General features: G+C 36.6%; 122 protein-coding genes, 2 tRNA genes and 1 riboswitch. Of the genes, 58 read left to right on the top strand and 66 right to left on the bottom strand.

Going from position 1 to position 115,343, the window contains the following annotated elements:
- Positions 1-283 precede the first annotated feature (283 nt).
- From IEV84_RS14075 to IEV84_RS14040, 8 genes are all read left to right on the top strand, one after another.
- Positions 284-772 (top strand): hypothetical protein, encoded by a 489-nt coding sequence (locus tag IEV84_RS14075; RefSeq protein ID WP_188495003.1) that lies wholly within the window; start codon positions 284-286, stop codon positions 770-772.
- A gap of 421 nt (positions 773-1,193) precedes the next feature.
- Entirely contained in the window at positions 1,194-1,706 is a 513-nt protein-coding gene (locus IEV84_RS14070) for a hypothetical protein (protein WP_188495001.1), read from the top strand.
- A gap of 137 nt (positions 1,707-1,843) precedes the next feature.
- Positions 1,844-4,381, top strand: a complete 2,538-nt coding sequence (locus tag IEV84_RS14065) for a PIG-L family deacetylase (RefSeq protein ID WP_188494999.1) — start codon at positions 1,844-1,846, stop codon at positions 4,379-4,381.
- Between the two features lie 123 nt (positions 4,382-4,504).
- Positions 4,505-6,226, top strand: a complete 1,722-nt coding sequence (locus tag IEV84_RS14060; RefSeq protein WP_188494997.1) for a sodium:solute symporter family protein — start codon at positions 4,505-4,507, stop codon at positions 6,224-6,226.
- A 340-nt stretch (positions 6,227-6,566) separates the two neighbouring features.
- A complete protein-coding gene (locus IEV84_RS14055; RefSeq protein ID WP_188494995.1) occupies positions 6,567-7,610 on the top strand; it encodes a tyrosine-type recombinase/integrase in 1,044 nt (347 codons plus the stop codon).
- Between the two features lie 129 nt (positions 7,611-7,739).
- A complete protein-coding gene (locus tag IEV84_RS14050) occupies positions 7,740-8,315 on the top strand; it encodes a hypothetical protein (protein ID WP_188494993.1) in 576 nt (191 codons plus the stop codon).
- 165 nt (positions 8,316-8,480) lie between these two features.
- Positions 8,481-8,963, top strand: a complete 483-nt coding sequence (locus IEV84_RS14045) for a hypothetical protein (protein WP_188494991.1) — start codon at positions 8,481-8,483, stop codon at positions 8,961-8,963.
- A 162-nt stretch (positions 8,964-9,125) separates the two neighbouring features.
- Positions 9,126-9,674: a hypothetical protein gene (locus tag IEV84_RS14040; RefSeq protein ID WP_188494989.1), complete on the top strand. Its 549-nt coding sequence runs from the start codon at positions 9,126-9,128 to the stop codon at positions 9,672-9,674.
- A 190-nt stretch (positions 9,675-9,864) separates the two neighbouring features.
- On the opposite strand, the gene IEV84_RS14035 is transcribed toward IEV84_RS14040, so the two are convergent.
- Complete coding sequence (locus IEV84_RS14035; RefSeq protein ID WP_188494987.1) at positions 9,865-10,176, bottom strand: winged helix-turn-helix transcriptional regulator; 312 nt, start codon at positions 10,174-10,176, stop codon at positions 9,865-9,867.
- A gap of 154 nt (positions 10,177-10,330) precedes the next feature.
- Between IEV84_RS14035 and IEV84_RS14030 the strand changes: the two genes are divergently transcribed.
- From IEV84_RS14030 to IEV84_RS14015, 4 genes are all read left to right on the top strand, one after another.
- A complete protein-coding gene (locus IEV84_RS14030) occupies positions 10,331-11,074 on the top strand; it encodes an SDR family NAD(P)-dependent oxidoreductase (protein ID WP_188494985.1) in 744 nt (247 codons plus the stop codon).
- Positions 11,075-11,347: 273 nt separating this feature from the next.
- A complete protein-coding gene (locus IEV84_RS14025; protein WP_188494983.1) occupies positions 11,348-11,809 on the top strand; it encodes a hypothetical protein in 462 nt (153 codons plus the stop codon).
- A gap of 208 nt (positions 11,810-12,017) precedes the next feature.
- Entirely contained in the window at positions 12,018-12,407 is a 390-nt protein-coding gene (locus IEV84_RS14020) for a hypothetical protein (RefSeq protein ID WP_188494981.1), read from the top strand.
- A gap of 343 nt (positions 12,408-12,750) precedes the next feature.
- Positions 12,751-15,336 (top strand): cation-translocating P-type ATPase, encoded by a 2,586-nt coding sequence (locus IEV84_RS14015; protein ID WP_188494979.1) that lies wholly within the window; start codon positions 12,751-12,753, stop codon positions 15,334-15,336.
- A gap of 219 nt (positions 15,337-15,555) precedes the next feature.
- Here IEV84_RS14015 and IEV84_RS14010 read toward each other — a convergent pair whose 3' ends face one another.
- From IEV84_RS14010 to IEV84_RS13985, 6 genes are all read right to left on the bottom strand, one after another.
- Entirely contained in the window at positions 15,556-16,398 is an 843-nt protein-coding gene (locus IEV84_RS14010) for a DUF2911 domain-containing protein (RefSeq protein ID WP_188494977.1), read from the bottom strand.
- Between the two features lie 148 nt (positions 16,399-16,546).
- The gene (locus IEV84_RS14005; protein WP_188494975.1) at positions 16,547-17,221 is read right to left on the bottom strand and encodes an HAD family hydrolase; all 675 of its coding nucleotides are present in this window, start codon (positions 17,219-17,221) and stop codon (positions 16,547-16,549) included.
- A 74-nt stretch (positions 17,222-17,295) separates the two neighbouring features.
- The gene (locus IEV84_RS14000; protein ID WP_188494973.1) at positions 17,296-18,015 is read right to left on the bottom strand and encodes a tRNA threonylcarbamoyladenosine dehydratase; all 720 of its coding nucleotides are present in this window, start codon (positions 18,013-18,015) and stop codon (positions 17,296-17,298) included.
- 31 nt (positions 18,016-18,046) lie between these two features.
- The gene (locus IEV84_RS13995; RefSeq protein ID WP_188494971.1) at positions 18,047-18,694 is read right to left on the bottom strand and encodes a TatD family hydrolase; all 648 of its coding nucleotides are present in this window, start codon (positions 18,692-18,694) and stop codon (positions 18,047-18,049) included.
- Positions 18,694-19,296, bottom strand: a complete 603-nt coding sequence (locus IEV84_RS13990; protein ID WP_188494969.1) for a DUF1684 domain-containing protein — start codon at positions 19,294-19,296, stop codon at positions 18,694-18,696. The genes IEV84_RS13995 and IEV84_RS13990 overlap by 1 nt, the downstream gene beginning before the upstream one ends.
- A gap of 57 nt (positions 19,297-19,353) precedes the next feature.
- Positions 19,354-19,866 (bottom strand): adenine phosphoribosyltransferase, encoded by a 513-nt coding sequence (locus tag IEV84_RS13985; RefSeq protein WP_188494967.1) that lies wholly within the window; start codon positions 19,864-19,866, stop codon positions 19,354-19,356.
- 93 nt (positions 19,867-19,959) lie between these two features.
- On the opposite strand from IEV84_RS13985, the gene IEV84_RS13980 reads away from it, so the two are divergent.
- The 11 genes from IEV84_RS13980 (at position 19,960) to IEV84_RS13930 (ending at position 32,417) form a co-directional block, all read left to right on the top strand.
- Positions 19,960-20,033 (top strand) — tRNA-Arg (locus IEV84_RS13980).
- A 1,037-nt stretch (positions 20,034-21,070) separates the two neighbouring features.
- Positions 21,071-22,123 carry a DUF1852 domain-containing protein gene (locus IEV84_RS13975; RefSeq protein ID WP_229732697.1) on the top strand — a complete coding sequence of 351 codons (1,053 nt, stop codon included), beginning with the start codon at positions 21,071-21,073 and terminating at the stop codon, positions 22,121-22,123.
- Between the two features lie 30 nt (positions 22,124-22,153).
- The gene (locus tag IEV84_RS13970; RefSeq protein ID WP_188494965.1) at positions 22,154-23,182 is read left to right on the top strand and encodes a methionine synthase; all 1,029 of its coding nucleotides are present in this window, start codon (positions 22,154-22,156) and stop codon (positions 23,180-23,182) included.
- 101 nt (positions 23,183-23,283) lie between these two features.
- Complete coding sequence (locus tag IEV84_RS13965) at positions 23,284-24,276, top strand: bile acid:sodium symporter family protein (protein ID WP_188494963.1); 993 nt, start codon at positions 23,284-23,286, stop codon at positions 24,274-24,276.
- 117 nt (positions 24,277-24,393) lie between these two features.
- Positions 24,394-25,476, top strand: coding sequence for an alkene reductase (locus IEV84_RS13960; protein ID WP_188494961.1), 1,083 nt, complete (start codon positions 24,394-24,396; stop codon positions 25,474-25,476).
- A 231-nt stretch (positions 25,477-25,707) separates the two neighbouring features.
- On the top strand, positions 25,708-26,169 hold the full coding sequence (locus tag IEV84_RS13955) for an Lrp/AsnC family transcriptional regulator (protein ID WP_125720493.1): 462 nt from the start codon (positions 25,708-25,710) through the stop codon (positions 26,167-26,169).
- Positions 26,170-26,635: 466 nt separating this feature from the next.
- The gene (locus tag IEV84_RS13950) at positions 26,636-28,621 is read left to right on the top strand and encodes a GAF domain-containing hybrid sensor histidine kinase/response regulator (protein ID WP_188494960.1); all 1,986 of its coding nucleotides are present in this window, start codon (positions 26,636-26,638) and stop codon (positions 28,619-28,621) included.
- 81 nt (positions 28,622-28,702) lie between these two features.
- On the top strand, positions 28,703-29,068 hold the full coding sequence (locus tag IEV84_RS13945; protein ID WP_188494958.1) for a response regulator transcription factor: 366 nt from the start codon (positions 28,703-28,705) through the stop codon (positions 29,066-29,068).
- A gap of 13 nt (positions 29,069-29,081) precedes the next feature.
- A complete protein-coding gene (locus IEV84_RS13940; protein ID WP_188494956.1) occupies positions 29,082-29,906 on the top strand; it encodes a hypothetical protein in 825 nt (274 codons plus the stop codon).
- 12 nt (positions 29,907-29,918) lie between these two features.
- Positions 29,919-31,349, top strand: a complete 1,431-nt coding sequence (locus IEV84_RS13935; protein WP_188494954.1) for a glycosyltransferase family 2 protein — start codon at positions 29,919-29,921, stop codon at positions 31,347-31,349.
- A gap of 342 nt (positions 31,350-31,691) precedes the next feature.
- Positions 31,692-32,417, top strand: coding sequence for a hypothetical protein (locus tag IEV84_RS13930; RefSeq protein ID WP_188494952.1), 726 nt, complete (start codon positions 31,692-31,694; stop codon positions 32,415-32,417).
- A gap of 63 nt (positions 32,418-32,480) precedes the next feature.
- Here the strand turns inward: IEV84_RS13930 and IEV84_RS13925 are convergent, their stop codons facing one another.
- Positions 32,481-33,140 carry a DUF3826 domain-containing protein gene (locus IEV84_RS13925; protein ID WP_188494950.1) on the bottom strand — a complete coding sequence of 220 codons (660 nt, stop codon included), beginning with the start codon at positions 33,138-33,140 and terminating at the stop codon, positions 32,481-32,483.
- Between the two features lie 177 nt (positions 33,141-33,317).
- Here IEV84_RS13925 and IEV84_RS13920 point away from each other — a divergent pair, with 177 nt between their 5' ends.
- On the top strand, positions 33,318-33,818 hold the full coding sequence (locus IEV84_RS13920) for a tetratricopeptide repeat protein (RefSeq protein WP_188494948.1): 501 nt from the start codon (positions 33,318-33,320) through the stop codon (positions 33,816-33,818).
- Between the two features lie 91 nt (positions 33,819-33,909).
- Here the strand turns inward: IEV84_RS13920 and IEV84_RS13915 are convergent, their stop codons facing one another.
- Positions 33,910-34,437 (bottom strand): GFO_1090 family protein, encoded by a 528-nt coding sequence (locus IEV84_RS13915; RefSeq protein ID WP_188494946.1) that lies wholly within the window; start codon positions 34,435-34,437, stop codon positions 33,910-33,912.
- A 204-nt stretch (positions 34,438-34,641) separates the two neighbouring features.
- Between IEV84_RS13915 and IEV84_RS13910 the strand changes: the two genes are divergently transcribed.
- Positions 34,642-36,081 carry a GFO_1087 family putative carboxy terminal peptidase gene (locus tag IEV84_RS13910; RefSeq protein ID WP_188494944.1) on the top strand — a complete coding sequence of 480 codons (1,440 nt, stop codon included), beginning with the start codon at positions 34,642-34,644 and terminating at the stop codon, positions 36,079-36,081.
- Between the two features lie 53 nt (positions 36,082-36,134).
- On the opposite strand, the gene IEV84_RS13905 is transcribed toward IEV84_RS13910, so the two are convergent.
- Together IEV84_RS13905 and IEV84_RS13900 are read right to left on the bottom strand one after the other, a co-directional pair.
- Positions 36,135-37,178, bottom strand: a complete 1,044-nt coding sequence (locus IEV84_RS13905; RefSeq protein WP_188494942.1) for an RluA family pseudouridine synthase — start codon at positions 37,176-37,178, stop codon at positions 36,135-36,137.
- Positions 37,168-37,797 (bottom strand): PASTA domain-containing protein, encoded by a 630-nt coding sequence (locus IEV84_RS13900; protein ID WP_188494940.1) that lies wholly within the window; start codon positions 37,795-37,797, stop codon positions 37,168-37,170. The genes IEV84_RS13905 and IEV84_RS13900 overlap by 11 nt, the downstream gene beginning before the upstream one ends.
- 166 nt (positions 37,798-37,963) lie before the next feature.
- Here IEV84_RS13900 and IEV84_RS13895 point away from each other — a divergent pair, with 166 nt between their 5' ends.
- Together IEV84_RS13895 and IEV84_RS16540 are read left to right on the top strand one after the other, a co-directional pair.
- Positions 37,964-38,935 carry a D-alanine--D-alanine ligase gene (locus tag IEV84_RS13895; protein WP_188494939.1) on the top strand — a complete coding sequence of 324 codons (972 nt, stop codon included), beginning with the start codon at positions 37,964-37,966 and terminating at the stop codon, positions 38,933-38,935.
- A 212-nt stretch (positions 38,936-39,147) separates the two neighbouring features.
- Positions 39,148-39,273, top strand: a complete 126-nt coding sequence (locus IEV84_RS16540) for a DUF433 domain-containing protein (protein ID WP_262891690.1) — start codon at positions 39,148-39,150, stop codon at positions 39,271-39,273.
- A 138-nt stretch (positions 39,274-39,411) separates the two neighbouring features.
- Here IEV84_RS16540 and IEV84_RS13885 read toward each other — a convergent pair whose 3' ends face one another.
- Positions 39,412-40,065, bottom strand: a complete 654-nt coding sequence (locus tag IEV84_RS13885; RefSeq protein ID WP_188494937.1) for a hypothetical protein — start codon at positions 40,063-40,065, stop codon at positions 39,412-39,414.
- 343 nt (positions 40,066-40,408) lie between these two features.
- Here IEV84_RS13885 and IEV84_RS13880 point away from each other — a divergent pair, with 343 nt between their 5' ends.
- The 4 genes from IEV84_RS13880 (at position 40,409) to IEV84_RS16580 (ending at position 44,831) form a co-directional block, all read left to right on the top strand.
- Positions 40,409-41,209, top strand: coding sequence for a DUF1961 family protein (locus tag IEV84_RS13880; protein WP_229732696.1), 801 nt, complete (start codon positions 40,409-40,411; stop codon positions 41,207-41,209).
- A gap of 65 nt (positions 41,210-41,274) precedes the next feature.
- Positions 41,275-43,371: a beta-galactosidase gene (locus IEV84_RS13875; RefSeq protein ID WP_188494935.1), complete on the top strand. Its 2,097-nt coding sequence runs from the start codon at positions 41,275-41,277 to the stop codon at positions 43,369-43,371.
- A gap of 360 nt (positions 43,372-43,731) precedes the next feature.
- Entirely contained in the window at positions 43,732-44,598 is an 867-nt protein-coding gene (locus IEV84_RS13870) for a hypothetical protein (RefSeq protein WP_188494933.1), read from the top strand.
- A 98-nt stretch (positions 44,599-44,696) separates the two neighbouring features.
- Positions 44,697-44,831 (top strand): hypothetical protein, encoded by a 135-nt coding sequence (locus tag IEV84_RS16580; RefSeq protein WP_262891689.1) that lies wholly within the window; start codon positions 44,697-44,699, stop codon positions 44,829-44,831.
- 421 nt (positions 44,832-45,252) lie between these two features.
- Here IEV84_RS16580 and IEV84_RS13865 read toward each other — a convergent pair whose 3' ends face one another.
- Positions 45,253-47,349: an alpha-L-fucosidase gene (locus tag IEV84_RS13865; protein ID WP_188494932.1), complete on the bottom strand. Its 2,097-nt coding sequence runs from the start codon at positions 47,347-47,349 to the stop codon at positions 45,253-45,255.
- Positions 47,350-47,743: 394 nt separating this feature from the next.
- Here IEV84_RS13865 and IEV84_RS13860 point away from each other — a divergent pair, with 394 nt between their 5' ends.
- From IEV84_RS13860 to IEV84_RS13850, 3 genes are all read left to right on the top strand, one after another.
- Positions 47,744-48,736 (top strand): bile acid:sodium symporter family protein, encoded by a 993-nt coding sequence (locus tag IEV84_RS13860; RefSeq protein ID WP_188494930.1) that lies wholly within the window; start codon positions 47,744-47,746, stop codon positions 48,734-48,736.
- Between the two features lie 95 nt (positions 48,737-48,831).
- Positions 48,832-49,146: a hypothetical protein gene (locus IEV84_RS13855; RefSeq protein ID WP_188494928.1), complete on the top strand. Its 315-nt coding sequence runs from the start codon at positions 48,832-48,834 to the stop codon at positions 49,144-49,146.
- A gap of 58 nt (positions 49,147-49,204) precedes the next feature.
- Positions 49,205-49,933, top strand: a complete 729-nt coding sequence (locus tag IEV84_RS13850) for a sulfite exporter TauE/SafE family protein (RefSeq protein WP_229732695.1) — start codon at positions 49,205-49,207, stop codon at positions 49,931-49,933.
- 79 nt (positions 49,934-50,012) lie between these two features.
- Here IEV84_RS13850 and IEV84_RS13845 read toward each other — a convergent pair whose 3' ends face one another.
- Positions 50,013-50,564: a DUF4494 domain-containing protein gene (locus IEV84_RS13845; RefSeq protein WP_188495171.1), complete on the bottom strand. Its 552-nt coding sequence runs from the start codon at positions 50,562-50,564 to the stop codon at positions 50,013-50,015.
- Positions 50,565-51,011: 447 nt separating this feature from the next.
- Here IEV84_RS13845 and IEV84_RS13840 point away from each other — a divergent pair, with 447 nt between their 5' ends.
- The 4 genes from IEV84_RS13840 to IEV84_RS13825 all read left to right on the top strand — a co-directional run bounded on the left by IEV84_RS13840 (position 51,012) and on the right by IEV84_RS13825 (position 56,007).
- Positions 51,012-51,638: a TetR/AcrR family transcriptional regulator gene (locus IEV84_RS13840; RefSeq protein ID WP_306451822.1), complete on the top strand. Its 627-nt coding sequence runs from the start codon at positions 51,012-51,014 to the stop codon at positions 51,636-51,638.
- Positions 51,628-52,959 (top strand): TolC family protein, encoded by a 1,332-nt coding sequence (locus IEV84_RS13835; RefSeq protein WP_188494926.1) that lies wholly within the window; start codon positions 51,628-51,630, stop codon positions 52,957-52,959. Before IEV84_RS13840 ends, IEV84_RS13835 begins: the two co-directional genes overlap by 11 nt.
- A 12-nt stretch (positions 52,960-52,971) precedes the next feature.
- On the top strand, positions 52,972-54,051 hold the full coding sequence (locus IEV84_RS13830; protein WP_188494924.1) for an HlyD family secretion protein: 1,080 nt from the start codon (positions 52,972-52,974) through the stop codon (positions 54,049-54,051).
- Positions 54,052-54,426: 375 nt separating this feature from the next.
- Positions 54,427-56,007 carry an MDR family MFS transporter gene (locus IEV84_RS13825; protein WP_188494922.1) on the top strand — a complete coding sequence of 527 codons (1,581 nt, stop codon included), beginning with the start codon at positions 54,427-54,429 and terminating at the stop codon, positions 56,005-56,007.
- Positions 56,008-56,087: 80 nt separating this feature from the next.
- Here IEV84_RS13825 and IEV84_RS13820 read toward each other — a convergent pair whose 3' ends face one another.
- From IEV84_RS13820 to IEV84_RS13795, 6 genes are all read right to left on the bottom strand, one after another.
- Entirely contained in the window at positions 56,088-58,001 is a 1,914-nt protein-coding gene (locus IEV84_RS13820) for a TonB-dependent receptor plug domain-containing protein (RefSeq protein WP_188494920.1), read from the bottom strand.
- Positions 58,002-58,098: 97 nt separating this feature from the next.
- Positions 58,099-58,364, bottom strand: a riboswitch (cobalamin riboswitch).
- Between the two features lie 98 nt (positions 58,365-58,462).
- On the bottom strand, positions 58,463-58,984 hold the full coding sequence (gene cobC, locus IEV84_RS13815; RefSeq protein ID WP_188494918.1) for an alpha-ribazole phosphatase: 522 nt from the start codon (positions 58,982-58,984) through the stop codon (positions 58,463-58,465).
- Positions 58,969-59,775 (bottom strand): adenosylcobinamide-GDP ribazoletransferase, encoded by an 807-nt coding sequence (locus IEV84_RS13810; protein WP_188494917.1) that lies wholly within the window; start codon positions 59,773-59,775, stop codon positions 58,969-58,971. The genes cobC and IEV84_RS13810 overlap by 16 nt, the downstream gene beginning before the upstream one ends.
- A gap of 49 nt (positions 59,776-59,824) precedes the next feature.
- Complete coding sequence (gene cobT / locus IEV84_RS13805; protein WP_188494916.1) at positions 59,825-61,501, bottom strand: nicotinate-nucleotide--dimethylbenzimidazole phosphoribosyltransferase; 1,677 nt, start codon at positions 61,499-61,501, stop codon at positions 59,825-59,827.
- 200 nt (positions 61,502-61,701) lie between these two features.
- Positions 61,702-62,217 carry a bifunctional adenosylcobinamide kinase/adenosylcobinamide-phosphate guanylyltransferase gene (locus IEV84_RS13800; RefSeq protein WP_066328837.1) on the bottom strand — a complete coding sequence of 172 codons (516 nt, stop codon included), beginning with the start codon at positions 62,215-62,217 and terminating at the stop codon, positions 61,702-61,704.
- Between the two features lie 412 nt (positions 62,218-62,629).
- Positions 62,630-62,992, bottom strand: a complete 363-nt coding sequence (locus IEV84_RS13795) for a C1orf53 family protein (protein WP_188494915.1) — start codon at positions 62,990-62,992, stop codon at positions 62,630-62,632.
- 99 nt (positions 62,993-63,091) lie between these two features.
- Between IEV84_RS13795 and IEV84_RS13790 the strand changes: the two genes are divergently transcribed.
- The 3 genes from IEV84_RS13790 to lpdA all read left to right on the top strand — a co-directional run bounded on the left by IEV84_RS13790 (position 63,092) and on the right by lpdA (position 67,010).
- Positions 63,092-64,234: an ABC transporter substrate-binding protein gene (locus IEV84_RS13790; RefSeq protein ID WP_188494914.1), complete on the top strand. Its 1,143-nt coding sequence runs from the start codon at positions 63,092-63,094 to the stop codon at positions 64,232-64,234.
- A 5-nt stretch (positions 64,235-64,239) separates the two neighbouring features.
- Complete coding sequence (locus IEV84_RS13785; RefSeq protein ID WP_188494913.1) at positions 64,240-65,271, top strand: iron chelate uptake ABC transporter family permease subunit; 1,032 nt, start codon at positions 64,240-64,242, stop codon at positions 65,269-65,271.
- 350 nt (positions 65,272-65,621) lie between these two features.
- Positions 65,622-67,010 (top strand): dihydrolipoyl dehydrogenase, encoded by a 1,389-nt coding sequence (gene lpdA / locus IEV84_RS13780; protein ID WP_188494912.1) that lies wholly within the window; start codon positions 65,622-65,624, stop codon positions 67,008-67,010.
- 319 nt (positions 67,011-67,329) lie between these two features.
- Here the strand turns inward: lpdA and IEV84_RS13775 are convergent, their stop codons facing one another.
- The 26 genes from IEV84_RS13775 to IEV84_RS13660 form a co-directional block, all read right to left on the bottom strand.
- Complete coding sequence (locus tag IEV84_RS13775; RefSeq protein ID WP_188494911.1) at positions 67,330-67,986, bottom strand: formyltransferase family protein; 657 nt, start codon at positions 67,984-67,986, stop codon at positions 67,330-67,332.
- Positions 67,983-68,408 (bottom strand): GNAT family N-acetyltransferase, encoded by a 426-nt coding sequence (locus IEV84_RS16535; protein ID WP_229732694.1) that lies wholly within the window; start codon positions 68,406-68,408, stop codon positions 67,983-67,985. Before IEV84_RS16535 ends, IEV84_RS13775 begins: the two co-directional genes overlap by 4 nt.
- 2 nt (positions 68,409-68,410) lie before the next feature.
- Positions 68,411-69,100: a hypothetical protein gene (locus IEV84_RS16530; RefSeq protein ID WP_229732693.1), complete on the bottom strand. Its 690-nt coding sequence runs from the start codon at positions 69,098-69,100 to the stop codon at positions 68,411-68,413.
- A 2-nt stretch (positions 69,101-69,102) separates the two neighbouring features.
- Positions 69,103-69,237, bottom strand: coding sequence for a hypothetical protein (locus IEV84_RS16575; RefSeq protein WP_262891688.1), 135 nt, complete (start codon positions 69,235-69,237; stop codon positions 69,103-69,105).
- A gap of 160 nt (positions 69,238-69,397) precedes the next feature.
- A complete protein-coding gene (locus tag IEV84_RS13765; RefSeq protein ID WP_188494909.1) occupies positions 69,398-69,970 on the bottom strand; it encodes a hypothetical protein in 573 nt (190 codons plus the stop codon).
- Between the two features lies 1 nt (position 69,971).
- Positions 69,972-70,478, bottom strand: coding sequence for a glycoside hydrolase family 73 protein (locus IEV84_RS13760; RefSeq protein WP_188494907.1), 507 nt, complete (start codon positions 70,476-70,478; stop codon positions 69,972-69,974).
- Between the two features lie 17 nt (positions 70,479-70,495).
- Positions 70,496-70,837 (bottom strand): hypothetical protein, encoded by a 342-nt coding sequence (locus tag IEV84_RS13755; RefSeq protein ID WP_188494905.1) that lies wholly within the window; start codon positions 70,835-70,837, stop codon positions 70,496-70,498.
- Between the two features lie 11 nt (positions 70,838-70,848).
- The gene (locus IEV84_RS13750; protein WP_188494903.1) at positions 70,849-72,408 is read right to left on the bottom strand and encodes a hypothetical protein; all 1,560 of its coding nucleotides are present in this window, start codon (positions 72,406-72,408) and stop codon (positions 70,849-70,851) included.
- An 11-nt stretch (positions 72,409-72,419) separates the two neighbouring features.
- Positions 72,420-73,088: a hypothetical protein gene (locus IEV84_RS13745; protein WP_188494901.1), complete on the bottom strand. Its 669-nt coding sequence runs from the start codon at positions 73,086-73,088 to the stop codon at positions 72,420-72,422.
- A 184-nt stretch (positions 73,089-73,272) separates the two neighbouring features.
- Entirely contained in the window at positions 73,273-74,052 is a 780-nt protein-coding gene (locus IEV84_RS13740) for a hypothetical protein (RefSeq protein ID WP_188494899.1), read from the bottom strand.
- Positions 74,045-74,530 (bottom strand): hypothetical protein, encoded by a 486-nt coding sequence (locus IEV84_RS13735; RefSeq protein WP_188494897.1) that lies wholly within the window; start codon positions 74,528-74,530, stop codon positions 74,045-74,047. Before IEV84_RS13735 ends, IEV84_RS13740 begins: the two co-directional genes overlap by 8 nt.
- On the bottom strand, positions 74,520-75,392 hold the full coding sequence (locus IEV84_RS13730) for a nucleotidyltransferase (RefSeq protein WP_188494895.1): 873 nt from the start codon (positions 75,390-75,392) through the stop codon (positions 74,520-74,522). Before IEV84_RS13730 ends, IEV84_RS13735 begins: the two co-directional genes overlap by 11 nt.
- 2 nt (positions 75,393-75,394) lie before the next feature.
- Positions 75,395-75,688 carry a LysM domain-containing protein gene (locus tag IEV84_RS13725; protein WP_188494893.1) on the bottom strand — a complete coding sequence of 98 codons (294 nt, stop codon included), beginning with the start codon at positions 75,686-75,688 and terminating at the stop codon, positions 75,395-75,397.
- Positions 75,685-76,041, bottom strand: a complete 357-nt coding sequence (locus IEV84_RS13720; RefSeq protein WP_188494891.1) for a hypothetical protein — start codon at positions 76,039-76,041, stop codon at positions 75,685-75,687. The genes IEV84_RS13725 and IEV84_RS13720 overlap by 4 nt, the downstream gene beginning before the upstream one ends.
- Positions 76,034-76,315: a hypothetical protein gene (locus tag IEV84_RS13715; RefSeq protein ID WP_188494889.1), complete on the bottom strand. Its 282-nt coding sequence runs from the start codon at positions 76,313-76,315 to the stop codon at positions 76,034-76,036. Before IEV84_RS13715 ends, IEV84_RS13720 begins: the two co-directional genes overlap by 8 nt.
- 1 nt (position 76,316) lies before the next feature.
- Positions 76,317-76,538 carry a hypothetical protein gene (locus tag IEV84_RS13710; RefSeq protein WP_188494887.1) on the bottom strand — a complete coding sequence of 74 codons (222 nt, stop codon included), beginning with the start codon at positions 76,536-76,538 and terminating at the stop codon, positions 76,317-76,319.
- A gap of 2 nt (positions 76,539-76,540) precedes the next feature.
- Entirely contained in the window at positions 76,541-77,011 is a 471-nt protein-coding gene (locus IEV84_RS13705; RefSeq protein WP_188494885.1) for a hypothetical protein, read from the bottom strand.
- Positions 77,011-77,973 (bottom strand): alpha-2-macroglobulin family protein, encoded by a 963-nt coding sequence (locus IEV84_RS13700; RefSeq protein ID WP_188494883.1) that lies wholly within the window; start codon positions 77,971-77,973, stop codon positions 77,011-77,013. Before IEV84_RS13700 ends, IEV84_RS13705 begins: the two co-directional genes overlap by 1 nt.
- Before the next feature lie 8 nt (positions 77,974-77,981).
- Positions 77,982-78,437, bottom strand: a complete 456-nt coding sequence (locus IEV84_RS13695; RefSeq protein ID WP_188494881.1) for a DUF6046 domain-containing protein — start codon at positions 78,435-78,437, stop codon at positions 77,982-77,984.
- A gap of 164 nt (positions 78,438-78,601) precedes the next feature.
- A complete protein-coding gene (locus tag IEV84_RS13690; protein ID WP_188494879.1) occupies positions 78,602-80,587 on the bottom strand; it encodes a phage tail tape measure protein in 1,986 nt (661 codons plus the stop codon).
- 260 nt (positions 80,588-80,847) lie between these two features.
- Complete coding sequence (locus IEV84_RS13685; protein ID WP_188494877.1) at positions 80,848-81,234, bottom strand: hypothetical protein; 387 nt, start codon at positions 81,232-81,234, stop codon at positions 80,848-80,850.
- Positions 81,234-81,671, bottom strand: a complete 438-nt coding sequence (locus IEV84_RS13680) for a hypothetical protein (protein WP_188494875.1) — start codon at positions 81,669-81,671, stop codon at positions 81,234-81,236. The genes IEV84_RS13685 and IEV84_RS13680 overlap by 1 nt, the downstream gene beginning before the upstream one ends.
- Positions 81,672-81,673: 2 nt before the next feature.
- Positions 81,674-82,855 carry a DUF2586 family protein gene (locus IEV84_RS13675; RefSeq protein ID WP_188494873.1) on the bottom strand — a complete coding sequence of 394 codons (1,182 nt, stop codon included), beginning with the start codon at positions 82,853-82,855 and terminating at the stop codon, positions 81,674-81,676.
- Positions 82,855-83,199, bottom strand: a complete 345-nt coding sequence (locus IEV84_RS13670; RefSeq protein ID WP_188494871.1) for a hypothetical protein — start codon at positions 83,197-83,199, stop codon at positions 82,855-82,857. The genes IEV84_RS13675 and IEV84_RS13670 overlap by 1 nt, the downstream gene beginning before the upstream one ends.
- 96 nt (positions 83,200-83,295) lie before the next feature.
- Positions 83,296-84,309: a hypothetical protein gene (locus IEV84_RS13665; RefSeq protein ID WP_188494869.1), complete on the bottom strand. Its 1,014-nt coding sequence runs from the start codon at positions 84,307-84,309 to the stop codon at positions 83,296-83,298.
- A gap of 89 nt (positions 84,310-84,398) precedes the next feature.
- Positions 84,399-85,553: a head maturation protease, ClpP-related gene (locus tag IEV84_RS13660; protein ID WP_188494867.1), complete on the bottom strand. Its 1,155-nt coding sequence runs from the start codon at positions 85,551-85,553 to the stop codon at positions 84,399-84,401.
- A 199-nt stretch (positions 85,554-85,752) separates the two neighbouring features.
- Between IEV84_RS13660 and IEV84_RS13655 the strand changes: the two genes are divergently transcribed.
- From IEV84_RS13655 to IEV84_RS13620, 8 genes are all read left to right on the top strand, one after another.
- Complete coding sequence (locus IEV84_RS13655) at positions 85,753-86,250, top strand: terminase gpP N-terminus-related DNA-binding protein (protein ID WP_188494865.1); 498 nt, start codon at positions 85,753-85,755, stop codon at positions 86,248-86,250.
- A 3-nt stretch (positions 86,251-86,253) separates the two neighbouring features.
- On the top strand, positions 86,254-86,493 hold the full coding sequence (locus IEV84_RS13650) for a hypothetical protein (RefSeq protein WP_188494863.1): 240 nt from the start codon (positions 86,254-86,256) through the stop codon (positions 86,491-86,493).
- Entirely contained in the window at positions 86,493-88,010 is a 1,518-nt protein-coding gene (locus IEV84_RS13645; protein ID WP_188494862.1) for a hypothetical protein, read from the top strand. Before IEV84_RS13650 ends, IEV84_RS13645 begins: the two co-directional genes overlap by 1 nt.
- Before the next feature lie 4 nt (positions 88,011-88,014).
- Positions 88,015-88,440, top strand: a complete 426-nt coding sequence (locus tag IEV84_RS13640) for a phage protein Gp36 family protein (RefSeq protein WP_188494860.1) — start codon at positions 88,015-88,017, stop codon at positions 88,438-88,440.
- Positions 88,437-89,711 (top strand): phage portal protein family protein, encoded by a 1,275-nt coding sequence (locus IEV84_RS13635; protein WP_188494858.1) that lies wholly within the window; start codon positions 88,437-88,439, stop codon positions 89,709-89,711. Before IEV84_RS13640 ends, IEV84_RS13635 begins: the two co-directional genes overlap by 4 nt.
- A 107-nt stretch (positions 89,712-89,818) precedes the next feature.
- On the top strand, positions 89,819-90,991 hold the full coding sequence (locus tag IEV84_RS13630) for a phage minor head protein (protein WP_188494856.1): 1,173 nt from the start codon (positions 89,819-89,821) through the stop codon (positions 90,989-90,991).
- 71 nt (positions 90,992-91,062) lie between these two features.
- The gene (locus IEV84_RS13625; RefSeq protein WP_188494854.1) at positions 91,063-91,572 is read left to right on the top strand and encodes a phage virion morphogenesis family protein; all 510 of its coding nucleotides are present in this window, start codon (positions 91,063-91,065) and stop codon (positions 91,570-91,572) included.
- A complete protein-coding gene (locus IEV84_RS13620) occupies positions 91,559-92,077 on the top strand; it encodes a hypothetical protein (RefSeq protein WP_188494852.1) in 519 nt (172 codons plus the stop codon). The genes IEV84_RS13625 and IEV84_RS13620 overlap by 14 nt, the downstream gene beginning before the upstream one ends.
- On the opposite strand, the gene IEV84_RS13615 is transcribed toward IEV84_RS13620, so the two are convergent.
- The 20 genes from IEV84_RS13615 to IEV84_RS13520 form a co-directional block, all read right to left on the bottom strand.
- Entirely contained in the window at positions 92,061-92,288 is a 228-nt protein-coding gene (locus tag IEV84_RS13615) for a hypothetical protein (protein ID WP_188494850.1), read from the bottom strand. The genes IEV84_RS13620 and IEV84_RS13615 overlap by 17 nt on opposite strands.
- A 96-nt stretch (positions 92,289-92,384) precedes the next feature.
- Positions 92,385-92,888, bottom strand: coding sequence for a hypothetical protein (locus tag IEV84_RS13610; protein WP_188494848.1), 504 nt, complete (start codon positions 92,886-92,888; stop codon positions 92,385-92,387).
- Positions 92,889-92,909: 21 nt separating this feature from the next.
- A complete protein-coding gene (locus tag IEV84_RS13605) occupies positions 92,910-93,749 on the bottom strand; it encodes a hypothetical protein (RefSeq protein WP_188494846.1) in 840 nt (279 codons plus the stop codon).
- A gap of 10 nt (positions 93,750-93,759) precedes the next feature.
- The gene (locus tag IEV84_RS13600; RefSeq protein ID WP_188494844.1) at positions 93,760-94,656 is read right to left on the bottom strand and encodes a DNA adenine methylase; all 897 of its coding nucleotides are present in this window, start codon (positions 94,654-94,656) and stop codon (positions 93,760-93,762) included.
- Between the two features lie 6 nt (positions 94,657-94,662).
- The gene (locus IEV84_RS13595; protein ID WP_188494842.1) at positions 94,663-96,198 is read right to left on the bottom strand and encodes a hypothetical protein; all 1,536 of its coding nucleotides are present in this window, start codon (positions 96,196-96,198) and stop codon (positions 94,663-94,665) included.
- 101 nt (positions 96,199-96,299) lie between these two features.
- Positions 96,300-96,737, bottom strand: a complete 438-nt coding sequence (locus IEV84_RS13590; protein WP_188494840.1) for an LvrA C-terminal domain-related protein — start codon at positions 96,735-96,737, stop codon at positions 96,300-96,302.
- Positions 96,737-97,069, bottom strand: a complete 333-nt coding sequence (locus IEV84_RS13585; RefSeq protein WP_188494838.1) for a hypothetical protein — start codon at positions 97,067-97,069, stop codon at positions 96,737-96,739. Before IEV84_RS13585 ends, IEV84_RS13590 begins: the two co-directional genes overlap by 1 nt.
- Positions 97,070-97,200: 131 nt before the next feature.
- A complete protein-coding gene (locus IEV84_RS13580) occupies positions 97,201-97,446 on the bottom strand; it encodes a hypothetical protein (RefSeq protein ID WP_188494836.1) in 246 nt (81 codons plus the stop codon).
- The gene (locus IEV84_RS13575) at positions 97,447-97,791 is read right to left on the bottom strand and encodes a hypothetical protein (RefSeq protein ID WP_188494834.1); all 345 of its coding nucleotides are present in this window, start codon (positions 97,789-97,791) and stop codon (positions 97,447-97,449) included.
- A gap of 1 nt (position 97,792) precedes the next feature.
- A complete protein-coding gene (locus IEV84_RS13570; protein ID WP_188494832.1) occupies positions 97,793-98,053 on the bottom strand; it encodes a hypothetical protein in 261 nt (86 codons plus the stop codon).
- Between the two features lie 20 nt (positions 98,054-98,073).
- Positions 98,074-98,162 (bottom strand) — tRNA-Leu (locus IEV84_RS13565).
- Between the two features lie 18 nt (positions 98,163-98,180).
- On the bottom strand, positions 98,181-98,390 hold the full coding sequence (locus tag IEV84_RS13560) for a hypothetical protein (protein WP_188494830.1): 210 nt from the start codon (positions 98,388-98,390) through the stop codon (positions 98,181-98,183).
- A 113-nt stretch (positions 98,391-98,503) separates the two neighbouring features.
- The gene (locus IEV84_RS13555; RefSeq protein ID WP_188494828.1) at positions 98,504-99,208 is read right to left on the bottom strand and encodes a DUF3164 family protein; all 705 of its coding nucleotides are present in this window, start codon (positions 99,206-99,208) and stop codon (positions 98,504-98,506) included.
- A 301-nt stretch (positions 99,209-99,509) separates the two neighbouring features.
- Positions 99,510-99,695 (bottom strand): hypothetical protein, encoded by a 186-nt coding sequence (locus IEV84_RS13550; protein ID WP_188494826.1) that lies wholly within the window; start codon positions 99,693-99,695, stop codon positions 99,510-99,512.
- Positions 99,695-100,105, bottom strand: coding sequence for a hypothetical protein (locus tag IEV84_RS13545; protein ID WP_188494824.1), 411 nt, complete (start codon positions 100,103-100,105; stop codon positions 99,695-99,697). Before IEV84_RS13545 ends, IEV84_RS13550 begins: the two co-directional genes overlap by 1 nt.
- 11 nt (positions 100,106-100,116) lie before the next feature.
- Positions 100,117-100,755: a P-loop NTPase family protein gene (locus tag IEV84_RS13540; protein WP_188494822.1), complete on the bottom strand. Its 639-nt coding sequence runs from the start codon at positions 100,753-100,755 to the stop codon at positions 100,117-100,119.
- A complete protein-coding gene (locus IEV84_RS13535) occupies positions 100,739-101,188 on the bottom strand; it encodes a helix-turn-helix domain-containing protein (protein ID WP_188494820.1) in 450 nt (149 codons plus the stop codon). Before IEV84_RS13535 ends, IEV84_RS13540 begins: the two co-directional genes overlap by 17 nt.
- Positions 101,169-102,035: an AAA family ATPase gene (locus tag IEV84_RS13530; protein ID WP_188494818.1), complete on the bottom strand. Its 867-nt coding sequence runs from the start codon at positions 102,033-102,035 to the stop codon at positions 101,169-101,171. Before IEV84_RS13530 ends, IEV84_RS13535 begins: the two co-directional genes overlap by 20 nt.
- 42 nt (positions 102,036-102,077) lie before the next feature.
- Positions 102,078-104,024 carry a hypothetical protein gene (locus IEV84_RS13525; RefSeq protein ID WP_188494816.1) on the bottom strand — a complete coding sequence of 649 codons (1,947 nt, stop codon included), beginning with the start codon at positions 104,022-104,024 and terminating at the stop codon, positions 102,078-102,080.
- A gap of 19 nt (positions 104,025-104,043) precedes the next feature.
- Positions 104,044-104,247 carry a hypothetical protein gene (locus IEV84_RS13520; protein ID WP_188494814.1) on the bottom strand — a complete coding sequence of 68 codons (204 nt, stop codon included), beginning with the start codon at positions 104,245-104,247 and terminating at the stop codon, positions 104,044-104,046.
- 63 nt (positions 104,248-104,310) lie between these two features.
- Between IEV84_RS13520 and IEV84_RS13515 the strand changes: the two genes are divergently transcribed.
- The 9 genes from IEV84_RS13515 to IEV84_RS13475 form a co-directional block, all read left to right on the top strand.
- Positions 104,311-105,033 (top strand): S24 family peptidase, encoded by a 723-nt coding sequence (locus IEV84_RS13515; RefSeq protein ID WP_188494812.1) that lies wholly within the window; start codon positions 104,311-104,313, stop codon positions 105,031-105,033.
- Between the two features lie 974 nt (positions 105,034-106,007).
- Entirely contained in the window at positions 106,008-106,445 is a 438-nt protein-coding gene (locus IEV84_RS13510) for a hypothetical protein (RefSeq protein WP_188494811.1), read from the top strand.
- A gap of 153 nt (positions 106,446-106,598) precedes the next feature.
- Positions 106,599-107,228: a hypothetical protein gene (locus IEV84_RS13505; RefSeq protein WP_188494809.1), complete on the top strand. Its 630-nt coding sequence runs from the start codon at positions 106,599-106,601 to the stop codon at positions 107,226-107,228.
- A gap of 79 nt (positions 107,229-107,307) precedes the next feature.
- Positions 107,308-107,718 (top strand): VOC family protein, encoded by a 411-nt coding sequence (locus IEV84_RS13500; RefSeq protein WP_188494808.1) that lies wholly within the window; start codon positions 107,308-107,310, stop codon positions 107,716-107,718.
- A gap of 447 nt (positions 107,719-108,165) precedes the next feature.
- On the top strand, positions 108,166-109,677 hold the full coding sequence (locus IEV84_RS13495) for an ankyrin repeat domain-containing protein (RefSeq protein ID WP_188494807.1): 1,512 nt from the start codon (positions 108,166-108,168) through the stop codon (positions 109,675-109,677).
- A gap of 4 nt (positions 109,678-109,681) precedes the next feature.
- Entirely contained in the window at positions 109,682-110,164 is a 483-nt protein-coding gene (locus IEV84_RS13490) for a DUF2271 domain-containing protein (RefSeq protein WP_188494806.1), read from the top strand.
- A gap of 11 nt (positions 110,165-110,175) precedes the next feature.
- The gene (locus tag IEV84_RS13485) at positions 110,176-112,350 is read left to right on the top strand and encodes a PepSY domain-containing protein (protein WP_188494805.1); all 2,175 of its coding nucleotides are present in this window, start codon (positions 110,176-110,178) and stop codon (positions 112,348-112,350) included.
- A 29-nt stretch (positions 112,351-112,379) separates the two neighbouring features.
- Positions 112,380-113,387 (top strand): FAD:protein FMN transferase, encoded by a 1,008-nt coding sequence (locus tag IEV84_RS13480; protein WP_229732692.1) that lies wholly within the window; start codon positions 112,380-112,382, stop codon positions 113,385-113,387.
- A 415-nt stretch (positions 113,388-113,802) separates the two neighbouring features.
- On the top strand, positions 113,803-115,343 hold a 1,541-nt coding region (locus IEV84_RS13475), incomplete at its 3' end, for a DUF8696 domain-containing protein (RefSeq protein ID WP_444542652.1).

Below are 115,343 nucleotides of genomic sequence, written 5' to 3'. Positions count from 1 at the left end.
ATTCAAAAAAATCAGCTCGGTAAAACAAATTTTATTTCAAATACTGTTTGTTTTTTCATAAAATACCACCCACTCTTTAGCCACATCAGCTTACTTACTTTCAAACAATAAAGCGACATCAAATACGTTTTAAATGGAGAAAAACGGCTTTTCAAATTAGTTTTTAAACAGTACAAATAGTTTTTTGGCACAATAATTGGCTTTTTAATTATAAAGAATGAAAATAATAACGTTTATATGTTCTTTTATAATTATCATTGGTATAACCTAAAAATTTAGAATTATGAAAACTTTAAAATTGATCGCAGCAGGAATTATATTATTAGTAACGAGTGCCTCACACGCTCAGGTTTCAGTAAATGTAAATATCGGAGCTCCTCCTGCCTGGGGACCTGTAGGCTATTCGAATGTGAATTTTTATTACATTCCGGACATTCAGGCTTATTATGATATTCGTCTTTCACAATTTATTTATTTTGGAAATGGAAGATGGATATATACAAGACAACTTCCTCCACACTACAGACATTATGATTTATACAGAGGTTACAAAGTAGTATTAACCGATTACCGCGGAAACAAACCTTACATCCATTATAAAACTCATAAAGCAAAATATTATAAAGGATACAAAGGAAAACCACAAAAAACAATCGGTAACAGATACGATTACAAACACGACAACAAACGTGATTTTGATTATAACAGAGGGAATAATTCCGGTAACAACAAACACAATCAGGGTCGCGGTAACGGAAACAATAAACGTTAAATTCTAACACCTCAGATACTAAAGAAACGCTAACTGCGTTTCTTTTTTTTAAGCTACTTTAAAAAGTTAAAATAATGTTAACAAAAATAATATTGGCACGTAAATTGGAATAAAATAAAAAAGAACGAATACAGATAAAAAATAAAACGATCTCAAAAAGAACATTTTGAAACTAAAGTAGAAAATAAAACAAAAAACTGTAATCTCTCATTTTTAAAAGTGTTATAGCAATTATTTTTACGACTACTTAGTACATAAAAAAAGCGACTTAAAAAAAAGCTTTGCGTTTATTCTTTTAATCGAAATTCGGATAAGTTAAAAATAAGTTAATAAAATATTTTTGGCACAGTAATTGAAAATTGACTAACATAAGTAATAAAAAATAATTCATAACCCCAAGTAACTTTAAAATATAGAAATCATGAGAACTTTAAAATTAATCGCAACAGGAATCATTTTATTTGCAGCAAGTACATCACAGGCACAAGTTTCAGTGAACGTAAACATAGGAGCACCCGCAGTAGTTGTAAGACCGGCATGGGTACCACAAAATCACGTTAATGTAGATTTTTATTACATCCCGGAAATTGAAGCATATTATGACGTTAACGCTTCTTTGTATGTGTATTTAAACCACGGAAACTGGGTTCGTACAAGATATGTACCGGTACAATACCGAAACTGTGATTTGAATCGTGCGCATCGAATTGCCTTAAGAGGATACCACGGAAACCGTCCTTATGCTTATTTCAACAATCATACTGTTAGATATTACGATAACAGAAATTATCCAAGATATGCAGAAGGTCGCCGTTACAACAACTACCGTTATGCCGATAACTATAAATCAAGAGACCGTTACGACAGAGACGACAGAGATGATAGAGATGACAGACGCGACAGAGGAAACCACTACGGACACAGAAACCGTTAATCTAATAATACAAAAAATCAAAGGCGAATTTCAAATTGGAATTCGCCTTTTGGTTTGTTAAGCATTACTACAAAGACAACAGCAATGATTTTATTCCAAAAAAATAATTACTACATTTGAGCTTATTGAGAAAAATTATGCAAAAAACACCAATAAATATATCTTTCATTATTCTGCTATCCTTATTGTTTACTCAGGTTTCTTCAGCTCAAAAACCGGAAAAATGGAATTCGGTTGAAATTTACAACCAAATTCAAAAATTGAATTTTCTGGGGAGTGTACTATATATTGCAGCCCATCCCGATGACGAGAACACCCGATTGATTTCTTATTTATCCAATGAAAAAAAAGCAAGAACAGCATATCTATCATTGACCAGAGGCGATGGCGGACAAAATCTGATAGGACCTGAATTAAGAGAATTATTAGGTGTTATTCGTACTCAGGAATTAATTGAAGCCCGAAAAATTGATGGCGGAGAACAGTTTTTTTCCCGTGCCAATGACTTTGGTTTTTCTAAAAATCCGGATGAAACTTTCGAAATTTGGGACCGTGAAAAAGTCCTGTCTGATGTAGTCTGGACAATTCGAAAATTCCAACCCGACGTCATTATCAATCGTTTTGATCACCGCACCTCAGGAACTACTCACGGGCATCATACCGCTTCGGCAATTTTAAGTGTTGAAAGTTTTAAATTAGCTAATAATCCAAAACGTTTTCCGGAACAACTAAAGTGGTTCAGCACCTGGCAACCCAAACGTATTTTCTTTAATCCTTCTGTTTGGTTTTACGGCAATCAGGAGAAATTTGATCAGGCCGATAAATCAAAATTCCTCAGTCTGGAAACAGGAGTTTATTATACCGAGACAGGAATATCCAATCAGGAAATTGCAGCTTTAAGCAGAAGCAGTCATAAATCACAAGGTTTTGGAAGCACCGGAAGTCGTGGTCAGGATACCGAATACCTGGAGTTGATTAACGGCGAAAAACTAAAAGACAAATCCAACCTTTTTGACGGCATCGACACCAGTTGGAATCGCATAAATGGCGGAAAAGCAATTGGCGAATTAATTAGCCAAATTGAATCACAATTTAATTTTTCAAATCCGTCGGCATCCATTCCTGATCTTATCAAAGCCTATCAAATGATCGCTGCTTTAGACGAAAATCATTGGAAACCAATAAAACTGAACGAACTTAAAAACATTATTGCCGGCTGCACCGGATTGTACCTCGAAGCCGTTGCTAACGTACAACAGTCCACTCCGGGAAGTACTGTTAAATTAAGACTGGAAACCATCAACCGAAGCGCTATCCCAATGGAATTAAAAAGTGTAACCCTTTTTCCAAATCAAAAGAACAGCGTTTATAATAAAGTTTTAAGCAATAATATCGCCGAAAGAAATACTATCGACTTAGAATTAGCCGAAAATTTAGAATACACTCAGCCCTATTGGTTAAAAGACAAAGGAACAACAGGAATGTATCAGGTTGACCATCAGGAAAATATTGGTATTCCGGATATTATTCGAGAAGTTAAAATACAATTTAACATTGCAATCAATAATGTAAATATTCCTTTTGAGCGTGATATTATTTACAAATACAATGATAAAGTAAAAGGAGAAATGTACTATTTTCTGGATATAATACCTGATGCCAGTACTAAAATAGTAGATCAGATTTCTTTTTTCAATGATGGAAAAACCAAAAAAATGGCAGTGCAGGTCAAAGCCGGAAAAGACAATATTGAGGGCAATGTACAATTAGAACTAGCCGATAACTGGCAGGTAACTCCGGCAACAATCCCTTTTAGTCTGGATAAAAAAGAAATGGAAAAAACACTGTATTTTGATGTTACACCTCCCGAAAATCCATCGGAAATAACAGCCAAAAGCAGCGTAACCATCAATACTAAAAAGCTGGAAAAAGAGCAAATTATGATTAATTATGACCATATTTCCAAACAACAGGTTTTATTGCCGGCTGAAGCCAAATTTAAAAAACTGGATTTAAAAACCACTAACGAAAGAATTGGTTACATCATGGGAGCCGGTGATGAAGTTCCGGAATGCCTAACCCAAATGGGATACAGTGTTCAATTACTCAGTCCGGATGAAATTAACTCCCGAAGTTTAAACAATTTTGATGTTATCATTACGGGAATTCGCGCTTACAATACCTTAGCGGGATTAAAAATCAGACAACATCTTTTGCTTGAATTTGTAAAAAAAGGAAAGACATTAATTGTACAATACAATACTCCCGATTCGAATATTCCGCATAATATGGCACCTTATCCCCTGACGATTTCTCAGGACAGAGTTACCGATGAAAATGCTACAGTGGAATTTCTGGCGCCAAATCATCCCATTTTAAATTATCCAAATGAAATTACCCAAAAAGATTTTAAAGGATGGACACAGGAACAGGGCTTGTATTATCCCAATGAATTTGATGCTGCTTTTACTCCTATTCTTTCCTCACATGACAAAGGTGAAAGTCCTAAAAAAGGAGCTTTATTAGTGGCAACTTATGGAAAAGGACAATATATTTATACCGGTTTAAGTTTATTTAGAGAATTGCCTATGGGCGTTTCCGGAGCCTACCGATTGCTGGCGAATATGATTGCGCTTAAAACACCTGAATCTGAAATTGTTAATCCCCAAGAATAAAAAAGCAATAAAATGGAACCAAAAAAAGAAAAAAACTGGAAAACAAATTATACCTGGGTACTGGTTGCCAATATAATATACATCCTGTTCTTTTATTCAATAATGAAATTATACTCTTAAGCTATGCAATTATTTGACTGGATTGTATTGATTATCACCCTGCTCTTTATTGTATCGTATGGAGCCTGGAAAACCAAAGGAAGTAAAAATGTTGAGGATTTTATTCTGGGAAGCAACGAAACCCCCTGGTACACCGTAGGACTTTCGGTAATGGCTACACAGGCCAGTGCCATTACTTTTTTATCCACACCGGGACAGGCTTACCATGACGGAATGGGCTTTGTGCAATTTTATTTTGGGTTACCCATAGCCATGATCGTCATTTGCCTGACATTTATCCCTATTTATCATAAATTCAAAGTTTTCACTGCTTATGAATACCTCGAAAAACGATTTGACCTAAAAACCCGTTCGCTTGCGGCTATTTTATTTTTATTCCAAAGAGGACTCGGTACCGGACTAACCATCTATGCTCCGGCCATTATTTTATCGGCTTTACTGGGCTGGAATTTGAGTTATATGAATATTGTTATTGGGATTCTGGTAATTATTTACACTTTTTCAGGTGGGACAAAAGCGGTAAACGTTACCCAAAAACAACAGATGTTTGTGATTATGTCGGGGATGTTTATTACTTTTTTTCTGATTCTTCATTTTCTGCCTAACGACATGACTTTTAGCAATGCGTTGCACATAGCAGGAGCTAATGACAAAATGGATATTGTAGATTTCTCTACTGATCCCGAAGAAAAATACACTTTGTGGAGCGGAATTACAGGTGGCTTTTTTCTGGCACTGGCTTATTTTGGAACCGATCAGTCGCAAGTGGGAAGGTATTTATCCGGAAAATCCGTTCGCGAAAGCCAGATGGGATTAATTATGAATGGTTTTTTAAAAGTACCGATGCAGTTTTTTATACTGCTGACAGGAATTATGGTTTTTGTTTTTTTCCAATTCAATCCTGTTCCTTTAAATTTCAATCCCAACAACAAGGCGGCTATTGAAAAATCAAAATACAAAGACGAATACCACGCCCTGGAAAAACAATTAGAGCTGCTTTCGGAAGACAAAAAAGTCATCAATTTGTTGTACATCGATCAGTTGAATCAGGACTATGACAACCCGATTCTCAGAAAGGAATTAGTAGCGATTTCTACCAAAGAAAAAGACCTGAGAGATCATGCCAAAGAAATCATTCTAAAAGCCGACAAAGGCAGTGAAACCAACGATAAGGATTATGTTTTCTTTCACTTCATCCTGCATTATCTGCCTAAAGGTTTAATAGGATTATTACTGGCCGTGATTATTTCGGCAGCCATGTCCTCTACAGCATCAGGACTTACTGCACTGGCTTCTACAACAGCTATCGATATTTACAAACGCAATTTAAAAGAACCCAAAACCGAAAAGCACTACCTTCATGCTACTAAATTTTTCACCTTGTTTTGGGGAATTATAGCCATTCTTTTTGCCTGTATTGGAACACTGTTTGAAAACCTAATCCAATTAGTCAATATTGTAGGTTCTATTTTTTACGGCACTGTACTGGGAATATTTCTGGTGGGCTTTTATATCAAATTTGTCAAAGCCAAAGCTATTTTTTACAGCGCTTTGATTAGCCAGTTGACCATTTTTGTGATTTATTATTTTGCCATTTTTATCTACCCAAGTGGCGAAGAAAAACTGGGATACTTATGGCTGAATTTTATTGGAGCCATGATGACGATTGTGCTTTCAACTTTATTACAGGCTAGTATTTTTAAGACTGAAAAAATTGAGGAATAAAAAATAACTCTAAAAAGTTGTCAGCGCTATTGCTATCAAATATAGCAACGGTTATAAAATCATGAATTAGTTGCAACAGTGATAAATTAAAGAATATTTAAAGAAGTGGGCGTGCCCCTGCCTCCACTACGCTACGTCATGGTTGGGCTCTTAGCTTTATCTCTCCGTTGCACTTCGAGGATACCGCCGCAAATAAAATTCACTGGACTCAACAAAAAAATAAAACTTAGTGAAGTAATCCCTCACGCGGTTCCTGCATTCAATAAAATTTGTAATTGCTATTGACAATGCTTTTTGTAATTGTTATTTCAGTACATTTAAGTCAGAAAATCAATTCATTATGAAATGGTCTGCTAAACCTATTAAACACAAAGGAGAAAATAGAATTGCTGTCTATTTTGAAAAAAATGCCGGCTTGATTGAGCGCATCAAAAAAATTAACGGCGCCCGATGGAGTCAAACACTTATGGCATGGCATATTCCGGATACCGAAGAAAACAGAGTTCGGTTCAAAATAACGCCAATAGCATATACCATTCCTTCAGAAGAAGCACAAATACAAATAGAAAAATTCAAACAATGGATGCGTTCCAAACGTTATAGCGAAAGCACTATTGTAACTTATAGTGAAGCTTTAAAATCTTTTCTGGTATTTTATCGAGAAAAAGCCATTGCCGATATTACAAATGAAGATGTTATTTTGTACAATAATGAGTATATTTTAAAAAATAATTTATCAGCTTCTTATCAAAACCAAATCGTCAATGCCATTAAACTATTCTTCCAGACCATCCGAGAAACCAAGATGCTGGTAGATAAAATTCACCGACCAAAACGAGCCAAACAATTACCCAATGTATTGAGTAAAGAAGAGATAAAATTGATTTTGAATGCCCACAGCAATATCAAACACAAAATGATGCTTTCGTTGATTTATAGTTGCGGTTTGCGCTGTGGCGAATTATTGGCTCTCGAACCCGTTCATATCGACTCAAAAAGAAACCTAGTTTTACTGAAAAACGCCAAAGGAAAAAAAGACCGCATTGCTCCATTATCCCCAAAAATTTTAGAAATGTTGCGGGAATATTATATCGCCTTTAAACCCACAAAATATTTGTTTGAAGGGCAAATTAGCGGACAACCTTATGATAGTAGGAGTCTCCAACAGGTATTAAAACAAGCTTTACAAAAATCGGGAATTACGAAACCTGCCACTTTGCATTGGCTCAGGCACAGCTTCGCTACACACTTACTAGAAAACGGTACCGATTTGAGATACATTCAAGAATTATTAGGTCATAATAGTAGCAAAACTACCGAAATTTACACGCACGTTAGTACGAAAAGTATTCAACAAATAAAAAGTCCTTTTGATGATTTGTAATACAATTATTATTTTTACATTTGTTGGACAATACGCTACTTTATAGCGCCAATCTACCCATTTTTGGGTGTATATGCGCTAGTTTGTAGCGAGTATATACTAGTTGTGCGACATTATATTCCAATTGTAATGAAAAAAATACTGTTGATTTTCCTGATTCTCAAAAGCATTGTATTCAATGCTCAATCCATATCAGAAATCAATAGTCGTTTGGGCATTCCTGATACTCTTGCCAGCAAAGAAATTCGGGTTTACAAAAGCTACCAAATAACCACAGGCACCGAATTATTTAGATTTTACAAGGTTGATGAAAAGAATTGGAGCGCAATTCTTTATCATTTTAGAAACGACCTAACAACATTTGACGAAACCGTAATAACTCCAAAAAGTAATTTTGAATATCTATGGTTACAGTTTTATATCATCAATATCAAAAAGTTGCCGAGTATTCGGGAGATTGATTACAAAATTCAAAAACCGAGAGTTGTGTTTGACGAAAAATATGGATATGTAGTAGAAACAACGACATTAGGCGTTATGGATGGAATTGGGTACAAACTTTACTATAGAAATTTGAAAGAAATCAATACGATTCAATTCGATAACTATGAAATTTATTTAAAACAATCTCCAGATGTAGATGAGTTAAACGCTTACAATGAGATTATCAATTTGATAAAGGCAAATTTTAATGTTTGGCAATAATAATAACGTCGCACAACAGCGGCTACTCGCAATCGGTTGGTTAAGCCGAAGATTCAAGTTCACGTTTTCTTATTACCTTTAGTCGCAGCGGAGAGTACTCGGTTTCATAACCCAACCGACTTCGAGTGAGCCGCGAAACGTTGTGCGCCATTTATAATCACGTTTATGCTAAAAAGTTTATTTGAGGAAAATACAAAAGCACCAGAAGAAACGATAATTAGCTTATCTAAAAGTTATAGTTATTTTCAAATCTTTGGCGGAATAGTTTATATCGTGTTATGCTTAGTTGCTATTTTTTCTAACTTTTCTGTAAGCTACAAAATATTATGTTTTCTAATCTTAATTTACCTAACGTATGCTTTATACTCAAATGTAAAAGAAAGTAAAACTGAATCAAAAGTTTGTCTCAAACTAAATGACAAAGGAATTCAAATAAAAAGCAATAAATTTATAACTTGGTCGAAAATTGAGACTTTTGAATTTATCAGTAGACCGAACTATTCTTCTTCTTCACAATCGAAAGATTATTTAGTTCTTAATACTTCTAACGGTAAGGAAGAAATCTTTTTAAACGAGTTGAATATTAGTAGCCAAAAGCTAAATTATTTATTAAAAATCTATAAAAATAGAAGCTTGAAAAAGTCTTAAACGGCGCACAACAGCGGTTTTGCGCAACTGCTATTTCAGTTGTAAAAGTTCGTTTTTATTTTCATAACTTCGTTCAGTCCAGCCTAGTGTACTCAGTTCCAATTTCCGCAGCTGTCGCAAAGCCACAGGACGTTACCAGCAATTATAAGAAAAATAGCATCTATGAAGAATGTTTTGCTTTTAGTTTTAATTTTTAGTTTCAACTTAGTTTTATCTCAAAACAAAATTGAAATAGACTCTTTATTAAACGAAATTGTGAAAACAAATGACTCTAAAGAAATAAGCAAAACTGAACCAGCCAAAAAAATTATAGAATATAAAACTAAATTATTACCAACTCTTGCAGATTTTTTTACAGACCAAACTATAACGAATGTAAAATCTGAATGTATTGGACGAAATTTAACAAAAGGCGAAATCGCAATAATTATAGCAGACAGAATTGAACTAATTATTGTTAATTATATAGGATTCTACTATCAAAATTGCTTAATGAGCACCTGTGAAAATAATACAAATTTCGTAGAGTTCTACTTGCCATTTATACAATCTGTTGGCACTGAAAAATTTCAAGAAAAATATAAATTATGGTTATTAAGTGATGAGAGATATAACACTTTATTACCTGCAGGTTATGAAACCAAAAGCGAAAGGAAAATAAGGAAAAAGGAATACGAAAAAGCAAAACTTACAATAATTGAAACAAAATAACTGCTGGTAACAGCCGTTACACGAGATTTGGGCATTAGGCTGAATTTATAGATGATTTTTGTATTTGGGAAATTTGTGTTTAACCGAAAAACCTCGCATCTTTAATCCCAAACCTCGTGTAGCGCCAGAACGTTACCTGCAAGGCTAAAACCGAAGACTACTTGAAACATCGAATATGTATTGTAGAATTTTATTGACCAATAATTTCCTTCCTGTGCGAAATACCCCATACTGTTAGGTTATTGATAATCGTTTGCAATGTTCTACCATGCTCTGTAAGTTCATATTGCACAGAAATGGGCTGTGTATCCAAAATGGTTCTTTTTACTAATTTGTTCACTTCCAAAGCCTTTAATTCTTTGCTCAACATTCTGTTTGAAATCCCATCAATATCATTTAAAATGTCCGAAAATCTTCTTGTTTCATAAAAGCATATTGATGAAATAATAGGTATTACCCACTTTCCATTTAACACATCCATAGAATCTTGAATGGCTCTCATTTCTGTCTTGTGTTTCTGTCCGAAATCTTTTGTTAGGCACATAATAATGTTACTTTGTTACACCGATGTTACTGTTATTTTTAAGTACAAAGTTACTTAAAATAACTTACCTGTTATAATTTTGTGCCATTAAAAATTTAAAATAAGTAAAGAAATGGATTTTAAAAACAAAAATGTATTAGTGACAGGCGGCACCAAAGGAATTGGATTTGCCACCGCAAAAGCATTCATCAATGCAGGAGCAAGTGTTTGGATAACAGGTAGAAGTACCGAAAACCTAAAAGAAGCAGCATCGCAAATTAACAGCCCATTGCTGAAAACAGTGGTTTCTGATATTTCGAATTTGACAGGAATTGCAGTTTTAGAAAAGGCAATTGCAGAAAGTGGAAATAAAATTGATATACTATTCTTAAATGCAGGTATAGCCATATTTTCACCCATTGCAATGACCTCGGAAGCCGATTTCGATGCTCAGTTCAACACCAATGTAAAAGGCTTGTATTTTACATTACAAAAATTAATACCACATTTGGCTGACGGGTCTTCAGTACTTTTTACGTCATCTACAATTGCACAAGCAGCTACCATGTATAGCAGTGCCTATGCTGCAACAAAAGGTGCGGTAAACAAAATTGCCCAAATTGCTGCAAACGAATTGGCTGATAGAAAAATAAGAGTAAACATTGTAAGTCCAGGTCCAATAAACACACCAGGCTTAGACAGTGTTGCTAATGACGATGTGAAAGCACATTTGGCATCAGGTACCGCTTTGAAAAGAGTAGGAAAACCAGAAGAAATAGCGAGTACTATTTTGTTCTTAGCTTCTGACCATGCAAGCTTCATTACAGGTACAGACATTTGGGTTGATGGTGGTTATGTAAACCATTTGCTCAAATAATTTAGCAAAAAACATTTTAACAAGAAGCCATAAGCGGTTCATCTGCTTGTGGCTTTTGCTTTTGCGAATTCACTAAAAAATAAACGACATGACAAAGCCCAGCAGGTAACAGCGGTTTTGCGTAATGGCGGGTGACGTGCTTCGTATGAACATTTGTGCTATCTTTGAAGTGTGTGCTTCGTATCAACATTTGTGGTAAAATCCGCCACTACGCAAAGCCGCAAACCGTTTCCAGCAATGATACAGACCAAAAATACTACGATAAAATAAAATATGGAAGCACTTTGGACATTCCCACTTTACATAATCAGTCCTTTGATTGGTATAATATTAACTCTTATCGGTATTTTCAAAATTAGAAAAGGTAATACAAATAAAACTCTTTATATAGGCTTAGGTTTTCTTGCACTTCCATTTATTCATCTTGCATTAGTTTCTATATTCCAACTAAATTTGGAAAATAAAATCGTAGGTAACTACAATCTCGGAAAAGAAAAAGATATCCTCATTGTCTATGACAACGAGACTTTCACTCTGAATAAATCCAGACAATATAATAATGCCGGCAAAGGAAAATGGAAAATTGAAGAAATCGATTCGCCAATACTAATTCTAGATTTTGACTCGATTAAAAAAAGCGAATTATGGCTAGAAATTGAGCCGAATGAGAAACAAATTATATTGAAAACTATGCCTTGGGGGAATAATCTTTCGACAGAGTTTGTCAAGAAATAATCACTGCTGGTAACAGCTACTACAACGGATTTGGGCAATAGGCTTAATGGAAAAATGGTTTTGTATCTGAATGATTTGGCAAATCCGAAGAATGGGCTTAATTTAGTCCCAAACCCGCTGTAGTACCAGAACGTTACCAGCAACTTGGCCGCACGAAACCACTCGATTAACCGACATTAAAAAAATGAGCCGAAAGAATTAAAGTAAAATGAAAGAAAAAATAGTTCGAAGTTTTGGATGGATTTCAGCTGTGTTTTATTCAATAATGGCACTTATAACATTTCTAATTTTAATTTATGAAAGTCTCGAGATTACTGCATTCTTGACTTTGGCAATATTTATTGGAATGGCTGTTACCGGATGGAACGCTCGGACGTTTGGATTGAATGATTTTAAACATAAACTCATAATAAAATTAACTGCAATATTTTCATTGATTTTTGGATGCGTGTTTGCGTTTCTGTCGCCATTTATTTTTTCCAAGAGTTACGGAATTGGTGACTCATATGAGCCGATTATAGTTTTGATTGTTATGTTTCTTCCTTCTATAATATCGTCATTAGCAATTCTGATAAAATATAAAGTTCAAATAAATTAAGCTGCTGGTAACAGCCGTTTCTCGCAATTGCTAATTTTATGGTAAGTTTCACGTTCACGTTTCTCAATAAATTTTATCTTAGTGGAAAATATGTCGCTACGAAGTTCGCCACTTCGCAAAGCCCCAAACCGTTATAGCCAATGGTAGGACGACCGTACAAACGACAAAGGCCCGACCTGAATTCAAAAATAAACACAAGGACAACCCTTTTTTTATAAGCAACTAATAAACAAAAGTGTAGAAAGGATTCGAAAGTATGTTCTTACCAAGTAAATCGGCAGAGTTAACATAAACTACCAAAGTGCCTGTATTAGTATTTTCAAAGTAAAAACTCATTATTGAAATGAAAAACCATCTTCTATCCGTTTCTGAAACTTATCAATTGTTTAACACAAGTAAAAAAGGCTTGCATAGAGCAGAAGTTGAAGAACGCCAAAAACAATATGGTAAAAACGAACTACTAGAAAAAAAGAAAATTTCTATTCTCGTTTTATTGATGCATCAGTTTAAGGATGTAATGGTTATTATTCTGCTGTTAGCAGCTGTAATTTCTTTAGCTGTGGGCGATTTAAAAGATGCCATTGTAATATTAATCATTGTGTTACTTAATGCTATCATAGGTTTTGTGCAGGAATACCGTGCAGAAAAAGCAATGGAAACATTGAAAAAAATGTCGGCATTTACTGCTACGGTTCGCAGAGGAGGAAATATTGTTCAACTTGCTGCATCCGAGTTAGTGCCCGGTGATATCATAATTCTAGAAGCAGGGATGTCGGTTCCGGCAGATATTCGTTTAACAGAAACTTACTCCTTAAAAGTGGAAGAGGCATCATTAACCGGAGAATCCAATGCAGTAGAAAAACACACAGATGAAATAATCCCGGAAAACTCACCGCTAGGCGACCGATTCAATATGGCTTACAAAACAACAATTGTAACTTATGGAAGAGCTGAGGGTATTGTGGTGGCAACTGGTATGGACACCGAAATTGGTCGGATAGCTCAACTGCTACAAGAGGATGAAACTAAAACACCACTTCAAAAGCGATTAGCTGACTTTGGAAAAAAACTATCTTTTGTTGTAATTTTTATTTGTGCCATTATTTACGGTGGAGGTTTGCTGCGTGGCGAAGACCCTATCCGCATGTTGCTCACCGCCATCTCTGTCGCAGTAGCTGCCATTCCCGAGGCATTACCAGCAGTTATCACTATTGCTTTGGCTTTGGGTGCGAAACAGATGGTTCGTAAAAATTCACTCATCCGAAAATTACCTGCCGTTGAAACATTGGGTTCTGTTACTTACATCTGTTCCGATAAGACAGGAACCATCACTCAAAATAAAATGACAGTTATGGATTGTTGGATTTCGCCAAAAACGGAAGGAATCAATGAGTTTACAGCAGAGCAACTATTGCTACTTTCGATGGAACTGAACCATGATGTGATAACCGATGAAAGTAAACAACTCAAAGGCGACCCAACCGAAGTGGCTTTGGTTGAATATGTCCGAAAAAACATATATTACAACCAAAAATGGTTGACAGATTTTAAACGTCAATATGAATTGCCTTTTGATTCGGTGCGAAAACGAATGACAACCATTTATCCTTTAGCTGGACAATGGCTAATTGTTACAAAAGGTGCTGTAGAAAATATTTTAAGCAGTTGTAAGGATGCAAATTCAGAAGAAATAAATGAAGCTACCGAAAAGTTTGCTCAACAAGGAAAAAGGGTTTTGGCTTATGCCTTAAAACTCGTAGATGAATTACCCAAGAGTATTTCAATAGAGAGCATTGAGAACAATTTAAAATTTATTGGCTTGGCAGCAATGATTGACCCTCCAAGGGAAGAAGTCATACAGGCGATTACAGATTGCCACACAGCAGGTATTACACCCATTATGATCACTGGCGACCATCCTATTACAGCAAAAGCTATTGCCACCGAAACAGGGATTTTACAACACAAAACCGACAGGATAATTACAGGAACTGAACTTGCTAATTTTACAGATGAAGAATTTGAAAAAGAGATTGAATACATAAAAGTATATGCGCGTGTATCGCCCGAACAAAAACTAAATATTGTAAAAGCATTGCAAAAGAAAAATCATTTTGTTGCGATGACAGGCGATGGAGTGAATGATGCTCCTGCATTGAAACGGGCCAACATTGGTATCGCAATGGGTATTACTGGTACTGATGTTTCAAAAGAAGCGGCACACATGATTTTATTAGATGATAATTTTGCCACTATCATAAAAGCAGTGCGAGAAGGTCGTAGAATTTTTGACAACATTCGCAAATTCATAAAATACACTATGACAAGCAACAGTGGTGAGGTATGGACAATTTTCCTTGCGCCTCTTATCGGTTTGCCAATTCCGCTTCTTCCAATACATATTCTTTGGATAAATCTTGTTACAGACGGTTTGCCCGGACTTGCTTTTACATCTGAAGGAGCCGAAGAGAACATTTTAAAACGTCAGCCACGCAAAACAGATGAAAGTATTTTCAGTGATGGTCTGGGCATTCATATTCTTTGGGTGGGGTTGCTTATGGGTGCTATATGTATAGGAACACAAGCTTGGGCAAGACACGCAGGCAATGAGAAATGGATGACAATGGTATTTACAGTTTTAAGCATATCACAAATGGGACATGCAATGGCTATTCGCAGCGACTGGAAATCACTTTTCAGTCAAGGCATTTTTGGAAATAAACAATTGGTGGGGGCAGTTCTGTTGACACTTGGGTTACAAATGGCGGTAATTTATGTTCCTTTTTTACAAGACATTTTCCGTACACAATCTTTGACACTTATTGAACTATTGACCTGTTTAGGACTATCAAGTATTGTATTTTGGGCAGTAGAATTGGAAAAATGGGTTAAACGGAGAAGTCTAAACATCTCAATTTCTAAGAAATAATAATGACACTAAAACTCACTACTCCGCAAAGTATAGTTCCTTATGAACGCTACGCAAATGTCTTTGACTTTACACATAATTCCTATTAACAATTAGAACAACCATTCATAATTTTTATTACAAATAAATCAATTAAACTATTGTCATAACGTATAAAAACAAAAATCCCATTCGCACAATCATGTCCGAATGGGATTTTTTCATGAAAAACAGAATATTTTATCTACTCCATTCTTCTATACTAGCTTTATTCATTTCCACATATTCTTTGTTTCCGGCTGCTTCGGAGGCAGAGATAGACCATTTAGCGGTTTCAATAGCTCCTTTTTTATCGCCTTGTTTTGCCTGAATTAACGATTTTAATCTCAAATAATAAAAAGGCACCGACTTAGACAATTCAACTGCTTTATCTATATAAGTTCTTCCTTTTTCGATATCGCCATTAGACTGGTAATAATATTGGGCTGCGGTATAATATTCTTCCGGCGTAGGACCTGCTAATGTTTTTTCGATACTGGCAATAGCTTTCTTTTGAGTAGGAACTTCAAATTTTAAAGAAACAAATGAATTTTCCCAGGCAATATCTAAAGTCGCCGAATTACTGTCTAAATTCCCTATCGAAAGGGTAAAAGTTTCAACCGGTTTCACCAAAGCTTCTTCGTTAACTGTTGTTTTCAAAGCTACTTTAGACTCATCAAATTCTTTAGGCGTTCCCCAATTATCAGTTGCGGTATAAAACAATACTTCCCAACTTTGAATATTAGGAATGGTATATAAGGCATATTTACCTTTTTTTAAGGTCTTACCATTAATAACCACATCATCACTAAACGTAATGATTGAATTATCATTAGCTCCGGTTCTCCATAATTTTCCCAAAGGCACTAAATTTCCTAAAACCGATCTTCCTCTGGCCGAAGGACGTGAATATTCAATTTCAACATCTGTCAAACCTACCACTTGTTTTACAACGGCTTTCGGACTTGTTTCAGGAATTCTTACCTGAGCTTCAACAACATATTGAGAGATAATAAGAGACAAAACAACCAATATTCTTTTCATATCTGTAAAATTTATTTTTTAGCAGTCAATTATGTTATCGCTTTTTACTGATTGGTGTTTACTTACGCAAACTTGTTGTTAATTGCGATTTCATACATTCTGTATTTTTCTTTACTTTCAAATTTACAACTTCTTATAAACTAAGATGTTAATAATTGCATAATTTAGAATCCATATCTTTAACTCTGGCATAATCCAACTCATCAAAGTGATTGACAACATAATCCGCCAATGATAAATCCTGATTTTTAGAATGCAAACTATTGTAACCTATACACAAAATGCCTGCCGCTTTTCCGGCAACAATTCCGTTTGTGCTATCTTCAATAATAATACAATTTTCTTTTGGAGCCACTGATAAACTCGCTGCGTGTTCAAAAATAGCCGGATGTGGTTTTGATTTTGGAAAATCTTCACCACTTACTTTATGTGTGAAATATTTGTGCAAATCAAAACGGTTGAAAATACGTTCGATAGTTACTTTTGAAGCCGATGAAGCCAAAATTAACTGCACCCCATTTTGATGTAAATCCTCAATTAAATTGCGAACTCCCGCCAACAAGTCCAAGTCTTTTTTGGTATCAAAAGCATCATTAAAAATGCTTCTTTTTCTTTGAATCAAATCTTCAACTTCCTGTTCCAGTTGAAAAATATCTTTTAGTTTTTGAAAAATATTTCGGGTTGAATTTCCTGTAAACGAAGTGTATAATTCTTCGCTTACTTCGATATTTAACTCGGCAAATTGTTTGTAATACGAATAACGGTGTACCGGTTCCGTATCCACAATTACACCGTCCATATCAAAAATTACTGTTTGTATCATTTTTAGTTTGTTATTTTTAGTTTGTTGTTTATGCCGTAATCTGCATTTATTCCCTCTTCTAACTTCCTTCTTCCCTACTCTTTTTTAACGATATAACGAATTACCGTTTCGGCTGCGTGTAAACCAAATAAACACGGCATATAGCTATTGGTTCCGTAGAACGATTTTTTAAAATTAGAACCATCTGTCTTTTTCACACTGCCTTCGTCCGGTTTTTCGATAGAAAATACCGCTTTCACTCCACGGCTGACACCCATTTTCTTAAGGCGTTTTCGAACCACTTTGGCTAACGGGCACACATCGGTTTTGCTAATGTCTTTTACAACCACTTTACCTGCCTGCATTTTTCCTCCGGCTCCCATATTCGAAATAATTTTCACACCTTTTTTCTTAGCCCCTACAATCAGGTTTAATTTTGGAGTAATACTATCAATACAGTCTAAAACGTAATCAAAGTCGGTATTTACAATTTCGAAAGCACGTTCAGGAGAAAGAAATTCCTGGACACGGGTCAGTTGCAATTCCGGGTTAATATCCATTAATCTGTCACCTACAATGGTAATTTTAGGCTCCCCTACAGTAGAATGCAAAGCCGGCAATTGTCGGTTAATATTAGTAATGTCCACCACATCTCCATCAACAATAGTCATTTTCCCTACTCCTGCTCTGGCTAAAAATTCAGCCGCAAATGAGCCCACACCACCTAATCCTACTACAAGTATGTGTGCTTTTTGTAATTTTTCTAATCCTTCTTTTCTAAATAATAATTCAGCTCTTTCTGTCCATTCAGCCATAATAAAGGTATTTATGTATTCGGTAATTTATTTATTTATTAAAAACGGTATTGAAATTATTTGAAATAATTTGCTGCAATTCCGTTACAGTTATTTTTTTATATTTTGCTGCCAAGGCATACACTTCTTCAATAGTATAGTCAGAAGTATCAGTTTCCAAGAAAAAACGATTTTCGGGAACATTATTAAAAACCGATTCCAATTCGGGATTTACGAGTAAATATCTCCCAAAAGAAAGATAAAATCCATTATTGAGAAGTTGTTTTGCCAACTGCTCTTTTTTAGAAAATCCATGAATGATAATAGGAACTGTAATTTGCAATTGGTTCTTTATTTCAACTAGTTCCTGAAAAGCATGAACACAATGTATCACAAGCGGTTTTTGGAATTTTTCGGCTAAAAGGAATTGTCTTTTTAAACCTTCCAATTGAATCTCAAAAGAAGTTTCGCTGCGTTTATCCAAACCACATTCGCCTATTGCTAAGCATTCCGGTAAGCCAGCTTTTTGCTCCAGAATTTCTAAATCACTTTCTAATCGGTTTTCATCAATAAACAAAGGATGAATCCCAATCGAATAATTGGTGATTGTCTGGTCAAATTCCTGCGGATATTGATTAACTAATTCCAGAATGTGTTCCTGATTTTTAAACTGATGCGTATGTAAATTGAAATACTGCATTAGTCATGGAATTTTTTAACACCGGCACGAATAGCCACTTTCAAATTGTTTTCCAAAGGGACTCTCGGGCAGGAATAACGGTAACTATAAGCACAATACGGATTGTATGACCTATTAAAATCAATAGCTATGGTATTGCCTTTTGGGATTTTTAAATCAATGTATTTCCCGCCAATGTAACTTTCTTTTCCGGAGGTTTCGTCAAAAAATGGTAAAAACAAATCGTCTTTGTATTTGGGATTCTGAATTAATTCCAAATCCTGATACACATTCAGTAGGCATTTTTGCCCGTCGATTTCAAAGTGTACTTCTCCGTATTTCACATATACCGGCATTCTGTTAGTAGTAGTTTTCATTTTGAACGGCTTCTCCTGGGGAGTTCTCACAAAATGAGCGTTGACAAAATACTTTTTATTGACAGGATAGAAATCCAAACCTTTAAACTCAGCTAAATCTTTCGTTTCTAAAGGACTTGTTTTAGCATCGGCAAATTCCTTATTTAACTCCTGTTGGTATTTTTTGGCTGCAGCCAAATCAAATTTTTCCTGACTGAAACCAAAAACACTTTGGAACAAAATACTAAACAACAGAATATACCTCATCTTCAAATTTTTATGCAAAAATAGCTTAAAAGTTGTAAAGCTACAAAGGCAATTTGGTTAATACCTTAAAGCAGCAAAAATATCATAACCATTTAATTTCTCGCGACCATTAAGAAAAGTCAGCTCCATCAGGAAATTACATTGCACGATTTCGCCTCCCAATTTTTCAACCAATTCACAAACCGCTTTAGCCGTTCCTCCGGTTGCCAAAACATCATCGTGAATTAACACCTTATCCCCTTTTTGAATAGCATCTTTATGAATTTCTAAAATATCGGTTCCATATTCTAAATCATAAGAAGCAGAGATGGTTTCATAAGGCAATTTATTAGGCTTTCTCACTGGCACAAAACCGGCATTTAACCCCTGCGCTAATAACATTCCGAACAAAAAACCCCTACTTTCAGCACCAACGACCTTATTTATTTTTTGTCCTTTCAATGATTCCACTAAGATTTTAAGACATTCCTGAGTCGCTTTAGCGTCATTTAACAACGGAGTAATATCTTTAAACAAAATTCCTTCTTTTGGAAATCCCTGAATATCACGGATATATTTTTCTAACTTCATTTTTTTTAGTATTTATTGAAATTTATGCTTGCAAGTTACACATTTATCCCTATATTTGCACCCGCAATCACGCTTTACAAAGCAACTGCAAAAGGCCTCGTGGCGCAACTGAATAGCGCATCTGATTACGGCTCAGAAGGTTACTGGTTTGAATCCAGTCGAGGTCACAAAAATTAAAGCTTATTTCGAAAGAAATAAGCTTTTTTTATATATTTTAAACTCTATTTTATAAATCAAATCATACATATAACTGCGATTTATATTTTTCATAGAGTTCCTCGACTGGATTCAAACCGGCAAGAATCTAATTATCATTATTTTAAAAATTAGTTTTTTTAACAAATAGCACTTCTTAACTAACTACTTGATTAAAACCAAATCAAGAAAAGATAAATGATATAGATTTTAAAGGAACTTCTTTTCTGAACAAAAAGTTAATTCGAATTATACTGATGTTTTAGCAATTTAAGTTTTGTGACAGAATCGTAACACATGTATATTTAAATAAATCCCAGCAAAATCTAGATCAAAGAAATTTAGGTTTGAATATATTCATAATCAACAGTAATTCCCAATTTATCAACTACGCAATATAAATAGCGTCAAATGTTTTTTTACTTTGATTTAGGTTTTATCAAGTCTCCAGTTATGCCTCACAATGCTTTTTCACTTTTCATCTCCGACCCAATGAAAGATGTAAACTTATAAAACTATCGCTGAATAGGGGAAAGATCCACAATACTCCCTCTGATCTTCATTATTTTCTCAACATCGCTACAACTCAATGTAAATCATAATTTAAATAGACTACCTAAAGGATAATAACTTTGGGATAACAATGCCCTTTGGTATTCATTTAGTATTTTTTGAATCTCTAAAAATAATTAGTTACAAATAGATGCGACAAAGCTCATTTTTAAGTATTTAATTCTTTAGCAAACAAGTACAGGACATAAATATATCATATTTACTATTTCTAATAGTTAATCTAGCATCTTTTTGAGGCGCTGCAGTCAGCTTCAATCAATCATAACAAAGTTTTCTAAAGATAATTTATCTGTTTTCCTTCATTATTATACCACAAAAAACACTAATTATCTACAAAATAATTCCACAATAGATTAATTAGCTTATTATAAATCAAAATTTGATTTATAAATCTTTTATTTAAAAATTTGCAGTATAAATAACTATACCTAATTAAATGGAAGCGATCATATTAGGAGATTCAAGAATAAACGAAAAGAAAGATATGAAAAACACCAAAAATACAATCAAGTCTGATTTTGCATTCAAGCTCGATAGTACTTGTCTAGATGAAAACTATCACCCCTCAAGTCAAACACGTCTGACGACCAATTTTGCAAACTTGGCTAGAGGAAATAATCGTCAGCAAAACTTACGTAATGCCTTAAATATGATTAACAATCGATTCAATGCATTGGCTCATTTGGATAATCCTAAAGCTGATCGTTATCTTGTAGAACTTGAAATCATCACAGTAACGATGACTATTGATGATAAGAATGGTATTAACAATCTGCCGTTGATTGAAGTTTTAAAAACGAATATTTTTGACCGTAAAACTAACCAGCGTATCGAAGGTATCGCTGGAAATAATTTTTCTTCTTATGTCCGTGATTATGATTTCAGTATTTTATTGACCGAGTACAATAAAAATAAACCTGATTTTTGTATTCCTGAAAATTTTGGTGACTTGCACGGAAAACTGTATAAGTGCTTTGTGAATTCAGCCACTTATAAAGAGTACTTTAAGATGTCACCGATAATTTGTCTAAGTCTATCAAGCAACAAAACTTATACTCGTACTGAGTATCAGCATCCCGTTCTGGGTTTCGAGTATCTGCAGGATCAGTACTCTATCACTGATGAATATTTCTCTAAAATGGGTTTAAAAGTTCGTTTTTTCATGCCCCCGAACAGTGTTGCACCGATGGCTTTTTATCATTCCGGAGATCTGCTTGCTGATTATACTGATCTTGGACTAATCAGCTCAATCAGCACGATGGAGACTTTCCAGAAGATTTATCGCCCTGAAATTTACAATTCAAATTCAGCGGCCGGGAAAATCTATCAACCTAGCCTTAAACACGAAGATTATTCACTGACCCGCGTTGATTATGACCGCGAAGAGCGCAGCCGACTGGCTGTCGAACAGGGTAAATATGCAGAAGAGTATTTCATTAAGCCTTACAAAAATGCCTTAGAGCAGTGGTCTGCCAATTTTGATCTTTAATTAATTACAGCACATTAAAAATATTTTATTATGAAAAAATTAGTACCGACTTCAATTGTGGGAAGTTTACCTAAACCTGCCTGGCTTGCACCGCCCGAAAAACTCTGGTCGCCCTGGAAATTAGAAGGAGATCAGTTAATTGAAGGAAAACAGGATGCTTTGCGCATTTCTCTGCATGAACAGCAGTTGGCAGGCGTGGATATAATTAGTGATGGCGAACAGACACGCCAGCATTTCGTAACCACTTTTATCGAGCATTTAAGCGGTGTAGATTTTGAAAATCGTAAAATCGTAAAAATCCGTGACCGTTATGATGCAAGTGTTCCTGTCGTTGTAGGCGAGGTTGCACGCCAAAAAGCAGTTTTTGTCGAAGATGTCAAATTTTTACGCACGCTGACAGATCAACCTATAAAATGGGCACTGCCGGGACCGATGACAATGGTAGATACTTTGTATGATGACCATTACAAAAGCCGTGAAAAACTGGCATGGGAATTTGCGAAATTGCTTAATGAAGAAGCAAGAGAACTGCAAGATGCCGGGGTAGATATTATCCAGTTTGATGAACCGGCATTTAATGTGTTCTTTGATGAAGTAAACGATTGGGGAATGGTAGCATTGGAACGTGCCATTGAAGGTTTAAAATGCCAAACTGCGGTACATATCTGTTACGGTTATGGCATACAAGCTAATAATGACTGGAAAAAGACATTGGGTTCAGAGTGGCGCCAGTACGAGGAAATTTTCCCTAAAATTCAAAAATCCAATATTGATATTGTCTCATTGGAATGCCATAACTCGCGTGTGCCTTTTAATTTAATCGAACTGGTTCGCGGCAAAAAAGTAATGGTCGGTGCAATTGATGTGGCAACCAACACTATCGAAACACCGGAAGAAGTAGCAGATACCCTGCGTAGAACTCTTGAGTTTGTAGATATCGAAAACCTTTATCCTTCAACAAACTGCGGTATGGCTCCTTTGTCCCGAGACGTGGCAAGAGGCAAGTTAAATGCCTTAAGTGCAGGAGCAGAAATCATACGCAGAGAATTTGGGATGTAGTCTCAATCTACAATGCGTTTCCTGAATTACAGTTTTACGAAAACTCCTTTATAGGCCAGATTGGCTTTAAAAAATTCTTAATTGACATATTAAATATCATATTGAAAAAGTTATTACAAGTATTAAGCAAAGCAGGTTTCGACGGTTTCCTGCTAATGATAGGCACCATGATCCTGCTGGCTCATTTTTTGCCTCAGCCGGGCATGGTCAAAGAACCTGTTTCGCTGGAAGAGATTGCCAATATAGGCGTGTCGTTTATTTTTTTGTTTTATGGTTTGCGACTGAGTGTAGAAAAACTAAAAACCGGGCTTACAAACTGGAAAATGCACATTGTCGTCCAGCTGACAACCTTTTTGTTTTTTCCACTCATCGTTTTGGCATTTCGCCCCTTGTTTGTCAACAACGGCTTCGAATTACTTTGGCTGGGTGTATTTTTTCTGGCGGCTTTACCGTCCACAGTTTCCTCTTCTGTGGTCATGGTTTCTATCTCCAGGGGCAACATTCCCGCAGCCATTTTCAATGCGAGCATCTCAAGTTTGATAGGCGTAGTGGTTACACCGATTTGGGTTGGACTGTTCATCGCTTCTGCAACAGGCGATTTTGACACCACTGATATCTTCATAAAGCTGATTCTTCAAGTCTTATTGCCTGTCATCATCGGCATCAGTCTCAACTCCCGTTTTGGCGCCATTGCCGAAAAATATAAGAAACAGCTCAAATATTTCGATCAGGGAGTTATCCTAACGATCATTTACACGTCTTTTTGCAAGTCATTCTCCCAGCATCTTTTTGAAGGCTTCACCGCTCTTGAACTTGCCGGACTAGCTGCGGGGATGGTGGGTTTATTTTTTGCTGTATTCCTTTGTGTAGGACTACTCAGCCGCTTGTTTGGCTTTTCAGTTGAAGATCGTATTACGGTCTTATTTTGTGGATCTAAAAAGTCATTAGTACATGGCACAGTCATGTCAAAAGTGCTCTTTCAGCATAGCACCATCACCGGTATCGTATTGTTGCCGCTTATGCTTTACCATGCCTTTCAATTAATTGCCTCCAGCGTCATCGCTCAGCGTATGGCTCAACGGAAAAAAGCATAATATTCACAGAAACATCTTACATAATTAACTTAGCAAAAAAGATCTCCCGCAGATGGCATAGATGAAGGTTTTTAGCTGCTTGTCTTTGATCAACAATAACAATTTTAAAAAAGTGGTATGAAACTTTTAAAAAAAACACAGTTAGGCGGTGTCAGCCTAAAAAACAGAATGGTAATGGCTGCGATGACCAGGGGCCGTACAGACATAAATGGCTTAGTGGGTGATTTAACAGTAGAGTACTACACCCAAAGGGCAAGTGCAGGTATGCTGTTAACCGAATCCATAAGAATCAGTGAAGAAGCTACCGGCAGTCCGCTCACTCCTGGTATTTTTACCAATCAACAAATAGATGCATGGAAGAAAGTTACAGCGGCGGTACACGATAAGGGCGGAGTTATTATAGCTCAGCTTTGGCACACCGGCCGCATGGGACATTCTGTAGACAGAAACGGCAGGCTCCCTTTAGCGCCATCACCCCTGCCTGTAAGGGGAATGCAGCATTTTACCTCCCAAGGTAAGAAGGATTACGAAATACCTCAGGAAATGACAATCCAAGAAATCAAGCAGACTATAAAGGACTATGGCCAGGCCGCAAAAAATGCCATAGCCGCAGGTTTTGACGGGGTTCAGCTTCATGCTGCCAATGGATATCTGCCCAACCAGTTTTTAGCAGAAAGTGCCAACCAAAGGACAGATGGTTATGGCGGCAGCATACCTAACAAAGTCCGCTTTGTACTGGAAGTGATGCAGGAATTAATCAGTGCCGTGGGTAGTGAAAAGGTGGGTATTAAAATATCCCCTTACCATCCCTATGGTGATATGGTATTGGATGACCCTGCCGGCACCTATACCTACCTGATTGAAGAACTGAACAAACTGGACTTTGCCCATGTTGAACTCATGAGACGAAGTTCCAATTTCCCTTCGCCTGAACATTATGCCGCTGAAAACGAGATTGAATTCTTTGGCAGTAAGATACGCCAAACACTTATTGCTAATTCAGGGTATGACAAGACTTCTGCCGAAGAAGAACTTGAAAAAGGTATAGCAAAGCTTATTTCCTTTGGCACGTTATACATCGCAAACCCTGACCTGCCTGAACGGTTTGAAAAAAGTGCCACGCTTAATAAACCAGACAGGACAACAATGTTTGGGGGCGGTAAACATGGTTATACTGATTATCCGCTTTGGAATGAATAAAATCCATACAATATAGACAAGTAAACCAAACCAGTACACTAAAAAAGCATTCTACAAGCGGACTTCATATTGAAATATCAATCAGCTCAATTCGCTATGCGAAGTTATGTTATACAACTAAAAAAACTATCAGACATTCTTACTTAAGAGAATTCAGCTGTTTTAAAACACAAAACAGGTGTTATTTATTTTTTTAAATGTATTTTTGAAACTTAAGAAGATTTTTATTCTATGGAAGAACTCGATACTACCGATCTGCTTTTGCTGAAAATACTGGGAAACAATTCAAGTTTTACCATCAAGGAACTGGCCGCGCAGGTAAATCTGTCTCCAACTCCTGTGCTGCAGCGTGTAAAAAGGCTCGAAAATAATGGGTACATCAAAAAATACATCGCCTTAATTGACCATGAGAAATTTGGACATGGATTTATTGTTTTTTGCAATATAAAGCTCAAACAACATGATCGCAACATCGGCAACAGCTTTGTCGAGGATATTATGAAAATTGATGAAGTGGTGGAATGTTATAATATTTCTGGAGATTATGATTTTATCCTTAAGGTTTTCGCTAAGGATATGAAACATTATCAGAATTTCGTCTTTAATAAATTAGGTTCCGTCGAAAGTATCGGCAGTACGCAGAGCACTTTTGTAATGTCTGAAATAAAAAATCTGCACAACATTAATTTATAAATAGATTGTTGCTAAAAAAAGCCCTGTCTGTATCAGTACCCAAAAGGGCTTCAAAAAATCAAAATTTAAAGTAAATAAAGGTGGACAACTTTTCGAACATTTAACCTTTACTATACATATAAACCGCTTTTACAAAAATTAAAAATATTTATCTTACAAGTAAACTTAAAAAACAGGCCAATTTCTTCAAATCCTGCATAAAATGGTTTGAAAATTGTATCGTAGGGGTCACAAAAAATCCCATTTCACTATGAATTGGGATTTTTTTTATGGCTTTTTTTACTATTTACACATTAAACAGACTTGTAAAAGTTTTTTATCATAAAAATAGACCTAGTCAATCCTCCTTAAACACTCATAAATAACATTTTATTGATTTTTTAGATATTTCAAGATTCATGTGAGTTTATTTTTTCTAAAGTTTTATTTCATTTTTTTATATTTATGCACTTTACCTACTAATAACATGAATAATAAAGAAAAACCTGTACCCCATAACGAGCCAGAACGTCTAGCAGCATTAAAACGCTATAACATTCTTGACACACTACCTGAGCACGCATTTGATGATGCAACAAAACTTGTTTCCTATATATGTGGTGTACCTATTGCACATATATCATTCATTGATGAAAACAGACAATGGTTTAAATCGGAAATTGGAATTGGAGTTTCAGAAGTACCCCGGGAAATTAGTTTTTGCCAGTATACTATTATGGATACAAAACTGGTTGAAATACCCGATACCTTTTTAAATGAACAATTTAGAAATGATCCTAATGTTGTTGACGGTTTTAAAATCAGGTTTTACGCCGGTATTCCACTTACAACACCTGACGGTTATAATATAGGAACTATATGTGCTATTGACCATACTACCAAAGAGCTGAATGATAACCAACGAAATGCTCTTTCGATTATTGCGAAGCATGTAATAAACCAATTGGAACTTAGAACAAAAAATATTGAACTGGACACTCAGAAAAAAATTGCAGAACTTGCCGTACTCGCAAAAGATAGTTTTTTGGCAAATATGAGTCACGAAATCAGAACACCTTTAAATGCTGTAATTGGATTTACTGATCTTCTGGCCCAAACAAAACTGGATAAGCTTCAGCGTGATTACATTGACAGTGTACAAATTGCCGGAGAAAATCTGCTTTTAATAATTAATGACATTCTGGATCTTTCTAAAATTGAATCCGGCAATCTGGCTATTGAAGCACAACCATTCAATCTAAAAAAGACATTAAAACATGTTTATGATTTACTAAAAGTAAAAGCCTCGCCAGCTGTTGAATTCAACCTGTTTCTGGATGCCGATATGCCTGAAATGGTTATTGGCGATCACGGAAGACTGAACCAAATACTGGTTAACCTTACTGGAAACGCCTTAAAATTTACTGAAGAAGGTGAAGTAACTATTTCTGTCAAAAAAATAGATGAAACTGCCGATTATTATTCGCTTCGATTCTCTGTTAAAGATACCGGAATAGGCATTCCTGAGGATAAACTTAAAACTATTTTTGACCGTTTTACACAAGCTGAAGAAAGTACTACGCGAAGATTTGGAGGTACCGGACTGGGACTAAACATCGTAAAACAGCTAATTGAAATGCAGAATTCCCAAATTCACGTAAAAAGTAAAGAGAATCGGGGTTCAGAATTTTTCTTTCAAATAAATTACAAAAAAGCAAACCCTGTTGAATCAGAAACGGAATCAATTGCAGACGACGATCTTGGTAAACTTAAAATTCTTCTTTGCGAAGACAATATCATAAACCAGAAACTGGCAAAAAGTGTCATCCTTAATTTCGGATTTGAGTTAGACATTGCTGAAAATGGTGAAAAAGGAATCGATTTATTATTACAAAACGAATATGATTTGGTGTTAATGGATTTGCAGATGCCTTTTAAAGATGGTTATCAAACCACCGAATACATTAGGAATGAAATGAATTCCAACATTCCTATTATTGCCATGACTGCTCATTCTCTGGTAGGTGAACAGGAACGTTGTTTCAAAATTGGTATGGATGCTTATGTGCCAAAACCTTTTAAGCAGCAATTACTTTTAGAGACTATAAAAACTGTAATAAACAAAGATAATAAGGCGCAACCAAAACGAAAGATTGATTTATCTTATTTAGATGATCTATCATGTGGAAATCCAAACTTTAAGCAGGAAATGATTGCTCTTTTTATCGAAAAAATCCCGAATGAAGCAATACAACTCGAAGAAGCAATCCAGAATATTGACCATGACAAAGTGAAAAAGTTGTCACATAATATGAAATCCAGTATAGATTTGTTCATGCTGGATGATCTTAGTCATTGTTTGTCAGTTATTGAGCAAGAAGCTAAATCCGGACAGTTTACTGAAACTTCAAATAAAATTACTGTTTTACAGTACGGAATTGCTGATGTAATTAAAATTTTAAAGGAACTATGATAAAAGAGAAATATGCAATAGCTTTGTATAAATTTTAGATTTTGTAAAATTAAGTTTGTCCCAAAACAAATATTCAAAACAATGAAAATAATCTTATCTGAAGATAATGAAATCCTACGCAAATCATTATCTTTTTTCCTGGAGTCCAAAGGATTTACTGTTGACCAGTTTTCTGATGGTAAGGATGCCCTCGATGCTATACGTACAAATGAGTATGATCTGATTTTGACAGATATAAATATACCCGGCATCAGCGGAATGGAAATTACGCAATATGTAAGACAGAGCATTGGCTCAGATATTCCAATAATTATATTTACTTCATCGGGTATTGAGCAGACCGAATTGGATTCTTTTGACATAGGTGCAAACGAATTTATTGCTAAACCGGTGAGTCCGGCTGTACTTTTAGTAAGAATCAATAAGTTACTAAACATACGTGTTTAATGACATTTCTGATATGATAAAAATAGCGGAACTTTATAAGAATAGTGACGCATGGATTGAGTCATTCCTAATCCTGTCAATTAGCCTGTTTATAGGGGCATCATTGATACTGTATCTATTGATTATCAGGAGTCGAAGCAATAATATTAGAAAAGAAAAACTCCGAATCGAATACAATATACTTATTGATAAATTAATGTTTTCGGTAGTTTTTCAGGATACTCCTTTTTCTGCCATTAAGGAAGACAAAAATTATAGTAAGCTTTCTAATACTACTTTCTTCAGATCAATTTTAACCGAATCCATTATAAATCTCCATACAAACTACGAAGGTATTTATGCCCAAAAGCTGGAACAATTTTATAAAGAGTCCGGATTAATAAATGATTCATTTAAAAAGCTCAAAAGCGCAAAATGGGAACTAAAGTGTAAAGGAATTACCGAACTTGCGGAATTGAATATAAATGAGGCTTTTGACAGTATAGTAGAAGTGGCTAAAGCCAAAAATAAAACTTTAAAAATCACAGCAATAAATGCCTGCATCAAACTTGCAGGTACAAAAGGAATAGTACACCTTACAGCGCATCCTTACCCTATTGACGATTGGACTCAGGTAAATATTATAAACGCTTTTAAAAAACACGATATAGGTGATATTAGAGGTGTAGAACTCTTATTAGAATCACAAAACACCACTGTTGTAACACTTGGATTAAAGCTTATTAAAGAGCTTAAACTTTCTCAAAAAATCCCTCATGTAGAAAAATTAGTTGCCAGAACTCCAGACACACTAATACAGAATGAAGCACAAAACGTATTGCAGGCATTAACAATATAACAATAGCAGCAAATGACTTTTTTTAATAGTGAAATAAGCGCATTTTTTGAGATCTATCTAATCCTGATACTTGGGTATGCAATACTCATTATGTCTTCTTATCTTATATTAGCCTATCTTTCTACAAAAGAACTAAAAGAATATCTGAAAAAAAATAGTTTTGTAGACTACGAAGTGCTACTTACAAGTGAATTTGCGCCAAGCCTTTCACTAATTGCTCCAGCCTACAACGAAGGTTTCACCATTGAAGAAAATGTAAAATCATTACTTTCCTTAAACTACAATAATTATCAGGTAATTGTGGTGAATGATGGCAGTAAGGACAATTCGATGGATATCCTCATTAAGACCTATGACCTTGTTCTGACGGAACTTGATATTCATTCAAAAATTGAAACGAAAAAAGTTAAAGGAATTTACACTTCCAGAAACGCTGCTTATAAAAAACTGATAGTGGTTGACAAAGAAAACGGCGGTAAAGCCGATGCTTTGAATGTAGGACTTAACATTGCACAAAATCAGTATGTAGTATGTATTGATGTAGATTGTATCCTTGATAAAGATTCATTGCTTAAACTGGCAAAACCATTTCTTGAATCTTACGGTAAGCGCGTTATTGCTACCGGTGGTGTAGTAAGGATTGCAAACCAGTGTATCATCAAAAACGGACGCTTAGTCGAAGTAAATATTCCGAATGTGATGCTGCCAAGAATACAGGTTTTAGAATACCTTAGAGCATTTCTTTTGGGAAGAATGGCCTGGGGAAGACTCGATGGATTATTGCTTATCAGTGGTGCATTTGGCGCATTTGATAAAGAAATAGCTTTGCTTACCGGCGGTTATAGTACAAAAACCGTGGGTGAAGACATGGAACTGGTAGTACGCATGCGTCGTTATATGCTTGAAAACAAGATACCCTATGCAGTTAGTTATATACCGGATCCTCTTTGCTGGACAGAAGCTCCTGAAGACTCTAAAATATTCAAAAAACAGCGCAGCCGCTGGATGCGAGGAACCATAGAAACCCTTAACATTCATAAAAAAATGTTCCTGAATCCTAGATACAAGCTACTGGGAATGCTCAGTGTACCTTACTGGACATTTTTTGAATTCCTGGCTCCTGCAATAGAGTTTATAGGCCTTATAATAACAATTTTGCTTATTGCATTTGGTTTATTGAACTGGTATTTTTTCTTTTTACTACTTCTATTTGTTTACTTTTTTGCTATATTATTTTCAGTTATGGCTCTTTACAGTGAAGAACATACCTACCACAAGTATCCAAAACAAGCCGATTTTTTAAAACTGTTGTTGGCTGCTTTTATAGAACCCTTGTATTTTCATCCTCTAACAGTATATGCTGCTTTAATTGGTTACAAAGAAAAAATGATGGGTACCAAAGGCTGGGGTGAAATGACAAGAAAAGGATTTACTAAAAGATAGGACTATTTGTTCTTTAAAAATATTTTCGAAACTCAAAAATAGTATCCGAAAGGAAACTGAATCATCCTAAAATAGATTGACAAAGAGAAACCACGATAAGGATATCTAAAGAACTTTTATCAACACTAAAAAAGCATGTATTCAACAGAGCTTACTAAACTACTGCTTACTATCCTCCAAAAATCTTATTTTTTTATTTATATTTAATCTAAATTAATAATAAATAATTTTATATTTGCATCGATTTTAGACGATTTTGAAAATCGTTATTAACTACAAATTTTCCAGCCAAAATCTGTAAAAAGCAACAACTTAAACCGTTAACAAATAAATTTATCAAATATGAAAACAAACCTATTCCAAACAACAATAATTGCTTTTTTGCTATTTGTTTCAGCACCTGCTGCATTTGCTCATGCACTTTGGATTGAAACTAAAGCTACCGGTAGTAAAGGAAAACCTCAGGAAATTTCAGTGTATTTTGGTGAATTTTCAGAAAATGACATCACAAAATCTGATAAATGGTTTTCGGATTTAAAAGATTTCACACTACTGGTAATCAGCCCGACGAAAAAAGAAATCAAATTAAAATCGACCGCACTGGAGAACAAATACCAGGCATTCTTTACTCCTGATGAAGAAGGGGTTTATACCGTAGTTATGCAGCATACCGTAAAAGACATTTATGGTACTATGGTACTGGATTACAATTCCAGCGCTAACATTGTGGTAGGAAACAAACTCAACGGAAACTTAAGCACTAACAACAGCAACAAAATAGCTGTTTTTACCGAAAACACAACTGATATACGCAAAAACCAAAAGATTACCGCTATTGCTATCTATAACAATGCTATTGCAAAATCACAAAAAGTAAAAGTTATTGCGCCAAATGGCTGGGAAAAAGAATTATGGACAAACGAAAACGGAGAAATTTCGTTTACTCCGATTTGGTCAGGAAATTATATGATTGAGTTTTCTCAAACAGAGAAGAAATCCGGAGAACACCACGGAAAAAAATACGACGAAATATGGAAAATGGCAACTTACCAACTCGTTGTGAACTAATCTTATTAATTGATTTCATAAAAAAAGGTCTTAATGCTTATTTGCGTTAAAGACCTTTTTTTATTACTGTTTTTTAGCTGCTTTCTCAGCCTTAATTTTTTTGGTATAATCTGCGTACATCTGACGCCAGTTACGACCATTATTGTTCAAATATTGCTCGGCTTGTGTTTTATAAATTTCAAAAATTGCCGATATCTCCTTCATACTTTTATAATCAACGGCCTGTTCACGTGCTTTTTCTAATAATTTCTGAATTTCAGCAGTCTCAGCAGCCGTCATTTGAGGGACAATCGCCTGATAACCCTTCATCGTAAAAGCAACTTTTCCGATAGTGTATTTATCCAAAACCAATGCTACTTGCTCTTCGCTCAAATCTTTTCTTAAGCCTGACATTAAATCCTGATGAATACTGGAAGGCATTGCTGAATCGGCAATAATTTGTCGATGCAATTCCGAAAGCGGCTTCCCGTCTAAAGGATTGATTCCAGCCGGAACTGTAGTAGCAGGATGGCTATTGTGCCAATCTTTTATTAATGAAAGGTGCGTTGCAACCACTTGGACTAATCGGTCTTCTTTTGCGTTATCCTTCAACTCTAATGTGCTGATCCATTCTTTTGCCTTTTTAACTTCTTCATCAGAAGCCTTTACTGATTGTGCATTTGCCAGAGTACCCAAAGTCATCAATCCAATGAGCAGTGCGACTTTAATCTTTTTTGCTTTCATTTATAATTTTTTTTTGTTTTATATTATTATGTGTTAAAAACACAATTCCAATTAATATCAAAAAACAAGCCAAAAATGTCCTTTAAAATTTATTGTAATAAATTCATTTGTTTGCATCAAAAACAACTTTCAAATGCTTATTTTTAACCGACCCAATAAATTAAAAAATACCTGCTCATGAAAAAACTACTTTTATTTTCTTTTCTTGCTCTGTCAACTTTAGGCTGGAGTCAAACTGCCGAAAACTATTTTGATCAGGCAATGAAAAAATCGGATGCCGGAAATACCCAAGGCGCAATAGCCGATTACAACAAAGCCATAAAAATGAAACCCGATTTTGTTGTTGCTTATTTAAACCGGGGCATGGAAAAAATAAAAATCAATGATCTTCAGGGAGCATTGACTGACGTGAATAAAACAATAGAAATGCACGACGACAACACCTATGCTTATACCACCAGAGCTAATATTTATTACAAACTGAAAGACTACAAAGCGGCTTTGAATGACTGTAATACAGCCATCAAATTTAATTCGGGAGATTATATTACTTATAATTTAAGAGGTCTTACATACATTCATCTGGAAGACAAAAAAAGTGCCTGCGCCGATTTTGCCAAGGCCCAACAACTGGGAAGCCAGAGTGCTGCTAAAAACCTAAAGATGTTTTGTAAATAATACAAATTATTAAACAGCCGGAAATTTTCCGGCATAACTAAAAAAAGCTGTTTCAATTTCTCGAAACAGCTTTTTTCTTTTTCTGTAAAATCTATTTTTGGGTTAATTTTTTAAGTTCCGTTCCACCCGGAATTTGCATTTTATCAGTTAAAATAGCAATATCACTCAAACTAAAAACACCGGTTAACGACATTAAAACCGCCCTATTAATACCGTTGGCATCGTCTTCAATAAACATTAAAAACTCACTGAGCTGGTTGTTGCCTCCGGAGCGTTTTACATCAATTGTAATTTGTTTTCCATGTTCATTTACTTTTTTCAACTCTTCTAAAAAAGCTGCTTTTATATAACTATCAGCAACCGTTTTCATTTCCCGGGCTGCCTTAGTATTTGTTGTCGAAAAAACCTTTAAATTTTCTAAATTCTGAATTAATTTCAAATATTGCTGTGTTTCCTTGTCCGAAGGATCTACTTTTACCTTACTCATCAATTCAAACATTTTTTTGTTTACTACTACCGAAACAATTTCTTCCTGTCCGTCAAACTGATCAAAAACAGTTTGTCCGTAAAATAAATTTGAAGCAAAGGCAACTACTAATGTAATCAGTACTTTTTTCATTGTCATATCTTTATATTAAAATTATGTTCTTATTTACAACTATACTTACCATTTCTATGCCAAAAAAAAACACCTCTTCTAACAGCTGTCATAACCATAGAAAACGTAATTTTAGATAAAAAAACCAGCGTATCGATTCTAAAAAAACGAATAATAAAATTAAAGATAGTACTTTTACACTAATAGCCCTAATAGTTAACCATTATGAAAAGCCAATTCAAATATGTATTGCTGTTTTTAATTCCTCTTTTATCATTACAAAGCTGTCAGGATCAGGACGATGTAATTACAAAACCTACTGACCTTGACATCCCTAAATTTATTTGGAGAGGAATGAACCAAATGTATTTGTGGCAGGCCGAAGTACCTGATTTAGCCAACAATCGATTTTCATCAAATGCAGAATACGAATTCTTTTTGAAAAGCTACGCCACACCCGAAACACTATTTAATAATTTGCTCTACAAACCTCCTGTTCCAAATGATAATTCGGCCGAAGTTGTGGATCAATTTAGCTGGATAGTCAGTGATTACCTTACACTGGAACAACAACTGGGAGGAACCTCAAAAAGCAATGGTGTAGAATTTGGCTTAAGTTCTATTAAAGACAGCGACCAGATTATTGGGTATGTTCGTTATATTATTCCAAATTCTGATGCTGCCGCAAAAGACATTCAGCGAGGCGAAATATTTTATGCCGTAAACGGAGTTAGCCTAAATCTGGCAAACTACCGCAGTTTACTTTCCAGTTCCAATGAAAATTACACTTTACATTTTGCCGAACTTACCTATGACAGCAATAACAATCCAGTGATTACTCCTAATGGAAAATCACTGGCTTTAACAAAAACCGTCCTTGCCGAAAACCCAATTCTCATAAAAAAAGTCATTACAAACGGCAATCATAAAATAGGTTATCTGATGTATAATGGTTTTTTTCCAAGTTATGATTCAAAATTGAGTGAGGTTTTTGGCTACTTCAAATCGGAAGGAATTACCGATTTAGTTCTGGACTTAAGATACAATGGCGGTGGTTCTGTACTCAGCTCGGCAAGATTAGCCAGTATGATCACAGGACAATTCAGAGGACAAATTTTTAGTGAATTAGCTTATAATCAGAAAAAATCATACCTCAACAGAAAATACACTTTTACAAGCACTATCAACGGAACCAGCATCAACAGCCTGAATCTTACTAAACTTTATGTTTTAACAACCAAAAATACAGCTTCGGCAAGTGAACTCATTATCAACGGACTCGATCCTTACATTAATGTAGTACAAATTGGCGATGCAACTTATGGGAAAAATGTGGCTTCGGTTACACTTTACGATTCTCCTAATTTGACTAAAAGCAATGCCAATAGCTCGCATCGTTATGCCATGCAATTAATCGTGGCACAATCGGTAAACTCAGTAGGTTTTGGTGATTATTTAGATGGTTTAATTCCGGATTACAAATTAACCGAAAGGATAAAAACCCTTGGAGTACTTGGAGATCCCAGCGAACCTTTGTTAAGTACCGCTATAGGAAAAATCACGGGAACAGCCCGATTGGTACCAACAGAAAAACCAAGCGACGATTTCAAATACATCAATGATTCTAAGAATTTAAAAGGACAAAATCAAATGTATATAGAATAACAAAAAATGCCGTCTTTGTAACAAGACGGCATTTTTTTATTTTTTTAGCAATTTTATTCGTTTTCTTCAATAAGGTGCGATTTAGAATAATTGCGCCATTTCTCGATACAATCCTTAAAATCATCCGGAAGTTCGGTATCAAAACGCATCATTTCTCCGGTATTTGGATGAACAAAACCTAATGTTTTAGCGTGCAAAGCCTGTCTTGGCAAGGCTTTGAAACAATTTTCTATAAACTGTTTGTATTTGGTAAACGTAGTTCCTTTTAAAATCAAATGACCACCATAACGTTCATCATTAAACAAAGGATGTCCTATGTGTTTCATGTGTGCTCTAATTTGGTGCGTTCTTCCAGTTTCCAGAATGCAGGAAACCAAAGTTACATAACCAAAACGCTCTAAAACCTTATAATGCGTAATAGCAGGTTTGCCTATTTCAGGATCAGCAAAAACAGCCATTTGCATACGGTCTTTTAAGTGACGCGCCAAATTTCCTTCGATGGTTCCGCTATCATCAGCCACATTTCCCCAAACCAGTGCCACATATTCCCTTTCGGTAGTTTTAGCTTCAAATTGTTTGGCCAGATGTGTCATAGCGGCTTCCGTTTTGGCAATGACTAATAAACCTGAAGTATCCTTATCAATTCGGTGCACTAATCCCGGACGCTCACTGCTGTTCATTGGCAAATTCTCAAAATGAAAAGCCAGAGCATTTACCAATGTTCCGGTATAATTTCCATGTCCCGGATGCACCACTAATCCCGGTTCTTTGTTAACCAATAACAAAGCGTCATCTTCATAGACAATATTTAACGGAATATTCTCCGGAAGCACATGGTTTTCAAACGGCGGATGCGATAACATAATAGTCACCACATCAAAGGGTTTTACTTTATAATTGGATTTTACCTTAGCATCGTTTACAAAAATATTGCCTTCGGTAGCGGCATTTTGTATTTTATTTCGGGTAGCATTTGGTATTAACCCCATCAAATATTTGTCAATACGCAATAATGCCTGCCCTTTAGGAACTTCAAATTTATAATGCTCAAATAATTCCTCGTCTTCTAAATCAATCGGCTCGATATTATTGTTCATTTGGCAATTCTTCTGTTGGTTCAGCAACTACAGTACTATCTGTTTCACTAGTAATTTCTTCTTCATAACTGGCTTTTCCATCACCTAAAACCAAATCGATTTTAGAAGATTTCAATACTCTGTCTCCGGGTTTTATATTTCTTCCTTTGTAGCGCATTTCTAAAACCATGTCTTTTCCAAGATTAGGAATATAGGTAATTGTACCTTCCTCAAGTCCTAATGCTCTCAATGTTGGCAAAGCCTCACGATAGGTTTTCTCAATCAGATTAGGAACCTTAACCGATGAAAACCCTGAACTGTTGATCTTAATATAAACTTTTCTTCCTTCTTTTACCTTAGCACCAGGCACCGGATCCTGCTGAACGACACTGTACTTAGGATAATCGCCTCTGTAATCAACACTGTCAAGCAATACGTAATCCAAATCCAATTCGTCTAACTTCTCTTCCACCTGTTCTTCGGTGAGTTTTCTCAAATCAGGTACCGTAATTTCATTTCCATGATCGGTTGTAAAAGTCAACCAGTGCATAAAAAGATAACCCAAAACGGCAATGATTAAAGCAGCAAGAAAAACCTGTGTAAAAAACACACGACTAGTAAGGTATTTACGTAAACTCATAAATTTAATTTTTTCAAAGGTCACAAAGATAAAGCTATTTGGTTTCAAAAAAAATGATAATTTTGTTTAATGTAGCTCAGTCCCGGACTTATTTATAGGATTTGAGCTATGCCGATAGCTATCGGGGCTAAAAAACAAATCGATTTTAAAATACAAACGCAACTAAATGAAAAACATTGCCATCATCATGGGCGGCTATTCCAGCGAGTACAAAATCTCTCTTATTAGCGGTAACGTAGTTTACAAATTTTTAGATCAATCAAAATACAACGGATTTCGAATCCATATTTTCAAAGAAAAATGGGTTTATGTAGATGATGCAGACAACGAATTCCCAATTGACAAAAACGACTTTTCAATAACGGTGAACGGCAACAAAATCAGTTTTGACTGCGTTTTCAACGCCATCCACGGAACTCCGGGTGAAGACGGTTTGATGCAGGCTTATTTTGAATTGTTAAACATTCCGCAAACTTCCTGCGATTATTACCAATCGGCATTGACATTCAACAAACGCGATTTACTTTCAGTTTTAAAACCTTACGGAATTAAAACGGCAATTTCTTATTATCTAAATAAAGGTGATGTAATCAACACCGCTGAAATTATCAATAAAGTAGGTTTGCCTTGTTTTGTAAAACCTAATAAAGCAGGTTCCAGTTTTGGGATTTCGAAAGTAAAAACCGAAGCCGAATTGCCTACAGCCATTGAAACGGCTTACAAAGAAGACAACGAAATTATCATTGAAAGTTTCCTTGACGGAACCGAAGTTTCAGTAGGTGTAATCAATTACAAAGGAGAAATTATTGTATTGCCAATCACCGAAATTGTCTCTGAAAATGATTTCTTTGATTACGAAGCCAAATACCAGGGGAAATCTCAGGAAATCACTCCGGCGAGACTTTCTGACGAAATGACTCAAAAAGTAGGTACTATTGCTAAACGTGCTTATGAAGTGTTGAAAATGAAAGGATTCTCCCGTTCTGAATTTATCATTGTCGATGGAGAACCACACATGCTCGAAATGAACACCATTCCGGGATTAACCACCGAAAGTTTGATTCCGCAACAGGCAAAAGCTGCCGGTATTTCATTGGAGGATTTGTTTACTAACGCTATTGAATTGGCATTAGCTTGATAAAAACATCTTTTTAAGCCACAGATTTAAAGGATTAATCTTTTAAATCTGTGGCTTTATTTTTGACATTTGTTAAGCAATTCTAAAACCATCCAATAAATTAATTATTTCATTAACTTTGTAAAAAAGAACGCAATATGATTGATTACAAACAACATATTACCATTAATTCAGAGATTCGATTTGGGAAACCTATCATTATTGGTACCTGAATTACAGTTTTTGATGTTTTAAACTGGTTAGCAAATGGAATGTCGTTTGATGAGATTATTACTGATTTCCCTGAATTAAACGAAAATCACATAAAAGCCTGTCTTGCCTACAGATTAATCTTTTAAATCTTTAGTTTACAAAGATTTCCTCTCAACCTTGTAAATTTCAACAAAGAAGGAATCTCATCTAGTGGAGCAAAGTTTAAAACCTTTACTTATCTATGTTAATACGAATTAAAACCTTAAGTCCACATTGTTAATATTTTATATCTCTATTTTTCTTGCTATCCAATTTCCTTCCTTCGAATATTTCCAAATTCTCCAATGTTTATCTGAAATTTTAAATGGTAAATTTAATTTTAAATCTTCTATAAATTCCTTTTCACATTGATGAATTTCCTCAAAAGGAAATGCAAACCAAACAGAAACAGTTGATTTTTCAGATATTCTCAAATACACTTGAGAATTTTTTAATCTAAAATCTATTTCTGGTATTAAGTCTTGATTTAATAATTCTAATTGTGTCTTAGGATCTTTAAAATAAAAATTCCATTTAAAATTTAATGAAATAGGTCCAAGTGGATTTTCAGATAGTTGTTTATTGAATTCTAAAATTTCAAATCCTCTTTTTATCTGTCTATTAGTCAAATACCAACTCCAAGATTTTAGATAGCCGTCATTTCTATATTTCGGAATTCCAAATTTTAGAATTATTTTAAACATAATTTGTGTAATCGAATATTTTTTTTCTTTCGATTTATATAACGTTAATTCTACTTGCTCTTCATTAATTCTAGAAGCATATCTGTTCAAGAAGTCTAAAATTTTATCATAATTTTCTTTTCCATTTTTATTTTTTAATGTATGTGCCCCACCTGATTTAATTGGCAGCCCCTGATATGAGACAAATTTTTTCATAAATATTAGCTAACTGGTTTAGAATAAATATCTTCAATCCTCTTCAACATTCAAAGAAATTAACAAAACTTTGCCTCGTTTTTTAAACTAATCAAATATATAAATATTATCTTTCAAAAACATTTTCTTTCTACTTCTTCGAACAATAAAGCTTCTAAAAAACACACTCTTCTAAAAACTTTTTAACTTAGCAACTCACAAGCTGGAAACCTAAAAAGCAACTAACTTTTCTATAACGAAAATTTCCTAAGAATTGAGAATCCTTTTTAGCAAAAACAATAAATAAGCTACAGAAAGAATTATCAATTATTGCTATATCTTTTAAAATAAACAGTTATTAATAATGAACTTAAGGCAACTACTAATTGTAATGCTCTTTCTTTCTGTTCCAACACAGGCTCAAAACACCGACAATCAAGAATTTGAAGTTCTCAATCAGTCTGAAAAATGGCACTTACAATTTCAGGATAGCGGCACAAAAGACTGGCAATCCAAATGGTTCTTAGACGGACTTCAGGCTGCTGTTAAAAACTCTAAAGTCGGAATGCTTTTCAATGCCGGAGAAAAAGCAGCATCCGATTCGGATCATGCAGTTCTTTGGACAAAGGATTCTTTTAAGGGAAATCTAAAAATAGAATTCAACTTTACCAGAAAAGATGCTGCAACTAAATGGGCTGTCATTTTATACCTTCAGGCAACCGGCACGGGAATTGCTCCTTATGTTGAGGATATTTCCAAATGGAATCATTTAAGAGAAATTCCGGCAATGAAAACCTATTTCAACAATATGAAAGCCCTGCATATTAGCTATGCTTCTTTTGAAAACGACAATACCAACAGCAAAAAAGATTACATCAGAGTACGCCAATATCCTGTAGTTCCCGGACAAAATTTTAACACTACTACCGAAATCCCGAATCCTTACTTTGAAACCGGATTGTTCAAAACGGATGAAACCTATAAAATTACAGTGATTAAAACCAATTCAAAACTCTATTTTAAAGTAGTTGGAAAAAACAGTTCCAAATTATTCTCCTGGAATCTTAAAAACCATCCCGAACTTATTGAAGGTAGAATTGGTTTTAGACAAATGGCTACCCGGACAGCTTTATATAAAAACATTTCGATTTACACAATTAAGTGAGAATTTTACACTTTATAATTAAAAAAACTTAGATTTGTAATTCACTATTAGCAAACCATACTATTATGAATTACAAGACAACTGCATTGTACCAACAATGCGTTCTGGCGCTGTTACTGCTGTTTAGTACCGCTACTTTTGCTCAAAAAATCGAGTCTTTTTTTCCTTCCAAAGATTTAACTTCAGTGGGAGTTTATTATTATCCGGAACATTGGGATCCAGCGCAATGGGAGCGTGATTTCCAAAACATGGAAAAAATGGGATTTGAATACACTCATTTTAGCGAATTTGCCTGGGCGCAACTCGAACCCGAAGAAGGCAAATACGATTTTAAATGGCTGGATAAATCTTTAGAACTAGCTAAAAAATACCATCTAAAAGTAATTATGTGTACTTCAACCGCTACACCTCCGGTTTGGTTGGTTCGCAAGCATCCGGATATTTTAGCAACTAATGAAGACGGCACTAAAATGGATCATGGAACACGCCAACATGCTACTTTTTCAAGTAATTATTACCGTTCTTATTCGATGAAAATGATTGCCGAATTAGCCAAAAGATACGGTAATGATAAAAATGTGATGGGTTGGCAGGTAGATAATGAACCACGTCGTTTTCTGGATTATGGACAGGATGCACACGAACGTTTCCGCAATTGGTTAAAAAACAAATACAAAACCATCGATGTACTTAACGAAGCCTGGGGGAATAATTTCTGGAGCGGAACCTACAGTAGTTTTGATGAAATTAATATTCCAAAACACGGCATTTGGGGAATGAATTTACATTCCCAACTGGATCATTATCGTTTTGCTGATGATGAAACGGCTACTTTTTTAGATGAGCAAGCCAAAGAAATCCGTAAATATTCGAATCCGGATCAATGGCTAACTTCTAATTATATTCCGATGTATGATGTGGGTTATGTGGGAGCCAGTAAAGAATTGGATTTTGTTTCTTACACCCGCTATATGGTTTATGGTGGTGATTTAGGCATTGGACCAAAAGGCTATCGTGTGGGCGAATATTCCCGAATTGCTATGTCGAATGATTTTTTCCGTCCAATGAAAGGCGCTTATGGCGTAATGGAATTGCAACCGGGACAGGTAAACTGGGGAAGCATTAATCCGCAGCCCTTACCGGGAGCTATGCGACTTTGGTTGTGGCATGTTTTTGCCGGTGGAAGTAAATTTACCTGCACCTATCGTTTTCGTGCGCCTTTGTACGGTTATGAGCAATTTCATTACGGAATTGTAGGTACCGATGGTGTTACGCCTACTCCCGGCGGACAGGAATTCAGCCAATTCATCAAAGACATTGCTGCTTTGAGAAAAAAATACAATCCGAAAGCAACATTACCAAAAGATTATTTGCAACGCAAAACCGGAATTCTGTTCAATGCCAATAATGTTATGGGAATTGATTTGAACAAACAAACCAACCAATGGAATACATTTAATCATTTTACAAAATATTACAAGGCTGCAAAATCCTTTGGCGCTCCGGTGGATTTTGTTCGTGACACAACTGATTTTTCAAAATATCCGGTGTTGCTAGTTCCGGCTTATCAAATGATCGACCAGCAAATGATTGATAAAATGACTGCCTATGCTCAAAACGGAGGAAACTTAGTATTAAGCTGTCGCTCAGGAATTCAAAACCGAAAAGGACATCTTTGGGAAGCCAAATTCTACGAACCAATGTGGAAATTAATTGGTTCCGAAGTGGAATCTTATGATTTATTGATGCCGCAATCACCGGATAAAATTAAATTCAACAATCAGGATTTTGATTGGGTAAGCTGGGGCGATTTATTAAAACCAAACAAAGGAACTGAAATCTGGGGCACTTTTCAGGGGGATTTCTATGCCGGAACTCCTGCTGTAATTTCGCGTAAATTAGGCAAAGGAACGGTTACTTACATAGGTGTGGATTCTAAAAAAGGAGATTTGGAGAAACAAGTTTTGACCAAATTATACCAACAACAAAATATCCCAATTGAAAATTATCCGGAAGGAATATTGGTAGAATACCGCGATGGTTTTGGGATTGCTGTAAACTATTCGGATAAAGTGTATGAAATGAAATTGCCTGCCAATGCTGAAATTATCATTGGAACAAAATCCATGAAAACCGCTGATGTATTGGTGTGGAAATACTAAAAGGGTTTGGAACGCTGATTAAACGGATTTAAACAGATAAACACAGATTTTTAAATTAATACCAATTTTAAAGTATGAATTGGGTCGGGCTTTAGCCCGATTTACAAATTAAAGCTTTCAAAAGGCTTTAGCCGAAATCTAAATCAAGATTAGGCTAAAGCTTTTTTGTTTTCTTGATTCTAATGTCTTTTACACCTTAAGAGAAATTATACAAAAACAATTAAGTCAATAGTCGTTTTTATAAGAATTATCTATACTTTAGCAAAAAAGAATATACTATTAAAGTAGCGACAATCTATCCTGTTTGGAGTGTATAGGCGCTACTTTGTAGCAAGTATATACAAGTTAGCAAACATTTTTATGGACGACCGCAATAAACATTATGCAGAATTGTATTTTGCAGAAAATACTAATGATATCGGAAAAAAAATCGACTTCTTTTCTTCGATGACTAATTGCTTGTTTGAACTAGCCAATAATCCTTTTGAAAGGAGAATTCAAATTAAAAGTCATCAGTCAATATTGGAAGCAAAAGCTTATCGTTTTGCATTTGCAAATAATTCGATAATCTCTTTAATTAAAGGAACTAAAGTGAAAATTTTAGATAAGGAAATTAACTCAATTGATATTGATTCTCTTAACTCTATAACTAGAATGCAAATCGAAACATTTTTAATTTTATTTTATTTAGTTTTTGATAAGGTTGAAGACGAAATTAAAGATTTTAGGTTAAATATTTACAAGTTGCATGCTTTACAAAAGCAGAACAACTTTGAGATTTCAGCAGATTTTATTGATACAGAAAATAGTCGAAAGAAGATAAAATTAGAAATAGAAGAAGCTATTGACGCTATTAAACAATCTAACTTATTTCAACAAGCTAACGAAACTAAGAAAAAAGAATACTTAAATCCAAGATATGCAAAACTTATAGAAAGCAAGCAATTGTTTGAGAGAAGTGGAATTCAAAAATCAAGGATAGATCAAATGTGGTCAATTTATTCAAACTATGCGCATTCAGAGTACATAAGCGATCGTCAGCATTATTGCAGAGTAATAAACCCTAATTCTAAAGTAGAAACTATTTCTTTAATTTTGGATATAAATAAGATGTTGACTTCAAGATTAATTTGGAATCTTAAGTTACTTTATAATGAAAATGTTGAAAAATATGATTCCTTTGATTTAAAAGATAAAGTTCATATTGAAACTTGGAAAGATATATAACAAAAACGTTTGCTAACAGTGGTTTTGCGAAATTTGGGCTTTAAGGCTTAATTTAAAGTTGGTTTTATATTTGTAAACCTTATCTTAAATTGTTAGTTTTGGGAGAACTAATCCCCAAACTTCGCAAAGCCACAGGACGTTACCTGCAATATTCTAACACGACTATGGACATCTATAACATTAGCGGAATCCGTGCTCACAAAGAGGAGCAACTTTGTCAACCAACCCGATAGCGCGGATTTGTAATCCGTGCCCACAAAGATGGGCAACTTTATTAACCAACCCCACACTGCCGCACGAACAATGTGATTAAGTTATGCGTATTTTGTGTCATTTCGACGAAGGAGAAATCACATAACGTGAGCAACTATTGTGATTCCTCATTCTTCGGAATGACAGACCTAGATAAATCTATCCTTAACTTAGGGACATTGGTCGCACGAATCCTTTCGTGTGGCTTCTTGATTAATTCTAATACCATTCTTGAAGTCTCAAAAAAATAAAAATCACCAACTATTTCATTCCAAACTCAAAAAAGCCCCCCTAAGATTCTCAATAATATCCGAAGCAATAAACGATTGAAAACCCTAAACACAATCTCAAATAAATGCTAACTAATAAGGCTTCGTTTTTTATTATCGAAGCCTTTTCTTTTTATTCCTCAATAACGTTTATTTCGCAAATACTGAGATTACTGCCTTTTTCAATAGCTGATTTGGCTACAAACTTGACATATCGGGCAGTAACTGTTGAAAAAAGTTGAATCTGCTCAATTGGATTATTTTTAATATTAGAAAATTCTCCTTCCGATTGCTTACTCCAATTAACCGCATCCAAACTTGTACTGAACTCATAATTAGCAATTAAATTGAGATGATGTCCCTGTTGTTTGGGCACATAAGAAAAACCTTTTATGCGCATTGTTTCCCCCATATCAATAACAACCTGCTGTGGAAGCTGATGAGTTGCATTCTCAAAACTCCAATCGGTCGCCGGATCTCCGTCTATAATACGCTGTATTGTATTCATATCACCGCTGGAAGCGGTAATCACCTTCCAGTTTTGTTTAGCCATTCCGTACTGAGCCATTTGTACGGCACTACTTCTCTGCTCTAATGTATCTACTGCAATGGCTTTTATTGTAACAGCTTTAGGGTGTTGAAAAGCAGTTTTGTACCAACTACTTTTTGCCGACGGAACGGAGCCATCAAGAGTATAATAAATTCGGCAGCCAGGTGCTGCTTTGATGGCTACTACACCTTTTTTATCTCTGCTAATCTCAGGCATTCGTACAAAAAAAGGCGCATTAAAAGCCTGAATATTGGCTAGTAAAACACAGGCTTTAGCATCGGTAATATTGACTCTCAGTGCCGAAGCTACAACCCTGTCAAATCTTAAAATTCTTTTGTAACCAATAGTCGTTTGGCTCGCAATTGTTTTCCATTTTCCATCAATCTTAGCCTCTACTGTAAATGCTTTTACTCTTTGCCCCAGCGGAATGTATTCCTGAAGTAATAGCCTGTTGACAGCTGTTGGTTTTTTAAATTCAAAAGTAATGGTAGCCTTTTTCACGGCATCATCTGTAGCCCAATAGCTGTTTTTATTACCATCAATTGCATTTTCAGGAGCATATTTTCGGTCATTTCCTCTGTAATTAGTAGTTGTTACTTTGGTTTTTGCCAGTACATCTGTTTTAAAATCGGCTTTGATTGCTGCGGTAAATTCTTTTAATCTTTGAATATCATTTTCGTTTATCAAACCTCTTTTATCAGGAGGTAAATTCAACAAAAGAGTTGCATTACGACCTACGGATTTATAATAAATATCGACCAATTCATCTAATGATTTGACTTTGTCGTCTTCGGAAGCATGATAAAACCAACCCGGTCTAATGGAAACATCGGCTTCGCCCGGAACCCATTTTTCGCCATCTTCATGTCCTGAGGTGTATTCAGAATAATGAACTTTGCCTGCCAAATCATCTTTTTGACGCAACAGACTCCAGTTGGTTTCATTAGCAAAACCTTCTTCATTGCCGATCCATCTGGCTTCCGAAGGACCAATTCCCCAAACCAGTGTTTTAGGCGCAATTTTATAGATTAACTGATAGGTTTCCTCCCAGTCATAATACTCTAATGTGTTTATTTTTCTAATTTCATTGGCACCGCCATAATAGCCATCGCCACCATTAGCACCATCAAACCACATTTCGAAAACATCGCCGTAATTTATCAATAACTCTTTTAATTGATTTCTAAAATAGCTTATGTAAGCCGGTTTTCCATAATCGGGATGATTTCTATCCCAGGGAGAAAGATACAACCCCAATTTAAGACCGTATTCTTTGCAGGCTGCGGCTAATTCTTTGACAACATCGCCTTTTCCGTTTTTCCATGGAGCATTTTTTACAGAACGTTCAGTATAGGCCGATGGCCATAAACAAAAGCCATCGTGATGTTTTGCTACTAATATAATTCCTTTCATTCCGGCTTCTTTTGCCACTCTGGCCCACTGACGCACATCTAAAGCGGTTGGGTTAAACAATTGAGGCGATTCGTCCCCAAAACCCCATTCTTTATTGGTAAAAGTGTTTAGCGAAAAATGGATAAACGCATAAAATTCCATTTCCTGCCAGTCGATTTGTTTCTGAGTGGGCACAGAACCAAATGGCTTTGGGACATCGGAGGATTTCTGAGCGTTGACAGTCGATACTATTCCTAAACAACATAATAAAAAGAAAAACTGCTTCATCTAAATTGTAATTTACCGGGTATGAAAAATATTGGAATGATAAATATAATCCTAAATAACTCCTTAACTAAAACTATTTCGACCAATAACATTTTTAAAAGTATCTAGGTTAATCGAAGCAACTAACGGATAGATAATAGTCAATTTTATATACTCCGAAAACTAGCCGTAGTGCGCTTTTTTTTTAGTCGAAAAATGATTCTTACCAAACGATGTTCTTTTCTTCTTTTATGGAAATAACCTGTCTTAGAACAGATGGATTTTATACAAAAAGCGCAAATATTTATTACCCAAAACCGTTAAAAGCTTCCTAAAATTAAAGCAGCATTACGTTGATTTTTACTAAGTTTCTACCTTTGCAGGCTAATTTATTTACAAATCAGAATAGCAAACAATGAAATTTAAAATTGATACATTCGTCCTTTCGATAATTGCGGTCGTACTTTTGGCTTATCTTTTTCCACAATTGGGCAGTAAATCAAGTCCAATTCCTCTGGAAAATATCGGTAGTATTGGTGTTTCATTGATTTTCTTTTTCTACGGACTCAAATTGAGTCCTGAAAAAATCAAATCAGGATTAAAAAACTGGAAATTACATCTTTTAGTTCAAAGCTGTACCTTCTTGCTATTTCCCGTTGTTATACTTTGTTTTTACCCCCTGATTCGCACAGAATACGACAACAACATTTGGCTTGCTTTTTTATTTCTGGCCTCTTTGCCGTCAACCGTTTCTTCATCGGTAGTGATGGTTTCTATAGCCAAAGGAAACATTCCGGCAGCGATTTTTAATGCCAGCATTTCGGGTTTAATCGGAATTGTTGTAACTCCGCTTTGGCTGGGACTTTTCCTGAATAATAGCGGAGCCGATTTTAATCTGGGAACTATTTATATCAAATTGATTACAGAAGTTGTAGTTCCAGTTATTCTGGGTTTGCTCCTGCATCGTTATTGGGGCAGTTTAGCTCAAAAATACAACCACTACCTCAGCTTATTTGACAAATCAATTATCTTATTGATTATCTACAAGAGTTTTGCCAGCTCCTTTGAAGAAAATGTTTTTAGCAGCATTGACACTTTTGATATTATGATAATAGTTATCGCTGTTTCGGTTTTGTTTTATCTGGTTTATTTCCTGAGCGGTTTTCTAAGCAATAAACTGGGATTTAGTATTGAAGATAAAATTACAGCCCAATTTTGTGGTACTAAAAAATCATTAGTCCACGGAACCGTATTTGCCAAAATAGTATTTCCAAATCCGGGAACTATGGGGATTGTCCTGCTTCCGATTATGATTTTTCATGCTTTTCAAATTTTCATCATCAGCTTTATTGCATCTCATGCTGCGAATAGAAAAGAAGAAAATTCACTTTATCTCCACAAAAAATAACTTCTTGTTTTTCAAAGAAATAAAACAACACCAATAGTATTATTTCTTAACTTTATAGGTACAAAACATTTGTTTAACTCCTAATTTTTGTACTCATGTATATCGTTCGAGAAATATTTTATCTGCAATTTGGCCGTTATAAAGAAGCCAAAGTTTTGATCGATGAAGCCACCCAGGGCGGATTATTTCCACAAACTAGCGGAAATAGAGTTTTAACTGATTTTACAGGGGAAAGTTACCGACTCATTTTTGAATCCTCATACGCCACACTTGCTGATTTTGAACAGGAACTGGCAAGAGACATGGGAGTTGCGGACTGGAGACCCTGGTATGAAAAATTTAAAGTTCTGGTTCGCCATTCTGAAAGGGAAATTCTCAAGCAAATTGATATTAAGAAATTAATCAGTTGAATCTTTTACATCAGAATTGCTTTTTTGGAATATAAACAAGAATAAAACAAATTAACATTTGGAAAATTTAGCCTTATTCATTCTATTGGCACTAATGGCAGAAATTCTGGGTACTGTGGGCGGATTTGGCTCTTCCCTGTTTTTTGTACCTATTGCCAGTTATTTTTTAGATTTTCATTCGGTCTTAGGAATTACAGCTTTGTTTCATGTATCGAGTAATATCAGTAAAATTGCTTTTTTCAGAAAAGGATTTGATAAGAAACTGCTGATTTACATAGGAATTCCGGCAGTAATTTTTGTAATTACCGGTGCTTTTATCAGCCGGTTTATTAATCCGAAAACACTCGAAATAGCTCTGGCAATATTCCTGATTGGCACTAGTTTAGTCTTTTTATTTTTCAAAAACCTAAGTATCAAACCCACTATCACCAATTCGGTTTTAGGAGGTACTTTCTCCGGATTAATTGCGGGTTTACTGGGGACAGGAGGCGCCATTCGCGGCATGACTCTGGCGGCTTATAATCTTAAGATGGAAGTTTTTATTGCTACTTCAGCCATAATTGATTTAGCCATTGACTCCAGCAGAAGCATTGTTTACAGCTATAACGGCTATGTGCATCGACATGATTTATACCTCATCCCCATCCTGCTTTTGGTAAGTATTGTCGGAACTTTTATTGGAAAAAAAATATTAGATCGTATTTCGGAAGCGCAATTCAAATCGATAGTTTTGGTTTTAATTTTGATTACAGGAATTGTAACTCTTTCTAAAATTGTATTCTATTAAGTTGCCCTTAAAACCAAAAAAGCAAATCAAAGTGTTCTCAACTACTCTGATTTGCTTTTTATTTTAGACAAAATCAAAACTAAACTGTTTCTTCTTCCTCTTCTGTTACAAATTCCATGTGATCTTCAATTTCGGCAACTACCGGTTTTGAAGCTTTTAGTGCATTAAAACGTTCTAATTGTTCCAATTCATCTTCGTCTCCACTAAAATAAGGAAAAACATCCAAAACAGCCGATTCTGAAATTGCCGGAATAGTATAATCACCCATTGTCCCTTTCATGGTATGCACCGTATTATCGTAAGCCTCTTTGACATCATTGGCCTGAACTAAAAAATACATATTGGTTTTGCGCTCTTTACCACTTTCTTCATCATAAGCCAATAGCGAAATTTTAGATTTAAACCATCTGTCGGCATTTTCAAAAGGATGAATTTCGGCATAATTAGCTACTTTAATATTGGCTATTTTGAACTCCTCACTTACATAAGCTTTCATTTCATCGTTGATTCTGCTCTCGGCTTCGGTAAAGGAAATGGCATCAACCAAATAAATTTCACCTACCATTTTTTGATTACCGGTTTCATCCGTTTTTCTATATTTTACTTTGCATTCGTACCAAGTTGCCATAATTTCTCTTTTTTAAGGATGCCAAAGATAGATTTTAGAACAAAATAATTGTCGAAATATCAAAATAGATATTCACAATTTTGACTCTCAAAAGCTATTTATTTCACTGCTACTATTTTAAACTTACAATAAAGTGATTGATTGATCCATTTGTATAAAAAAGAAAATTTCCGGGATTAATACCGTTCTTCAACGGCATCAGTTTGTAAAATCGACAAGCTAATTTCGAATTAGGATATTATATAATTCAAAAAAACTCACTGACCGTTTATTTTATTTTATTTTTTTTACAAAAAACCTTCTTATCACAACAAAATCAATTACTTATCTATTCAAATACTCCTAAAAAAGTACCACTTTATTTTGTTAACATTACGTTAAATTAAAATTAAACAGTTGTTTAAATTAAACAGTTGTTTAATTTTGTATCCTAATTAAAAACAAATCCGGGTGAAAACTGATTTTAACGAAAAACAAGTTCAAATTCTACTGATAGCCGAAACGCTGTTTGCCGAGAATGGATTCGAGGGAACCTCAATCAGAACAATTGCTAAAGCAGCCGAAATTAATGTGGCAATGGTTTCTTATTATTTTGGTTCGAAAGAAAAACTACTTGAAGCATTAATTGTGTATCGAACTTCTGATTTAAAAATTCAAATAGAAAATTTATCCCTAGAAGATTTAGATCCAATTGAAAAAATAGACAAACTCATTGAACTCTACATCAACCGTATCAGATGCAATAAGGGTATTTACAGAATCCTGCATTTTGAATTTGCTTCAGAGGAGAAAGAGGATAAATTAAAAGTCTTAAATGAAGTGAGAGACCGAAATTTAAAATCCTTAGAAACCATTATCCACGAAGGACAACAAAAAGGAATTTTTAGAAAAGATGTCATTATTCCGTTGATATCTCCAACAATAATGGGTACGTTTTTTCATTTTACGATGAATAAAGCCTATTTCAAAAAACTTTTTAATCTGGAAACAGACGAACAATTTGAAAATTATGTACAAACCCAACTTAAAACCCACATTCAACAAACAATAAAAGCACTTCTTATATATGAAAGCTAGAAAATTACTGCTTTTAGGGATTGTATTTCTGGGAATCATCTCTGCAAAAGCACAACAAAAAAAGAATTTATCGCTCAACGATGCCGTTCATCTTGCATGGGAGAAAAGCAACGAAGTCAATTTGGCCAATGCCAAAGTAGCCACTAAAAAACACGAGTTGCAATCGGTAAAAAACAATATTTATCCTGAGGTGAAAGCTTCGGCTCAATACCAACGACTGACTAAGGCTACTGTTAATTTAAAAAACAACAGCGCCGAAAGCGAATCGGATACAAAAGCCCCCAATGTAGATCAATTGGTTTTAGGGCAAATTAATGCCTCTTTGCCTATTTTCTCCGGTTTTAAATTAAAAAACAGCATCAAAGTTTCGGATAATTTGTATCAGGCAGAAACGGCTAATGCTTTGCAAACCAAAGAAGAAACAGCAATGAAAGCCATCAACTATTATGCAGCTTTGTACAAAGCTCAAAAAACAGTTGAATTGCTGAACGAAAATTACAAAAGCGCCCAGCAACGTGTAAAGGATTTTACGGAATTGGAAAAAAACGAAATTGTTCCAAAAAACGATTTGTTGAAAACACAATTACAGCTTTCTAAAGTCCAATTGTCTTTAGACCAGGCCAAAAGTAATTTAAACGTTATCAATTATGAGTTAACCAACTTCCTGAAACTGGATCCTAAAACAATAATCGAAATTAAAGAAAGTGATTTCTACAATTTTGAAATGAACAACATTCCTGCCGATGAAAATCCGGCATTGGAAAACCGTAAGGATTTAGAAGCCATTCGTCTTCAGGAAAAAGCAAGTGAGGCCAATATAAAAGTGGCGCGAAGCGGCTACTACCCTTCTCTTTCACTGATTGGCGGATATACTACTTTGGATTTAAAAAATGTGGTAATGGTTCAAAATGCAATGAATTTTGGAGTAGGAATCTCGTATAATTTAAGTAACATTTTTAAAAATGCAACTGAAGTAAAAGTAGCCAAAAGCCAGGCCAAAGAATTACAGGCTTCTGAAATGATGCTTACCGATTACATCAAAATTCAGGTCCAAAAAGCAATTGAAGACTATGATTTGGCAATAAAACAAAAAGAAGTTTATGCTCTGGCAGTTGAACAGGCAAGTGAAAATTACCGAATTTTAAAAGACAAATACGACAACGGTCTTGCTGACACCAATGATTTACTAGAAGCCGATGTCGAGCAATTAAGTGCCAAAATCAACAACACAGTAGCAAAGGCTGATGTAACTCAAAAATATTACAATTTATTAGCTGCAACAGGACAACTAAACCAAACTTTCAAGCTTTCTAAAATATAATCGATACCTAAAATGGAAAAGAAAAAAACAAATAAAAAATTTATCGTTATAATAGCTTCCTTAATTCTATTAGGCGTTATATATGGTTCTTACAAATACATTCATTCACTATCACACGAAGGCACTGATGATGCCCAGATAGAGAAATACATGACTCCCATTATCCCAAGAGTTTCGGGTTATGTAAAAAAAGTGTACATCAAAGACAATGATTTTGTAAAAAAGGGAGATACTCTATTTACTATTGATCAGAGAGACTATCAATTAAAAATTGACGAAGCCACAGCAGCATTAGCAGCAGCCGAAGGAAATTTTGAAGTTTCAAAAGCAGATATTGGAAGCATTTTGGCTAATATCTCCGTATCAGATGCGAATGTAAAATCAGCAGGCGGAAATATTCAAAGTGCTAAAATCAAATTAGGTTTGGCAACCAATGATTTCAACCGTTACAGCAATTTGTATAAAAATCATACCATTACTAAGCAACAATACGAACAAGCTTTGGCAGCCAAACAAGAAGCAGAGAATCAGGTACGTATTTTACAACAACAAGAAAGAGCAAGCAACTTTCAAAAATCAGTTATTCAGGCAAAATCAGTAGTTTCTAACAAAGAAACGGATGTAGCTGCTGCCAACATCAAAAGAGCTCAGGCTTTATTAGAATCGGCTAAATTAAACTTAAGCTATACAGTGGTTACTGCTGCAATTGACGGACAGGTTTCTAAAATTGATATCCAACCGGGACAATTAGTACAACCGGGACAATCTTTGTTTTACATCATCAACAACAATGAAGCTTGGGTAATTGCTAATTTCAAAGAAACACAACTTAACAAAATGGTAGCAGGACAAAAAGTAGCTTTAAAAGTCGATGCTTACCCTGATTATGAATTTAAAGGAACAATTACTTCGTTTTCTCCTGCAACAGGATCTCGTTTTTCAATTTTGCCTCCGGATAATGCAACCGGAAACTTTGTAAAAACCATTCAGCGTTTGCCTGTAAAAATTAGTATTGATGCCAGCAATGATATTGAAAAAGTAAAACTATTACGTCCGGGAATGAATGTGGATGTAGATGTACATATAAAATAACTGTAGAGGTTTAATTCAATTAGAAATCAAATCATTGTTATTTCCGGATTTCGGGCGTCCTTAGCTTCCGCAGTCGAGTGTCAAATGTTTGAAGAATGCGTAAAAAGAAAAGCTGTTTGAGCGCAGCGAGTTCTTTTCTTTTAGCATTCGAAAACTAATTTGACCGATGAGGAAGCGTAAGACTTGATTTTTTTGTTTCTTTTTTGATCAAGCAAAAAAGAAAAATTTACAATCAAAAACGGGTTATCGTCCCGATAGCTATCGGGACATTTTGCTTCATTTCATTACGCAAAACACTCGAACAGACGCTTTGACAATACACCTTCGAGTATAAAATAACAAACAGAATTAGACCAAAACAATAAAGTATAATAAATGGTACTAGCAGAAGACGATTTAGTAGAATATGGCTTTAGAAGAGTTATCATCACAATTACAGCGGTACTTTGTGCCTTGCTGGAAATTGTAGATACCACTATTGTCAATGTGGCTTTGACCAACATGAGAGGAAGTCTGGGAGCGACTTTAACAGATGTTGCCTGGGTTATTACGGCCTATGCCATTGCCAACGTTATTGTAATCCCTATGACAAGCTGGCTTTCACAACAATTTGGAAGACGTAATTATTTTGCTGTTTCGATTATCATATTTACCGTTGCTTCTTTCTTGTGTGGAAATGCAACCAATATATGGGAACTGGTAACTTTTCGATTTGTTCAGGGTTTAGGCGGCGGTGCTTTGCTGGTAACCGCTCAAACCATCATTACCGAAAGTTATCCTATTGCCAAACGCGGAATGGCACAGGCTATTTACGGAATGGGTGTAATTGTAGGACCTACGCTGGGACCACCATTAGGAGGTTATTTAGTAGATAATTTTTCATGGCCTTATATTTTTTATATCAATATCCCGTTGGGAATTATTGCTACGCTTTTAACATTAACCTTTGTCAGAAGTCCGAAATATGGTGAAAAATTAAAATCCAATCAGGTGGATTGGTATGGAATCATTCTTTTGGCAACCTTCATTGGTTCGTTGCAATTTGTATTGGAACACGGTCAACAGGACGATTGGTTTAACGATGATTTAATTGTTACCCTAAGTATTGTTTCCTTATTTGGACTGCTATTATTTATTTGGCGACAATTGGTTTATAAATATCCAATTGTGAATTTAAGTGTATTAAAAGACGGAAATTTAAGAATTGGAACCATCATGAGTTTCATCATGGGATTTGGTCTTTATGGTTCAACATTAATCATTCCTATCTACACTCAATCCATTTTAGGCTGGACTGCTACTGATGCCGGATTATTGTTAATTCCAGGATCGATTACAACAGCGATTATGATGCCGTTTGTGGGTAAGATGATTCAAAAAGGAGTGCCACAAAGTTATATGGTAGCTATAGGTTTCTTAATATTCTTCATTTTTACCCTGAGCATGTATTACAACATGACTCCGGATACCGGTGTCGAACACATGTTTTGGCCTTTAATCTTAAGAGGGATTGGTTTAGGATTACTGTTTGTACCAATAACGACATTGTCACTTTCTACATTAAAAGGGAAAAATATTGGCGAAGGAGCTGCTTTCACAGGAATGATGCGACAATTAGGAGGTTCATTTGGTATTGCCATCATTACCACTTTTATTACCCGACTGACGCAAACCCATCGGGTGAATTTAGTTGCTAATTTAGACGGTAGTAAATTAGAGGTACAAAATCGCCTCAACCAATTGCAACAAGCTTTTATAGCAAAAGGATATTCAATTAATGAATCACTTAAAAAAGCATACGAAGTGTTGGATTTTTCGGTAATAAAACAGAGTACTGTACTGGCTTATATGGATATTTTTCTTTATTTAGGCTTACTGTTTTTATGCTGTATTCCTTTTATTTTATTAATCAAAAAAGGAAAAAACAAAGTCAATCCTGCCGATGCTATGCACTAAAAGAACAGCTAGAATACAACAAAACTGCCCCAAAAAGTTTTCACTATTTGGGGCAGTTTCGATTAAGAGTATTTTATATTTTATAAACTGATATTTAAACCTAGTTTAAAATTTCTTCCTCTGGTACTGTATCCAATAACCTCGTAAAAATCTTTATTTAAAATATTAGTTGCCGCTGCAAAAACAGTCATTCTATTTTTAATCAATTCATATCTGGCTGTTGCATTCAATAATTGATATGCAGCTGTAACAATACGGGTTTGATCATAAGTAATCGGATCAAATAAAGCATCTGATTTTTGATCAACATATTGATAACTTACATTGAAAAAAGTTCTGGATGTTGGCTGGTACTCAACCGAAGCATTTGCTTTATGCTTTGGAATATACAAACTCAACGCATCTTCTACCTGAGTAAAAGTGTAATTTCCTCTTAAGGTTAATTGATTATTTAAAGCATAAGAAAGCATCGTTTCTACTCCTCTTGCATTATACTTCCCTTGAATATTATCGTAACCGGCAGATACAAAAATAATCGAATTATTTTCCTGCCTGTAAAAAGCTACTGCATTTAAATTGATTTTTTTATCTAATAAATCCAATTCAAAACCCGCTTCGGCTGTACTGTTTCTTTCCGGTTCTAAATCTAAATTTCCATAAGTCATATCGTATAGTTGATACAAACTTGGCGTAATATAAGCTGTACTATAGGAACTTACCAACTTCAAAGGAATCTCTGAAAAAGAAAATGATGGATTGATGTTGTAAACAAAATTACTTCCATATCTACTGTGAACATTTAATCTTGCTCCGGCATTGATATTCAAACCAAAATCAGAATTATAAACAGCCGTTACATAAGGATCAATTAAATTAAACGTTGTCAATTCATTGGCCAGATTTGTATATAAACTACTAATTGACATATCAAAAAACTGATATTGCGCCCCACCAATAACAAATAATTCAGCATTAATTTGATATTTATTAAACGCATCCGCACTTACATTTCTTGACTTATAATTGGATAAACTTCCGTAGCTAAACGATCCTCTTTCTATCAAACCGGCTGCGGTATTTACAACTAATTCTCCTTTATTGTATTTGTATTTCGGAGAAAAACCGATGCGATATTGGTCTGACTTACTATAATTGTATAAATCATCCGCAAAAGAATCTGCATCAAAATCATATTTGAGACGATCGTAATTAGCAAAAAAATCAAAACTTAATTGCTTTGTTGGTGTAAACCCAAACTTTACCAAACTATTAACTCTGGAAAAACTGTCGTCTTCAAATTTTTCTAAATCAGAAGCCGGTCTTGCCTGAGACATCCCACTAACTTCAGAGCTGTTTAACGATCCAAAATAATTAAACTTTTCTGTTTTTCCATTAAATGAAAATCCCTGATTGTATTCCTGTACTGAATTACTCTTCTCCTGAGCTGTCGTTTGCGTTCCTACATTTAGATACACATTCCCGGCAATGGCTTTCTTTTCGGCTTTTTTCAAAGTAATATTAATCACCCCTGTAGCAGCTCCCGAACCATATAGCGTACTTGCCGCCCCTTTCATTACCTCAATACTTTCTACCTGCTCAACCGGAATTAAACGTAAATCATACTCTATAGTAGTTCCAGAAGCATCGGTTACCGGAACACCATCAATTAAAATCAATGTTTGACGATTACGCCCACCACGAATGGAATATTTCAAATCCTTTCCTGCTCCACTCTGATTTCCGTTGATTTCAACTCCGGCTACAGTACTCAATACCGTTGCTACCGATTGTCCCGGTCTTTTTTTCAAATCTTCAGCCGTAATTTTCACAATTACCTTTCCGGATTTTTCTTTTGGCAACGCAAACTTTGAATCCGAAATAACTACTTCCTCTAACTCATTGGTTCCTGTTAAAACAACTCCTTTTTTTTGCGCCAAAGCACATGTACTTATTAATACGAATAACGCACTAATACGAACGATTTTTTTGTTCATTTTAAAAAACATTTAATAACAGCATGACTGTTACATGACTAAAAATGGGAGAAAAGCATAGAATTACCCATACCCAAACCTTTTTTCCCGAAAGTTTGATACTCGATGTAATGGGCAGGTCTCCTGGCTTGCGTCTTGTTGTTGACCTTCCCATTTTTAAGTTAGAAGTCAGAAGTTAGGGGCTGGAAGTAATTAACTTCCATCTTCCTACTTACTACTTCCCACTTACTAAACAGTGGTTTTGTAGATAACAACAAGCTTAATAGCTTACAGTTGCGGGTACAGCTCAGGTATTTAACCTGATTCCCTTTTAATGCTTTTTTTCAATAATAAAAAACAGCAACCTCAATACGGCAGCAAAGGTAAAACTTAATTCAACTAAAAATCAAATTTATTTATACAATTAACAAAAACCAAAACAAACAAATGAAAACCAGTCAATTAAACATTTTCAATTCAAGCTATAATTCCAGTTTTATAACATCACCAAAATCGACTTTATTGGTAAAAGCCTCTTTCAGAGGCAAATTTGAAATAGTACACAAGATGCTCCTAATCACCCCGGCATGAGTAACAAGTACTATAGGTTTTGAGGTATTTTTAATACAATCAGCAGTAAAAAAATTGCTTACACGATGATGTAAACCCACAAAAGATTCGCCATTAGGAACAGCTACATTCACAAAATCGGTCATCCAGGGTGTAAAATCTGCTTCAGGAATTTCATCCCATTTTTTCATTTCCCAACCACCAAAATTCATTTCCATCAATCGGGAATCGGTAATAATTGATTCAGATAAATGATTTGCCAATTGAACACAACGAATCAAAGGACTGGAATACACAATCGCATCAGCAGGAATTTGCTTTTTTATCGATTCAAATTGTTCCCAATAAGGCTCTTTCAAACCTACATCGGTTTGTCCATAGCAGATGCCTTTTTCGCAAACCGTTTCGGTATGGCGTACTAAATAAATTTCCATAAAGCAATTACTGAAAGATAAAAAACCACTTCACAAACCTGCTGAGTCGCTCCAAGACAATCTCCTGTATAACCGCCAATCCATTTTTGGAAATAACGCGCCAGAAAATATCGGGTTACAAAAACCGGAATTACAGCCAGAAACAATTGCCATTGAAAACAAGACAAAACCAACAAAGGAATTAGTCCAAAAAAGAAAGCACCCAATACCTCTTTCCATGTATAATTTTGAGCAATCGGTTTGCTTTTGCTTGTCGCATCTTCTCTTGAATATTCGTGGGTAAAAACAATAGAAACAGCAGCCAGGCGGCTTAAAGAATGAGCAGTTATGAATAAAAGTAAAATTCCAATATTAAAATTCCAAATTCCAAAATTTGAATTTTGATTTATCCTTATTAGTTGAATCAAACTCTGAAACTTCAATAAAAACAACAACACTACTCCAATAGCACCAAAAGCCCCAATAGCACTGTCTTTCATAATTAAAAGAATCTTTTCTTTAGTCCAGCCTCCGCCAAAACCGTCACACACATCGGCAAAACCATCTTCGTGAAAAGCCCCGGTAACCAAAATACCGGCAATCATCGAAAGCACAACAGCAATTTCATTTGAAAAAAGAAAAGTTGAAAAACAAAAAACTATATAAGCTATACTTCCTACTATCCAGCCAATTACAGGGAAATATCTCGAAGCTTTGTTTAAGTAATCAGGATGATGGTCTATAGTTGCAGGACAGGGAATTCGGGTGTAAAATAGCAATGCCGTAAAAAATATATGGAGTTCTTTTTTCATTATTTTATATATACTTTAATTCTAAAATCTGCATTCTATATTCTGTTATCTACTTCTCACTCACTCCGGCACTTTCAAAACTGGCCATTTCATTTAAAAATGCCACAGCCGATTGCACTATTGGAAAAACAAGAGCACAACCCGTTCCCTCACCCAAACGCAAATCAAGCTGAAGAATTGCCGAAACTTCTAAATAATCCAACAATTTTTTATGGGCTTTCTCAGCCGATTGATGACTGAAAACAGCATTTTTCAATATTGCAGGATTTTTTTTGAAAGCTATTAAAAAAGCGACGCTACAAATAAAACCATCCACTAAAAAAATCATATTGTTTTGATAAGCTTCAAGCATTCCGCCCGCCATTTGCAAAATTTCAAATCCACCAAAATGAGCCAAATAAGAATCCACATCCTTTGGACCATGATAATTCTCAATAGCTTTTCTTAAAATATCTATTTTGAATTCCAGTTTTTCGTCAGTAACTCCCGTGCCTCTGCCTACACAATCTTCGATAGAAAAATTACAAAGTACACTCATCAAAACCGAAGCTGTAGCCGTATTCCCAATTCCCATTTCACCAAAACCAATGCAGTTACTGCCTTGTTTTGCAATATTTATCACAATTTCAGCTCCTTTGCTAAAACACAATTCCATTTGCATTTTACTCATTGCCGAATCATTTAAAAACGAATGGGTTCCTTTGTCAATCTTAGCCGAAATTAGTTTGGTATTGGATGGAAAATCATAATTCACACCGGCATCAACTACCGAAAGTGCAATGTTATTTTGTTTGCAAAACACATTGATTGCCGCACCACCTTCCAAAAAATTAGTAATCATTTGGCGTGTTACATCTTGTGGATAAGCGCTTACCCCATGCTGGGCAATTCCGTGATCGGCGGCAAAAACAACAATATGCGGTTGTTTGATTTTAGGTTTCAATGTTTGAAAAACTTCACCAAACTGTTTCGCTATTTTTTCAAGTACACCTAATGAACCTATGGGTTTGGTCTTTTGATCTATTTTATCTTGCAAATTTTTCAACAAAACATCCGAAGCAGCAGAATGAATTATATCTTCTTTTATTTCTTTTTCTTCTTCCGGACAAAGCTGAGTAATTTCGGCTACAAAAGGTGCTTCCGATTTATGCTTCCAATGCAATTGCTGCAACATCGGCTGATTCTCATAATTTGTAGCTGGCTTACCTACGCAAAAATACCCCAACGGTTCAATATGCTCCGGCAAGCCCAATATCTTCTTGAATTGGTAATAATTCAAAATAGAAACCCAACCCATCGAATAGCCCTGTTCGGTTAACGAAAGCCAGATATTTTGAGCCGCACAAACTGCACTAAACTTAATCGCTTCATTACTTCCCACTGTTCCAATGGTAAAATGATTAAGCACCGAACGGTCATAACAAATCACTAATCCTAACGGAGCGTCTTCGATTGCCTCCAGTTTCAGTGCCTGGTATTGGATTTTTTGCAATTCATCATCAGTACATCCCGCTGCTTTTTTATCATATTCCAAAAACAACTCCTTAACTGCTTTCTTAATCTCAGCAGATTTGATAATATAATATTTAGTTGCTTCAGTCAAACCTACAGAAGGCGCCCAATGTCCCGCCTGCAATGCTTTCTCTATTACAGCATCAGGAACTGCATCATTGGTAAAATGACGGGTATCGCGGCGTGATTTTATTATTTCGTCTAAATTGCTCATACTAAAAAATTAATTTCAATTTCAAAAAACCAATGGCAAAAGTCAATTATAATATCAATAATCAATTTCAAAAATCAATTTCAAAAATCAATTTCAAAAAAAAAACTATGTTTTAAAATTGTATCTTACGATTGCTTTTGAATTTCTTCATTGTTATTATAATTGAAATTGCTATTGCTATTGCTATTGCCATTGTTAAATCATAATCCTCCTTTAATAACAACAGGAATTCCCGAAACCATTAAGATTGCTTTATCCGCTTTTTTGGCTAAATATTGGTTCATCCAACCTTGCAATTCGGTAAACTTCCGACCAATATGCGTATCTGCATGAACACCCATACCAATTTCGTTTGAAATAATAATGATAGTCGCATTGGGTTGATTGGCCACGGCTTCAAATTCCGCCTTAGCCTGAATCAGACTCAACTCGACATCGTTCTTAGTATCTACAAAAAAATTAGTCAGCCATAAAGTTACGCAATCAATCACAGCCACTTGTCCTGAAAAATCAATTTCGCTTAAAAACTTTTCTTTTTCAATATTTATCCAACGCTCATCACGGTCTTTTTGATGACGGTCAATCCGCTTTTGAAAATCATCATCCCATTTTCGAGCCGTAGCCACATACATTGGTCTTGAAGATAAATCTTTGGCAATATTTTCGGCATAACTACTTTTTCCGGAGCGCTCCCCTCCTGTTATGAAATAAATCATTTTTAATTGTTTTTTAAATAATATTTTTCTTTTTTGCTTGATCAAAAAAGAAACAAAAAAATATTCATGCTTTATTATTGTTTTTTGGTATTCATGAATCTTCGATTTCAAGTCTTACACTTCCTCGTCGGTCAAATTAGTTTTCGAATACTAAAAGAAAAGAACTGTTCATGAGTTAAATATTTATTTTTTGGTATTCAGGAATCTTCGATTTCGCTACGCTCAAACAGCTTTTCTTTTTACGTATTCTTCAAACATTTGACTCTCGACTGCGGAAGTTAAGGACAGTTAAATCTTTTAAACTTCAATATTTGAATAATATAAAACTATTCGAACTGCAAAATTGAAACTCTTAGTTTTTACAATATTTTCACTCATAATTAAACATTTACAATTAATAATTAATAACTATTTAGTACGGACAATGTCGGCAACCATTTCCGCAACAACTGCCTCTTTTAAGATGGAACCAGGGTTTAAAAACATAATTTCCGTTTTCTAAATAATAATCGATTCCTTCAATCAGATTGGTTGTTTTAGGTAAATATTTAGCTTTATTATTTAACGCCGTTTCCTGTGTTATGGTAGCAACGTATTCTTCAATTTTTATTGCACAGCTATTTTTAAAACAATCCGGACAAAGGCAATCTCCTCCTTCTGATAAATTAAAAATAGGCGGAAAATCATTGCACCAACATTTCTTTTCGGGAGCAATATCGCCACAATCAAAGTGTATCCCGCAATGGGAACATAGTTTTACTTTTACAGCATTCATGAGGTAAAGATAGTGTTTGTTGATTTTTATATCCTAAAAAAACAAAGAAGATATTTTATGGATTTTCTTATACCTTTGCCTTAAATTTTGAAAATCACTATGAAAACCTCTTTGTATAAAATCCTTTTCGTTTTGCTTATTAGTTTTTGTGTAAGCTGTAAAAAAACTGAAAACACTGCTAATAAAACCATTACAGCTGCAAAAAACGAAATTGAATATTCGAGCAATCTTGCCATTTATAAATACAACGGTTATTCGATAGTCAAAGTGATAAATCCATGGCCGGATGCCAACAAAGATTTCACTTACATCTTAAAAGAAAAAAATGCTACTGTTCCGGACAGCTTGCAAAAATACACACAGTTATCGGTTCCATTACAATCTATAGTGGTGACTTCCACTACCAATGTTCCTTTTTTGGAAATGCTTGGTGTGGAAAAATCTTTGATTGGATTTCCTCACACGGACTATATTTCTTCTGAAAAAACCCGAAAATTGATTGATGCCGGGACAGTGAAAAATGTAGGTCAAAACGAACGCTTAAACATGGAAAAACTGATTGATTTAGCTCCCCAAGCCATTGTTGCTTTTGGTATCGACAACAACAATCCTATGATTGCTAATTTGGAAAAAAGCGGTTTAAAAGTCATCATCCAGGCCGATTGGATGGAGCAATCACCACTGGGAAAAGCCGAATGGATTAAATTGTACGCAGCCTTATTTGGCAAAGAAAAAGAAGGAAAAAAACTTTTTGACAATATTGTAAAAAATTACAACGAGGCTCTGAAATTAGTGGCCAATCAAAAAGCCGAATCAACCGTTTTATACGGTTCGATGTATCAAAATCAATGGTTTGTAGCCAAAGGAAAAAGTTGGGTTGCCCAATTTATGAAAGATGCCAAATCCAATTATTTATGGGCAAAAACTGAAGGAAGTGGAAGTTTAGGTCTGTCTTTTGAAAGCATACTGGAAAAAGCCAAAGATGCAAATATCTGGATCGCTACCAGTTCGTATAAAAGTCTAAAGGAACTAGCTGACAGCAATCCCCATTACAGCCAGTTTGACGCTTTTACTCAAAAAAACATTTACAGCTTTGAAAGTAAACTGGGCGCAACCGGAGGAACGGTGTATTATGAATTAGCTCCCAGCCGACCGGACTTAGTCTTGAAAGATTACATCAAAATTTTTCACCCTGAATTATTGCCAGATTATAATTTTACTTTTGTACAAAAACTAAATTAATTAACTTGAGAAACCAAAAACGAAATACCATTCTATTTTTCTACCTTGTAGCAGGACTGCTTTTTTTGTTTTTTGCTAACATTAGCTTGGGTTCAATAACGATTCCTTTCAAAGAAGTGTACCATAGTTTAATTGGTGGACATGCCAGCAAATCGACCTGGGAGTACATCATTATCAATTACCGCTTACCAAAAGCTGTAACAGTAATTTTAGTAGGTACAGGACTTTCTGTAAGTGGATTATTAATGCAAACTTTATTTAGAAATCCCTTAGCCGGACCTTATGTTTTGGGATTGAGTTCGGGAGCTAGTTTAGGTGTTGCTTTTACCATTTTAGGAGCAGGCTTACTTCCTGCTTTTTTACAGGAAATAGTACTTTCTCCTTACGGAATTGTATTAGCTTCAACCATTGGGAGTTCTCTTGTATTATTGGCGGTTTTATTAGTTTCTATTCGCCTGCGGGACACCATGACTATATTAATCGTCGGATTGATGTTTGGTAGTTTAAGTACGGCAATTGTAGGGACTTTGAGTTTTTTTAGTACTGCCGAACAACTGCAAAAATTCACCTTTTGGTCTCTGGGAAATTTAGGCAATCTTTCGTGGACTTCTATCGTTATTTTATTTGTTTGTGTTATAACAGGATTACTTTTGAGTTTAGCCAGCATCAAAGCTTTGAATGCTTTGCTTCTTGGCGAAAATTACGCCCGAAGTTTAGGATTGAATTACAACAAAGCACGATTAATTATCATTTTGGCAACCAGTATTCTGGCAGGGAGTATCACGGCTTTTGCAGGTCCGATAGCCTTCATTGGCCTGGCAGTTCCGCATATTGCCAAACTCGTTTTCCAAACCAGTAATCATACAATTCTATTCTGGAGCACACTGCTTTTTGGAGCTATTATCATGTTGATTTGCGATACTATTTCGCAGGTTCCCGGTGGTGAAATTACTTTACCTATTAATGCGGTAACTTCTATTTTTGGTGCACCAATCGTGATTTGGTTGTTGTTACGAAAACAAAAAATGGTGGGTTGATTTTAAATTTTAACCGCAAAGAACGCAATACAAATCATTCTTTTTAAAAATACAAAGAACACAAAGCTTTGAGTCCTTTGCGAAATACTTTGTAATCTTAGCGGTTAAAAGCCAGACACATCATTGACATATCTCTAAAAATATATAAGAAACAAAGCCTATTTTGTTAGATTTCGAAAAATCGTGGTTTATAAACAGCATTCTGTTAAAAGTTTGTGCTTTTGTGAGTTTCAAAAACAGAATAAATCCTTAAATTCGCAGTCTCAATTAATTTAGTAAGCTGCAGAAGATGAAGACCACATGGACAAACTTCATTTTTTACAAATAAAAAACTAATAAAATACATAGAAATGAAATACGACGTTATTGTTTTAGGAAGTGGTCCCGGCGGATATGTAACTGCCATTAGAGCATCACAATTAGGCTTTAAAGTAGCCGTAGTTGAAAAAGAAAACTTAGGTGGAGTTTGTTTGAACTGGGGTTGTATCCCAACAAAAGCATTATTGAAATCGGCTCAGGTTTTTGATTATCTAAAACACGCTTCCGATTACGGATTAACTGTTTCTGAATTTGACAAGGATTTCCCTGCTGTTATCAAACGTAGCCGTAATGTTGCTGATGGAATGAGTAAAGGAATTACTTTCCTGATGAAGAAAAACAAAATCGACGTTATTAATGGTTTTGGAAAATTAAAACCAGGAAAAAAATTAGACGTTACTGATAAAGACGGAAAAGTTACTGAATACAGTGCGGATCATATTATTATTGCTACCGGAGCTCGTTCTCGTGAGTTGCCAAACTTACCACAAGATGGTGTGAAAGTAATTGGTTACCGTCAGGCAATGACTTTACCGGAACAACCTAAAAAGATGATTATTGTTGGTTCAGGAGCTATCGGAGTGGAATTTGCTCACTTCTATAACTCTATGGGAACTGAGGTTACTATCGTTGAGTTTATGCCAAACGTAGTTCCTGTAGAAGACGAGGATATTTCTAAAGAATTTGAAAAAGCTTTGAAAAAATCCGGAATTACTGTTATGACAAACTCTTCTGTTGAGAAAATTGATACTACAGGAAAAGGAGTAAAAGCATTCGTTAAAACCGCTAAAGGAGAAGAAATTCTTGAAGCAGATATTTTATTATCAGCTGTTGGTATCAAAACGAACATTGAAAACATCGGATTAGAAGAAGTAGGTATTGCTACTGACAGAGATAAAATCTTAGTAAACGCTTACAACGCAACTAACATCCCAGGTTACTACGCTATTGGTGATGTTACTCCGGGACAGGCTTTGGCTCACGTAGCTTCTGCTGAAGGAATCAACTGTGTAGAGAAAATTGCTGGTATGCACGTAGAAGCTATCGATTACGGAAACGTACCGGGTTGTACTTATGCTACTCCTGAAATTGCTTCTGTAGGTTTAACTGAAAAAGCAGCTAAAGAAAAAGGATACGATTTAAAAATTGGAAAATTCCCATTCGTAGCATCAGGAAAAGCAAAAGCATCAGGAAATGCTGATGGATTTGTAAAAGTAATTTTCGATGCTAAATACGGTGAGTGGTTAGGATGTCACATGATTGGTGCCGGAGTTACTGATATGATTGCTGAGGCAGTTGTAGCCCGTAAACTGGAAACTACAGGTCACGAAATCCTTAAAGCGATCCACCCACACCCAACAATGAGTGAAGCAGTTATGGAAGCTGTAGCCGCTGCTTACGGTGAGGTAATTCACATTTAGTAGTCATTGCGAGGAAGGGGGCAATCTCATCCTTATAATTATAGAAATCCGATTGGTGCAAACCAGTCGGATTTTTTTTATGACTTTTTTTTTGGGCGTGCCCCTGCTTCCACTCCGTTCCACCAGGGTCGGGCTGTAGGCTCCCGCTTCCCGATAAAAAATCGGGAGTATAATCGGAAAAACGAAAAATATTCAATTTCAAAACGAAAAGTACCAAAAAAAATAAAATACATATTAAACAATTAAAATGCTTAACACATATCTAAACAACTTTTAAATATCATTTAAAAAGCATTTAAAGCCCCAAAGCGGGGCTTTTTTATTTGTGAGGCTCCAACATCAACAAATCAGGTTTAAATACATCCTTGGTGTCTGTATTAGGCTCAAAGGTGCTAAACTCCCGCTTTTGCGGTCGCTTGGTTATAATCCCCCGGCTAATATCTGTTAGCGTTTCGGTAAGCAGGCGTAGCCCCATGTCCTGCAATTCATGCTCCCAGAGTATTTTTGCCGCTTTTTTTGGCTCTAGGCCGTACAATTTTGGATCAATGAAACAAATATCCTGCGCGGCAATATCGCCCCTGTCAATGCCGCTATTGAGCCAAAACACCGTACCGCCCGTTATAGCGTCACGCATACGCACCGCCCATTCAATTGATGAGCGTCCACGATGTCGTGGCAATAAACTGGGGTGGTACCCAATCCAACCAATTTTGGCCTTATAGCGTGTACGCTTGCCAATATAATCGAATGAGTGGGCAGTTATACCCAAATCAACATTTTCGGGCATCGTATCGCCGTTTAATGTGCCGGCGGGGATAACAGGAATAGAAAACAGCCGCGCTGTCTTAGTAATATACTTATCGTCCATCGGCGCGCACACGCCCACAACTTCAATAAATTCCAATTCATTACACAGGCGCAGTACCTGTTCGCCAAAATACTTTTGGCCACTTATAAAAACTTTTATTTTTTTCATTTTCCTAAATATTTAAAACTCTGAACCGCTCTAAAGTGGCCGCCGTAGCCACAGCCGGTAATACCACCTTTTTTTCCGGTCTTAATAATACTTTCTCCGCTACGCTTTTTGTTGCTTCCATAAAGCATCGCTCCGGTTTGTTCCCATTTGTCCGAGTGGCGCAAATAGCCACAAAGTTGAGGGTGTGAGGTATGGAAAAAAGTGTAGTACTCCCGGTTGCAACGGCCGTGACCGTCTAAATGATATTGCATCACCTCATTTAAAAATGCAGTTCCAACGCCCGCTCCCTGCCACTCCGGCATAACAACCAAACGTGTGGCGCGGTATGCTTTAGCCGTAAACATGGGACAAACGGCCACGTGTGCCACCAGTTCCCCGTTAACCGTGCCTACAAAGTACTCCGCCGCCGGTGGGTGAGGCAAATCTAAATAGTAATGCTCTTTAAAAAACTTCCAGTAAGTTCCGTTGACCTTCCAAATGTCAAGTTGGATATCCGGTCGTTTCCCGACGGCAATTTTTTTTTTAATACTTTGGTGTTTACGTCATACACCCAGTCTGGTTGAAGCCATTCGATAACGTCATAATGGCAGGATAATAAAATTACTTTTTTGCCTTGGTTCTTTCGCCAACTCTTGGCAAAAGCCAAAGCCCCAATTTTGGCAATTTGGCGGTCAATTACCGATGTAAATTCGTCAACAACAACCTCGCCCGGCGCTTCGGTTACTAAACGCGCCAGTCCTGCCCGAAACTGCTGGCCGTTAGACAGTGCCTTAAATGGGCGTAGCCAACTAGGGACGTCGCCCAAGCCAACCGCCGAAAGTGCGGCCGTTACTTGATTAAAATCGCCATCGGGGGCGATACAGTCAACTATGGGTTTAGAGTTGTCCCAACCTTCATAAAGGTTAATGATTTTATCGGTACCAAAAAACTGTTTGCCGATGGACGTTTTACCACTCCCGGAAGCGCCCACAATTAGGCCAATGCCCCAGTCAATGTCGTCAATGTCAATACTAAATTCATTTACCCAGTTAGCACCGCTTTCGGCGTTAAAAAGGGATTTTACTCTTTGCGCGCGGTAGCTCTCAAAATCTTTTCCGTTGTGTTCTACTTTCATTATCATACCGTAACTACTTTAAGTTTATGCCCTTTTTTTTGTAAATCTTCGAAGACTTTTTTTTGTTCTGTTTCGGTTTCACAAATCACAATAACGCCATATTGCTCTTTGTAGTTAAATTTCTTTTTTTCTGCCATTTTTATTTATCGTTTATTGTTTTACCTTTGTCACTCTCACACCTTATTATCACAAACAGCAAAGCCCACAAGCACTGAAAGACTTATGTCCTCCAGTAGCCTGTGGGCTCTGTGATTAAAATTAGGTGTGAGAAGCTTTATTTTAATGCTGGGGGACTATTTAATCCCCCTTTAAATTCAATTTAAACCTGTCTAAAAGTTTAAATTTCTTGGCTATCCAGCGCAAAACCAATAGCGCAATGATAATAGCAAACAGCCAAACATAGAATCCAAACTGAAAGCCTTTTACTTCAGCTTTCTTATTCTTATCTGTTGTGCTTTTGTCCGATGCAGCTTTTGCGCCTACATCGCTTTCAAACTGTCCGCTTTCGGCTTTATCTTCTTTTAGCTTGCCGGAATCCTTTGATTCATTTTTAGACGTTTCTTTATTGATTTCGCCACCCTGTAAAAAGATTTCTTCTTTCAGTTGTCCATCAACAAAATGCTTGTAATGAAACGGCTTTCGATTGCCTGAGCTGTCCGGTTCTGCCAAGCTCGACAGGCTCAGCTTATCCACCAATGACGATTGATTCCTTTGCCATTCCATTTGCATTTTTAAAGACAATTGAAACAACGAATCAAAGTGCCGGCTCATAGCAGCGCTTTCTTTTTCAAATGATTTTGCAACCGTTACCTCCTTGGTTTTACAGCCCAAACAAGCCATTAAAATCAAAATGTAAAATCCTTCTTTCATCTTACTTAATGTATTTAACGACCGACTTTGCAACCGCCTTTAAGGTGTCAGCGTAGTTCGGGTCGGTGGCATATCCGGCCTTTGCGATTTCTTCAAAAAAGCGGTTATAGTCTCCTCTTACGGCTAAAGCCTTGGTATAGCGTTTATTCTTAAAAAAGAATTGCGCGTGATCATTAAACGAATCCTCCGGACTATTGTATTTTCTAAAATAGTCCTTGCCCTTATGCTTGAACATTTTAACTCCCTTAATCAAAACAGGAGTTGACGATATAGGAACAGGCATCGGATTTTTAGCAGTCCTGGTATATTCCGTTGTCGTGATTAGCTGCTCATTTCCGTTAATGCCATCCGTGTCTTTTACTCCAAAAAACATATTTCCTGGTGCCACTTTCCCCCATGCGCTTTCAAGTGCTGCCTGAGTTAATATTGCAACGGCTGTAAGTCCTGTTTTTTGCTCTACGCTCTTAGCGTGTGGGAGGTTTTTATCTACAAATAATTTTGCTGTCATAATTTATTTTTAAAAAGTTACTGCCTTGCTTTCAATTCAACATTAGAAATCCAGCTCGAAACCTTTTGCAACGACAATCCAACACCAAAAGCATAGTACATCGTTAAATTTTCACCTGCGTACTCCATTGAGAAACGCAGCGCCATAAGGATTAACAGCAACCCTAAAATGATTTCTTTCAAGTTGTCCTGGATTAAAAACCAAACATCAAAATGATACGGTGTATTAGGGCTGTTTTTATCTCTTTTCTTAGATTTTAGCAGCAACACAATGGCTACGCCTATCAATGCAAATAACAAGGCTGCCATATAGGTAGGTACATCGGATGTACCTAATAAAAGATCTAAAAATTTCTTCATAATTATTTATTTTACCAAGTTAAAGCTGTTCTAACCCACGTGTTTGTGGCAACGCATACATATATATAGTCTGAAGTTATTCTAATTTGACCTGTTGTTCCAACATCAGTAGATGATGTAGGTGCAGTGTCTAAATTAGATTTGTTAATTTGTCCGGAAAAAGTCCAATTTGTACCATCATGTTGTGCTGCTATATTACCAACACCATTAGCTAATACAACATTATTATTAAGATTTGAGGCTAATCCTGCAACTTTACCTACTATAACATTTCCCGAACCTGTGGTAATACCAGTAATTGCAGTACCTAATATAACATTGTTAGACCCCGTTGTAATAGTTCCTAATTGAGTATTATCCGTTGTAGAGCCTACTATAACATTATTAGCTCCAGTACTAATTCTAGCGCCTGCACTTGCTCCAACAAAAGTATTGTTGCCGCCGCTAATAGGTGTACCTACTACGCCTGAACCTGCACCAGATCCTATAAATGTATTAAATGATGAAACCGCATTATAACCTGTTGACGAACCTAATCCTGTATTAGAAGTGCCAGTTATATTATTATAAAAGGAACCATATCCTACACCAGTATTATTACCCGCGGTTGTGTTTTTAGCTAATGAATATGCTCCTAATGAAGTATTGAACCCTCCTGAAGTATTTAATTCTAAAGATTTCGATCCTACCGAAGTATTATAAGCTCCTGTGTCAGTATAACGTAGGGAAACATTCCCAATTGCGGTATTATGAGATCCTGATGATATAGTATTTAAAGTATTTAATCCTAAAGCAGTATTAGTTGCTAAGGAGGTATTTCCTTTGCCGATTCTAACTCCATTAATTAATTTATCAACTCCTCCTAATTCTTGTAGAGAAGTATTATTAACTATACCTGATACTGAAGAAGAAACAGGTATCGCAACATCAAAAGTAGTAGCTAAAGTATATACACCTGCTTGTTTAGCAGGAAATCTTAAAGTTGTTACAGCTACTGGGTCAACCATATCAATTGTAGTTGAATATACACCAGCATTGTAATCCTGAAATATATTAAACTTTCCATTATATGTATTAACTGTTGAAAACCATCCACTAGACATGGAATAATCGGATTGCAAATATGATCCAAATTTTGTTACTCCAAACTTACCATTATTTGTTCCATCGCCTGATGTTATATCAAATATTCTGTTATTAATTGTACCTGTTGACATATTCAAAGCAGAATTGCCTGAATCTACGGTGTAAGTATTGCCTTGATTTAATACTGATTGTAATGTTAATGCACTAGAATTCAATTTTAAGTTTAACGCAGATTGCGTAGCACTAGAAATAGGCTTATTCAAATCTGAGGTATTATCCACATTCCCTAAGCCTATTTGAGACTTCAAACTATCTTTATGGATATAATTCAATTCATCTGTTGTACTTTGAACCACTATTCTGGTTGCCGTATTATCTTCGATGTTTCTTGTGATTTTTAATTTGGAATTTTGAGGTATAGTCTGCTGGCCATATCCTAATGACGCCAAAGAAAACGCCAACAATAATAAGATGTTATTTTTCATAATATATTAATTTAAATATCGTAACTGCTTTTTAACGTTATATCGCCTCCCAAATAGTCGGCACTTATAAATTCTAGTTCCTCGGCATTGTTATAGACAAACCCTATACAATAATCACCCGGTTGTTGTGTAGCTAGATAATCAACATGATTAAGAGCCAGTTTTTTAAAAACCTGAAGTTGACCGATGTCGTAAATTTTTGATTTTGCCACATGATTATCAAAAGCAACCTTATCAACCTTATTACTTTCCAACCCATCAATCAAAGCTTTCAAACTCTTACCCATTTCAGCAGTAAGAGCCTTAGTAGTTCCGCCCGTTGTCAGGTCATTCACTAAAATAGTTTCAAGCGAAGTTTCGACTTCTTTAATGGCATTTACAATCTCTTGAACCGTGTCCAAATTAATATCGTCCGATTCCAAAAGCTCCATTATTCCATCAATTCGCCCCTGCAAAACCTTACCCTGTTCCGCACTCAATAAGCTGTCAGAACCACCCGTCACCACATCATCCACAATATTCAAATACTCAGCTGCCAACTTGGTAAATTCGTCCAATGGAGCATAACCACCTTGTGCGCCTTTATCAGTCAAAGATTGCTTTAAATCAAACAACGCCTGGTGTGCATCGGCAGCGGTTTTGTGCGCGTCAAATTGAGCTTTCTCAGCCTTTGCGTTCAAAGTGTTGGAAAGGTTGGAAATTGCGCTTTGTGGTATCGATTCTTCTTTGTTCCAAAAGCTACCCCACGATGCCCAAAATTGAGCCTGTGTAGGCTTTTTGCCTGTCATGAACCAGTCGTATATCTGTGCTAAATTTGCCATAGTCATTGCGAGGAACGAAGCAATCTCATTCCGTATTTAGTTATTAATTTCCTTGATAAATAATGTAAGCTAATGTGTAATAAGTGGGTCTTATGTCGAAAGGAGTAGAATTACCTATCGTGTTAGTATCAGCATCTTGATAACTCGCACCTTCTTTATCACCTACAGCGTCATACTGAAGGACGGATTTTCCTATTTGAACTATTTTTGAATAAGTAAATTTCAGCGCGGGCATATTAATACCAAGCAATGTTACTTTTTTTGTTCCTCCTGTATTCCCAATTGCGTTATAATCGGGGTCATCAGGATCATAACCCGCAATGAATTGTCCTTTTAAATTTGGTCGTCCGTCAAGTCCGTCACACAAGTGCCAACCTTGTGGTATATCCTCAACCGAACCGCAATACAATTGCGGATTCGTACCCGGAGGCAATAACCGGCTTTGAATGCTTTTCAAAGTGTCACAACGGTAGAAATCAGCCCACGGCCATGAAGTTTCCGGATTAGTCCCAAAAGTGGCATAACGTATCGTGTGAACCTGCTTAACCACTCCATTTTTAAAAGCACGATTAACCGCCTCTTCAATAATAATTACGGTCGAATTTTCATCAAATGCCCCGCCCTTGAATTCTAATAATTCGCCATTAATATAAACATAGCCGTCACCCACGTCAGAGCCGGCCACAGCACAACCCGAAATAATAGTCAAGTTGCCCGCCAAAGCTCCTAAGGCATTGAAAATCGAGTACGCCGTTTGCAGTTCTTGCAGTCGTTCCGTTTTCAACGGATAACCGCCCGTTTGATTAAAATTCGATCTATTCATCTATTAAAATATTATAGCGTTTTCCGCCTGCTCTGTAAAAATCAATATGAGCCTTAAGCCCGTCCAATTGGTTGTTGTAAATTGCCTCAGGTACATACACAATAAAATCAAGTCCCGTGTCGGCCGTCTCACTTTCCGTCCTTAACCAAATCGTTTCCTCCTCATCGTCGGTCTCTAACCAAACATCCTGTTCCTCAGCTTCAGTAAAAATGTATTGCGTGTCATAAAGCAATCCGTTACCGATATAAATTCGCCTTTCAACCGGGTCAAACTTATCATTCAATGAACCACGCAAATAGCATATTTGGCCAGTGTGTTCAAGCTTATAAATGTTATCAACACGCCAGTTGTACCATTTGTAATACAAAGAATTTAACGGCTTCAAAACAATTTGAGCCAATGCCGAAAGGCCGGGCTTCCTGAGTGTGGGCAGAATATTATCAAGAGCAAATATGTTCCAGTCAATGTTATGCCACATACTCAATATTGTCAAAGGTTACAATCTCAAAATACCCGCTTTCCGCTATCTTGGAAACAAAAATCGGTTGAGGAACTCCGTAGCCGTCAAGAGCGGGATCAATCCACGCACTCGACGCACTTATTACCGTTGCATCAAGAACACCAGGAATAACTTGAAGTTTATCCACTAAAGCCGAAAGTTTTAATTCTCCATTAAAATCAAGTTCCTTCATAAATTCCTGCAAGGCTTCATTCACCGGGTAATTAGCATCTAATTTGCTCATTCCCGACTCATTCAGTACTAACCGGTCACGTTTGATTCTTAAATTCAAATACAGCTTATCAGCCTTATAATTAATAATCGTAACGGGAACGCCCGCCACTCTAATTTCGTTGATATATGCCTCAATAGCTTCAACTTGTAAAGGGTTGTCAAAATCAGTTAAAACCCCGTCAGTTTCACCCGCAATTTTCAATATCACTCGGCTACTGTCCTGGGCTTCATTAACCGCCGCATACTTGATAATTTTTGAAGCTTCAATTTGTTCCGCCGTGGCGTCGCCATTATCAAAAACATCGGTATCGGGAAGCAAGTCAAAACCGTACTGAAAGCGCAAAGCCATCGTGCGGTACCAGGGAAGCGTTCCCGCTTTTTCATTAGCCAGCCTTTCGTTAACTTCTATAGTGTGCTGGTCAAAAAACTGCTCGTGTATAAATAACGCCAAAGCCACAATTTCAAAAAGAATATTCTCCAAAGTCACCAGCGAAAACTCCGCGTCAAACGAAGCCCCCACAGCAAAACCATATTTTGCCGCCAAAGTTTCATTTGCCATAAATGGTGTGGTGATTTCTGCTTTTATTTGTTTCTTACTTCTTGCCATGCTTAGCTTACTATAAATGTTGATCCTATTATCATTGCTCCAATTCCATCGTCAGGAACAATTAATTCGTGGTTTTGAGCGGTTATGCCGGTGGCCAGTTTCTTCTGGATCCCGTAAAAATAATTAGCAATATCTTTCTCTCTTAAGGCGCTGCCGGGAGCGACTAATATTTCCCCTGGTGTTAACCTGTCGGTTATGGACTTGTCATTTGCCAAAGCCCACTCAAAAACAGTCTCCACCGATCCGTCAACCTGTACGGCTATATCTAATAAACTTTGTCCTGATAGTACCCTCATGGATGCTCACGTTTGTATTTATTAAACTCCTTCACTTTATCATCGTACATTTTTTTGTACAAAGCAACCTGCTTTTTTTGGTAGGCAATCTCCTGTAACAACACCTGTTCTTTTTTCTCAAAAAGGGCTTCAATGTTTTTAGACATTTCTTCCAGGTGTTTATACCTTTCCTCATAGCGGGCGGGTAAATCATCCAGCGCGTCCTTATAGAGGCCAACCAATTTAGAATCGTTTTCAATTTCGGTAGTTTTGATATCTACGTTTTGGCGCTTGCGAGTAAAGAACCAGCCAATAAAACCTCCTAAGGTGGCGGTTACGACTTCGTCGAAGTATGGACTAATAATGTCAAACATGAATTACAGTATTTATTTTATTCTTAATGGCGGCATAATCTTTACCGTCTTTTTCTAAATGAATCCTCACGCGGCGTTCAATGTCGGCTTTGGTGGCGTTTCCTTTTAGTAGCTGGATCAGTTCCGCCCCTAAAACCGGATTCGATTTTAAAGCGCCTTGATTCATTTCTAAAATAATAGCCACTTCCTGCATTTGAGAATCACCCACCACCATACGTTTACCGATTATCAGTAAATCATTGTTTTCGTCTAGTAAGATTCCTTTTCCCGCCATTTTAGTTCGCTTTTATTGTACCTGTTCCGGTTACCGCTCCGCCCGTGGCCGAGGTTCCGGTTACGACGGTTTCTCTTCCAACGACAAATTGTCGAATGGCCGCCGCTATTTTGTTGGCCTGTCTTTCTCTGGCCTCTGCCGGGTTAACGCCGTCTTTATCTGAGTCAAAGTCGAAAGCTTCCTTTATTAATGTCGCTAATTGTGCCTCTGTTATTGCTGCCATTTTTATTCGATTAAAACAGTATTTAAACGTTCTTTAATTGCCGTCATCGCTGCCACATTTATCGACCTTCCATTGACTACAATTATTTTATTTATCTCATCAATCATATCCGAAAAAATGTTTTTCAAATTTTCCCCCCCGTGCTTTACAATAAATCCCTGTTCTTTAACCGTGAGCTGGCTTTCGCCGCTTACAATCAATATTTCCTCCACTTCATCGGCCGCAATCAAAAAAGCGTTAGCCGAGTTGCCCACGATGCCAATTAAACATTTGGTCCCTACTTTAGGCTTTTTAAAATCAGAGCCAATTCCAAGTAGCACGTCGTGATAATCTAAATCGTCTTTTAATCCGGTGGCGGTCATGGTCTTTTTCTCCCAGTTTACGTCTTTAACTGTCGCCCAATCTGTCTGTGTGGGAATTAGCTCCCGGATTCTTTGGCTTATTAATTCGTTAAACTCGCTTATTCCTCCCATTATGCCACTTTTTCACCTAATGTTATTTCCTGTCTGATACCTTCGCGGGAAAACCTTTTTACTACTTTTTCAATGTAATAGGTTCCGGCGCGGTCGTCATATAAATTACTTTTCAAAATCACTTTCATGCCGTGCCTTACGCTTGGAATTCCAAAGGCGGTAAAATTACCCTCAAACTTATCCACCTTATACTTTTCGTATTCCAGTTTGCCCAGGCGTTCCAGTTCGGCCTTAACTTCAATATTGTAAAAAGTCAACTGGCGTTCGTTACCGTCTTTATCGCCTATGTTGTCAACCTCTATTTTGGTACCGTTTACTAAAGTGGAAACCACTTTAATTTTCAGGCTTATGTCTTCTTTCTTTTTATAATTCAATGCCGTAGAAACGCAGTTACGCTCAAGGTTGAAATTTACCGCGGGAAACTCGCTTTCATCGGCGTAATATTTGCCACATACAACTGTAGTTCCCCGCATATAGGCATAAAGCCCCCAGTCGCTTTGCAATTTTTCAAGAACCGCACCCACAGCCGTTTTAGACAGCCTTACGGCTCCCAGCTGTACGCCTTCCAAAGCATCTATTTCGTAACCGGGTATAATAGCCTGTAACAGTTCTTTTAGCTCCACATTTGGCGACGAATAATTCACCGGGATTTTACGCACGTTAAACATTTCGTCCTCAAACTTGATTACGATGGGAATGTCTGCCGATACTTCGGAAACATAGCCCTCGAACTCTTTTACATTATTACCGTCATAGCCAAAATAGATCGTTAGTTTGTCGCCTCTTTTAAATACTTCGTTAACCCTGTATTTATTAAAATAGCGCACATTCCTAGGCAATGTCAATGAACCCCTGTCGGTCAGTTCTTTCCAGCTGCTCTCGTATTCCAGTTCCGTTACGCGGAACAAAACAAGGTCTTCAGCTCGACGCTCATTTTTATGGAATACTATTTTACAGGTCATTGTCAGCGTCATAACACTAATTCTATTGCTTCATCACTAAATAATTGAAATTGAAAGGGAATCACTCCCGGGCTGGCCTGCTGTAAATTATCACTCCAGTCAGCCACGCAAACCCTTGCAATTTTTCGCTGTTCAAATAACTTTCCGCTTACGCCAAAAGAATCGGCCAATTCTTCCCACTTCAATAACTCGTCTAACTGATCGTGTGCCGAGCGGGTAGGCTCATCCAAACAGAGGCCGCGCACGTCGATAATCCAGTCGTCAAAGCCGTAGATTTCTTTCACCGTTCCGTTAGCGCCTAATAAGTTTGTCCTGGTAACATTGTGCGCTCTCCTAAAACTAAACATCGTCGCCGGTGGCAGTTGAAAATCGGCCATAGGAATGCTTTCTATTTCACCGTTTGGCTTAAACCTTTTATAAGAACCGCCCAGAAACTTAGCCGAAAATACAATCGGGGTTCCCATCCAACTCGTGGCCTCAGGCGCATAATATTCCGGTAAGGTTTCAAGACCGCCAAAGCTTATTCCGGCGGGCTGTTGTTTCTTAAACGATTCCGTTATAAAAATGGGGCTGTTAATGCCAAAAGCCGCCTGAAACAGCTGTGAAACTTCGTATCGTATATCTGCCATTATCCTCCTAAATTAACTACAGAATCCCTCAATCGGTCATTAATATGGCCGGTTATCTGGTCTGCAATATTTCTTAAATTCTCACCTTTGGCCACGCTAAAGGCATTGTTAACCGTTAGATTCATTACAATGGATTTAATGCCATTGGAACCGGAACCAACGTTTAAGCCGTCTCCCTCTTTTTTTCCTTTACCGGTTTTAGTTGGGTCGGCAACATGGCCTAGTACATCGGGAGTTTTTTTCAAAAAGCCGTTCACTCCTAAGCCTTTTTCCTTAGCCTGTTCGCCGGCCTTTTTACTGGCGGTGTAAGCATCGGATTTTTTTTGTCCGGTGGCCATTGCATCAGCCCATCCCGTTTTAAAGTTGTTGGCGGCGTTCTTACCAGCATTAATTCCCATAATGTCCGAAACAGCCTCTTTACCGGTTTGCCACGCTTGCGACCATTCGCCATTAAAAAAGTGCATAACGGCTTTGCCTAGTCCGGAAAGCCCGGTTAAGACTCCTTTAATCCGGTCAAGCAAATACTCCTTAACCACGTTCCCAAAAAGTTTAACCGCTTCCCAGGCCTTAAATATTACCAGCCTAAAGCCTTCAAATTTGTTCCAACAAAGCACTGTGGCTGCGATGAGCGCTCCGACTGCTAAAACTACCCAGCCAATAGGAGACGCAACAAATAAGGTGTTAAGTAATGCCTGCGTTCCATTCAACGCCGTAGTGGCTATATTTTGAAGCCAGGTAACTTTGGTTAATGCCGAATAAATTGGGATTGCGCCCGCTACCATTTGGATCATTGGCGATAATTGTTGCGCATAAATGCCCACATCGCCAAACGCCTGACCCGCCCATGTTTTAATATCGGAAAACCAACCTTTAATACCCGCGCCGGCCTGTTCAACACTCGGTAACTTAGTAAGGTCTAAATCCATAGTACCGAGTTCGTCTACAAAGGCGATTCCGGCGTCTTCTCCCGCACCTTTAAAAATGTCGGCTATAATAGTTTGACGGGCTTGTGCTGTAGCGCCTTTCATTTTGGCACTAATCATTTTCACCGCGTCAAAAGTCGTTTTCCCTTCTATGTCCTCCGGTTTTAGTCCAATACCCGCCAAGGCCGTAACCTGTGCTTTTGTCATTTCCCTTAAGGACAAATCCGCCTCTTTAATACTGTCGATTGCTTTATCTGAGAAAATACCGTCCTTGCCTGATTTCGCTATTAGAGCAATCGCTTCTGACTGTGAAAGCCCTAGCTGTTTAATAAAAGGCTGGTACTCTTTTAACTGATCGATAAAGTCGCCATTAGCATTAGCGCCTTTTTTATAGCCCTCCTCAATCAGCTTTAAGTTTTCCTCAAAAGTGCCGCCGTTCTGTTTCGTCATGGCGTTGGCCGCCCGTGAAATTTCCTCGGCGTCTTGATTGTAAACTGCCGCAATATTTCGGGAGCGTCTTACAAACTCGTCCAAAGCGTCACCGGTTAAATCGGTCATACGCTGCACCTCATTAGTAAGGTTTTGAACATCGACACTAAAATCTAAACTGTCGGTTGCCTTTTGGATCAATTCTACGCCCTGGTTAATTCCGGTGGCGAGGTCTGTCCACTTTTGCGCCTTTTGGTCAAACTTATCTACCTGATCCGTGAGGTCTTTAACGTCCTCCTCAGCACCTTGCAGTGCTTTGCGATAATTTTCAAGTTTTTGCTTAGCCTTATCATAGGCCACAGCCGCTTTTTGCTGTTCTGTCCAGGAATCACTTTTTTGGGCTTTTTCCAAGTCCTTTAATTCCTTTTCAACTTCCTTAATTGAGCCCTCCAAATCTTTGTAATATTGCTTGGATTTAGTCAGCGCAATTCGGGTGTCTTTTTCGCTAAGTTTAACGGCATCACTTACACCGTCTAGGCCGCTGGTCATTTCCTTAACCGAGCGCATCACGTCCCTTACGGGTTTCGTAGCCTGGTTAACAAATTCCAGTATCCATTTGGTTGTAACATCCATTAAACTGCTGTTTTATTGTTTATCGCCGAAAGCCTGATTAAGAACTTCGACTAGTACTTTTCTAAATGTTTTTTCGAGTATTTCTTCTTGTGCATCACGCCGGAGGCGTTCTACATAAATCCACTCCTGAAAGCGGCGCGCCCATTCCTCATCGTTAAGTTCGTCGGGGTTGATGTTATAGTGAACCCGGATGATTGCGTTAATCTTACTTATCGAATCATCCGTATCACTTTTATCGTCCGGATTAAGCCAGAACCCCTCTACAACTTTTTTACGTCAGACTTTGCAGTTTGTACCAGCGTACCGATAGCCTTAAGTAATTGGGCATAAATTGCCCCGTCATATTCATAAGCCTCTTTATCGCCTTCCAGTACGCAGCCCAGCATTAACTTTTGAATAGTGGTCACGTTGCTTTTCTCCTTTTTTTGCTCTTCCTCTGCTATGGCCTGCATCACCGCGCGGGATGGTTTTTTTACCAAGTACACAAATTGTTCGTCGCTGTCGGTAGTAATTGGGATTTCCCTTAAATTTCTACGGCCACCGCATTTGGCTGCGTGAGCTTCAATTTGTTCCTCTGTATAAGGTTTGATTACCGTTACTTTTACCTCTTCAGATGTAGCTTCGATATTATTTACATTTTCTGCCATTAGATTACGTTGTATTCAATGTGTGAGATAATCAGTTTAAAGTCGGTTGAAATGGTACCGTCGCCCTGGGCAACTTCTACTCCGGCATTGGTAAACTCGCAATTGCGAATTCGGTCTTTTAAAATCGCGCCGGCTTCCGTTTGGTACTCGGCAACAATGTCAAAAGGCGCAATATCCTGCAAGCGTTTTCCGGGAGCCAAAGACAACATCAAAGCGTCAACCTCTTCCTTGTAGAGTTTAATAGAAGCCGTAGCCTCATAGTCTCCGCGGGAACGGCCTATCGGGAACATGCCGCCGCCCTTTACGTTTTCTTTTTTAACCTCGTCGGTGTATTTTAACTCTAAAATTCCCTCTAAGTCACGCCCGAGCATGTTTACAACTATGGAAGTCCAGCCTTGCATGGTTCCAAATTTGTTTATAATGGTAGGTGTCGCCATAGTTAAATGCTATTTGTAAGTCCCACCGCAACTTCAAACTCATGAACGATACCATCGGCCACAATCATAGCTTTCACTTTTACGGGAGAATCTTGGTTTACAATTTGTTTTTCGTTGATGTACACATCAAAACCGCTTATTTCGTCGGCTGTTTGCATCCCTTCCAGCGCCTTATTGACTAATCCAGTCCAACGGCTCACCGTTGTAGAGGCAATAAATCCGGTAGTTGGGTCTTTTTTTACTCGACCTTTAACCTCGGGAATTAATGTGGTTCTGATTATTCGGGCTGCTTTGTTCCAGGTGCGGTTGTTCTCGATGAATGCAAAGTCCGATTCACGATCTACGCAGGTATAGGAATTATCAAAGAAAAATCCGGAATAACCTTCATAGGCTACGGCGGCAATATATCCTTTGTTACGTAAAGCCGTCAATACGGCCTTATCCTGCGAGTCCACCGTTTCGCCATTTGGCAAATACGATTCAATCCAAAGGCCTTTCTTTTCGTCTGTCAATGGGTAATCCAAAGCTCCACGTTTAGCCAATGGCTTATTTTCGATATTTACCGAACCTAAATTCTCATTGATTTTTCTAACGGCCAGCATTCCTAAAGCCGCCCCAATACGAACAGTTCCGGAGGCATCTGAACAGTTTACAAACGTGGAAACAATAGGCGCCGTTAACGCGAATAAGTCTTCGGTGTAATCGTCCAGATTATTAAAACCTAAAAAGGCAAAATCAATCAAACGGTTTTCCGCTGCAAATTCATCAGCGATCAATTGCTGCTCGTTTATAGTTGCAATGAGGTTTGGCGCTTCGCTGTTATAATCCAGCGCAAATCCGTAACCCTTAATTTCCTTATTTTGGTTGATAAACGTCTTAATATCGGCTTTAACTGTTGAGTTAAACAGATATAAAGTTGCTGTTGGCGCATATTCAAAAAATTCAACAATGTCGGCATAAAGCAAACAGTTGTTGTTAGCGTCAAAGCTTTCGTTTATCCCTAAGACCTCCGCGTCATAAACAGACGCTAAAACAACACCTTTACCCGCGTTATTTACTGCCGTGGCAATTGCCCCAACGGGAATACCGCCGAAAATAAGCGCGACGTGGTTGTCGGTACCAGTTGCAAGGCGATTTAAACCGCCCTGCAATTTTTCTACTTTAACTCCTTCTAATCTTGCCATTATGCTTGTGATTTAGTCAATTCGGCGGTTTTATCCTCAATGGCTTTCATTACCGATTTTCTGGTATCGGCTTTAAAAGGCTCTAAGGCCTCCAAGGTTGTAACCGCTGTAATGGCCTTAATTTGTTCGTCCGCCGTTGGTGCTTTAACAGCTTCTTTTACCGCCTCAATTGGTCGGTCAAAAGGCAATACTCTGCCTTTAGCGCCCGCGTGCATATTGGCGTAGTTTTCCTGAAGGAATACGTTACCGTCCACCGTAGCAAATACTTTATTTGCCTTTGGGAATTGTGCAAATACCTCGTTTGCTTTTTCTTTTAATTGCGCTTCCGTATATGTTTTTTTCATACTGTACTTTTTAGGCCGTAGCCGTGATTTTTTACTTTTTAAAACCCCATTGGGTGCGGTCTAGGCGCAGTGCCTAAGACCGCCATTTTAAAATAATTAGGCCGCTTTGCCCGAAATAATCGCCCCAGAACCTTCAATACCATAAGCAACAATAATGTGGTATAATCTGAATCCGATTGTGTTTTCTCTGTTCTCTGGATCAAGCTCCGCAGGACGTGCAAAACGTTTTACAGTTCCTACCGCTTTGGCCGTTGAACCTTTGTGGAAGATTACAGACGATTTACGTCCAACTGTTACACTTCCAAAAGGAATCTTTTCTAAGGTAGTATCGTCGTACTCTGGTGTGGTTGAGTCTTCATATACTTTAAATCCGTAGTATCTGCTCACGATAGCCCCCTCGTTTTGGTTGTGGTATTGGGTATAGAATTTTCTATCCTCTTCCAATAAATCCGAAACGTGGTCATCTGATAAAATCAAGATTCGACCGTTTTTATCAATACCGGCTTTATTCATTTTAGCCTGTAAATTTCTAAGGTCTTTTGTGGTTAATTTCAAACGTCCGGTTCCGTCGTCTTCTCCGGTTGTTACTAACACAAATAAGTTTTTAGCCTCGTCATTAGCCTGTGGCGCTAATCCCCACAATCCATACTCCGCTGTAGTGTCTTCTAAAGTTTCGCGGTGTTGTTCCTGTACGTCTGACGTTTTTTCGTATGGTAATGCGTATAATTCGTCTTCCGTTACAATCGTGTTTTCAGTATCAAATTTGTGCAATGCAACAATTACGTGGCTGTCGTCTCTTTCGTTTTTAACGATTGGATAGTTGGTATTATCAATTAATACCTGTGGAGCCGCCCCACGTTTCGGGATTTTAATCGTGTCCTGGTTCACCCAGTTTTGGCGTGATTTAATTTCTGATACCCACGTATGTTCATGGCGTAACTGTTTGATCATTTCTTTTTCGGCCGTGGTGTTTTTAACCTGTGTGGCGCTCACAGTCAAGGTGGCCACCTGAACTCCTTCAAAAGGCGTCATATTAATGGCGTGTGCCACCGCTGTAGCTACTAGCATTAATAGCGACAACATTACTAGTTTAAATACATTCTTTTTCATATTGTTTAAAAAGGGTTTAAATGAATTGTAAAAAAAGAGCCTGTGCCTTTTCGCAGGCTCTTTTACATGTTTGATTTTTGGGTTTCTTGTTACTTATTGAAATACTCCTCTTCCAGTTTTGCGAAAGCGGCTGGGTCTTCAACAATCATTTTCTCTAAGGCGGCAGGGTCTTTAGCCTGGTAGTCCTCTAAAGTCCATTTGTCTCTGCCCGCTTGTGGAGTTCCTCCACCTTCTAAACCTGCGGAAGGTTTTGCAATTGCCGGCATTGCTTTTAAAATGGCAGTTGTTCCGGCTAAATCGTTGGTAGCCATTTTAACCCATTGATCACGTACATCGGCAGTAATTTTCTTTTCCTGCGTAATGGCGTTATCAACCAAGGTTTCGGCCTGCTCTTTTAAAGCTGTGGCCTGTGCCTCTTGTAATCCTTCCACCTGTCCGGCTTTTTCAGTCGCTTGGGAAACGGCGGCTAAAATTTGCTCGTCGGTGGCGTCAGCTGGTAATTTCAGCTTTGCAATAAGCTCATTTCTGTTTTTCATTTTTGTTTCTGTTTTTGATTTTTCAATAGGAATGTTCGGAGCGCCACAGGCCACAAAGAGCGCCTTTTGGTCTTCCGTTACTTTTTCTTTTTTGGAGGAAACTGAAGTAATAAAGCCCTGTTCCATTGCCTCCTTAGCCGAAAGCCATACATCACCTTTTGACCACTTAGCCTCAATCTCGTCCTCAGACAAGCCCGTTTTTTCGGCGTAGGCGGTGCGGTATTGTTTCGTTAAGTTTTTTAGGAGTTTTAAATTAGATTCAATTGCGTCCTCGTTTCCGGAAATCATCCCCATTGGTTTATGGTACATGTACTGCCCATTTTCGGCCATTTCGAAAGTGTCGCATATCAAAGCCAGGTAAGAACCGGCCGAGGCAACCAATGCGCCTCCGTAACCCGTTACGGTACCGGAAAAGCGTTTGATTTCGTTAGCAATTTCGTTGGCTTCGAAAACGGAACCGCCCGGAGTATTAATATAGAGCGTAACGTCTTTAATGCCCGAAGCAATAATACCGTCTATCTGCTTTTTAAACTCGGCTGCGCTGTTTTGCCATTGATGGATCACGCCGCTTATTCTTATTTCGGCTGTGGTTCCTTTAGCCTCTGCCGTAATTTGAAGTGGGTAATCTTTAGACATAGCCACGACATCAAAACCGCTAAAAGCTATAAATAAGGCTGCCGTAACAATTGATATTAATCTGTTTTTCATCTAAAAAAAGTGTTCGTTCCTGCGTTTTGTGAGTACAAAGATTTAGCGAAAAATCACGGCAAAAAAATTACGTTACCAACTTAGTAACATAATGATACTAAAACAATTAACTACAAAAACCAACTTAGAACGTTGGTTTTTTTTTGCCTTAATAAGTGAGCAATTTTGCCCTACCAACAGGGTAATAAATTGATAGTAAATGGCAAAAAAGAAAGAACAGGAAGTCGCCAAAAAGCTCTATGTCGAACTCTACAAAACGCAAAAAGAAATTGCGGAGGATTTAGGCGTGACCGAAAAAACGGTTGGCGACTGGGTTAAAAAATTCAACTGGAAACAGGAACGAGACGCAAGACTAAACAACTCGACCAACCGAGCCGAAAACATTAAAAAAGTGATTGCAGGACTTACGGACAGCGCTTTAGATGTTTTGGAACAAATTAAAGTGGCCGAGTTTAACGGTGATAAAGAGGAGGCCTTAAGGCTTAAAAAAGAATCTACCCGTATTGCTCAGGAGGTGGGAATGTTCCAAAAATCTTTGGAGAAAATGGATAAGGAGTTTAAAATTTCACTGTCTACTTATCTCGAAGTTATGGAGGACATTTTTCAGGCGCTGCAAAACTATGACAAGCAGGCTTATCTGGCTACGCTCGACTTTCAAAAAACGCACTTACAATCAATCGCCCAAAAACTAGGATAATCTATGTCACTATTTAAAATCGTCCTTGGCTTAATCTTAAATAAAGCCAACAAAAAACAATACTATTTAGAAATCGGCTCGCACTTCCTTAAAAAGGGCTGTAATGTCCAAGTTGGGCAAATTGTCGATTCCAAAAGAATAGACCACGAACGCCGACGCGTAAAAGTCATTACTGGGATTTTCTATGATTTCGGACTAAACAAAATCACGCACACCACCGATAAACGAATCCTTAAAAAGTAATGAAAAGGAACGACAAAGTAAGCGTTGAAAGGTATCAGAAGCAGCTCGAACTAGTTGCCTCTTGTCACGCCTTAAACCCGTTTGAAACGGATAAGGAGCGCAAAGAGGCAATAGAACGGGCTAAGAATGATTTTGCCTTTATGGTACAAAGATATTTCCCGCACTATGCCACCGCTAAAACACCCGATTTTCATATTGCCTTTACTAAAAAGGTCAAAAAAAACAAAACCTTTAAAGGCTTTGCCGAATGGGGGCGCGCTTTGTCTAAATCGGTAGTGAATAACATTTTATTGCCGTTTTGGCTATGGATTAATGACGAGCCTGTTTATTTAGTGTTGGTAGGTAATAGCGGAGACAGAGCTAAACAGCTGCTCGAAGATATTAGAGCCGAGTTTGAGAACAATCCGCAAATTAATAAAGACTTTGGTCAGCAACACAACCCGGGGCATTGGGAAGAGGGCTTTTTTATTACTAAGGGTGGCTTTATCGGTCAGGCTTTGGGTATGGGGCAATCCGTAAGGGGTTTGCGTGTAAAAAATAAACGTCCTACTCATATTGCCTGTGACGATATTGAAACCAAAGACTTAAACCAAAATCCAAGCCGTCAGGAGAAAATGGCGAAATGGATTGAGCGCGATTTAATCCCTACAATGGACGGTGATATTAGGAGATGGATTCAATCTAACAACCGCTTTGCGCCTAAAATGATTCAAACCATTTTACAGGAAAGGCACCCAGACTGGGTTGTTGATCGTGTAAACGCTTATGACCCGGTAACCTATAAGCCTACATGGGCAGACAAGTATAGCGACACTTATTTTAAAGATGTTGAAGATGATATTGGAGTTTTAGCAGCTCATTCCGAGTATAACAACTCGCCCCATATTGAGGGAAGTATTTTTACTCAAAAAGAAATGCAGTATGCTCCATTACCAAAGCTCAACACTTTTAAAATCATTTTTGGGTATTGGGATGTCGCTTACGCCGGTTCTTCAACCTCGGATTATAACGCCATTGTTATTCAGGGATTAAAGGATCGTGATTTTTGGGTTATCGATGGATTTGTTAAGCAATGTAAAATGAGTCAGGCGGTGGCCTACATGTGTCAATATCAAAATTCACTACCCGAAACCGTGGTCGTGCATTGGGTTTTTGAGTCACAGTTTTGGAACGATGCCGTTCAAAGTGCCATTGATGAGGGTCAGCGTCAATTTAATTGCCGTTTAAACATCATTAAAAGAGACCGTCCAAGAACACACAAATACGACCGCATTTTACAGTTACAGCCATATTATCAAAATGGGCGCATCTTTTATAATGAAAAGCTAAAACATTCAAATGATATGCAGGTAGGTGTTGCACAACTGTACGGTATTGAGCCGGGTTATAAAACACACGACGATTATCCGGATGCGCACCAGGGCGGAATTGCCGAGCTTGAAAAATATGTGGTGTATGGTTCCGGCAATGGTTCCGGAGGATTTACAAGTGGTAAGTACAAACAAAAAAATGCTTAGTAATATGATTTACTTAGAAAAAAAAGACCTCATAACCGATGCCTTTGAGCGCTTTATTGATGAAAGTTCAAAGGACGACGAAACCGTCTTGGACAATGCCGAGGAGCGGGCGATTGCGCTTGTCAAAACGATGATTGGCAGCCGCTATAATGTGGCGCTCATCTTTGATGAAACGACGCCAATTATTAACGAAATGCTGGTGCAAATCATTTCCCGTATCGTGTTGTATCGAGTTATCAAAAGAAATGCAGCTCGTAAGGTTCCAACCGATTACAAGGAAGATTATGACGAAGCTATAAAATGGCTAAACGATATCGCCACCGGAAAAACACCGCTTGCCGGTTTACCGCTTCCGGAAGACGAAAACGGCGACCCAACAAACAGTAAATCCCTTTGGGGCAATAATTCCAACTCAGATTTTTATATATGAAAAATCCATTAACACAACTTTATCAGGCTATTGAAAAAAGGGTACTGCTTAACGCTGACCCGCGTTTATTGCGCGTGGTTTCCGTGGCTAAAAATGGCAATGCACCGTCCAACCAGTTAAACTATGAGGCCGAAACGATGCAGCGCCAAACCTTAAAGGAATGGACTACAGCCGTGATGGCGGCAACCGATCCCGAGAACCCGGACAAAACGGGTTTACAGGCTTTGTATAAAAACTTGATGTTGGACAACCATTTAGCGTCAATCATTGACAGCCGTATTTTATTTTGTCAGCGTTCACCGTTCAAAATCGTTAATGAAAAAGGCGACGAAAACAAAGATTTATCCTGGCTTTTTGAGCGCACTTGGTTTGAGGAGTTTGTACACCTGGTGTTAATGAAACGTTTTGAAGGCTGCAAATTAATTGAGCTCTACGACGTGAATCCGGACACGCAGGAACTGGAAACGGTGGACGAAATCCCAATGGCTTACTTTTTGCCACAAAAAGGAATTATTACCAAATCACCGGGCGACAGTACCGGATGGCAATATAAAGAAGGCGCTTTACGTCCGTTTTATATCCAAGTAGGAAAGGACAAAGAAATAGGAATGCTGGCACAAATGGCGCCTATTATCCTGGCTAAAAAACTGGGCTTGGGTTCGTGGTTGGATTATATCGAAAAATACGGTGTTCCGCCTTTATTTATTACTACCGACCGCGAAGACGACGCACGTTTAAAGGAACTTTTTGAGGCGGCCAGTAATTTTAAAGGAAATGGGTTTATGGTAGGCCGCGGACAGGAAAAATTTGAGATTGGAAAAGCCGACGGAGGAAATCCGGACAACTTTGACAAACTTGTGGAACGTGCGAACGGCGAAATGTCCAAACGTGTTTTGGGCGGTTCCGGGCTAACCGATGAAAAGAGCTTTGTGGGCAGCTCCGAAATTCAATTCAGGCTTGCTAATGACCGTTTTGAAAGTGATAAACTATTAGTTAAAAATATTATAAACGAGCAGCTATTTCCAAGACTGCAAAAAATTAGTCCGGCTTATAAAGTTTTACAAGGTCATTATTTTGAATGGGACAATACCGAAACACAAACGCCTAAAGAGGTGGCCGAACTGGTACAAATATTATCCGCTAGTTTCGAACTGGATCCGGAAGAGGTAAGCCAAAGAACCGGCTTTACCATTTTAGGACAAAAAACAGGCGGAGCGGTCAACCCGGAACTGGCTGAGGCTATTAAAAAAAAAAGCTTGAACGACAAGTAAACGCGCTTTTTGATGAAATTTTCGCTTCTTATCATGCCGAGGATTGCGGCTGCGAAAGCTGCGTAACGGATAACTTTACGGCGCTTGATTTTAGCAGATATGATAATTTGATTAATCAAATTGCCAAAGATTTACACGAGGGCAAAATAAAGCCGGAGGACTTGAATAGCGAACTCATTTCAAGAACCTACAGCGATTTATCCGAGGGAGCCGGTAAAGGTTACGGTAAAAAGTGGTCTAAGTTTCCGGCCGACGGAAAAGGCTCTTTGCCGAATGAGCTAAAAAAGAACCTGTACGCGTTCTCAGGTGCTAAATCCTACGCACAGCTCGAAGAAATTAACCGCTTGCTGTTTGATCAGGACGGGAAGCTAAGACCGTTTAACGAGTTCGCCGTTTTGGCTAAAAAAGTCAATCGCCAGTACAATGTAAACTATTTACAGGCCGAGTACCAAACCGCCAGAACTGCGGCACAAATGGCCGAAAAATGGGAACGCCTGCAAGAAACAAAAGACTTATTCCCGAACTTGAAATATAGAATCGTTGGCGATAGCCTGGTGCGTCCGGAACATGCCAAACTTGACGGCATTATCAAACCGATTGACGACCCGTTTTGGTCTAAATATTATCCGCCTTTGGACTGGCGATGCCGCTGTGATGCGGTACCCACGGCCGAAGATACGACCGACGATAAAGAAGAGGATTTACCAAAGCCAACTTTTAAAGGAAATGTAGGAAAAGACAAAGAAATTTTCACCAAAAAAGGCACATTTTTTAAGCTCCTAAATACCAATGAAAAGGCGATACAAAATGCGGAGTTATCCAAGTTAAACGCGCCAGTTGAAGTAGTACACAGGTCTAAAAAGGGGAAAGTCGAGGCCAGCATTTTTGCCGATGAAGTGGATCTAAAAGACAACATTGCTACGGCTATAATTTTGGCTGATAATTTAAATCTAAATGTTCAAATTAGACCTCACTTAGACGGACGTATTGTACCAGGACATAAAAATCCGGAATATCTAATTAATGGGGTTTTGGGTGAAAGAAAAGCGCCTGAATCGACTAATTATAAAAAGTCATTAAAAAAGGCAAACGAGCAAAAGTGTGAAGTTGTGGTAATTGATTTGTCGGTTAACAAAGATAGCATTGAAAACGCCTATGCTAAAATTGAGAATGTTTTAAAACAACCGGGGATTCATCCAAACATTAAAACGGTTTATATCGTGTCAAAAGACGGTAAGGAAGTCAAGGAGTATAAAAGAAAAAAGCAACCTAAAAAATAGGTTGCCTTTCTATAGTGGACGCACTTGGAATAACCCGCGTGCTTAACTACAATGCAAATATACAAATAATTATGAGTAAAATACAAATACCTGATTTTTTAGCTATTGCGGAGAGCTTGCAGACCGATGTGCGCCGTTATGCAAAAGTGTATTGTTTGCAATGGTTTGACGACAGCTTTCAAAATCAGGGCTTCACGGATGCCAGTTTTGAACCCTGGGAAAAAAGAAAGGAGCCGGACAGGCGACCGGGTGGCGCTATCTTAGTCGATACTACTTTTTTACGTAAAAGTTTAGGCGTGTTGGCGGAGACTGACAACCGTATGGAGTTTGGAACTCATGTGCCTTACGCCGGTTTGCATAACAACGGTGAGCGTATGCGCCTGGTGCAATATGTACGCGCGCATCACAGAACCCGAAACGGCAAGCGGGAACAGGTACAGGCACACAGCCGAAAGATTGATACTAAGTTCCCAAAACGCCAATTTATAGGCGAGAGTAAACAAATGATGGACGGGCTGGATAAATGGCTTTTAAATCAAATTTCAATACGTTTTAAACAGCAAGGAAATGCAAAACTTTAAAGAACTTTATACGGAACTGGCCGGGCTGTTGTCTGACAAGATACCGGCTATTGAGTGGGTGGACTTATGGAACTCCCAAATTTATAATTTAGAAGGAGAGCATCCGTTCCCTGCTCCGGCTGTCTTTTTGGCTTTTCGGTCGAACCGAATGGACGATGCGGGCGTAAAACTCCAAAAAGTAGAGTTACAGGTGGATGTGTTTTTGTTTTACGAAACCTTTTTGGACACTTTTAACGGGGCTTACAATCAGGAGGAAGCTTTGGCGTTTTTGGATATTATGGACGAAATAAACAAGCTATTGCACGGCAGTAGCGGAACGGCTTACAGCAATATGCGCCGGATTTCGTTTTCTCCGGTAGATACTGGCGGAGCGGGAAATTTATATAATATCACGTACAGATGTGAATTAATGGACTACAGCGCCGTAAAAGAATGGGAAGAAGATTCATTTGCAGATATGCAAATCGAGCCACAGGGCAACAACGGTTTTATTGTAAATCAGTAAATAATTCCGTTTGATTTTGGGTAGGGTAAGAAACGCGGTTAAAAACGATGTTTTCCACTGTTTTTGCTGCTCGGTAGTACTTAGCGGCTACGAAGTTTAAAATGTAGTCTGTGGAGTATTTTTGCACGCCAAATTCGCGTACATTGCTCATTTTATCAAATTCCTTTTTGATATCCTGGTGCAAACGAATGGTATTTGGTTTAACGGCCATGAAACAAAAATATAAAACTTTTCAACATAAAAAAAGCCCAGTTTTTAGCTGGGCTTTTTCACGTGGTATTAGGATTATTGATTTGGAAATTATTGTTTATCCTTTAAGTTTCCAGTTGCCGTTGGAGCCTGAAAAATAGTAAGGCGATTTGTGCGCGTAACCTTTCTTAGAAAGTTCCTCTTTATCGGCTGAGGCGTCAATATGCTTTTTCCAAAAAGGGAATAAGTTCAAATAAAAACCTCTAACATCGGAGAAAGCATATTTTTTTGTTCCGGTAATTTTCAGGTTTTTATCCTCTCCCTCATTCCAATATTTAAACTGAAAGATTACAAACTGATCCGTTAGCTTTTCTTTGTTCTTTTCGATCTCTTCATCGGTGAGCGCCGCCGGAACATACTGTACTACAAAAATAGAATACTCCGGGAATTCTTTTGATTTATACAGGCGCAGCGGTTCGCTGGCGTCTTTTATTAAATCGTTTGTCATTTGAATGGCGGCCTCAGCGCTAGAGAGATTCTTAATTGTATTGAGATACTCAGCATCTTGTGCGTTTGTTATCAAACCGATTAAAAGCGCTAATGATAGTAATAGTTTTTTCATTGTTTATTCTTTTTAAATTATTTATAGAGAAATGTTCCCTACTCTATCAACGACTTCTCTGCCAAAATTTGAAATACGATAAGAATTTTCATCATCAAAATCTATAAGTCGTAAATCATTAAACTTAGGCATCAAACTTAACCAATTATTTGAGTGTATATCATCAAATCCATTAACTGCTAATGCTCTTAAAATAGAAGTTTCTTGAGGTGTTAGTTTAGCTAAAGCGACAATAACTCTGTCATCTATGCTCAGTTCCTTTTTTAATTCCTGTAATTCACTATTTAAATCTTCGTTAAAAACTCTCAAATCATTATTTAGCCGTGATGAATTATCAGACGATGTTTGATAATTCTTTATCATTTGATTTAATTCAGCTTGCAAAAAGCCTATCTCATCTTTATGATTCACAATTAATTCATCTTTACCACTCCTTAACTTTTGAATTTCTTGTTGTAAATCTTCAATTTGTTTGTTACCAGTTTCTATATTTTTTAATTCAAACTCTTGTTTAGCCAACTCTATTTTTAAAGAAGTTTGATGTTTTTTTGTTTTATAAATATCCTCAACTCTTTTTTCTTTAGTCGGTGCTAGGTCATTGTTAATTGCTACCATTATTTTAGGAACTACAAGCGTATAAAAAAATGCTAAAACTAATGGCCAGAAAATTGCCCAAAAACTACAATATTCATTATTAACAATAACAATTCTGTCTTCAATTTGCGCACCTGAAAACAACAATACGACCAGTGGTCGCCAGTTCCAAATAACAAAAGAAAAAAAGAAAGCCCCGGTAATAGGTGTTTTTAAGCGCTCTTTAGCGGTATCGTTGAGGTCTTTTAAAAAGTCGAAAAAATTCATTCTCTAATGGTTATTTATAAATAATCTCTTTTTTTCCTTTTGATTTTTTTAATTTAAAACCTGTAGGAATAAAATTTTCTTCAAGTGGCATGACTAAATTATCACTAAAAAACAATAATTCTTTTCCCTCTCTAGATTCAAATGCAGAGTGATTAAAACTATACCTTTTCATATTGAAGTCTTTATAGAGTTTTTCAATAAATTCATGGTCGTCATAAGAAACAATCCATGTTGAATTTTCTATGTTTTTAATTCGGTCGCTAACTAAAATATGGTTTAAATCATTATAGTGGTTCATATATAATGATTCTGCTTTCAAATAGTAAGGAGGATCAAAATAAAATATTGTATTTGGGTTATTCAAGCTCTCAACATTATCTATTAATTCTATTGCATCCAAATTACAAAGTGTAATATTATTAGAGTAAGAAGCGATAAGTTTAATTCTGCTTATAATTTCCTCTTTATTAAAACGACAATCCATTTTATAATTACCTTTTTGTTCTAGGCCTCCAATTACACCGGCTTTAATTATACCCGAACGATTCGTTCTGTTCAAATACAATGTTGAAAATCCTAAACTTAATAAATCAACATCTTCTTTGTTTTTTTGAATTTCTTTTTGTTTCCTCCAGTTATCAATTGTCATTTCTGCATTTGAAATTAGTTCGCATAATTTATCAGTTTCGTTTAAAACTGAGTGCCAAAATGCATAAACTGACCTGTCTTTATCATTGATAGTAACATTTTTTACATAACCCTCAATTAATAAAAACATGGCAACTGACGCACCACCGGCATAGGGCTCTACATAATGACCGTGTATTTTATTATCAACACATATTTTAGCGACAAACGATGCCAGCTTATTTTTTCCTCCTGGATAGCGTAATGGTGAATAAAACATAAATACTTAAGATATATTTGATAATTCAATAGAATCTAAAAAAACCTTATTTTCAGCAAGCATGAATTCTAAAAGTGGAATAAGTTGATCAGCATAACTAGTTGCGTTTTGCGGTATTCCAACAACATTATAGTTATGTATTATCTGTTGTAAATGGTCTAAATTAAATGTCTCAAAAGTTCTTTTTATACCATTATCCTTTATTAACTTTATAAATTGTTTTTCCAGTTCGTCAAAATTGGTCGATGGTAATTTTATCCCTTGCTTGTTTTTAAATGCTGATTGAAAATGATTTGAATTTGAGAGCTTATTGCTTTTGCTTCCGTATGTTGTGTGTTCAACTATATACTTCAGAGTGCATTCATATGTAATCCTTACAAGGGCAAGTTTTGCGATACAATTACTTGTAGAATTTAAATCATAGCATTCATTTATTCTATTCTTTATCCCAGCCGGTATTCCCTTTCGTCTTAACCTCGGTCTTGTTTTAAAGCTTGGACGTGGTGTCCCTGCCGGTTTTGCAGCGGGACTATTTCCATTTGTATTATTATCTGAGGAAGATGCCTGCACAGTATTATCGGCACTAGATGGATTGTTCATCTCTGTGTTTTCCACTCCATTATTTTGATTTCCTGTATTTATTCCAGTTGAATTTCCGTTTGACGTATCAGAAGGTGTAGAAGTCGGTGGCGTATTTTTTTCAATCGGCACATAAAAATAATCAAATCCAAAAGGTTTTAACCTTTTCATAAAGCTTTCTTTTTCTGAGTCGATTACATCCGTTTTAATTTGATATTCTGCATCTGATTCTAAAAGTTTAACAAGAGCAACAATATATTTTTTAAATGTTTCAATATCTTCAACTACAATTTCAAAACTAGGACTGTTTTTAAATTTATACCCGCACTTTTGAGAATATTTAAATAGCCTTTCAAAAATAATCGTCCTTCCTCCTGTTTTACCTCTTCCTCTTGTTAATAATCGTCTTAAATTATTTTCTCCAAATTCTACTGCGCTTTTGTAAAAACTGGCTAATTTTATTAACTGTCCCGGCTGGCTATCAATTTCGCTCAAGTTTTGTAAACTTGCTCCATCTGATTTGAAAAGCTTATACACTTCTAGAGCTTTTGCTATCCTTTCCCAACTTCTAAATGTGCTGTTGGCATGTTCCAAGAATATCCTTTTATTTAAGCTTTCTTCATCGTTGTATACTAATGCCGGTAATTGTTTGTAACTTGTTCTTGGTAAGTCTAGCTCATAAATCCCAGGAGTTTCTAAAGCTTTGATAGCGGCACATCTTCTATTCCCATCTTTAACTAAATATTTTTCTCCTTTTTGTATTACCCATAGTGGTCTATCTAAATAAAATTCACCCGCTGAAACAATATTTTTTGCTACTTCAACACCTGACTCATTATATAATAAATAATTTATTAAATCCTCTTCGGTATTATTTCCTACATATAATTCTCCGAATCGGGGATTATGAGTATCTAAGCTTAAATCCTCGATATTAATATTTTGAAGGTTACTTTTAGCCATATTTATTCAAATTAGTGAAAAATGTTTTATCAATTGTAAAATAAGTAAAATAACTCCTATTTATTTTACTTATTTTGTTTTTTTTTTCAATTAATTAAAAATTAAGCCCTGTGCCAGTCGTCATTGTAATACTGGCGGTTTATGAATGTGGCTAAGTGTGCGGTTCCAATGCATTTACGGGCGACATACTTTTTATATTCTGGAACTGCCATGAAACATTTTATCTGGTCGGATTGTGAGAGCTTTTTAAAGCTTTTTTGGGCGTCAAACTTCGAAACCTTATTTCCGTACAAGTTCCAAAGTGCGTCAAAACTTATGTCCGGTTCACCTACCTCAATAGTAAGTGTTTTTTGTTTTTTAATCCAATCTTTAATATGCTCTTCGAGGTATGGGAATTTACCTTTAACGAATAACCAATCGGAGTGCCTTTGGCTTATCTCTCCTTCAAGGATATTATAGGCGATTAAAAAGCCGTTTAAATTGTATTTAAACTGCCAGATGTCGCCGTTTTCCAGTTTTACAGTATAAGTGCGGTTCATCAGGCTAATTTTTGATTTAATTCGTTTATTACTTTTTGAATTTGTTGTCTGATGTAATTATCAGACACTCCTTTTATTTCTCCGAGTAATAACAGTTCGAGCATGTCAGCCTCATGGTATTTTAGCGATACCTTCACCTTCTTTTTAGTGTTAAACAAGTCAGTTTTTAACTTTACTGATCCGAATTTACTGTCTAATTTTCCGGCTACATCGTAGGCAATTGAAAGCGTAGATTTTTCGCGTCTGGTATGAGCTTTGGATTTGTAAATTGGCTGTAGTGTTGAGGCTATTATAGTAATGGCCTCATGTGTTAATTTCAGGTCTATTTTCATCTTAACATTCTGTTTTAGGTTCTGTTAGTTGTTCGTCGCATTCGGTGCAAACTTCTACGGTTGTTTCGCAGCCACAGGCAGCGCTTATTACTCGGGTTTCGGCTATGTCGTGGGGACATACTTCGGTGATGCTAAACCCCTCCATTTTGCCAGTGAATTAACCCGCAGTTGGTGCAAAACAATTTTCCGTTTTTTTCTTTTACCGGCATTTCTATTTCGCACTCAAAACAGTAGGCTTCTAAGGGTTTTTCGGGTTTGCGTTTTACTTTCTTTTTCTTTTTCCTCTTTGGTGGGTCGGGCGGGAATAAACCGGCACAAAAGGTCAAAAAACAAATGCTAGATACAGCTGCGGTGATAATGATTTTTAGTGATTCCATTTACTTATATTTTTTAACTACCATTGATTTTAAACATTCTATAATCTTAGAAAGCTCTTTAGGTTCCATGTCCTTTAAAGGCTTTTTAACCGGTGATTTATCACTCTTTAAAAAGTCGGACAATCGGGCGAGGTCGGCCACTTCGCCGTGGCGTGGATGTGGAACCGTCCATTGGAGCGTTCGGAGCTGTCCCATCACGCCCATGTGTTGGCGATTGCTTTTATCAAAGGCTGCCCAGTTCTTAGCCGTTGTGGGTTGTGGGTTGTGGGTTTTCGGTTTGTTGTAATCTTCTATGGCGCTCCCGCCGCCTTCATAGATGTAGGGTTTGGATTTAGTTGCTGTCATTTTAAAAATAATTTAGCCTTAATAGTGTTTTACTTATTACTAATTCGTCTATTTTGCCCCTTGACTTCATTTTAAGTGATTCCGAATCTCCGTAACAGCTAATTACATTATCCATTGATAAAAAACCCGCAGAAACAATTGCAAAAGCCTCATTTTTAATAATTGCATCGGAAATCGTTTTATGAGTAATCATTCCGTTAAATATTACCGCTCTCTCCTCAAGTGAATTGGGCTTAAAAATCACATACTTTAAATCGTTCATTCTTATTTTTTTTTAGTTAGCTCCTGAGGCGGGATTCGAACCTGCGCCGAATGAAAGAATCTACATGTTTGTCTCTTATCAAACGCTCTACTATCTAAGCTACTCAGGAAACCGTTTTCAGGGTTTGTTATTTTGATTTATAGGTTGCTTTTGTGTGTTTTTTGAATCTTGGGTTGTTGATTACTGTTTTCTCGTAGTTTTTAAAGGCGCTCATTTGGGTGGGTGATAAATCAACCATACAAGACCAGTTTCCAAATTTGTCCTTATAAACTAGTAAGCCGTCGACTGAGTACCGCTCGTGGTCTGTTATTGGTTTTATTTCTATTTCTAAACTCATTTTGTCGCTGTTGGTATTGGGTTGTTATCTTGAATTTGAGCCATTGGAAGTACTCAAATAATTGCTTTTTATTCAGTACTACCAGCAATATTGCCAGTAGTACTGTGGTGGTGCTAGGCGGTTGCATCTTCGGGCAGTTGTTCATTATAAAACTCAAACTTGTAGCCCTGAGAAAAATCAACCGACGAAATGGCTAGCGGTATAGGTGTTTTAGTGCCGTCCTCAGCAATTAGTGCAGCATCGATAAACCAAACCGAACGACGTGGCTTGTAAGCTGCTGCAATGATCTCGACACCATCGGTAAATTCTTCATTGTCGAACTCTTTGGTTAATTTTTGGAGTTCTAAAACTCGTGAGCCTTTTAAATTACCTTTAGCATCTTTTTTTAAAAGAGAGAAAACAACGTTTACTAAAGCAGCGGTTTCGGTATCTTTAGACAACGAGGCGATAAAGTTGTTTACTTTGGCAATTCCTTCATTTACGGTGTCGTCCCAGCCGTCATTGATACGGTAACCTATGGTGATTTCGCCGCCGTCAAAACTAAAGGTGTGGCTTTGTTGTTTGGCCTTAACGCCGTACAAATCGGCTTTCATTTTTAAAATGTTTTCAAAGTATTGGAATACTTCGGTTTTGGCGTTCGATAAAACTTCAGAGGCGATGGATAGTTTAAAAATCGCTTTAGCGGCTGCCTCTGCTGATAAATCTTTATAAGCGGCTCTGTCTTCTTCTTTTTTGTCTTCCTGAGCTTTTGCAGCTGCTTTTAGTTGTGCTGGTGTGAATTTTTTTAATTCCTCTGGGATAAGTGTTTCTGTATTCATAATGATTTTACTAGTTGTTATTTAATTTCCTGAAATGTTCCCCAACGGGTGGTTTCTATTCGTTCTAAAGTGAATTTTACTTTTGCCTCAATGTGCGTCGGTAATTCGTAGGTTCTTACGTCCTCGGGGCGGTTTTCGCCGTAGTAGCGGGATAACTGACTGAATAGTGCCGCTCGCTCCTGATTGATGAGGATTCGTTCCCCAACCCGAAAAACATAAATCCTACCTTCTTTTTGCATATCGGAGCAGTACCACAGTACGGTGTGGAGGTCTTGGAGTCGTTGGCTTATTTGTTCTATATTCATGGGCGTGGATAAAATTGATGTTCGCGTAAATCGAGTGTGTCTCGTTCAATGGGTTGGCTTTCCCATTCGTCCCGCAGCTTTCTGAGGTCGGTTTCGATTCGTACCCGGTCGGGGTGGTTGGGGTTGTCGATTAACCATTGTTCGAGTGTGGCAATTTTGTTGATGCGTTGTTGTGGTGTCATTAGTTTTGATTTAGGGTTGAAAACTCGATTTTGATACCGGAAAATTTACATATCCTAGGTTTTTCAGTTCTGCGCTTCGCGGCTTCTATGAGCGATTGCGGGAAATAGGACATAACTTTACTCACACATTTAACATACAGTTTGTCAATTTCTTTTCCTTGTCCGGCTAATTCGGAATAGCTTTTGGCAAGTAGTTGGAATTCTTTTTCCTCTTTAGCTACAAATGACAAAAACCATTTGTTAACCGGGGCGTTTGCTAATACTTGTGAAAATTCACGGTGTGATATAGTCACACTCTCCACCCAATAAATCCAAAGGCTTAGTAAAAAATCTTCTTTGGTTTGGCTGGCTTGCAGTTGCTCATATAAATAATCGACTGCTGATTCTTGTTTTGTTGCTGTTGTTCTCATGATGTTGTTGTTTATGCTATTTCTTTCCAATATTTAGCGGCTTTCTGCGCCCAAATAACGAATGGCTCACCACCACCGTTTAACCGTCCGTCAGGAAACAATTTGAATCCTTCTACTCTTAATTTCAAATCCACGTCATAGCGTATGTCATCGGCTAAGGCTCCTTTGGGTTCTTTGCCTTTGGCCTGCGAAATCCAGATTAAGCCCTTCCCTTTTTTCAACATCAGTTCCTTTAATTGGTAATATTGATTTTTATTGATTCGGGTGTATTGCACCGAATCGATAAAAAGGAAGTCCGGCGATTTAGGCTTACTCATTCGCTTAAATAGGTCGTCAAATGGCTCACGGTCTAACAGTACAAAGGAGTTATCTACGGTGTCCATGTGGTTACGCACCAGGGCATTTTGAATGGTTGCCGAAAGTCCCTGCTCTAAAGAGTTATAAGCAACTTTTCCAAAATTGGTCAGGTACTTTGCCAGCTTGATAGCTGCCTCAGTCTTACCCTCACCAGAACCGCCCCAAATGATAGCCGAAAATGCTTTATCGGGCTGTCCTAAAGTAGATTCCCATTCGCCGCTGAACTCTAAAGGATTGAATTTTTTTGAAAGAACGTTTTGTACTGAATAGGCTCTATTAATCTTTTTCGACATATTTATCTCTTAATCGGCTTATAGTTGATGTATGAACTCCGTAAATTTTAGCGATACTTTTAAGCGATTTCCCCGATTCAATCATTTGCAGTATTTCATCTACATCAGTAGTATTTATTTTTTGCTTAAAATTGCCCACTCCATTCGAAGCTCCTTCCTTCCATTCCAGATTTGAATAATGATTGTTTGACAACTCATTGATTTTACTGGCTCGTTGTGAGGTGTTTTCGGGTAAACAGTTCCAAGCTTCACAGACCAATCGAATAACAGAGTGTGCCCGATTTCCAAAATTGACTTTGAGGGTAGGATTTCTTCTGGTTTTATCACTCTCATGTTGTTGTAACAACAAGCCGTTTAAATAGATTTCAGAGCCGTCCTCATTAATCTTTAGCCCTTCAACTATCGGGTGGTATCTAAACTGCATTTCTTTCATTGTTTGCTCGCTTGTGACTGTTTACTAATCTTTTTATACGACGTCCGTCTCCTTTTGAATCTCTGTATATAGTTCTTATTACTTCCTCGTTGGTTACTCCATTTGTTGAACATATTTTCAATGTATCAGCGTAATTGTTTGGCTCTAATTCAAAGAATTTCCCGCCTACTCTGGATAATACTTCTCGGTACCCCATTTTATCCAACACAACACCTTTAGCAATCTTACGCTCTAAAAAATGAGTTGCCGAAATCACCATTCCGCAGTCATCTTCTAACTCATTGAATAAGGAAATAAATAGATATATTACTTTATCGTTTAGTTTGTCAAATTCATTAAAAATGAACAGGATGTTTTCTCGTGACTTTACCTCTAAAACTATCTTTGACATTAATTTAGTTACTGTCATTCCTGCCGAATCTTTACCCATTTTTGCCAATACTTCACTCAAAAAACCGCGTTCATCCATGTAATTGGTGCAAAAAATATTAATCACATTTCGGTTATTTTCTTCATATACTTTGGCTGACGCTGTTTTTCCATGACCCGAAGGACCTACGATTCCATACACCTCTTTAAATTTTTGTGCCTCATCATAAATTCTTCTTAACTCTTCAGCGTTACGTGTATCCGAACAGTACACCCACTCTTTGTCATTGGTACCCAAATAAGAGCCTACTTTACGCCACATTTCATCTGCAATGTTTTCCCAATTATGGTTTCGCATTTGCGAAAGAGTAGCGGCTGATACGCTTTTCATTTCGGCAGCTACTTTGTTTTGAGAGCCTTTTTGAAGGATTAACATTTCTAAATCTTCTACAATTTTTATTTTTTGTTGTTGTGTCATTTTTATAGATTTAATAAGGGTTTAAACAGTTTTTAAATGGTTTTAAAATTTGGAATAAAAAGAGGTTCGGTCGGTTTCCATTTGCTCCTCTTTGGGTAAATGCCCCTGAAACTTAACCATGAGTTCCTGTTCTTCTATCAGGCTTTCTCGGGTGATTCCGGTTCGTTGGATTAATCTTTCGTAAGCTTCCTGATCGCGTTTCAATTCGGCATCACGAACAGAAACATCCTGAAGTAATAAAGCTTTTGAATTATCTTTCATCAAAACAGGAATTGACTCATGCATTCGTTTAGATTGTGCATAGGCCACAAATCGTTTTTCTCCTGAAGGCGTGAGTTCATACAAACCTACAAAGTCGTCCAGTCGTTCAGGATCATATCTCACAATCAGGCTTTCTCCAACATACTTACGTCTGAATTCTAAATCCACGTTATTCGTTTCGTCATAAACCTCATAGATATAGTCCTTACCTTCCACCGTGAGTGGCATACCGTGAGCATAGTACTTCTTAGCCTTGGTTTCGTCAATCCAAAACATTGACAATTGATCCATGATGTCAATTTCTTCTCTTCGTTCAGTTTCCTGGTTGTACATTTGAGTCCTTGTAAACTCCCAATCGTCTTGCTTGCCGGTGTTCCATTTATTCACTAAAGCCGTAAAAATTTTGTTGAATTCGTCAACCGTTGGCAATGCATTTTTATACTCTACTATAAAATCAGTATTCGGGCGGTTCTTAGCAGTTCTTACCTTGATGCTTTGCTTATCCGAAAACCACATTTTAGAAATTACCTGTTGTTGTAAGCGGTTGAATATTTGCTCAGCCGGACTTGATTTTCTACCTACTTTATGGCTGTAGTGTGTTCCTCCCTTAGCCGGTAACCTATCGTATAAATCCTGCATCTTATTGGAAGTATGACCGGATTGCTTATCATAAGTAAACAGGAACGGACGACAACCTGACTCATTTACGGCCATTTTAATAGCTCTAAAGTGCGATGCGTGGTTTTCAGAGTAGGCAATATCCCAACCAATGATTTTTTCGCTGTACACATCAAAAACAACGTTGATTTTTAGTTCGGCGGCCATCTTTTGTTTGTTGTTTGCGAAATGAACTAAATCCAGTTTGGTACCATCAATCGCCCACCAGGCATTTGGGAACCACTCAGTACGTTTACGCGTTACAGTGTGACCAAACGCTTTCATATATTCCTCACGACCGTCACGGGCAAGCATCCAAATACGTTTTTGCTCGGTTTTCTCCAGCCAGGCGTTTACAGCTCTTTCGCTTAAGGATTTCCAACCTTTGGATTCTCGCACACTTTCATACACTTTAAGCAGCTCAGGCGTGGTGTACTTGATCGGGAGGCAATATTGAGCCAAAAGGAAGTCGGACACATCGCCCACAATTACCGAGGCATTCGCATTTAGCCATTTACCCGACACTATCGAAATGTAGCCTTCGTCTTCGTATCGTTTTAAGGCTCTTTTGAACGACAGCACGTTTTTGTAACGGGTGTGTTGCCATGTTTCAGGTAGGTTTTGGATGGCTTCGAGCATTCTGTCCCACATGAGCTTTTTACCACCAAAACGCTTTTGGATCACCACATTTACTGCAATGTGCTTAACGGTATTGAACATAATAGCCTGATGGGTGTACTCGTTTTGCTTTTCCTCTGGCAGGTGTGAACCATTGTCTAAAATGTAGTCTCTGAAATAATGCTCAGCATCGTAATCCCACTCCATATAATCCCCGAAAACAATGTTTTTGACACTTGCGTAAGGATCTCCCACCTTTTCACGAATGATTTTCTTGAAACGGTCAGGAATGGACTCATAAGCTACCAAGGCTTTGCGGCCGTTGCCCCCAATGGTGAGTTTTTTGATTTTGCCTATGGAGCAAAGCTTTTTATAGTTCCCTTCAGACATTATACCTGTAGAGCAAAGCCAAGTACTAGCAACACATAATGTATTTTGTTGGTATTCAAACATAGGTAGGTTTGTTTATTAGTCATAAATTGTCATTCCCCAAAAGATTTTCTAGTTCTTTCTTTAGGGTTGCATACTCCGATTTGATACGATCTGCAAAAATTGGTGTCCTATCTCCTGTAATACATTGTTTTATATATCGTAGAGAGAAATCGTACTTTTTGGCCAGCGCTTTTAATGCTGTTGTATTCCATTTTTGACTATTTTTTTTATTAGATTTGTTCATTGGTTCGATTTGTTCCTTTTATTGGAGCAAATATAGTATAAATTTATACCAAACAACAAAAGTATGGAAGAAAAATATACCAACATTAAAGAAAGATTGTTATATTTTGCTAAAAATCAATCTATTGGAATTGAAAATTTTTTAGAAAACATTGGTATGACTTATGGGAGTTTTAAGGGAAAAGCTAAAGAAGGAAGCCTAAACTCAAACGCATTAGTCGAAATTTATACTAAATATCCAGAACTAAGTATTGAATGGCTATTAACTGGAAATGGAGAAATGTTGAAGTATTATAGCAACAATAATGCTATTGCTGAACCTGTTGACAGCAATCGAAAAACAAAAGATCCTATTTATGATATTCAGCGAGTTCCTCTATTCAATCTTGAAGCCACTATGGGATTGGTACCTTTAGTTGAAGGCAACGGAGTAGATGAGGAAAAGGTTATAGACTATATCACTATTCCAAGTATGCCTAGTTGTGACGGTGCTATCTATGCCTCAGGTGATAGTATGTATCCACTTTTAAAATCCGGTGACATGATAGCTTACAAACGTATTGCTGTAGAACGTGCCTCAATATTTTTTGGTGAAATGTACATAGTTGCTGTCAAACTAGACGAATCCAGTACTATGAAGACAATTAAATTTGTTCACCAGAGCGAATTAGGTGAGGAATATGTGAAACTCGTAAGTCATAATCAGCACCATGCTCCTAAAGATGTCAAATTAAGCCAAATTGCTGCAATAGGACTTGTTAGGGCATCGATTAGACTTCATAATTAACACAAAACACTGATTACAAACATATTAAATTTACTTAAAGCGGTTTTTCACCGCTTTTTTTATTGTATTATCCCCCCTTTGATAATATGTTTATATATGTTTTACTCGTTAATTTTAGTCATTATCTATCTTGACAAACATCTTTTTTTTACCTTTTTAGTAACCCCAACTGTAACCCCAACTGTAACCCCAAAACAAAAAATACAATTGTTTTACTAAATAGCTGAATCACTCATTAACGAGCATAAAAAAACCGTTTAAATAGTGTTTTAAACGGTTGGTATATTATAGAAAAACGTTATTTTTAAGGCTCTAACGGTAGTTTTTAAGGGTTTTATAGGTCTTAGTGGTAATAAGAGTATTTAAAACGTTTAAAAAGGTTCTTTTAATGGTAGTTAAATGATAGTAAATATACATTTCGTTTTTAGTTGCTTTTTCGACCTTTTTAGTGTAAACCATTGATTTTATTGACTTTTTCGGCCTTTTTTATATTACTATGTTATATACTTTTTGTTATACCCCCTATAGGAGAGCTCCGCTGCCATCCCTCATGCAAACACTACAAAAAGTAAAATTTTATTTCTCAAACAGAATATTTTGTAAGAATAATTAAATATATTTGAAAATAAATAATACAAAACAAACCTTCGCAAATCTACCCGATTTTGGGTGTATATACGAAAGTTTGTTTCCCCTATACACAAGTTAGCTGTAATTAAAACCCAATCGTATAAATGATTCACGAAAGCTATTATTGGAGAAAGGAATTAATAAAGATTTCTAAAAGTTTAAAAAAAAGAATCAAATATAAAAAAGAATGGAATGATTCAAAATATGCGAAATTTGAGAAAGAAATTATGTTTGGATTTTATATAATCCGAAAACTTTTAGAAGCAAATAAACTGACTAGCGATTTTAGCTCTTTGAGATTAGAGTGCAAAGTTTACCCAAGTAATGGAAAACAAATAACCCTAATGAATAATCATCGATTCGACGAAAACTATGATTTAGAAAACCCAACAATAGAAAAACGCGAATTAAGGTTTTTCATTAATCAGTTTGTACATAGTTATATATTTTCTCCAATAGTATCAGTTGTGGATAAAGATATCGAAGCAAGAATGGACGATGATAGTTTAACAGAAGATGAGATTATTGAAATTTACGATAATGCAGATAAAGAATTATCAGGAGTGCTTTTCAACTCGGATAGTAATAAAAATGATTCGCTTTTTGAAATTCAAATTGGAACAATCCGAAAATTGTTTAAAAAAGTGGGGAAATGTAACGTTACTCGAATCGAAATGAAATATGACGAACGGAAAGGAGATTACAAATCAGTTCGTTTCGGAGGAGAACAGAAAATATCGGAAGAAACAGAAGAGCTGATTAAAAAAATGGAAGAAAAATAACTACAGCTAACAGCCACTACAACGGATTTGGGCATTTGGCTTAATGAAAAGATTGTTTTGTATTTGGTATGATTTGGCAAATCCGAAAATAGGGCTTAATTTAATCCCAAACCCGCTGTAGTGCCAGAACGTTACCAGTAATTGAACAAAAAAATGAGAATAACGAACGTAGAAAAGAAGCAATTATCAGATGTTTTTTTAAAATTTAAATTAAATATTTTTGATTTTGAAACAACTGGAGAATATGAAGTATTTAAAATTAAATTCAAATATGATTATTTTTCATTTGCTATTGTTAAGAAAAAACCAAGCGTTTATTTAATGGAATATTGTTCTGTTGATAATAAAAATGTGATTTCTTCAGAGGTTAATTGGAATACTTTATTGCAACATTTTTTAGAATGGGCAAAAAAACTTTATGCTGAATTAAATTCTCCTACTGGCTGGGAATCATTCGAAAATACCAATTTTCTAAATGCTGAATATGAAGAATTGAACACCAATTTTACAGATATAGAAAAAAGACAAACTAAACAAAGTATAAAAGACTTAAAAGTAAAAATTAAACTTTTAAATTTATCACCAGACAAATTAGAAATAATTGAGAGTAAATTAGATTCTCTATCTATTAAAATTGACGAGTTAAATAAATTTGATTGGAAATCGATGTTTATTGGAACAATCGCAAGTTTAATAATGACTTTTGTTGTTCCTCAAGAAGCAGGTGGAATGTTTTGGGAATATATAAAAAGTTCATTCCATAATTTAAAGATTAGTGCATAATCAACTACTGGTAACAGCCGTTAATAAACATCAACAAACATAAAATCTTTTTCTACTTAACCACTAAATACTAAAAAAAATGGCAAAACAAGTTTTTATCAATTTAGCCGTAAAAGACGTTCAAAAGTCAATGGATTTTTATACTTCATTGGGTTTTACAAATAATCCTCAATTTTCGGACGATGCCGGAAAGTGTATGGTTTGGAGTAAAAATATCTTTGTAATGCTTTTATCCCACGAAAAGTTTGCAAGCTTTACCACAAAACCCATTGCAGATACCAAATCAGCCGTAGCAGGACTTTTTTCATTATCGGTTGACAGTGTTGGCGAAGTAAACCACATCCTAACAAACGGATTAAAAGCAGGTGGAACAGAACCTAATGAAATGAGAGATTACGGTTTTATGCAACAGCGAACCATTGAAGATTTTGACGGACACACATGGGAAATTTTTTATATGGATATTTCAAAATTCCCTACAGAACAATAATTAAATGAACTTTACAATTATTTGCTTTTCTTTCTAAATACAACTTCTCAAAGCATAAATTATTAAAAATCCGATTGGTGAAAAAATCAGTCGGATTTTTTTATTATATCCGACCCTCAGATATCCAGAAACGTTAGCGCAGTCCCGAAATTTCGGGATGCATTTTTTACCCGCAACAATGAGCAAATAACATAAGTTAGCCCCTCACTGGCGTTCATAACTACAAAGCCATTTTAAAGCATAAATCCATACTAAAAATATTCCTGAACGACTCAAAATCAATTGGGAACATTTTTTAACATTTAGCAGGGCTAAAAAACCTATTATTTACAATTGTTAATCCTTTTTTTATTTTTACATTTGCCTTATTTTTATTTATTCTAAATAGAATAAATAAATTAAACCTAAAAGGAAAAAACATATCTAAATTGTCAAATATCAAAAATAATGAAGAAAAATTTATTAGTCTCGTTTGCTTTGGCTGCTACTTTTATGGCTGCTGCACAACAAAAAAATGCACTGTTAGAACCTTCTTTTTGGAAATCATCACCTGATGTTACCACGCTAAAAACAGTAATCGCTAAAGGAAACAATCCTTCCGAAAGCAACTCCATGGCTTTTGACGCTGTGGTTTATGCCATCAACAACGAAGCTCCAAATGAAACTATTAAATTCTTATTGGAACAACCAGGAAACACTGTTAACAAAGCTACGCATGACAATCGTATTTACCTGCACTGGGCTGCCAGCAAAGGAAATTTGGAAATTGTAAACTACTTAATTGCCAAAGGTTCGGATATTAATTTTGAAGACAGTCACGGAACCACACCAATAACATTTGCCATTAATGCCGGTCAAAAAAACACCGCTGTTTATGATGCTTTTTTCAAAGCGGGACTAGATGCTAAGAAAAAATACAAAGACGGAGCAACTCTTTTGCTTTTGGCGATACCAAATGACAAAGACCTGAGCTTAAGCAATTATTTTATTTCGAAAGGTTTATCATTAAAAGATACTGATAACAATGGAAATACAGCCTTTGATTATGCTGCACGAACAGGAAATATCGAACTTCTGAAAACACTTTTACAAAAAGGTGTAAAATACACTAATAACGCGCTTATCAATGCAGCACAAGGCTCTCGTCGTGAGTCAAATACAATTGAAGTTTTTAAATATTTAGTTGATGATTTAAAACTAAATCCTAACACAGTTGCCAAAGATGGTGAAAATGTACTACACTATTTAGTGCGCAAATCGAATCAAACTGAGATTATCAATTATTTCTTGAACAAAGGAGTTGACATTAATAAAGCTGATAATGAAGGAAACACTGCCTTGATGAATGCTGCTGCCGGAAGAGACACTCAAAATTTAGAATTACTACTTCCAAAAATAAAAGACATCAATATTCAAAATGCAAAAGGAGAATCGGCTTTATCTATAGCAATACAATCAGGAAGTCCTAAGGCTGTTGAACTTTTATTAAATGCAAAAGCCAATACCGCTGTTTTAGACAAAAACGGTAATAATCTTGGCTATTATTTAATTCAGTCTTATCGCCCGCAATTTATGGGACGTAGCCCTGAATCATCTAATGCTGTAACAGAAGATCCTTTTACAGCAAAAACAAAATTATTACAGAATAACGGAGTCAACTTAGCACAGGCTCAAAAAGACGGAAATACTTTGTATCATTTTGCAGTACTAAAAAACGATTTAACTTTGCTTCAAAAATTAGCAAACATCAACATTGATATTAATGCCAAAAATCAGGACGGTTTGACTGCATTGCACAAAGCTGTTATGATTGCCAATAATGATATAATTATAAAATACTTATTGTCAATTGGTGCAAAAAAAGATATTAAAACTGACTTTGACGAAAGTGCTTATGACTTAGCCAAAGAAAACGAAACCCTGTCTAAAAACAACATCGCAATTGAAATTTTAAAATAACAAAATGAACTCAATTTTTAAAACTGCCTTAGCAGGCGCATTTATTTTCCTTATTTCTTTTCAAGCTACTGCACAAAGCAGCAAATACAAATGTATGCTTCAAATGTCAAACTACATGGGCGAAGGTGCTTATATAGTAGTCTCATTAATTAATCCGAAAGGCGATTACGAAAAAACACTTTACGTAATGGGAGACGACAAAAAATGGTACAACAGCCTGAAAGAATGGCATAAATTCAATTCTAAAAAACCAGCCAATATTAGTGCTATTACAGGAGCATCAGTTACTGGCGGAGATCGCAGCATGACAACAATTGAAATTGATGATGCTAAAATTAACAAAGGGTATAAATTGCGTTTTGAATCAGCTGTAGAAAATCAAAAATACCATGTTGCTGATGTAGAAATTCCGCTTACAACTGCCGGAATTGCAGCAAAATCAGAAGGAAAAGGATACATCCGTTACGTACGATTAAGCAAAATTTAAAGTATAGCTAAATGACTCTTTCTTTTTGGCGTTACTCACACCTCACTTTGGCGGTATTTTCTGCTGTATTTTTAATTCTGGCATCCGTAACAGGAACTATACTCGCTGTTGATGCCATACAACAGAAAATACCCGCCCACAAGGTGGAAAATTTCGAAGACATCACATTGGCTAAAAGCCTAACAACGCTTCGTAAAAGCTATCCTGAAATAACCGAATTGAGTATCGACCACAATCAGTTTGTAACTTTACAGGCGATTGATAATGATGGAAATGACGTCAATGGATATATTAATCCTGCTACAGGAAAAATTATTGGCACGCCAACTAAGAAAAGTGATTTTATTAATTGGATAACCGCACTGCATCGCTCTTTGTTTCTGCATGAAACAGGACGTATTTTTATAGGAATTAATTCTTTTCTTTTAGTATTAATTGCTGTTTCAGGTTTTGCTTTGGTAATCAACAGACAAAGAGGTTTGCGTAACTTCTTTTCTAAAATTATCAAAGAATATTTCGCTCAATATTACCATGTTTTATTAGGTCGTTTGGCATTAATTCCAATTTTGATAATTGCCCTTTCAGGAACTTACTTGTCTATGGAACGTTTTCATCTTTTTGAAAACAAAAATCCAACTGAAAATCGGGAAACAACCAGTACTAAAAAAACTTTCGATTTAAAAAATACTCCTTTATCCGAGATTACTAAAATCGAATTTCCTTTTTCTGATGATCCTGAGGATTATTATATTTTTGAATTAAAAGACCGCAAGATTGAAGTGAATCAATATTCTAACGAAATTATTTCGGAAGAACTTTTTCCTGCCTCAGTCTTATTAGCTGATTTAAGTCTAGACCTGCACACCGGAAGAGCCAATAGCATTTGGGCATTTATTCTCGGATTAGCTTCATTAAACATCCTGTTTTTTATCTATTCCGGTTTTGCTATGACACTTAAAAGAAGAGCCAGCCGCATTAAAAACAAATTCAAAGCCGAAGAAAGCCAATACATTTTATTAGTAGGTTCAGAAAACGGAAGTTCGCTCCGATTTGCTAATGCCATCCTAAAACAACTCAACGATCAGGGCAAAAAAGCACATCTTGCTCAATTAAATAATTATACCACTTATCCCAAAGCTGAACATTTACTGATTTTCACTTCTACTTATGGTCTGGGTGACGCACCTTCTAATGCCGGTAAATTTGTATCACTTTTAGAAAAAAACAATCAGGAACAGCAAATCAATTATTCAGTAATTGGTTTTGGTTCTCAATCTTATCCTGATTTTTGCGGATATGCCAAAGAAATTGATTCCTTACTGCAAACTAAAAACTGGGCCAATCGCTTTTTAGAATTACAAACCGTAAACGATAAATCTGCCGAAGAATTTGTCAATTGGGTAAAATTATGGGGTACCAAAACGGAGATTCCGCTGACCACTACTCCCTCTTTATACAATCATATTCCTAAGGGATTAGAGCAATTAATGGTTTTAGAAAAAACAAGCGTTTCAGCAAACGAACAAACCTTTTTACTGACTTTAAGAGCAGGTATCCGAAGCAAATTCACATCGGGTGATCTCCTGGCGATTTATCCTGCCAATGACAACAGGGAGCGTTTGTATTCTATTGCAAATAATAATGGTAACATTCAACTGGCAGTCAAATTGCATCCTTCGGGTTTGGGTTCGGAGTTTTTGAACAATTTAGAAGCAGGCAAAACCATTAAAGCCCGAATCATCAACAATCATGCTTTTCATTTTCCTAAAAAAGTAAGCAGAGTCGCTCTGATTTCCAATGGAACCGGAATTGCTCCTTTTCTGGGAATGCTGGCGCAAAACAAGAAAAAAACCGAAATCCATTTGTATTCCGGCTTTCGCCAAAAAACCGAAATCACGGCACTCTATGAAAAATTTGCTTCTGAAATGATGCAAAAACAACAATTAAAACGCTTTGAAATTGCTTATTCCCGCGAAGAAAACCACCATTACGTAATGGATTTGATTCAAATGGATGCTGATTTCTTTGCCAATTTATTAAAAGAAAACGGCATAATTATGATTTGCGGCGCACTGGCGATGCAGTTTGATGTCGAAAAAGTATTGAATACTATTTGTCTTGCTAAAAACAACACTACACTTGCCGAATACAAATCCAAAGGACAAATCCTGACCGATTGTTATTAATATCTTTTTTAAGAACTTATCATTTGCAAATGAAAACCAAATCCTTATTAACTGTAAGCTTTTTTACTTTTTTGCTTTTTGGTTTTTCTTGTCATTCGCAAGTTTTACGAAAAAGAACCACAATGCTTATGGGCGGTCGTTTTGACATTAGTATTGTAGCTCAGGATTCTCTTTCAGCCGAACAAAATATTGATAGCATAATTGCCGAAATCAGCCGAATAGAAAATTTAATCTCCGATTGGAAACCTACTTCACAAGTTTCCGAAGTCAATCAGAATGCGGGAATTCGTCCGGTAAAAGTCGATAAAGAAGTTTTTGAATTAACTAAAAGAGCTTTACATTTTTCTGAAATTACCCATGGTGCTTTTGATATTAGCTTTGCGGCGATGGATCGAATCTGGAAATTTGACGGTTCCATGACCGAAATGCCCACTCCCGAAGCAATAAAAAAATCAGTCGAAAAAGTAGGTTATAAAAACATTATTTTAGACAGTACAAACTCAACAATATTTCTGAAATTAAAAGGAATGAAAATTGGATTTGGCGCTCTTGGCGAAGGTTATGCTACTAACAAATGTCAGGAAATGATGCTTGCCAAAGGCATCAAATCGGGAATTGTAAATGCTACTGGCGATATGAGTGTCTGGGGTACACAACCTAACGGAAAACCCTGGAATATTGGAATTACTAATCCGTTTCATCCCAAAGACATTTCAGCAATACTATCGTTGAAAAATACCGCAATAACGACCTCAGGTTCTTATGAAAAATTTGTGGTTTTCAATGGCAAACGCTATTCTCATATTATCAATCCGGCTACGGGCTATCCGGCTACAGGCTTATGCAGTGTAACGGTTTTAGGTCCAAATGCCGAAATGGCAAACGGTTTTAGCACATCGGCTATGGTTTTAGGTAAAAAAGAAGCCGTAAAACTACTCAATCAATTTCCTGATTACAGTTTCCTTTTAATCACTGATTCAGGGAAAATGATTAAATCAAAAAACTTTCCCAAAAAACAACTAAAAAAACATAAATAATCTTTCAATCTTTCTTCGAAAACAGATTATTCAATTATTTTTTTACAGAAAAAGCCCCCTTCAATTAAAGTATTAAAAATCTTATTTTACAATAAAACTACGTAAAATAATACTTTCAAAAAAAACAGACTTTAAATTACATGTACTTTATCGAGATATCAGGCCTGTCATCGATTAAACTATTATTGCCGGGGTTTAATATTTAATTTTACATCATTACTTGAAATAGTAAGCATCCAAAAAATTGACCCTAGCTGTTTATTGAGAATTTTACTCAAAAAAACATTCACTATTTTCCTAAAAAGAGAAATTATTAATCTCAACCAAAAAATAGATTCAAGCCAAAAAAACCTACCCTAATCAAAGCTTGATAGAATAATTTAATACTGTTTTCTGAATTTAAAGCCTCTTAATCATGAAACAAAAATACTTATACTTATTATTTATAATTTTTAGTTTCCTTTCCACTTACAGCCAGGCAGATGGTGATTTTAGATCAAAAGCTACTGGAGACTGGGAAACGGTCTCTTCATGGGAAGTTTATTCTGGTGGTTGGACGAACGCAACTTCTTATCCCGGTCAAATCAGTGGAAACTATGCTGTTACCATAACTGCCGGCAACACCATTACGGTTTCCACAAATCTCGTTACAACTACAATAGGAGATTTAACTGTTAACGGGACTTTAAATTTATTAGCCGGTTCAAATCCAAAACAAGTCGATTTAAAAACACCTCTTTTATACTTAAGTGCTAGCGGTGTTTTAAATTTTAGCAACCAAAAAACACAATTGTATCTCCCTAACAACGCGGTTATCAAAATCGATGCTGGCGGAGCTATCACAGGTGCGTGTTCCAATAATACCGAAATATATATCGATAACAAACTTATTGCTGTTTGTAATGGATCTGGCAATAGTAATATACTAACATTTGGAGAAATTGTAGCCGGATCAGGAACATTAAATGCGAACATTACAAATCCGGCTGATTTTTCTTCAACCCTATGTAATGGGACAAACATAACACTAACAGGAGGATATACAGGAACTCCAAACGGTACGGTAACCTATCTTTGGACGGTAAAAGACCCAACTAATACCGATGTTACCATCGCAAACAACACCTCAACTTCAACTTCTTTTACTCCTACTCTGTCAGGACTTTACAGCATTTCATTCATTGTTACAGATGGAACTTCTTTCTCAAATACCGAAACAAAAACTGTTACCATACAATCTGTCGTTACAGCAGGAACAATAGCTACATCACAAACTATCTGTAGCGGAACAGCCCCTAATTCGCTCACTTCAACAACAGATGGAACCGGTGACGGAACTATTACTTACGAATGGCAAACCAATGCCAGCGGAAGTTATCAAACCATTGGAGGAGCAACAGCAGCAACATATTCCCCTCCTGTATTAACAACTACAACAAGCTACCAAAGAAGAACCGTATCTACATTGAATGGAGTTGCCTGCTATTCGCCTTACACAACTCCAGTAACTATTACAGTTGGAGATACAACTCCTCCAACAGCATCAAACCCAACAGCTATAACTGTTCAATGTCTTAGTGCTGTTCCTGTCCCAAATGTTTTAGTCGTTAACGATGAAGCTGACAACTGCACAACTCCTACAGTAACTTTCGTTAGTCAGACTGCGAATCCTTTAGTTAATGATGGAACTATTATCAGAACATACCGCATCAATGATGGCAACGGAAATACTACTGATGTAACTCAGAATATAATTATTGATGACACTACGCCTCCAACAGCATCAAATCCAACAGCTATAACTGTTCAATGTCTTAGCGCTGTTCCTGTCCCAAATGTTTTAGTCGTTAACGATGAAGCTGACAACTGCACAACTCCTACAGTAACTTTCGTTAGTCAGACTGCGAATCCTTTAGTTAATGACGGAACTATTATCAGAACATACCGCATCAATGA

Source organism: Flavobacterium palustre, assembly GCF_014639535.1.
Classification (GTDB): domain Bacteria; phylum Bacteroidota; class Bacteroidia; order Flavobacteriales; family Flavobacteriaceae; genus Flavobacterium; species Flavobacterium palustre.
The sequence above is the reverse complement of the archived record's forward strand: the minus strand, read 5'-3'. Positions and strand labels throughout refer to the sequence as shown.

What these genes read in the sequence shown, in the direction of transcription:
- IEV84_RS13570 (WP_188494832.1), bottom strand. Translation starts at nt 98,053, where the DNA reads ATGAACGATTTAAAGTATGTGATTTTTAAGCCCAATTCACTTGAGGAG.
- IEV84_RS13860 (WP_188494930.1), top strand. Translation starts at nt 47,744, where the DNA reads ATGAAATTTAAAATTGATACATTCGTCCTTTCGATAATTGCGGTCGTA.
- IEV84_RS13605 (WP_188494846.1), bottom strand. Translation starts at nt 93,749, where the DNA reads ATGAATTTTTTCGACTTTTTAAAAGACCTCAACGATACCGCTAAAGAG.
- IEV84_RS13715 (WP_188494889.1), bottom strand. Translation starts at nt 76,315, where the DNA reads ATGGCGGGAAAAGGAATCTTACTAGACGAAAACAATGATTTACTGATA.
- IEV84_RS13595 (WP_188494842.1), bottom strand. Translation starts at nt 96,198, where the DNA reads ATGGCTAAAAGTAACCTTCAAAATATTAATATCGAGGATTTAAGCTTA.
- IEV84_RS14015 (WP_188494979.1), top strand. Translation starts at nt 12,751, where the DNA reads ATGAAAAACCATCTTCTATCCGTTTCTGAAACTTATCAATTGTTTAAC.
- IEV84_RS16530 (WP_229732693.1), bottom strand. Translation starts at nt 69,100, where the DNA reads ATGAAAGTAGAACACAACGGAAAAGATTTTGAGAGCTACCGCGCGCAA.
- IEV84_RS13530 (WP_188494818.1), bottom strand. Translation starts at nt 102,035, where the DNA reads ATGACACAACAACAAAAAATAAAAATTGTAGAAGATTTAGAAATGTTA.
- IEV84_RS13485 (WP_188494805.1), top strand. Translation starts at nt 110,176, where the DNA reads ATGACTCTTTCTTTTTGGCGTTACTCACACCTCACTTTGGCGGTATTT.
- IEV84_RS13910 (WP_188494944.1), top strand. Translation starts at nt 34,642, where the DNA reads ATGAAAAGCCAATTCAAATATGTATTGCTGTTTTTAATTCCTCTTTTA.
- IEV84_RS13650 (WP_188494863.1), top strand. Translation starts at nt 86,254, where the DNA reads ATGTCACTATTTAAAATCGTCCTTGGCTTAATCTTAAATAAAGCCAAC.
- IEV84_RS13655 (WP_188494865.1), top strand. Translation starts at nt 85,753, where the DNA reads ATGGCAAAAAAGAAAGAACAGGAAGTCGCCAAAAAGCTCTATGTCGAA.
- IEV84_RS13625 (WP_188494854.1), top strand. Translation starts at nt 91,063, where the DNA reads ATGAGTAAAATACAAATACCTGATTTTTTAGCTATTGCGGAGAGCTTG.
- IEV84_RS13955 (WP_125720493.1), top strand. Translation starts at nt 25,708, where the DNA reads ATGGAAGAACTCGATACTACCGATCTGCTTTTGCTGAAAATACTGGGA.
- IEV84_RS13935 (WP_188494954.1), top strand. Translation starts at nt 29,919, where the DNA reads ATGACTTTTTTTAATAGTGAAATAAGCGCATTTTTTGAGATCTATCTA.
- IEV84_RS13705 (WP_188494885.1), bottom strand. Translation starts at nt 77,011, where the DNA reads ATGGGAGGAATAAGCGAGTTTAACGAATTAATAAGCCAAAGAATCCGG.
- IEV84_RS14040 (WP_188494989.1), top strand. Translation starts at nt 9,126, where the DNA reads ATGAAGAATGTTTTGCTTTTAGTTTTAATTTTTAGTTTCAACTTAGTT.
- IEV84_RS13685 (WP_188494877.1), bottom strand. Translation starts at nt 81,234, where the DNA reads ATGGCAGAAAATGTAAATAATATCGAAGCTACATCTGAAGAGGTAAAA.
- IEV84_RS13560 (WP_188494830.1), bottom strand. Translation starts at nt 98,390, where the DNA reads ATGAGTTTAGAAATAGAAATAAAACCAATAACAGACCACGAGCGGTAC.
- IEV84_RS13510 (WP_188494811.1), top strand. Translation starts at nt 106,008, where the DNA reads ATGAATAATCATCGATTCGACGAAAACTATGATTTAGAAAACCCAACA.
- IEV84_RS14070 (WP_188495001.1), top strand. Translation starts at nt 1,194, where the DNA reads ATGAGAACTTTAAAATTAATCGCAACAGGAATCATTTTATTTGCAGCA.
- IEV84_RS13540 (WP_188494822.1), bottom strand. Translation starts at nt 100,755, where the DNA reads ATGTCGAAAAAGATTAATAGAGCCTATTCAGTACAAAACGTTCTTTCA.
- IEV84_RS13550 (WP_188494826.1), bottom strand. Translation starts at nt 99,695, where the DNA reads ATGACACCACAACAACGCATCAACAAAATTGCCACACTCGAACAATGG.
- IEV84_RS13480 (WP_229732692.1), top strand. Translation starts at nt 112,380, where the DNA reads ATGAAAACCAAATCCTTATTAACTGTAAGCTTTTTTACTTTTTTGCTT.
- IEV84_RS13680 (WP_188494875.1), bottom strand. Translation starts at nt 81,671, where the DNA reads ATGGCGACACCTACCATTATAAACAAATTTGGAACCATGCAAGGCTGG.
- IEV84_RS13970 (WP_188494965.1), top strand. Translation starts at nt 22,154, where the DNA reads ATGAAAAAATTAGTACCGACTTCAATTGTGGGAAGTTTACCTAAACCT.
- IEV84_RS13660 (WP_188494867.1), bottom strand. Translation starts at nt 85,553, where the DNA reads ATGAAAAACAGATTAATATCAATTGTTACGGCAGCCTTATTTATAGCT.
- IEV84_RS14010 (WP_188494977.1), bottom strand. Translation starts at nt 16,398, where the DNA reads ATGAAAAGAATATTGGTTGTTTTGTCTCTTATTATCTCTCAATATGTT.
- IEV84_RS13870 (WP_188494933.1), top strand. Translation starts at nt 43,732, where the DNA reads ATGGACGACCGCAATAAACATTATGCAGAATTGTATTTTGCAGAAAAT.
- IEV84_RS13875 (WP_188494935.1), top strand. Translation starts at nt 41,275, where the DNA reads ATGAATTACAAGACAACTGCATTGTACCAACAATGCGTTCTGGCGCTG.
- IEV84_RS13960 (WP_188494961.1), top strand. Translation starts at nt 24,394, where the DNA reads ATGAAACTTTTAAAAAAAACACAGTTAGGCGGTGTCAGCCTAAAAAAC.
- IEV84_RS13915 (WP_188494946.1), bottom strand. Translation starts at nt 34,437, where the DNA reads ATGAAAAAAGTACTGATTACATTAGTAGTTGCCTTTGCTTCAAATTTA.
- IEV84_RS13720 (WP_188494891.1), bottom strand. Translation starts at nt 76,041, where the DNA reads ATGTTTGACATTATTAGTCCATACTTCGACGAAGTCGTAACCGCCACC.
- IEV84_RS13920 (WP_188494948.1), top strand. Translation starts at nt 33,318, where the DNA reads ATGAAAAAACTACTTTTATTTTCTTTTCTTGCTCTGTCAACTTTAGGC.
- IEV84_RS13710 (WP_188494887.1), bottom strand. Translation starts at nt 76,538, where the DNA reads ATGGCAGCAATAACAGAGGCACAATTAGCGACATTAATAAAGGAAGCT.
- IEV84_RS13830 (WP_188494924.1), top strand. Translation starts at nt 52,972, where the DNA reads ATGGAAAAGAAAAAAACAAATAAAAAATTTATCGTTATAATAGCTTCC.
- IEV84_RS14065 (WP_188494999.1), top strand. Translation starts at nt 1,844, where the DNA reads ATGCAAAAAACACCAATAAATATATCTTTCATTATTCTGCTATCCTTA.
- IEV84_RS13620 (WP_188494852.1), top strand. Translation starts at nt 91,559, where the DNA reads ATGCAAAACTTTAAAGAACTTTATACGGAACTGGCCGGGCTGTTGTCT.
- IEV84_RS13760 (WP_188494907.1), bottom strand. Translation starts at nt 70,478, where the DNA reads ATGACAGCAAAATTATTTGTAGATAAAAACCTCCCACACGCTAAGAGC.
- IEV84_RS13820 (WP_188494920.1), bottom strand. Translation starts at nt 58,001, where the DNA reads ATGAACAAAAAAATCGTTCGTATTAGTGCGTTATTCGTATTAATAAGT.
- IEV84_RS13990 (WP_188494969.1), bottom strand. Translation starts at nt 19,296, where the DNA reads ATGAGGTATATTCTGTTGTTTAGTATTTTGTTCCAAAGTGTTTTTGGT.
- IEV84_RS13610 (WP_188494848.1), bottom strand. Translation starts at nt 92,888, where the DNA reads ATGAAAAAACTATTACTATCATTAGCGCTTTTAATCGGTTTGATAACA.
- IEV84_RS16575 (WP_262891688.1), bottom strand. Translation starts at nt 69,237, where the DNA reads ATGGCAGAAAAAAAGAAATTTAACTACAAAGAGCAATATGGCGTTATT.
- IEV84_RS13895 (WP_188494939.1), top strand. Translation starts at nt 37,964, where the DNA reads ATGAAAAACATTGCCATCATCATGGGCGGCTATTCCAGCGAGTACAAA.
- IEV84_RS13580 (WP_188494836.1), bottom strand. Translation starts at nt 97,446, where the DNA reads ATGGAATCACTAAAAATCATTATCACCGCAGCTGTATCTAGCATTTGT.
- IEV84_RS14045 (WP_188494991.1), top strand. Translation starts at nt 8,481, where the DNA reads ATGCTAAAAAGTTTATTTGAGGAAAATACAAAAGCACCAGAAGAAACG.
- IEV84_RS13795 (WP_188494915.1), bottom strand. Translation starts at nt 62,992, where the DNA reads ATGAATGCTGTAAAAGTAAAACTATGTTCCCATTGCGGGATACACTTT.
- IEV84_RS13900 (WP_188494940.1), bottom strand. Translation starts at nt 37,797, where the DNA reads ATGAGTTTACGTAAATACCTTACTAGTCGTGTGTTTTTTACACAGGTT.
- IEV84_RS13835 (WP_188494926.1), top strand. Translation starts at nt 51,628, where the DNA reads ATGAAAGCTAGAAAATTACTGCTTTTAGGGATTGTATTTCTGGGAATC.
- IEV84_RS13730 (WP_188494895.1), bottom strand. Translation starts at nt 75,392, where the DNA reads ATGGCAAGAAGTAAGAAACAAATAAAAGCAGAAATCACCACACCATTT.
- IEV84_RS13725 (WP_188494893.1), bottom strand. Translation starts at nt 75,688, where the DNA reads ATGAGGGTACTATCAGGACAAAGTTTATTAGATATAGCCGTACAGGTT.
- IEV84_RS13615 (WP_188494850.1), bottom strand. Translation starts at nt 92,288, where the DNA reads ATGGCCGTTAAACCAAATACCATTCGTTTGCACCAGGATATCAAAAAG.
- IEV84_RS13905 (WP_188494942.1), bottom strand. Translation starts at nt 37,178, where the DNA reads ATGAACAATAATATCGAGCCGATTGATTTAGAAGACGAGGAATTATTT.
- IEV84_RS13525 (WP_188494816.1), bottom strand. Translation starts at nt 104,024, where the DNA reads ATGTTTGAATACCAACAAAATACATTATGTGTTGCTAGTACTTGGCTT.
- IEV84_RS13495 (WP_188494807.1), top strand. Translation starts at nt 108,166, where the DNA reads ATGAAGAAAAATTTATTAGTCTCGTTTGCTTTGGCTGCTACTTTTATG.
- IEV84_RS13790 (WP_188494914.1), top strand. Translation starts at nt 63,092, where the DNA reads ATGAAAACCTCTTTGTATAAAATCCTTTTCGTTTTGCTTATTAGTTTT.
- IEV84_RS13810 (WP_188494917.1), bottom strand. Translation starts at nt 59,775, where the DNA reads ATGAAAAAAGAACTCCATATATTTTTTACGGCATTGCTATTTTACACC.
- IEV84_RS14030 (WP_188494985.1), top strand. Translation starts at nt 10,331, where the DNA reads ATGGATTTTAAAAACAAAAATGTATTAGTGACAGGCGGCACCAAAGGA.
- IEV84_RS13940 (WP_188494956.1), top strand. Translation starts at nt 29,082, where the DNA reads ATGATAAAAATAGCGGAACTTTATAAGAATAGTGACGCATGGATTGAG.
- IEV84_RS13500 (WP_188494808.1), top strand. Translation starts at nt 107,308, where the DNA reads ATGGCAAAACAAGTTTTTATCAATTTAGCCGTAAAAGACGTTCAAAAG.
- lpdA (WP_188494912.1), top strand. Translation starts at nt 65,622, where the DNA reads ATGAAATACGACGTTATTGTTTTAGGAAGTGGTCCCGGCGGATATGTA.
- IEV84_RS13865 (WP_188494932.1), bottom strand. Translation starts at nt 47,349, where the DNA reads ATGAAGCAGTTTTTCTTTTTATTATGTTGTTTAGGAATAGTATCGACT.
- IEV84_RS13635 (WP_188494858.1), top strand. Translation starts at nt 88,437, where the DNA reads ATGAAAAATCCATTAACACAACTTTATCAGGCTATTGAAAAAAGGGTA.
- IEV84_RS13590 (WP_188494840.1), bottom strand. Translation starts at nt 96,737, where the DNA reads ATGAACCGCACTTATACTGTAAAACTGGAAAACGGCGACATCTGGCAG.
- IEV84_RS13740 (WP_188494899.1), bottom strand. Translation starts at nt 74,052, where the DNA reads ATGAATAGATCGAATTTTAATCAAACGGGCGGTTATCCGTTGAAAACG.
- IEV84_RS13885 (WP_188494937.1), bottom strand. Translation starts at nt 40,065, where the DNA reads ATGAAAAAATTTGTCTCATATCAGGGGCTGCCAATTAAATCAGGTGGG.
- IEV84_RS13775 (WP_188494911.1), bottom strand. Translation starts at nt 67,986, where the DNA reads ATGAAAAAAATAAAAGTTTTTATAAGTGGCCAAAAGTATTTTGGCGAA.
- IEV84_RS13985 (WP_188494967.1), bottom strand. Translation starts at nt 19,866, where the DNA reads ATGAAGTTAGAAAAATATATCCGTGATATTCAGGGATTTCCAAAAGAA.
- IEV84_RS14075 (WP_188495003.1), top strand. Translation starts at nt 284, where the DNA reads ATGAAAACTTTAAAATTGATCGCAGCAGGAATTATATTATTAGTAACG.
- IEV84_RS13640 (WP_188494860.1), top strand. Translation starts at nt 88,015, where the DNA reads ATGATTTACTTAGAAAAAAAAGACCTCATAACCGATGCCTTTGAGCGC.
- IEV84_RS13735 (WP_188494897.1), bottom strand. Translation starts at nt 74,530, where the DNA reads ATGTGGCATAACATTGACTGGAACATATTTGCTCTTGATAATATTCTG.
- IEV84_RS13490 (WP_188494806.1), top strand. Translation starts at nt 109,682, where the DNA reads ATGAACTCAATTTTTAAAACTGCCTTAGCAGGCGCATTTATTTTCCTT.
- IEV84_RS13945 (WP_188494958.1), top strand. Translation starts at nt 28,703, where the DNA reads ATGAAAATAATCTTATCTGAAGATAATGAAATCCTACGCAAATCATTA.
- IEV84_RS13675 (WP_188494873.1), bottom strand. Translation starts at nt 82,855, where the DNA reads ATGGCAAGATTAGAAGGAGTTAAAGTAGAAAAATTGCAGGGCGGTTTA.
- IEV84_RS13690 (WP_188494879.1), bottom strand. Translation starts at nt 80,587, where the DNA reads ATGGATGTTACAACCAAATGGATACTGGAATTTGTTAACCAGGCTACG.
- IEV84_RS13645 (WP_188494862.1), top strand. Translation starts at nt 86,493, where the DNA reads ATGAAAAGGAACGACAAAGTAAGCGTTGAAAGGTATCAGAAGCAGCTC.
- IEV84_RS13700 (WP_188494883.1), bottom strand. Translation starts at nt 77,973, where the DNA reads ATGACCTGTAAAATAGTATTCCATAAAAATGAGCGTCGAGCTGAAGAC.
- IEV84_RS13995 (WP_188494971.1), bottom strand. Translation starts at nt 18,694, where the DNA reads ATGCAGTATTTCAATTTACATACGCATCAGTTTAAAAATCAGGAACAC.
- IEV84_RS14055 (WP_188494995.1), top strand. Translation starts at nt 6,567, where the DNA reads ATGAAATGGTCTGCTAAACCTATTAAACACAAAGGAGAAAATAGAATT.
- IEV84_RS14050 (WP_188494993.1), top strand. Translation starts at nt 7,740, where the DNA reads ATGAAAAAAATACTGTTGATTTTCCTGATTCTCAAAAGCATTGTATTC.
- IEV84_RS14020 (WP_188494981.1), top strand. Translation starts at nt 12,018, where the DNA reads ATGAAAGAAAAAATAGTTCGAAGTTTTGGATGGATTTCAGCTGTGTTT.
- IEV84_RS14060 (WP_188494997.1), top strand. Translation starts at nt 4,505, where the DNA reads ATGCAATTATTTGACTGGATTGTATTGATTATCACCCTGCTCTTTATT.
- IEV84_RS13930 (WP_188494952.1), top strand. Translation starts at nt 31,692, where the DNA reads ATGAAAACAAACCTATTCCAAACAACAATAATTGCTTTTTTGCTATTT.
- IEV84_RS14000 (WP_188494973.1), bottom strand. Translation starts at nt 18,015, where the DNA reads ATGGCTGAATGGACAGAAAGAGCTGAATTATTATTTAGAAAAGAAGGA.
- cobC (WP_188494918.1), bottom strand. Translation starts at nt 58,984, where the DNA reads ATGGAAATTTATTTAGTACGCCATACCGAAACGGTTTGCGAAAAAGGC.
- IEV84_RS13750 (WP_188494903.1), bottom strand. Translation starts at nt 72,408, where the DNA reads ATGAAAAATAACATCTTATTATTGTTGGCGTTTTCTTTGGCGTCATTA.
- cobT (WP_188494916.1), bottom strand. Translation starts at nt 61,501, where the DNA reads ATGAGCAATTTAGACGAAATAATAAAATCACGCCGCGATACCCGTCAT.
- IEV84_RS13520 (WP_188494814.1), bottom strand. Translation starts at nt 104,247, where the DNA reads ATGAACAAATCTAATAAAAAAAATAGTCAAAAATGGAATACAACAGCA.
- IEV84_RS14025 (WP_188494983.1), top strand. Translation starts at nt 11,348, where the DNA reads ATGGAAGCACTTTGGACATTCCCACTTTACATAATCAGTCCTTTGATT.
- IEV84_RS13855 (WP_188494928.1), top strand. Translation starts at nt 48,832, where the DNA reads ATGTATATCGTTCGAGAAATATTTTATCTGCAATTTGGCCGTTATAAA.
- IEV84_RS13670 (WP_188494871.1), bottom strand. Translation starts at nt 83,199, where the DNA reads ATGAAAAAAACATATACGGAAGCGCAATTAAAAGAAAAAGCAAACGAG.
- IEV84_RS13765 (WP_188494909.1), bottom strand. Translation starts at nt 69,970, where the DNA reads ATGAAAGAAGGATTTTACATTTTGATTTTAATGGCTTGTTTGGGCTGT.
- IEV84_RS13515 (WP_188494812.1), top strand. Translation starts at nt 104,311, where the DNA reads ATGGAAGAAAAATATACCAACATTAAAGAAAGATTGTTATATTTTGCT.
- IEV84_RS13545 (WP_188494824.1), bottom strand. Translation starts at nt 100,105, where the DNA reads ATGAGAACAACAGCAACAAAACAAGAATCAGCAGTCGATTATTTATAT.
- IEV84_RS13695 (WP_188494881.1), bottom strand. Translation starts at nt 78,437, where the DNA reads ATGGGAACCCCGATTGTATTTTCGGCTAAGTTTCTGGGCGGTTCTTAT.
- IEV84_RS13585 (WP_188494838.1), bottom strand. Translation starts at nt 97,069, where the DNA reads ATGAAAATAGACCTGAAATTAACACATGAGGCCATTACTATAATAGCC.
- IEV84_RS13755 (WP_188494905.1), bottom strand. Translation starts at nt 70,837, where the DNA reads ATGAAGAAATTTTTAGATCTTTTATTAGGTACATCCGATGTACCTACC.
- IEV84_RS14035 (WP_188494987.1), bottom strand. Translation starts at nt 10,176, where the DNA reads ATGAGAGCCATTCAAGATTCTATGGATGTGTTAAATGGAAAGTGGGTA.
- IEV84_RS13535 (WP_188494820.1), bottom strand. Translation starts at nt 101,188, where the DNA reads ATGAAAGAAATGCAGTTTAGATACCACCCGATAGTTGAAGGGCTAAAG.
- IEV84_RS13505 (WP_188494809.1), top strand. Translation starts at nt 106,599, where the DNA reads ATGAGAATAACGAACGTAGAAAAGAAGCAATTATCAGATGTTTTTTTA.
- IEV84_RS13880 (WP_229732696.1), top strand. Translation starts at nt 40,409, where the DNA reads ATGAACTTAAGGCAACTACTAATTGTAATGCTCTTTCTTTCTGTTCCA.
- IEV84_RS13925 (WP_188494950.1), bottom strand. Translation starts at nt 33,140, where the DNA reads ATGAAAGCAAAAAAGATTAAAGTCGCACTGCTCATTGGATTGATGACT.
- IEV84_RS13665 (WP_188494869.1), bottom strand. Translation starts at nt 84,309, where the DNA reads ATGAAAAAGAATGTATTTAAACTAGTAATGTTGTCGCTATTAATGCTA.
- IEV84_RS13575 (WP_188494834.1), bottom strand. Translation starts at nt 97,791, where the DNA reads ATGACAGCAACTAAATCCAAACCCTACATCTATGAAGGCGGCGGGAGC.
- IEV84_RS13600 (WP_188494844.1), bottom strand. Translation starts at nt 94,656, where the DNA reads ATGTTTTATTCACCATTACGCTATCCAGGAGGAAAAAATAAGCTGGCA.
- IEV84_RS14005 (WP_188494975.1), bottom strand. Translation starts at nt 17,221, where the DNA reads ATGATACAAACAGTAATTTTTGATATGGACGGTGTAATTGTGGATACG.
- IEV84_RS13975 (WP_229732697.1), top strand. Translation starts at nt 21,071, where the DNA reads ATGGAAGCGATCATATTAGGAGATTCAAGAATAAACGAAAAGAAAGAT.
- IEV84_RS13800 (WP_066328837.1), bottom strand. Translation starts at nt 62,217, where the DNA reads ATGATTTATTTCATAACAGGAGGGGAGCGCTCCGGAAAAAGTAGTTAT.
- IEV84_RS13555 (WP_188494828.1), bottom strand. Translation starts at nt 99,208, where the DNA reads ATGAATACAGAAACACTTATCCCAGAGGAATTAAAAAAATTCACACCA.
- IEV84_RS13825 (WP_188494922.1), top strand. Translation starts at nt 54,427, where the DNA reads ATGGTACTAGCAGAAGACGATTTAGTAGAATATGGCTTTAGAAGAGTT.
- IEV84_RS13950 (WP_188494960.1), top strand. Translation starts at nt 26,636, where the DNA reads ATGAATAATAAAGAAAAACCTGTACCCCATAACGAGCCAGAACGTCTA.